This window comes from Variovorax sp. FW305-3-2-15-B-LB1 (genome assembly GCF_058787635.1).
Genome location: NZ_JBYSZY010000001.1, coordinates 54,811 through 170,153 on the forward strand (window position 1 = coordinate 54,811; position 115,343 = coordinate 170,153).

The following is a 115,343-nucleotide window of genomic DNA, read 5'->3' on the forward strand; positions in this document are numbered from 1 at the left end:
GCGCGAACCGGTGCGCGTGACCTGCCACAGAATCCACGGGAACACGCGCCGCCCCACCACCAGCATCAGCACGACGAAGCCGCCGACCTGCAGCAGCGTGAGGCCCAGCGTCTGCCAGACGGGGTCGCCGCTGGTGTCGACCTTGGTGCTGCCCAGCGCGCCCGCCAGCGGCGGCAGCAGCACGAGCACCAGCACCATCGCGAGGTCTTCGACCACCAGCCAGCCCACCGCGATGCGGCCGGTGAAGGAATCGAGGATGCCCAGGCTCTCGAGCGCGCGCAGCAGCACCACCGTGCTCGCCACCGACAGCGCCAGCCCGAACACCAGCGCCGTGCCCCAGCTCCAGCCCCACCACATGGCCAGCCCGCCGCCGAGCAGCGTGGCGACCGCGATCTGCGCGATGGCGCCGGGCAGCGCGATCTTGCGCACCGCGAGCAGGTCGGCCAGCGAAAAATGCAGGCCCACGCCGAACATCAGCAGCATCACACCGATCTCGGCCAGCTGCGCGGCAATGCCCGCGTCGGCCACGAAGCCGGGCGTGAACGGGCCGATGATCACGCCCGCCAGGAGGTACCCCACCAGCGCCGGTAATCGCAGCCGCGCCGCGAGAAAGCCGAACACCAGCGCCAACCCCAGGCCGGCGGCAATCGTATTGATGAGGGAGACGCTGTGGGGCATCGGTCCATTTTGCAGGAACGGCCCCCAACCTTTGAAGCCCGCAGGCTTCTACGGGCCTGCGTCTACACCCCTACGGAAGCGACGCGAACTATCGTAGGCATAAAGCACTTCTATTCGCATCGACACCTTTCTCATCCAGAATTTGAGCGGTCCCCCCGTCCCCCCAACAACAGGAGCCTCCCCATGAGCAACGAGAAAACCGAAGCGAAGTGCCCGTTCAGCCAGGCCACCGGCGCCGGCACCACGAACCGCGACTGGTGGCCCGAGCAGCTGCGCCTGGACCTGCTGCACCAGCACTCCTCCAAATCCGATCCCCTGGGCGCCGGTTTCGACTACGCCAAGGCCTTCCAGAGCCTGGACCTCGCCGCGGTGAAGAAAGACCTCGCCGCACTGATGACCGACTCGCAGGACTGGTGGCCCGCCGACTTCGGCCACTACGGCCCGCTCTTCATCCGCATGGCCTGGCACAGCGCCGGCACCTACCGCATCGGCGACGGCCGCGGCGGTGCCGGCCGCGGGCAGCAGCGCTTTGCGCCGCTCAACAGCTGGCCCGACAACGTGAGCCTGGACAAGGCGCGCCGCCTGCTGTGGCCGATCAAGCAGAAGTACGGCCAGAAGATTTCCTGGGCCGACCTGCTGATCCTCACCGGCAACGTCGCGCTCGAGACCATGGGCTTCAAGACCTTCGGCTTCGGCGGCGGCCGCCCCGACGTGTGGGAGCCCGACCAGGACGTGTACTGGGGCCGCGAGAAGACCTGGCTGGGCGGTGACGTGCGCTACGCACAGGGCTCGCCCGGCGTCGAGAAAGACCGCGGCGTGCTCGTGAAGGACGACGACAGCAAGGTGCCGCACACGCGCAACCTCGAGAACCCGCTGGGCGCCGTGCAGATGGGCCTGATCTACGTGAACCCCGAGGGCCCGGACGGCAACCCCGACCCGATCGCCGCGGCGCATGACATCCGCGACACCTTCGCCCGCATGGCCATGAACGACGAGGAAACCGTGGCGCTCATCGCCGGCGGCCACACCTTCGGCAAGACGCACGGCGCGGGGCCGGCCTCGAACGTCGGCAAGGAACCCGAAGCCGCCGGCCTCGAAGACCAGGGCTTCGGCTGGAAGAACAGCTTCGGCACCGGCAAGGGCGGCGACACCATCACCAGCGGCCTCGAAGTGACGTGGACCACCACGCCCACGAAGTGGAGCAACAACTTCTTCGAGAACCTCTTCGGCTACGAATGGGAGCTGACCAAGAGCCCCGCCGGCGCGCACCAGTGGGTGGCCAAGGGCGGCGCCGGTGCCGGCACCATCCCCGACGCGCACGACGCCTCCAAGCGCCACGCGCCGACCATGCTCACGACCGACCTGTCGCTGCGCCTGGACCCGGCCTACGAAAAGATCTCGCGCCGCTTCCTGGCCAACCCCGACCAGCTCGCCGACGCCTTCGCGCGCGCCTGGTTCAAGCTCACGCACCGCGACATGGGCCCGCGCGCCCGCTACCTCGGGCCCGAGGTGCCGGCCGAGGAGCTCATCTGGCAAGACCCGATCCCGGCCGTCGACCACCCGCTGGTCGACGCCAACGACGTCGCGGCGCTGACGAAGAAGGTGCTGGCCTCGGGCCTCACGCCCGCGCAGCTGGTGTCGACGGCGTGGGCCTCTGCCTCCACCTTCCGCGGCTCCGACATGCGCGGCGGTGCCAACGGCGCCCGCGTGCGGCTGGCACCGCAGAAGGACTGGGCCGTCAACCAGCCTGCGCAGCTGGCCCAGGTGCTGAAGGTGCTCGAAGGCATCCAGAGCGAGTTCAATGCAGCGCAGACCGGCGGCAAGAAGATCTCGCTGGCCGACCTGATCGTGCTGGCCGGCGGTGCGGGCGTGGAACAGGCCGCGCGCAATGGCGGCCGTGAAGTGAAAGTGCCCTTCTCGCCGGGCCGCGCCGACGCCTCGCAGGAACAGACCGACGTGCCCTCGTTCGAGCCGCTGGAGCCCGCGGCCGACGGCTTCCGCAACTACCTGAAGGGCCGCTACAGCGTGCCCGGCGAAGCACTGCTGATCGACAAGGCCCAGCTGCTCACGCTCACGGTGCCCGAGATGACGGTGCTGGTCGGCGGCCTGCGCGTGCTCGACACCAACGTCGGCCAGACGCGCCACGGCGTCTTCACGAAGACGCCCGGCACGCTGAGCAACGACTACTTCGTGAACCTGCTCGACATGGGCACGGAGTGGAAGGCGGTGTCGGACACCAAGGAGGAATACGAAGGCCGCGACCGCAAGACCGGCACCCTCAAGTGGACCGGCACACGCGTCGACCTGGTGTTCGGCTCCAACGCGCAGCTGCGCGCCATCGCCGAGGTCTACGGCGCTTCCGACAGCCAGCAGAAGTTCATCGACGACTTCGTGGCCGCCTGGACCAAGGTGATGAACCTGGACCGCTTCGATCTCGCCTGAGGCGGGGCGCCAGCGCCGTCCGCGCCCCGGGGCCCTGCCCCGCGGGCGCGGACTCCCATGAACGAGGTATTCGTTTTTCGGGCCGGGCCACTAGATTCGGCCCCATGAAATTCGCGAAGGCATGGCTTGCCGCCGGCGTCGTCCTGGCGGCCTCGCAGTTCGGCGCGCTGTACGCGCAGGACGGCAACCCCGAATGGCGCGCGCTGCGCCAGGAACTCGTGCAACGCATCAACGCCAACTGCTACGACGTCGGCACGCTCGAGCTGGCGCAGCAAGTGCTGCAGACGGCGCAACGCACGGGCGGGCCCGAGTCCGCCGACACGGCCCTCAGCCTCGTGCTGCTGGCCCATGTCCACCAGCGGCAGGGGCAGCTGACCCGGGCCGCGCAGTCGTACACGGCTGCGCTCGCCATCCAGGAAAAGACCGCCGGACCCGACAGCCCGATGGTGGCGTTCACGCTGAGCGCGCTGGCCGGCCTGCACTATCGCCGCGAGGCCTTCGACCAGGCCATTGCGCTGTACGAACGCGCCCTGGCGATCCACGAGAAGCAGCGGCGCCCCGATGCACACGCCGTGCTGCACAGCCGGCAGAACCTGGCCGCGGCCCATCGCGCCCAGGGCACCTACGCCAAGGCCGCCCCGCTGTACGAACGCGAGCTCGACGCCAGGGCGCAGCCGCTGCTCGCGGTGGCCCTGGTGCACTGACGCGCACCGAAACGCACCGAAACGCGCCTCACCGCACCCAAACGCGCGGGCCGGCGCCCTGATCCGGCTACGGTGCCATCTTCGATTCGCGCGCGTTCACCAGTTCCTCGGGCTCCTGCGACTCGACCCAGCTCTCGTTGTTGAGCCCGGCCTGCAGCCGCTCTTCGTCGAGTTCATTCGTCCACTTGGCGACCACGATGGTGGCCACGCCGTTGCCGATCAGGTTGGTGAGCGCGCGGGCTTCCGACATGAAGCGGTCGATGCCCAGGATGAGCGCCAGCCCCGCCACCGGCACATGCCCCACCGCCGACAGCGTGGCCGCCAGCACGATGAAGCCGCTGCCCGTGACGCCCGCCGCGCCCTTCGACGTGAGCAGCAGCACGGCCAGCAGCGTGATCTCCTGCGTGAGCGTCATGGGCGTGTTGGTGGCCTGCGCAATGAACACCGCCGCCATCGTCAGGTAGATCGAGGTGCCGTCCAGGTTGAACGAGTAGCCCGTGGGAATCACCAGCCCCACGCAGGTCTTGTGGGCGCCCAGGTTCTCCATCTTCTCCATCATGCGCGGCAGCACCGATTCGCTGGACGAGGTGCCCAGCACGATCAGCAGCTCTTCCTTGATGTACTTGATGAACTTCCAGATGCTGAAGCCGTGAAAGCGCGCAATGAGCCCCAGCACCACGAAGATGAACAGCAGGCAGGTCAGGTAGAAGGTGCCCATGAGCTTGCCCAGCGACAGCAGGCTGCCCAGGCCGTACTTGCCGATGGTGAAGGCCATCGCACCGAAGGCGCCGATGGGCGCGAGCTTCATGATGTAGTTGACGATCACGAACAGCACGTGCGAGCCCTTCTCGATCACGTCGAACACCAGCGTGCCGCGCCCGCCGAAGCGGTGCAGCGCAAAGCCGAACAGCACCGCGATCAGCAGCACCTGCAGGATCTCGCCCTTGGCGAAGGCATCGACGATCGTGCTGGGAATCACGTTGAGCAGGAAGTCGACCGTGCCGGTCATCTTGCCGGGGCCGGTGTAGGCCGCGATGGCCTTGGTGTCGAGCGTGGACGCATCGATGTTCATGCCCGCGCCGGGCTTGAGCACGTTCACCAGCACGAGGCCGACCACCAGCGCGATGCTGCTCACGATCTCGAAGTACAGGAGCGCCAGCCCGCCGGTCTTGCCGACCTTCTTCATGTCTTCCATGCCGGCGATACCGACCACCACCGTGCAGAAGATGATCGGCGCGATGATCATCTTGATGAGCTTGATGAAGCCGTCGCCCAGCGGTTTCATCGATTCCCCGAGCGAGGGATAGAAGTACCCCAGGAGCACGCCGATGATCACCGCGGTGATCACCTGCACGTAGAGGGAACGGTAGAGGGGGAGCTTCCTGGGTACTGTGCTTGTTGTATGTGCCATGACTGCCTCCTGAAAGGATGAAGGGAAACGAAAAGAAAAGGGTTCGTGTCGCGGTTGCTTTCGATGGGTGATGTCGTGCGTTCTGTGTCCGTGGCGCCGGCCCAAATGAAAAAACCCGCCGAAGCGGGTTTTTGTTTTCAGGGCGTGGCGCGCATGCTCAGTGCATGTGGAGGCCGCCGTTGACCGAGAAGTCGGCCCCGGTGCTGTAGCCGCCTTCGTCGGTGGCGAGCCACGCGATGATGGAAGCGATTTCGCTCGGCTCGCCCAGGCGCTTGACCGGGATCGTGGCCACGATCTTGTCGAGCACTTCCTGGCGGATGGCCTTGACCATGTCGGTGCCGATGTAGCCCGGGCTCACCGTGTTCACGGTGACGCCCTTGTTGGCCAGCTCCTGCGCCAGCGCCATCGTGAAGCCGTGCATGCCGGCCTTGGCCGCCGAGTAGTTGGTCTGGCCGGCCTGGCCCTTGGCGCCGTTGACCGAGCTGATGTTGATGATGCGGCCCCAGCCCTTTTCGACCATGTCGCCCACCACCTGCTTGGTGACGTTGAACATGCTGTTGAGGTTGGTTTCGATCACCGCGCTCCAGTCCTCGGGGGTCATCTTGAGGAACATGCGGTCCCGCGTGATGCCGGCGTTGTTGACGAGCACGTCAATCGCCCCGTGGGCCGCCTTGGCGGCGGAGAAGGCCTCGACGGTGGATTGCCAGTCGCCGACATTGCCGACCGACGCGTGGAACTCGAAGCCTTCGGCTTTCTGTTCGGCCAGCCACTTGGCGTAGTCCCGCGTGGGGCCGCAACCTGCGACCACGGTGAACCCGTCCTTGTACAGACGCTGGCAGATGGCTGTTCCGATGCCACCCATGCCTCCGGTGACATATGCAACTTTCTTGCTCATGAGATTTCCTTGATTGAAGCTAGCAAAAAGCCTGAACGGCCGCCTTCACTCTAGCCATTTTCAGGCCACACAACTCTGAGGGAGAACACTGAGCCAAGCTTGCAACCAGCTGTCACGGACATCACCTCGGCGGCACTCTATATGCTTGCGGCTTCGCGCCCGTGACACGGCCCCTGCCGGCACCCCACCAGGAGTTCGCACGCATGAATTTCGCAATCGTCGTCTTCCCCGAGGTCGAGGAGCTCGATTTCGTCGGTCCCTGGGAAATGCTCACCATGTGGAGCAAGCTGGCCGGGGGCCCCGCGAACTGCCTCGTGGTGGCGCAAACGCACGGCCCGGTCGTCTGCGCCAAGGGGCTGTCGATCAACCCGCATGTCTCGTTTGCCGACTGCCCGCCGCTCGATTTCGTGCTCGTGCCCGGCGGCATGGGCACGCGGCGCGAGGTCGACAACCCCGCCATGGTGCAGTTCCTGGCCGCGCAGGCGCCCGGCTGCAAGGCGCTGCTGTCGGTGTGCACCGGCGCCTTCGTGCTGCATGCGGCCGGCCTGCTCTCGGGCCGCACCGCGACCACGCACTGGGGATCGCTCGACCGCCTGCGCGCACTCGGCGACGTGAAGGTGGTCGAGCAGCGCTTCGTGCAGGACGGCCACGTCTGGACTTCGGCCGGCGTCTCGGCGGGCACCGACCTGATGCTGGCCTTCATCGCCCATGTGGCGGGCGAGGAAGCCGCGGCCAAGGTGCAGCTGCAGGCCGAGTACTACCCGGCCGACACGGTGTACGGCCACACCTCGAGCCATGAGCGCGCGCCGTCGTATGTGCGGCGGCCGGGCTCGCGCGCGGGCATCGCCTGACCGTTCGTTCATCTGTTCACGCGTTCCCTTGATCGATCGAACGGTCGGTCATTTCTTCTTTCTTACTTCTTTCGACCTCCATGCCCACGCCCGACCTCACCGACCTCGAACCGCTTTCCGTGCTCGCCGCCCGCGTGGGGGCGACGCTGCGCGAGCGGCGCCAGACGGTGGCGGTGGCCGAATCGTCGGCCGGCGGCCTGGTCTCGGCCGCCCTGCTCGCCCTGCCGGGCGCCTCGGCCTACTTCCTGGGCGGCGCGGTCATCTACTCGCGGCGCGCCGGCAAGGCCCTGCTCGGCCTCACGCCCGAGGACATGGGCGACATGCGCGGCGAGACCGAGCCCTACGCGCGCTTCATCTCGGGCCGCATCCGCGACGCCCATCGTTCGAAGTGGGGCATCTGCGAGAGCGGCGCGGCGGGACCGTCGGGCAGCCCGTACGGCGATGCGCCGGGGCATGTCTGCATCGCGGTGACCGGCGCGGACGGCCTCGTGGTCAGCCGCACGATCGAGACCGGCGCGACCGACCGGCCATGGAACATGGATGTGTTCGCGCGGCTGTTGCTGAAGTTGTTCGACGAGACCTTGCAGGCATGAGCAAGGTCACGCCGATCTTTCGGCGTGTGGGCATCGAGGATGCAGATTTCCTGTTCGAGCTCTGTGAGGCCACGATGCGCGGCTACGTCGAGCAGGTATGGGGCAGCTGGAACGCGGTGGGCGTCCGGGCCCACCTTGCCGAGCAGGCGCACGCCGGCGCCTTCTTCGCACTGGACCTCGACGGCACGCGCGTGGGTGCCGTCGCGTTCGAGCAGCACGACACGCACGTCCAGATCGAGGAGATGTACATCGTCCCCTCGTGCCAGAACCAGGGCATCGGAAGCGCGGTCGTGGCGCACATCGTCAGCTTGGCCTCGCGAGAGCAGGTGCCGGTCCGGCTTCGGGTGCTGGCGTCGAATCCCGCACGCCTTTTCTATGAGCGGCTCGGCTTTCAGGTGACCGTTTCAACACCGGAACGGTATTTCATGGAGCGCCCCCACTGAGCGAGAGCCCGAGGGGCCGCGCCGTTCTCAATCCGCCTGCACCCCCGCCGCCCGGATCACCTTCCCCCACTTCTCGATCTCCGCCGCGAGGTGGCTGCGCAGCGCCTCGGGCGTGACCTTCTCCATCGGCACGGCCTCGGTGCTCAGTTCAGCGAAGCGCTTCTTCACGTTGTCGTCCTGCAGCGCGGCGCGCAGGGCCACGTTGAGCTTCTCGATCACGGCCGGCGGCGTGCCCTTGGGCGCATACACGCCGTGCCACACCTTCACGTCGAAGCCTTTGAGGCCCTGCTCGTCGAGCGTGGGGATGTCGGGCATGCTCGACAGGCGCTTGGGCGTGGTCACGCCGAACACCTTCACGCGCTGGCCGTCCTTGATGACGGGCGCGGTCTGCGTGGTCTGGTCGCACAGCAGGTCGACCTGCCCGCCCATGAGGTCGTTGAGCGCCGGGCCTGCGCCCTTGTAGGGCACGGTCGTGAGCTGCACGCCGATCTGGTGCGCGAAGAGCATGCCGCACAGCTGCGACACCGCGCCGATGCCGGCGTTGGCGAGCGAGACCTTGTCCTTGTTCGTCTTCACGTAGGCCAGCAGCTCCTTGAAGTTGTTGGCCGGAAAGTCCTTGCGCGACAGCAGGGTCATCGGCACGTCCATGACCTGGCCGACGTACTCGAAGTCTTTCAGCGGGTCGTAGTTGAGCTTCTTGTACAGCGCGGGCGCGGTGGCCATGCCCATGTGGTGGATGAGGATGGTGTAGCCGTTGGGCGCGGCCTTGGCCACGCGGGTCGGCGCGATGGTGCCGCCCGCGCCCACGGTGTTTTCGACCACCACGGTCTGCCCCAGCGACTTGCCCATGGGCACCGCGAGCATGCGCGCCACCACGTCGGTGGGGCCGCCGGCCGAGTACGGCACGACCATCACGATGGGCTTGTCGGGCCACGCGGCCTGCGCGGCGGCGGGCGATGCGGCGGCGAACAGGCAGGCGCCCGCCGAGGCCGCGATGAGGGCTTTCAGTTTCCAGGTCTTCGTTGCGTTCACTTCTTTGTCTCCTTTTGGTTTGTCTGTAGATCAGTGCGTCACGGATGAATCGCCCGGGCCGTGAGATGCGGCCAGCGCCAGCCAGCGCTCGGCCAGCCGCACCACGGGCCCGTCGACCATGCGGCCGTCGAGGCTCACGACGCCGCCGCCGGCCGCGCGCACCGCCTCGGTGACGCGGTGCGCCCAGGCCACCTCGTCGGCCGTGGGCCCGAGCGCGGCCTGCACGGGTGCGACCTGCTCGGGATGGATGCACAGCTTGGCGCCGAAGCCGCCGCGCCGGGCGCGCGCGGTGTCGGCGGCGAGCCGCTGCGCGTCGCGCCAGTCGGGCGACACGCCGTCGATGGGCGTGGCCAGCCCGGCGCGGCGCGAGGCCAGCACGAGCGCGAGGCGCACGGGCACCAGCTCGGCCTCGTCGGCATCGCAGGCCATGCCGAGGTCGGCCTGGAAATCGAGGTGGCCGAAGGCCAGCCGCAGCACCTGCGGCGCCCCCGCGATGGCATCGAGCGCAGCGAGCCCCGCGGCCGATTCGATGAGCGGCACCAGCACGGCCTTCGGTCCGGCCCTGGCGGCCAGCCGATGCAGTTCGTCGGCGTGCTCGGCCTTGGGCAGCACGATGCCGGCGATGAGGCCCTCGGCGATCCAGCCTGCCGCGCGCGCGCAGTCGTCGTCATGCCACGGCGTGCCGCTGGCGTTCACGCGCACCAGAAGTCGCTCTCGCCCTTCGGCGGGCAGCGCCGCCAGCGAGGCGCCGAGCGCATCGCGCGACTCGGCCTTGCGCGCGGGGGCCACGGCGTCTTCGAGGTCGATGATCACGCCGCCCGCGCCCGTGGCCAATGCCCGCGCATGGCGCTCGGGCCGGTCGGCCGGCACGAAGAGAAAGGCGCGCGCCAGGGCGAGCGCGGCGTTCGCGGGCTCGCTCATACCGCGCCGGCTGCGCGCAGCGCCGCAATCGCGTCGTCGCCACGGCCCAGGCTGCGCAGGATGGCGTCGGTGTGCTGGCCGACCGCAGGCACCGGGTCCATGCGGTAGTCGAACGCGCTCTGGCGACCGGCCGGCAGCAGCGCCGGGATGTCGCCGGCCGGCGAACCCACCTGGCGCCAGCGCTCGCGCGCCTGCAGCTGCGGGTGCGCCCACAGCCCGGCCATGTCGTTCATGCGCGCATTGGCGATCTGCGCGGTGTCGAGCCGTTCGAGCACCTGCGCCGCGCTGAGCGCGCCGAAGGTGTCGACGATGAGCGTGCGCAGCGCCTCGCGGTGTTCGTTGCGCCGCGCGTTGCTGTCGAAACGCGGGTCGCTCGCGAGCTCGGGGCGCAGCAGCACCTTGTCGCAGAAGGCGCGCCACTCGCGCTCGTTCTGCAGGCCCAGCATCACGGTGCCGCCGTCGCCGGCGGGGAACGGGCCGTAGGGATAGATGGTGGCGTGCGAGGCGGCGCTGCGCGGCGGCGGCGGCGCGCCGTCGTAGGCGTAGTACATCGGGTAGCCCATCCACTCGGCGAGCGATTCGAGCATCGACACGTCGATGTGCGAGCCCTTGCCCGTCTTGCCGCGCTGCATCAGCGCCGCGAGGATGCCGGTGTAGGCGTACATGCCCGCCGCGATGTCGGCGATGGAGTTGCCCGACTTGCACGGGTCGTCGGGCGTGCCCGTCACCGAGAGAAAGCCGGCCTCGCTCTGAATGAGCAGGTCGTAGGCCTTCTTGTCGCGGTACGGTCCGTCTTCGCCGTAGCCCGAGATGTCGCAGACGATGAGCGCGGGGTGCTTCTCCTGCAGCACCTGCGCGCCCAGGCCCATGCGCGCGGCGGCGCCGGGCGCGAGGTTCTGCACCAGCACGTCGGCGCCGGCCACCAGCTCCTGCAGCACGGCGAGCGCGGCAGGCTGCTTCAGGTCGAGCGTGAGGCTTTCCTTCGAGCGGTTGACCCACACGAAGTGCGAGGCCTCGCCGTTCACGCGCTCGTCGTAGGCGCGCGCAAAGTCGCCGCCGCCGGGGCGCTCGACCTTGATGACGCGCGCGCCGAGGTCGGCGAGCTGGCGGGTGCAGAACGGCGCCGCGATGGCGTGTTCGAGCGAGATGACGGTGATGCCGTCCAGGGGTCTTGTCATGTGCTTCTTCTTTCTTTCCTTGCGTCAGGCGAGCACGGCCGTGGCCTGCATCGTGAGCCAGCCGTCGGCGTCTTCGCCCCACAGGCTGAAGGTCTTGCCGTCGGTGCTGCCTTCGGCGGGCTTGCCGTGCACGCGGAACGGCGCGATGTCGAAGGTCGGTCGCACGGCGCGGAACTCGAAGCGCGCAAGCTGCGCATCGGCCGGCGCGTTGCGGCGCAGCAGGTCGACCAGCAGCGTCGCGATCAGCGGTCCGTGCACGATGAGGCCCGGGTAGCCCTCGACCTGCGTCACGTAGCGGCGGTCGTAGTGGATGCGGTGGCCGTTGAAGGTCAGCGCCGAGTAGCGGAACAGCAGCACGTCGTCGGGCACGAGGTCGCGGCTGAAGGCGGCATCTTTGGGTGCGGGCGTGGGCGATGGTGCGGCCTCGCCCGGTGCGGCGGCGGCGCGGTAGACGATGTCGTGCTCTTCGGTGAGCGCCAGCCCGCGCGCGTTGCGCACTTCATGGCGCACCAGCACGAACACCAGCTCGCCCGTGCGGCCGGCCTTGTGCGTGACCGAGGCGATGGTCGACGTGCGCTCGACCGCATCGCCCACCTGCAGCGGATTGCCCGGCTCCCACGTCAGCCGGCCGCCGGCCCACATGCGGCGCGGCAGCGGCACGGGCGGCAGGAAGCCGCCGCGCTTCGCATGGCCGTCTTCGCCGATCTCCGACTGGCGGTGGTGCGGCAGTAAGTAGAGCCAGTGCCACAGCGCGGGCAGGCGCGTGCCCGCCTCGGGCAGCGGGTCGTCGCGGTCGAGCGTGGCGGACAGCGCGCGCACGGGCGCGGCGGTGAGGTCGTCGCGCAGTGTTTCTGTGCGGCCCTGCCAGGCCTGCAGGCGCGCGAGGGCTTCGGCGTCGATCAGGGGAGAAGTCATGTCGTGAGTGGCGGAAAGAAAGATGAAGGGCGCGGTCAGTCGACTGCGGCGCCCGAGGCCTTGACGATGCGCGCCCACTTGGCGAGGTCGGCGTGCAGCAGCGCCGAGAACTGCTCGGGCGAGGTGGGCGCAGCGATCTCGACGCCCTGCTGGTCGAGCTTGTCGCGCAGGTCCTTGGCCGCGAGCGCCTTGCGCGTGGCGTCCTGCAGGGTGGCGAGCACGTCGGCCGGCACGCCCGCGGGGGCGAACAGGCCGATCCACAGCGTGCCGTTGTAGCCCGGCACCTGCTCGGCGATGGCGGGCACGTCGGGCAGCACGGGCGAGCGCTTCTCGCCGCTCACGGCCAGCGCGCGCAGCTTGCCGGCCTTGATGTGCGCCAGCGCCGAAGGCAGGCTCGCGAACACGATCGGCAACTGCCCGCCCAGCACGTCGTTGAGCGCGGGCGCCACACCCTTGTACGGCACGTGCTGCATCGAGATGCCGCCCATGCTGTTGAGCATTTCACCCAGCAGGTGGTTGAGCGTGCCGTTGCCGGCCGAGGCGTACTGGTAGTTGGCGCCCTTCTCGCGCGCCAGCTTCAGGAATTCGGCGAAGTTCTTCGCGGGGAACGACGGGTTCACCAGCAGCACGTTGGGCACCGCGCCGATCAGGCCGACGGGCTTGAAGTCTTTCTCGGGGTCGAAGCCCGGGTTCTTGTAGAGCGCGGGGTTGATGGCCTGGCTGCTGCTGATCGTCATGAGCAGCGTGTAGCCGTCCTTCGGACCCTTGGCGACCAGCTGCGTGCCGATGTTGCCGCCCGCGCCGGGGCGGTTGTCGACCACCACGCTCGCGTTGTTCAACACCTCGCCGAGCTTCTGGCCCACGAGGCGCCCGACGATGTCGTTGGTGCCGCCGGCGGCCTGGGGCACGACGAGCGTGATGGGGCGCGAGGGGTAGGTCTGGGCGTTGGCCGGGTTGGCGGCCAGCAAGGCGGTGGCGGTGAGTCCGAAAGCGAGCAGCGCGCGGGCGCGGAATCTCATCGGGGCAGAGCAACGGACTTTCAATCCGCTGGTGGTTGGCTTGTGTTGTGTCTCCATCGCCGCATGGTCTTCTGCCCGCCCCGTCGGCGCAATCTGCGATTTCGGAAGCCAGGCTTCTGAAATTCCGAAGGCTTGACTACCATCGCCTCATGCTCTTCGACCTCACCGACCTGCGCCTGTTCGTGGCCACGGCCGAACTCGGCAACCTCACGCGGGCGGCCGAGCGCCAGCACCTGTCGCTGGCCGCGGCCAGCGCGCGCATCAAGGCACTCGAGACCCAGGCCGGCCTGCAGCTGCTGCAGCGCGAGGCCCGCGGCGTGCGCCTGCTGCCGCCGGGCGAAGCCTTCCTGCACCACGCCCGGCTGGTGCTGCACCAGGCCGACCAGCTGCGCGCCGACCTGCTCGAGTACGGCGGCGGGCTGCGCGGCCACCTGCGCGTGTTCGCCAACACCACGGCGGTGACCGACTTCCTGCCCGAGATCCTGCCCGGCTTCCTGGCCGCCAACCCGCGCATCAACGTCGACCTTCAGGAAAAACCGAATGCTCAGATCCCGCGCGGCGTGCGCGACGGGCGCGCCGACATCGGCATCGTCGCGGGCCAGATGGACACGCTGGGCCTGGACACCATCCACTTCAGCACCGACCGGCTGGTGCTCGTCACGGCGCGCCAGCACCGCTTTGCGCGGCGCCGCCGCATCTCGTTTGCCGAGACGCTCGACGAAGACGCCATCGGCATGCAGCAGGGCAGCACGCTGCAGGCCTTCCTGGGGCAGATCACCGACCACCTGGGCAAGCGCCAGAAGCTGCGCATCCAGCTCGGCAGCTTCGACGCCATGTGCCGGATGATCGGCAGCGGCGTGGGCATCGGCGTGGTGCCGGAGTCGGCCGCGCGGCGCAACCAGGAGAGCATGGGGCTCGCACTGGTCGAGCTCAGCGACCCGTGGTGCGTGCGCGAGCGCTACCTGCTCGTGCGCGACCGCGCCGCCCTGCCCGTGTACGCCCAGGCGCTGGTCGAGACCTTGTGCAAGCACTACGCCGACGCGCAGGCCGAAACCGGCTGACGGCCCGATTCCCGGCCAAAAACAGGCACTTGCAGGCAGCTTGTGAGAAACCCGATGTCTTCCCCATTTTCTGTGCACAACTTTGGGGGTAAGTCAGGGGCAGCGTTGTAAAGCGATTGCAAGTCATTGTTTTATAAAGGGAATAGTTAGTCTGCTTAAATTTTTTGCAGTGCACAAGTCAGGCCGCCGAGGGGCCTGAAAATCGCTCGAAAACAGGAAAGTCAAGCGAAAAAACAGGGGGTTGCCTGTGCTAGGCCGCCCTTTGAAACCAACGACTTGCGGCGGGTTGTGAAGAAGTCCGCTGCAATCCCCACTTTCTGTGGGCAACTTTGGGGGTAACTCGGGTGGAGCTTTGTAAAACGAGTGCAAGTTGTTGTTTTACAAGGGGATTCCACACTTTGCTCAATTTTTGAGCGGTGAACAAAACGGACGACCGGTGGCGGATGGCGAAGGTCGCAGGCGTTCGAATGAATCCAAAGGTTCTCATCGCCCGCAAATTGATCGGCAAGGCGCGAACTGCCGGCTCCAAGGCATGGCTGGGGCGACGGCCGTACAGTCGGGCACGAGCAACCGTTCGGATGCGGAGAGCACAAATGCAAGGTGTTGGCGAACTCATCGACCGCTGGAAAGCAGAGAACCTGACGCTTGTGCCGCCGGCACCGAAAGCACAGATTCTCGAAACTTTCGAAAGCCTGGGATCGACTGCAACAGCAGACGTCATCGCTCTCTACACCTCGCTGGGCGGCATGCGCGAGATGGACAAGGCGTTGTGGCGCCTTTGGCCACTCGAGGAAATCAAGGCCGAAAACTCCGAACTCTCCTCTCACGGCGTGCTCTTCTCGGACTACCTCATCTGCTGTTGGTGCTACAGGCTGAAGGCGAACCCGGACGGCACCAGCTCGGTGCTGGAAGATCGCTTCGATGGATCAGAGCCGCGCCTGGTGGCAAGCACGCTCGAAGCGTTCTTCCTTTCCTATCTGGCCGACGCCACGCGTTTGCTCGATGGCGCTGCACTCGATTGACGCGTGCGAGGCAAAGACATTCGCAGCAGAGAAACCATGCTCGAAGCCCTCAGCGCCCCCTGGTCCTGCATCGGCGCCGTCGCCGGGCTGCTGATCGCCCTGCTGGTTCATTGGCTGGCCCCGGCCGACATCGACACGGTGCACGCCGGCGCGTGGCTGGTGGGCATCGGCTGGCTCGCGGGCCTGGCCTGGGACCTCGCGGCTTCGGACCGCTCGAAGTAAGCAGCAGGCGAGCGCCCCGACAGCGCGCACAAAAAAGGGAGGGGAGGCAGCGGCCCTTGCGAGCCCCTGCCTCCCCTCCCCGTACCGGTTCACCCGGTGATCAGGCTCAGCGCTCGATCGTCAGCGCCACGCCCATGCCGCCGCCGATGCACAGCGAGGCGATGCCCTTCTTGGCGTTCTGGCGCTGCATTTCGTGCAGCAGCGTCACCAGGATGCGGCAACCCGACGCGCCGATGGGGTGGCCGATGGCGATGGCGCCGCCGTTCACGTTCACCTTGTTCACGTCCCAGCCCATTTCGCGGTTCACGGCACAGGCCTGTGCGGCGAAGGCTTCGTTGATCTCGAGCAGGTCGAGGTCGGCGGCCTTCCAGCCGGCGCGCTGCAGCGCCTTCTGCGACGCCGGCACGGGGCCCATGCCCATGATGGTCGGGTCCAGGCCGGCGGTGGCGTAGCTGGCGATGCGGCCCAGCGGCTTCAGGCCCAGGGCGGCGGCCTTCTTGGCCGTCATGACCATCACGGCGGCGGCGCCGTCGTTCAGGCCCGAAGCATTGCCCGCAGTCACGCCGCCGGCCTTGTCGAAGGCGGGGCGCAGGCCGGCCAGCACTTCGGCGTTGGTCTTGCGGTTGATGAACTCGTCCTGGTTGAAGACGATGGGGTCGCCCTTCTTCTGCGGAATGCTCACGCCGACGATCTCGTCCTTGAACTTGCCGGCGTCCTGCGCGGCGGCAGCCTTGGTCTGGCTGGCCAGGGCCAGTTCGTCCTGCGAGGCGCGGTCGATGTTGTACTTCTTGGCCACGTTCTCGGCCGTGATGCCCATGTGGTACTGGTTGTACACGTCCCACAGGCCGTCGACGATCATGGTGTCGACCAGCTTCCAGTCGCCCATGCGCTGGCCGTTGCGCGAATTGGGCAGCACGTGCGGCGCCATGCTCATGTTTTCCTGGCCGCCGGCAATGACGATTTCGGAGTCACCCGTGGCCACGGCCTGCGCCGCCAGCATCACGGCCTTCAGGCCCGAGCCGCACACGGCGTTGATGGTGAGCGCCGGCGTTTCCTTGGTGCCGCCGCCCTTGAGCCAGGCCTGACGCGCGGGGTTCTGGCCGGCGCCGGCCGCGAGCACCTGGCCCATGATGGCCTCGCCCACCTGGTCGGCCGTGAGGTTGGCGCGCGCGATCACTTCCTTGATCACGAGGGCGCCCAGCTCGGTGGCGGGAATGCCGGCGAGCGAGCCGCCGAATTTGCCGACCGCCGTACGCGCAGCCGAAACGATGACGATGTCTTCCATGAGGTTCTCTCCGTTGAGGTGATTTGAAATCGGTTGCGATCTTGCGGGAGCTGGCGCCCGTTCAGGCCTTGGCCTTCACGTAGCGTCCCGGCGCCGGTTCGATGGCCTTGTAGGCCTTGCCGTTGCCGTAGCCCTTGGGCGCGGGGATCTGCTTGCCCGCGTGGCCCTTGAGCCATTGTGCCCAGTCGGTCCACCAGCTGCCCGGCTGCTCCTGCGCGCCGGCCAGCCATTCGGGCTGGGTCTTGGGAAACTTGCCGTCCTCGCGCAGCCAGTGGCTGCGCTTGTTCTTGGCGGGCGGATTGATCACGCCGGCGATGTGGCCCGAAGCGCCCATCACGAAGCGCTTCTTGCCCGTGAGCAACTGCGTGGAGGTGTAGGCCCCGCCGATCGGCACGATGTGGTCTTCGCGCGAGCCGTAGATGTAGGCCGGGATGTCGATCTTGCCCAGATCGACCTTCTCGCCGCACACGGTGAGCGCGCCGGGCTTGGCCAGCTTGTTCTCGTGGTACGTGTTGCGCAGGTACCAGGCGTAGAACGGGCCCGGCAGGTTGGTGGCGTCGCTGTTCCAGTACAGCAGGTCGAAGGCCGGAGGCGTCTCGCCCTTGAGGTAGTTGCCGACCACGTAGTTCCACACCAGGTCGTTCGGGCGCAGGAAGCTGAAGGTCGAGGCCAGGTCGCCGCCCGGCAGCAGGCCGCCCTTGCCCAATTGCATCTCGCGGTACTGCACCATGGACTCGTCCACGAAGATGTCCAGGATGCCGGTGTCGCTGAAGTCGAGGAAGGTGGTCAGCAACGTGACCGACGCGGCCGGCTTCTCGCCGCGCGCCGCCAGCACGGCCAGCGCGGTGCTCAGGATGGTGCCGCCCACGCAGAAGCCCAGCGTGTTGATCTGCTTGCTTCCGCTGATCTCCTGCACGGTGTGGATGGCCTTGATGGCCGCGTTCTCGATGTAGTCGTCCCAGGTGGCCTGGGCCAGTGACTCGTCGGGGTTGCGCCAGCTCACCACGAACACGCGGTGGCCCTGCTCGTTCGCATAGCGGATGAGCGAGTTGTCGGGCTGCAGGTCGAGGATGTAGAACTTGTTGATGCACGGCGGCACCAGCAGGAACGGCCGCTCGTACACCTTGGCGGTGAGCGGCTTGTATTCGAGCAGCTGGAAATACGCGTTCTCGAACACCACGGCACCTTCGGTGGTGGCCACGTTGCGCCCCACTTCGAAGGCGCTCTCGTCGGTCATGCTGACGTGGCCCTGCTTCATGTCGTGCAGCAGGTTCTGGATGCCCTTGGCGATGCTCTCGCCTTGCGTGTCGATGGCTTTCTTCTGCGCCTCGGCGTTGAAGGCGAGCGAGTTGCTGGGCGAGGCCGCGGCCATCCACTGCTCGACCGCGAAGCGCAGGCGCGCCTTGGTCTTGTCGTCGGCGTCGATGGCCTCGGCCATGCGCATCATGGTGCGGCCGTTGAGCAGGTACACGGCGGCCGAGAAGGCCGCCATCGGGTTGCTGCCCCAGGCCTCGGCGGCAAAGCGCTTGTCACCCTCGGGGCGGGCACCGAAGCCGCGGCGCCACAGGTCGGTGGCGTCGCTCAGGTACTGCTGCTGGATGGACTGCAGCTGCTCGGGATCGATGGAGAACTTGGGCAGCTCGGGCATGGCGGCTGCGCCCGGGAATTGCGCCATTTGTGGCAATTGCCATAGCGGCGTGCCGCCGACGTCGAAAGCGGCGGAACCTCCTGGACCTGCAGCTTTCTGGAAAGCCTCCATGGCCTGGGTCCAGCCCTGCGTGAGGGCTTTTTGAAAGGGCGCGAACGCATCGGCCCCCGTGTCTTGTTGCTTCATCATGTCTCCTGGCCGTGGCCTGGGTCGATACGAACGGATGGCTTGCGTGTTTTGAGTATGCTGCATTCGCAAGGCACTCACAACGCCGCGCTTTCACTAATCCCTTGAAACAAAACGTCTGCGCCTGTGTTCATCCATTTGATCGTGATCGGCTGGCTCTATGTGGCCGTGATGATGGCGGTGGCCGAGGCCACCAACACCACGGGCACGGTGCTGGGCGCCATCTTCACATTTCTTCTTTACGGCCTCGCGCCGGTGGCGCTGGTGATCTACCTGATGGCCACGCCGGCGCGCCGGCGGGCGATCAAGGAACGCGAGGCGCAGGCCCAGGAAGCCGCCCGTCGCGCGGCCGCGGAGGCTGCGGCTTCAGACCTTCCAGACCAGCGCGGCGAAGCGCCCGCTGACGCCGTCGCGCCGGTGCGAAAAGAACCGTGACGGCTGTGCGACGGTGCACCACGCATCGCCGCTGTCGTTGCCATAGAGCGACTCGACACCCACCGCACGCAGCCGCAGCCGCGCCAGCGCAGGCAGGTCGGCCAGCCACTTGCCTTCGGCCGCCGCGGGCGTGAAGCACGACACCGCCTCGGGCGACTGCGCCTCGAAGGCGGCCTTGACCTCCGCCCCCACCTCGAAGGCCTTCGGGCCGATGCAGGGGCCGAGCCAGGCCATCAGGCGCGGCGCGCCTTCATCCTGCGCGAAGGCGCGCACGGTCTGCTCGAGCACGCCGCCGGCCAGCCCGCGCCAGCCCGCATGCGCGGCGGCCACGCGATGACCGCGTTCGTCGGTGAAGAGCACGGGCAGGCAGTCGGCCACCATGACCGTGCAGGCGCGCGCGGAGGTCGCGGCCGTGCAGGCATCGGCGACGGTGCCGTCGTGCACGGCCTCGTCGAGCGACACGAGCCCCGTGCCATGCACCTGCTGCAGGAACACCGGCCGCGTGCCAATCGATTGCTGCAATCGCCGGCGGTTCTCGGCGACATGCGCGGCATCGTCGGCCACGTGGTCGCCGAGGTTCAGGCTCTCATAGCGCCCGGTCGACACCCCGCCGTCGCGCGTGGTGCACAGCGCGCGCACGTTCGGCGGCGCGGGCCACTCGGGCACCAGCCATTGCGGATTCATCGCGCCGTGCCGGCTCAGGGTTCCGCGTCGGGCGACTGCGAGGGCTGCGCGCGCTGGAAGGCGTCGAGCTTCATGCAGGCGTCGAAGGCGGCCATGGTGCGCGGCAGGCCGCTGAAGTCGCAGTCGAAGCGGCGGCCGTTGAAGATCTGCGGCACGAGGCAGCAGTCGGCGATGGTGGGCGTGTCGCCCCAGCAGTAGGTGCCGCCCGGGTGCTGCGCGAGCTGGCGCTCGAACGACAGCAGGCCGTCGCGCACCCAGTGGCGGTACCAGGTGTTCTTGGCTTCGTCGTCGACCTTCAGTTCCTTCACGAGGTACTTGAGCACGCGCAGGTTGTTCAGCGGATGGATCTCGCAGGCGATCGACTGCGCCAGCGCGCGCACGTGGGCGCGGCCCACCGGGTCGCTGGGCAGCAGCGCCGGCTCGGGGTGCGTTTCGTCCAGGTATTCGATGATGGCCATCGACTGCGAGAAGCGCTCGCCCTCGTCCTCGAGCAGCGGCACGAGCATGTCGGCCGAGATCGCCGAGTACGGGCCGGTGCGGTGTTCGCCACGCGCGATGTGCACGGGCACGTAGTCGTAGTCCAGGCCCTTCAGCTGAAGGGCGATGCGCACGCGGAACGAGGCGGAGGAGCGGAAATAGTTATGCAGCTTCATGATTTCTCGAGGATAGCGCCCTCTCAGGAGCGTGGTGTGGCCGGGAGCGCGCAGCGGAAATCGCGCAGCCGGGCTTCGGGGTTGTCTTGCTGCCACGCATCGAGCAGGCCGCGCGCCGCGGCTTCTTCGCGCGCGGCGATGCCCAGGTGCCACGGGCCCTCGGCTGCGGGTGGTTCGCCGGGCGCGTGGTTGTGCTGGTCGTCGGGGCGACCTTCGGAGCAGGCCTTGCACAGCACCTGCATGCTGCTGGTCCAGTTCTCGGCGCTGAGGCCCGCTTCCTCGAAGCGGCGCACCAGCGCATCGATCGCCTCGGCCTGCACCTCTTCGACGAAGACTTCGTAGGTCGCGTGGTCCGACGGCGCGATCAGCGCGAGCGCGTCGAACACCGGCACCTCGCGCTCGCCGCGGCGGCGGTAGCCGTTGGCGGCGCCGTCGTGCAGCACCAGGTCGCCGTAGCGGTGGCCGCTGGCGGGCGTCGGCACGTTGCGCAGGATGGCGCGCGCCGGGTCGATGCGGTCGGCCCAGACCACCTCGCTGGCCTCGTCGCCGTGCACGCGGATGGGCGTGAGGCCGACGAAATAGTCGACCGGCCCTTCGCCGTCCGGGATGCCGATGCCGTACTGGCGCCATGCGCGCCGCGCCGTGGGCCAGTCGCCCAGCGCGGTGGCCGCGATGCCCAGGTTCCACAGCGCGCCCTCGTTGCCCGGCTCGCACTGCACGGCGCGGGCGTTGGCCTGCAACGACGCGGCCCAGTCGCCGCGGTACTTGTGGATGAGCCCGGCGTTGTACCAGGGCGCCGACCAGTACGGATGGATGGCGCTGGCCTGCGCATAGGCGGCCAGGGCGCCGTCCTGATCGCCGGCCTCGTCGCGTTCGCGACCGAGTTCGTTGAAGGCGGTGGCCTTGCCGGCTTTGCCGAGTCGGATGGGCATGGTGGAGCGAGAGAGAGAGAGAAGAGGTCGGGAAAGGGGTCGGGGAAACGCGCAGAAACGCCTATTGTGGGCCGCCGCAAAATCCCGAGTCCGGCGTGCCGGCAAGCCCGTGCCGCCTCTGGCACACTGCCGGTCTCCCCTCCCGCTTCGCTGAAAAAGGACACCTTCCCATGGCTTCCGAGTTTGTTTTCGCCCCGCCGGCCACCGTTTCGGTGCCGGTGGCCGGTCAGCCCGCACGCTTCCCGGTGCACCGCATCTACTGCGTGGGCCGCAACTACGAAGATCACGCCAAGGAAATGGGTTTCACCGGCCGCGAGCCGCCCTTCTTCTTCATGAAGCCGGCCGATGCGCTGGTGACGGTCGATGCGGGCCAGACCGGCACCATGGCCTACCCCACGCTCACGAAGAACCTGCACCACGAGATCGAGCTCGTGGTAGCCATCGGCACCGGCGGCAAGAACATCCAGGCGGCCGACGCGCACAAGCACATCTACGGCTACGCCGTGGGCCTGGACATGACGCGCCGCGACCTGCAGAACGACATGAAGAAGCAGGGCCGCCCCTGGGACATCGGCAAGAGCTTCGAGCAGAGCGCGCCCATCGGCCCGATCGTGCCCGTGGCGCAGGCCGGCAACGCCGAGCAGGCCGAGATCTCGCTGCAGGTGAATGGCGAAGACCGCCAGCGCAGCACCGTGAGCAAGCTGATCTGGAACGTGGCCGAGACCATCGAGCACCTGTCGGCGGCCTGGGAACTGCAGCCCGGCGACCTGATCTTCACGGGCACGCCCGAGGGCGTCGCGGCCGTGGTGGCCGGCGACACGCTGGTGGGCCAGGTCGCAGGCTTGCCCGCGCTGACCGTCAAGATCGTCTGACGCCCGCGCGGTCCCGCTTCATGCTCCTTCGCGTACCCATCAAGCATTGCAAGAACTGCGGCACGGCGGTGGTCTACCGCGTGCCGGACGACGGCGACACCAAGCAGCGCGCGGTGTGCCCGGCCTGCCACACGATCCATTACGAGAACCCGCTGAACGTGGTGGGCACCATCCCCGTGCTGGGCGACAAGGTGCTGCTGTGCAAGCGCAACATCGAGCCGCGCTGGGGCAAGTGGACGCTGCCCGCGGGCTTCATGGAGCTCGAGGAAACCACCGCCGAGGGCGCGGCCCGCGAGACCGACGAGGAGGCCGGCGCGAACTTCGAGATCGAGGGCCTGTTCGCCGTGATCAGCGTGGTGCGCGTGGGCCAGGTCCACATGTTCTACCGCGCCCGCCTGCTCGACGACCGCTTCGACCCGGGTCACGAGACGATCGAGGCGCGCCTGTTCACCGAGGACGAGATTCCCTGGGACGAGATCGCCTTTCGCACCGTGCGCCAGGCGCTCGAACATTACTTCGAAGACCGCAAGCGCGGCAGCTTCGACCGCGTCCACGAACTCAGCATCGTTTGAAAAATTTCCCCATGCTCAAGACCCTGCGCGCCACCCTCCTCTGTGGCGCCAGCCTCGGCTTCGCACTCGCGGCTTCGGCGGCCAAGGCCGACACGGTCGGCGAGGTCGACACGGCCTTCAAGCTCATCGGCCCCGACCACAAGATCGTGGTCGAAGCCTACGACGACCCCAAGGTGAGCGGCGTCACCTGCTATGTCTCGCGCGCGCGAACCGGCGGCATCGCCGGCGCCTTCGGCGTGGCCGAGGACAAGGCCGAGGCCTCCATCGCCTGCCGCCAGGTCGGCCCGGTCAGCATCACGCAGCCGCTGCCCAAGCGCGAAGAGGTCTACAGCGAACGCCTGTCGGTGCTCTTCAAGCGCCTGCGCGTGGTGCGCATGGTCGATCCCAAGCGCAACACGCTGGTCTACCTGACCTACTCCGACCTGCTGATCGACGGCTCGCCCAAGAACAGCATCACGGCCGTGCCGGTCGATCGCGGCACGCCGATTCCGCTCAAGTGAAGGGGCTGCTGAAGGGCTCGGCGATGCGAGTTTGCTAGCATCGTCCGAGCGGCCGACACCGAGATGTCAGCCTTCGACGGAACCCTCCGCAACGAATCCGTTCCAACAGCGTCATGCACCTTCAGACTTTTGTTTTCCGAACCGCCGCCACGCTGCTCGTGGCTGGGGGCATTGCCGCCTGCACCACGCCCGGCCCCACGCCGCCGCAGCAGCCTGTTCCAGGCGCCACGCCGCCGCCACCGCGCCAGGCGCTCTTCATCCGCCCCGCCGCCGGCACCACCGTGGGCCGCTTCGACGGCGTGCGCAACAAGGGCCTGGACATCGCGGGCAACCTGGGCGACCCCATCGTGGCCTCGGCCGACGGCCGCGTGGTGTACGTGGGCGGCGAACTGCGCTCCTACGGCAACATGGTCATCGTGAAACACAACGAAACCTTCCTCACGGCCTACGCCCACGCGAAGACCATCCTCGTGAAGGAAGGCGCCGTGGTGCGCCAGGGCCAGAAGATCGCCGAAATGGGCAACAGCGAATCCGACCGCGTGAAGCTGCATTTCGAGATCCGCAAGAACGGCACCGCCGTCGATCCCGAGCCGTACCTCAACGGCCGTTTGCAGCAGTAAACGTAAAAGCCGTTACAGCAGGCTTTCGGGCACCAGGGGCGCCAGCAGCTCCAGCCGCCAGCGGGCCCAGAAATGGGTCTCGGGCTCGGTGTGCAGGATGGTGTCCGCCCCGTCGCCCGACGCTGGGCTCACCCACTCGATGCCGCCGCGCGGCCCCAGCTGCAGCTGGTAGGCACCGTCCAGCCGCATGAAACCGATCAGGCTGGTGAGCTGCTGCGCGATCTGCGGACTGAAGATGAACAGGCCGATCTCCGTGTTGTGCAGCGCCGAGCGCGGATCGAAGTTCATCGAGCCGACGAACACCACCTGCCCGTCGATCACGGCCGACTTGCCGTGCAGCCGCCCGCTGGCCGAGCCGTAGATGCCGAAGCGCTTCGTCTGCTCCACGCGCTTGGGGCTCAGCTCGTACAACTCCACGCCCAGGCGCAGCATCTGCGCGCGATAGCGCCGGTAGCCGATGTGCACCAGCGACTCGTCGGTGGCCGCCAGCGAATTGGTGACGATGGTGTAGCCCACGCCGTTGCCGCGCACGATCTGCATCGTCTCCATGCCGCCGCGCCCGGGGATCAGGTAGGGCGTGGTCAGCAGCACCCCGTGCTGCGCGCCGCGCAGGTAGCGCTGCACGTTGTAGAGCACGCTGTCGGCGGCCTGGTCGGCCGGCAACCCGCGCCCTTCGTCGGTGGGCGCCAGCGCCTTGGCGGGCGCGTCGGCGTACGCCTCGGCGCGCGCCCAGCTCAGCGCGAGCTTGCCGGCGTTGAGGTCCTTGGCCAGCGGGTTGTGGCCCAGCAGGTCGGTCGATTCGGGCTCTTCGGGGTGCAGCGTCTCGGGGCCCGTGGTGAGCCGGTCGAAGCGCTCGCGCAGCGCCTGCGCCGACTCGCCGCCGCGCGGCACCAGCGACTCGATGGGGTACACGTACAGGCTGTTCCAGTACATGTCGAACAGCGAGGACAGCCGGGGCACCACGGCGCCGGCCACCAGCGTGTCGATGTCGATGAAGTTGGAGCCGCCGTCGCGCAGGAAGTATTCGTTGGCGATGTTGCGCCCGCCCATGACCGCCATCGTGTTGTCGACCACGAACAGCTTGTTGTGCATGCGGCGGTGCACGCGGTCGAAGTCCAGGATCGACCAGGCCCAGCGCGTGCCGAAGCGCGAACGCCCGGCCGGGAACGGGTTGAACAGGCGCACCTCGACGTTCGGGTGCGAGGCAAAGCTGGTGAACAGCGGGTCGGCGCCCGCGGTGTACAGGTCGTCCACCAGCAGGCGCACGCGCACGCCGCGATCGGCCGCGTCGCGCAGCGTGCGTAGCAGGTAGCGGCCGGTCTCGTCGTTCTGCACGAGGTAGTACTGCACGTCGATGGAGCGCTGCGCGCGGCGCGCCAGCTCGATGCGGGCATGCAGCGAGAACTGCGGCATCGGCAGCAGGCGAAAGCCGCTGAGCGGCTCGCCCGGCGGCGCGGCGGCCTGCACGAGGCGGCCCAGCGCGGTGTCCGCGCCGTCGGTGATGGCACTCGAGGGCTTGCGCACCACCTCGGTCGGCAGGCCGGCGCAACCGGCGAGCACGAGCATCGCCAGGCTGCACAGCAGCCAGGCGAACCACCGGGCGTGCGGCACGTCAGCCCGGGGGGACAGTTTGCGCATGAACGACAGAAAAGAGGGAGGGCAAGGGCACGGGAGCGAAGGAGAAAAAACGCCGCTGCCGCGCGGCGCGGTGCACGACCGCGCCCACGGGTGGCGGTTTCTACCACGCGCGGCGCGAGCGCGCAGCCAATGCCTTCGTCAGTGCGCGCGCTCGGACCACTGCCGCACGAAGTGCTCCGCGCGCACGTTCGCGCGCGCCACGGCCGAGTCCCACGACAACTGCTGGGTGATGACCAGCGCGCAGCGCGGAATGCCGTCCAGGCTCAACGCCGCGATGCCGGCGTAGGTGCCCTTCGGGGTGCGCGTGAGTTCGAACCATCCCGTCCAGCCACCTGGCACGTGGAGGTCGAGTCGGGCGGAGTCCATGATGAATTCATCATAGGCCTTTAGTTTTCATTTGCAAACATTGCATACAAAAGCAACGGCTCAGGCATGCATGTCCGAGCGGCGACCGGTCGGGAGGCGCTGCAGCGCCTGGCGCAGCGTGGAATCCACCCGCCGCAGCGACAGCCCGTGCCGCACCGCCACCTCGTGCCGCGTCAGCTCGTGCACGCGCAAGGCCACAAAGATGTCCTGATGGCGGTGCGGCAGCCCCTGCATCGCGCGTTCGACCGCCTTCAGGTCGGAGCGCGCCTCGGCGATCAGCTCGGGCCCCGGTGCGTGATCGGCCACCTGGGCCAGCGTGTCGTCCGCCTCGCCGGCGTACTGCCAGGGGCGCTCGGCGCGCAGGCGGTCCATGGCGGCATTGCACGCCACGCGGAAGATGTAGGCCACGGGGTTGTGCAAGGTGCCCGTGAAGGCGGCCTCGCCCAGGCGCAGCCAGGCATCGTGCAGGCTTTCGGTGGCAGCGTCGGCACACCCCAGGTGCAGCGACAGCCGCCGGTGCAGCTGCGCGTAGTGCGCCACCAGCAGTTGCTGGACGTCCGGTGGCGCAGGGGCGGTCCCCACGGCATCGCCGCGGGGCAGCAGGCAGGCGTGCGACATGGTGCGTCGCCGCCTAGCGGCCGCGCGGCAGGCCGCGCCGTTCGGGCTCGTTCAGGCGCGTCAGCTGCGCGTCGGTGAGCGCACCGTGCCCCACCATCTGGACGAAGCCCGACGGGTCGTAGCTCGCCTGCTCCGCCGGCCTGCGCCGCACCTCCGGGGCCTCGGGCGCGCCGGACGCGGGCTCGTTGCCGAAGCCCAGCACGCGCACCGAGAACACCGACGGCAGGCTCTGGCGCGCCGCCGCGCGTTCGCGCTGCATCACGTCCTGCGCCGCCGCCGTGGCCTGCGAGGCCGCCGCGCTGGCATTGGTCAGCGCGCCGACGTTCACCGACGCCACCACCGGCAGCCCCGTGCTCTTGCCCTGCACCGCCATGTTGTCGGCGTTCACGATCTGCAGCGCCGCCAGGTTCACGTTGCCCGACACGCGGATGCCCGCCTCGCCCGCGTCGATGGTGCCCAGCGGCGCGATCAGGTCGATGTCGCCGGCCGGCACCTCCGGAATCGGATTCAGCGTGGCAATGCCCGCGCCCGTGCTCGGCACGTCCGACGACAGCACCACGTTGCCCCAACGGTCGTACACGCGCTTGGGCGGCGTGTAGACCACCGTCGTCTTCGAGCCGCGACCGGCGTTGATGTCGCCTTCGGCCGACCAGCCCAGCACGCTGCCGCCGAAGGTGGTCATGATCCGGCTCTGGCCCAGCAGGATGCTGCCCAGCGCATAGAGCGAGATGTCGCCCGCGCCCTGCGTGATGACACCCGGAATCAGCGTGCCCACGGCCTGGGGCGCCGCGCCCTCGATGCCGAACACCTGGCGTCCGCCCGGCGTGAGCAGCGCGATGTCGCCGCCGAACAGCGTGTTGATGCCGGCCGCGCCGAACATCGTGATGTCGCCCCTGTAGCTCGTTCCCGGAAACAGCGACGCGATGGCGTTGCGCCCGCGCAGGTAGCTGCCGTAGCGCACGCCGGCCTCGTCGTTGTATTCGCGCCCGCCCTCCTTCAGCTCCGCGAAGTACACGCCGCGCAGGTAGCTGCGCTGCTGTTCCGGCGGCAGTGCGTTGAAGAAGGCGAGCGCCTCCTGTGCGCCGCCCTTGCCGCTGTAGCCCTGCGAGGCTTCGAGCCAGTTCACCAGGTACAGCTGGCTCGCCTGCCGGTAGTCGTTGGCGAGCACGCGGCGCGGCGTGCCGGTGTCCGCGTCGAGACGGGCTTGCCGCTGCGCCATCCACGCCGCCGCGCCGTTGTCGTCGCCGCTGTAGCCATGCTCGGCGCGCAGCCAGTCGCCCAGCGTGAGCTGGCGGTTGTAGTTCTTCACCACCTTGCCGGCCTGGTCGGCCAGCGGCTGGCCGCTCTGCATCAGGTGGGCCGGGTCGAGGTAGCGCTGCGCGAAGCCCGCGTAGTCGGGCCCGTGGGCGCCCACGCCGGCCAACATCGCGATGCCCGCACCGGGCCGGCTGTCGCCCGGCACCACCGCGCCGAGGCTGCTGACCGAGGCCTTGTTCTCCATGCGGATGTCGCGCCCGGCCGTGATCTCCAGCGTGCCGGGGCCGGCCACGTTGAAGGTGCTGAACAGGATGTCGCGGCCTGCCGAGACCACCGAGATGTCGCCCGGCCTTGCGTGCGCGAACAGGTTGCCGCGGCTCTCGAAGTAGGTCTGCGCCACGCCGCTCGAAGCCTCGGCCTGGCCAACGGGCGTGCCGCTGGCGACGATGTCGCGCCCGGCCCGCATCCACACCGGCTGCGCGCCCTCGTACCAGGTCTGGCCGGCACGCGTCGCATCGTCCGGCCCGAAGCGCAGGATGCGCCCGCTGCTCACGCCGACCAGGTCGCCATGCACGGCGTAGAAGCGCGCCGGCTGCGTGCCCACCGCTTCACCCGACACCGTGTTGGGGCCGAAGGCGAACAGCGGACGCACGCCGCCGCCGTCCAGGTTGTTGCCACCCGACAGGTTGCCGAGCACCGTGCCGTTGCTGGCGGTGCCCTGGAACGCCGGACGCCGCGGCGTCGCCAGCGCCGAGGCGGCCGCGCCCGACTGGCTCACGGTGTTGCCTCCCGCATAGATCGAGTCGCTGGCCAGGAACTCCAGCATGCCGTGGGCCGAGGGCGCCAGCACCAGCGGCGTGCCCGTGCCGGTGTTGTCGAAGGTCGCCGCATCGCCATAAAACAGGCTGCCACTGGCGGCCACCGCGCTCAGGATCGAGGGGTAGACGAAGGCCGAGTCGGTCACGGGCACGCCCGCGCCACCCGTCACCGGCACCAGGTTGCCGCCTGCGCCGAAGAGGCGGATGGCCGTGTGCGGCGTCCACAGGGTGAACCAGCTCTGGCCCCGTCCTTCCAGGCCGTTGGCGCTGAACGGCGTGGCGTTGGGGAGGTCGACGCGCGTCGGATCGATCACCCCCTTGACCACCAGGTCGCCACGCGTGGCGAGCGTGTAGTTCGCATCGCCCGGGGCCAACACGATGCCGCCTTGCGCCATGCCGCGGGTTGCCGTGTAGAGGTCGTAGGCGCGGGTCTCGCGGGGCGACTGCGCCCGCTCGGAGAGCCCATAGACCCGGGGCAGGCTGCCGAGGGTGCCGGCCTGCAGCTGCACGTCGCCCCGAAGGTTGACGATGGCCCCGTTGAGCCCGGCGTCGGAGTCGCCACCGGCACCCTCGACGTAGGGCGTGTGGAGCGGATTGAAGGCGCCTCCCACGCGCACGAGCACGTCTCCACCGCCCGTCAGGCTCAGGCTGCCGTCGGCCAGCACACGGCCGGTGCCGCCCACCGCCAGCACCAGGCCCTGGCTGCGCCGGCTGTCGGTGGACGAATCTGTCTTGGCGCCGCGCCGTCCCTGCAGGCCCGCGTTGCCGCCCACGTCCACGCGCAGGTCGCCGCCGCCCAGCGTGCCGAAGCCGGTGAAGCCGAGCAACTTGTCGGCCGCCCCGGTCGTGCCGACATACGAGCCGAAGTTGATCCACCACGCCGTGGGCTGGTCCTGCGCGCCGCCGAAGCTGTCGCCCGTGCCCTGGCGCCACAGCCAGTTGCCGATGGCGCCGCTGCTGAAGCCCTTGTCGGCAGGATTCGGCCGCCCATAGCCGCTGCCGCCGGCGGTCAGCGTCATGTCGCCGGTCAGGTCGCCGCCGGCCTGGAGCGTCAGGTTGCCGCCGGAGGCGGGGTACCAGGCGCGTGCCAGGTTCTGCGTGCCGCCATCGACGAACTTCTCGTAGCCACCGCTCGCGTCGTTGAGCACCGTGCCCTTGGCGCCCACCGCGCGCGGCAGGTTGTAGGGGTCGCCGGCCCGCGTGGCCTGCGACGAGGCGCCGGCGGTGTACACGCCGAACAGCGAATCCATGCGCAGGTTGCCGGCGGCCAGCAGGTCGAGATCGGCCGCGCCGGTGCGCACCACGCTGAAGCGCGTGCTGCCCGGCAGGTAGCCGTACTCCGGGGCGGCGATGACGCAATAGCTGGGAAGGTCCACGCAAAGCTCCGGGTACTGGATGTCCGCGAAATCGATGGGCTTGCCAGCCATGCTCTCGTCGCCCACGAAGTTGATGGACCCTTCCACGCTCCACAACTCGCCGCCGGGCTTCAGCTTGCCGAACATCCCGTAGTGGCTGTCCGCCAGCCGCAGGTTGCCCCGGCCCGCCGCCGGATGCACCTGCACGATGCGGTTGTCCGCCGCGTTCAGGTCTGCACCCGCGGCCAGCCGCACCGACCACGACTGCGAACCTTCGGGCAGCATCGCCGCCGCGGCCCACAGCCTGCCGGCGCCGTCCGGGCGCAGGTTCACCGAAGTCACCCCGCCGGGCAGCTTGATGTTGGTCGCGGCCGGGAGCAGCGCGCCCAGCGGCAGCGTGAGGGCGCCGTTGAGCACGAACTTCTTGCCGTCGCCGGACAGCGGCACGCCCTTGGGCCACACCACGCCCGACAGCGTGGCTGCCGACGGCAGGCGCATGCCGGCTCCCAGGCGCGTGCCCACCGGCAGCGTCACCTTGGCGCCGCTGACGATGCTGCCCGCCGCGAACAGCAGCGCGCCCGAGGCGTCGCGCACGTCGGCGCTCAGCACCGTGCCCACCTTCAGTTCGAGCGCCTTGGCCAGCACGCTGGCCACCGGCATCACCTGCCCGGCCCCGAAGGCCGTCGACTTGATCGGCAGGTCGTAGTTGAGCGTGCCGGCGCCTCCCTCGAAGGTCGTGCCGTCGGCCAGCACCACGCCGCCGCGCGGCAGCACGGTGTCGCCGCGCAGCAGGTTGACGCCCGGCAGCAGCAGCCAGCCGCCGTCGTCCGGCGTGGCGGGCGGCGGCGCAAAGCCGTCGTTGATGCTGCCGAAGATGTCGAGGTTGCCGCCCGCGCGCAGGGCCAGCGCGCCCACCTCGCCCGAGCCGTACACGCCGGTCTTTGGTGTGTGCGGGTTGGCGCTCGCATAGCGGTAGCCCGACAGGTCGATGTCGCCCTGCACCACCAGGTCGCCGTCGGGTGTCTTGCTGACGACCTCCACGCCGGGACGCAGGTGGAAGGCGTCGGCATAGCGCGCGTTGTTCAGGCCCGCGAGCTTGCCGTTCATCAGCGCGCCGTTGGCCAGCGCGTGGTCGATGAAGGCCGTGCTCTGCAGGTGCTTGGCGTCGAGGTACGCCTGGTCGATGACCTGGTAAGGCCGGCCGGTGGCCGCGGCGTCGGTGCCGAAGCGTGCATCGTCGTAGCGCCACATGCCGTTCACGGCGATGGAGCGCGCGCCCTCGATGGCGATGCTGCCGCTGGCGTCGATGCGGATGTCGCCGACGGTCTCACCGGTGCGGCCCGCGTTGAGTTCCAGCGTGCCGCGCGCCCTGCCGTCGTTCTGGCCCGGTTCGCCGCCCACCTGGGCGTTGGTGCCGTGGCGCAGGTCGATGCGCGAACCCGAGGCCAGCGTGAGCTGCCCGTCGTTCGACGTGAGCTCGACCATCGCGCGATTCGGCGAATCGATGATCTGGCCGTGGCTGTCCACGCGCAGCGTGCGGCCGTGCGCATCGAGCACCGCGCTGCCGACCAGCGTGAGGTTGTGCTTCGCGGCCAGGCTGATGCGGCCCACGCGCTCGCCGCTCGCGTCGATGGTGCCGGTGACGGTGAGGCTGCCGTTGTCGAGCGACACGTTCACCTCGCCGGCCTTCAGGCCGTCGCCGATGGTGAGGTCGCCCTGGCGCAGCTGGAAGCTGCGCGCGCCGAACACGCCGCCGTCGTTCAGTCGCTGGTTGAGCGCCGCGAATTCGGCATCGCCGAGCTGCCGCGCGCGCACGTCCACGCTGCCCGCCGCGAACGGCACCCGCGTGCCGCCCGCGTCGTAGTGGCCGCTGCTCGCGCCGAGGATCCGGCCCTGCAGGTCGACCGTGCCGGCGGCATCGTCGAGCGCCATCGCCTTCAGCGTGCCGGCGCGGTTGTTCTTCGCCGAGATGTCGATCACCGACCCCGCCGCCTGCCGCAGGTTGCCGTGCAGGCTTTCGAGCACCACGTCACCACCGGCGCTGTACCGGCTCAGGTCGTTGAACACCACCTGGCGGCCCGACAGGTCGAGCACCGCGCGGTCGGTCAGCACGAGGTCGCGTTCGGCGCTCAGCGTGAGCTTGCCGCTGGGCAGCGCCACGGCGGTGTCCAGCGTCACGTCGCGTCCGCGCAGGCTCAGCTCGGCGCCCAGCGCCGCATCGCCGGTGGCCGCCGCCGGCGCGCCCGCGGGTGCGGCCACGCGCAGCGTGCCACCCGCCGTGATGCGGTTCACCGAGCCCGCCTCGCCCGTCAGCAGCGGCGCCACGATGCTCAGGTTGCCGCCGCTGTACGCGTAGCCCTTGCCTGCTTCGTACGTGCCCTGCGACTGGTAGACCGACAGGCTGCCCTTGTGGTTGGCGCTCACGCGCTCGGACGCCTTGAGGTTCACGTCGGCAAAGCCCAGCACCAGGCGACCCGCATCTTCCAGGCCGCTCGGCTGGCTGTGGGGGCCGTAGCCGAACTCGATGTGCTCGGCCTCGATGTTCAGCGTGCCGCTGCCGGTGCCCGCGCCTTCGCGCACCACGGCGGAAGGCGCCGTGGTCGCGCCCTGCCACACCAGGCGGCCGGTGCGGATGGTGGCCACGTCGTCCGCGCCGCCCTGCCCATAGATGGCAGGCGTGGCCAGCACCAGCTGCGCCATCGTCGCCTTGCCGGTGGCGGGGTCGATGGTGTCCAGCGCCGCGGTGCCGAAGAAATTGACGCCGCCGCTGGCGCTCAGCTCCAGCGTTTCGAGCGCGGGCGCGCCGTACTGCCGGTCGCCGCGCAGCAGGCGGTCGAGCAGGGCCTGGCTCATGGCCAGTCCCGGCGGCAGCGTGTGGTTCTGCGCGGCGGCGGCCAGCGCGGCGCTGTCGCCCACGTTGATGCCGCGCACCGCCAGCGTGAGGTGGCGTGTGCCGTAGCGCACCGCCTCGTTCATCTCGAAGCGGTCGGGCGTCACCATCGCGATGGTGCCCTCGGAATACAGCTCGGTCTGCCCGCTGCACGACGCGCTGGCACACACGCCGATCTGCAGGCTGCGGTTGTCCGAGGTGGCCTGGGTCTGCGGCACCGGCAGCGTGCTCACCCGGCCGTTGGAGACCATCAGCATCTGGCCGGTCGCGGCGTAGACGAAGCCGTCGCCGGCATCGTAGGCGGCCTTGCCACGGCCCAGGGTGTGGATGCGCGCGCCCTGCTCGACGACCACGCTGAGCGGCGTGCCCTCGGTCACGCCCACCGCGGCCAAGAACACCTCGGGTGCGGACAGCACCGCCCCCTGGCGCAGCACCACGCTCTGCCCACCGTCGCCGGTCTGGATGACGTTGCCGCTCTGCCCGTAGTCGGAGCCCTGCAAGCCGCCGATGACCAGGCGCGACGCGCCCATGCCACTGAGCGCGCCCGCATCCAGCGTGACGCCCTGGAAGCCCGCCGTCGCCGGCGCGCCGGCCGCGACGATCTCGAGACCGAGCTGCTCCTCGCTGCTCGTGGCCACCACGGAACCGCCCCGCCCGCCCTCGCCCACCTGGAAGCGCGCCGTGCCGTCGAAGCGCAAGGCCTCGGCGCCCGCGCCGGGCGCGAGCTTCAGGTGCAGGTTGCGCGCGTCCGCCGGCAGCATGGCGCGCGGCACGCCCACGCGCAGCGCGTCGGCGCGCACGAAGTCGCCGTAGTCCATCTCGTTGTACTGCGAGTAGCTGCGCAGCACCTCGCCCGAAGTCACGATGGCCTGACGGAACAGCGCGTCGCCGATGCCGGTGCGGCCCACGCCCAGCTGCGCGGCCGTGAGCCACGAGCCGTTGCGCATCGCCAGCGTGCCGGTGGGCGCGCCCAGGCCGGCCGCGCCGTTCAGCTCCACGCGGAAGGCGCCTTGCTGCAGCGCATAGGTCGAGGGCATCAGCGTGTAGGTGCCCGCGGGCAGGCCCGGCACGCCGGCGCCGATGGTGATGTGCTGACCCACGAGCGGATCGACCGCGCCCTTCTCCGCGCCCGTGGGCGCCACCGCCGGCTGCACGCCGGGCACGATGGCATACACGGGGTTGGTCGCGAGCCCCGGCAACGTGAAGCCGCCGCGGGCGCCGACCTGCATCAGCGGGCTGAAGCGCGCGTCGGTCGAGCCGCCGCGTCCGCTCACGAAGCCCGCGCCCCTGAGGTTGCCGCCGCCCGACAGGTCGAGCGTGGCGCCTTCCTGGCCCTGCACGCTGGCCCCCATGAACGTGAGGCCGATCGTCTGGTTGCGCTTGTAGGTGTCGCCCGCGCCCACGCCGGTGAGCTTGACCTGCTTGCCGTCGTACAGGTAATTGATGCCGTCGACCGTGCCGCCATAGGGCATGTCCAGCCCCTCGCCGCTCACGGACGTGAGGCTGCCGGGCAGCAGCCTGACCTGCGTGGTGAGCGCATCGCCGAGCGTCAGCTGCCCGAGCGGCACCCGCACCACGCCGCCCTGCTCGATGACGCCGGCGCGCAGCGACAGGTCGCCGAAGGCCGAGTACGGCACCTGCGGGCTCGCACCCGTGCCCTCGATGCGCAGCGCCGTGTCGGGCCGGTAGGTGCCGTCCGGCGCCAGGCCTGCGGACACGAGCGCCACCACGCCCGTGGCCGGGTAGATCTGCGCGGCGCGCAAGGTCAGGCTGCCGGGCACGACGAGGCTCGTGGAAACGCCGACGTCTTGCCGGCCTTGCAGAAAGCGCAGGTCGCCGCTGCTGGCCAGCGTGACATGGCCGAAGGCGGCCAGGTCGACCGTGGGCGCTTCGCTCGCGCCGTCGAGCACGGGGACCTTGCCGTTGACGCCGAAGCCCATGCCGTCGCGGATGTCGATCAGGTCGCCGGCCACATCGAGGCGGGTGCCGGACGGCACGCGCACCACACCGCCTTCGGCGACGGGCGCCCTCAAGACTTCGCGCGAGAACGACGGCATCGCGCCGGCCAGCCGCACGTGCGCGGCCGACAGCGCCACGTGCGCGTCGTCGGGTGCGTCCTTGCCGAGCGCGAGGCCGCCCGCGTAGATCTGCAGGCCCTGCCGCATGCGCAGGTCGACGCCGTCTTCGAAGGCGAGCGTGGAGCCGGCAAACAGCGAGAGGCTGTCGAAGCCGCCGCGCCGGACCGTGTCGGTGCCCAGTCGGCCCTGACCGTAGGCGAGCGCACCGTCGTCGACGCCGGCCTGCAGGGTGTCGGGCGCGAGCGGTGCGCCTTGCGCCACACCCAGCACCAGCACGCGGTGCCGGCGCACGCGGTCTTCCGCCTGCTGCAGCGGGTCCAGGTGCAGGCGCAGGCCCGGCGTGCCGAGCACCACGGCCAGCGTGCCGCCGGCCGCGCGCTCGCCGCCCGCGACGGCGCGCAGGGTGCCGTCCAGTTGCAGCCCGTTGTACGACGCGAGCGAGATGCTGCCGCCACTGCTCGCCACGTCGGTGGCGCCCATGCCGGGCACGTCGAGCACCGCATGCGTGCCCGAGGCATCGAGCAGCGCGCCCGGGCGCACGACGACGAAGTTCTGCGACGCGGTGGCCTTGCTCCCCACCGGATCGATCTCGCCGCCGACCACGATGCTGCCGCCGTCGCGCACCAGGCCGTAGCGCTTGCCGGTGGTGTCGGTGGCGGTGGCCGCATGTGCCGACACATCGAGCACCGCCTGCCCGCCGATCCAGATCGAGCGGGCATGGGCCTTTGCATTGGCAATGTCGGCCTCGAGGTCGGTGATGTCCACCGTCTTCAGCACGATGCGCCCGCCGTTCGCGCGCAGCATGCCGTCCACCGTGAGCTGGCCGGCGCTGCGCACCTCGATGGCCTGGCCCGGGTCGACGTGGATGGCCGCGCCCTTGCCCACCACGGCCTGCACCGTGGGCAGTTCCTGGGCGAGCGTGGTCGTCGTGCCGGCCTGCAGCGACAGGCTCGCGCCCTTGCGCTGCGTGAGCACGGCCTGGGTCGCGTCTTCCTGGTAGAGCGGCGGCGTCCACACCTCGAGCGCGTCGGCCGGACGGCTGCCGGTGGCGATGTCCTGCGCGTGGGCGCCGAAGCGGTACACCGGCATCGTCACGTCGATCTGCGCACCGTCGGCCACGGTGAGGCCGTGGTTGCCGATGAGCGCATAGCGGCTGAAGCCCTTGTCGAAGAAACCGGCGTCGAGCATCAGCGTGTCGGCCTGCGCCGTGCCCGAGGTGTCGCCGATGGCGACGCGCATCGTCTGCACGGTCAGCGTGCCGCCACCGTCCACGCCGTGGCCGCGCAGCACCGCGCCGTCGAGCGCGACATGGCCGCTGCCGGCGTTGAAGCCGTCCGCCTCGAGCGTGACGCTGCCGCCCTTGCCGCCTTGCTGTTTGGCCTTCGACAACAGCGCCGCACCGGACGACACGTCGATGACGCTGCCGGTGCCCAGCACCACGTCGCCGGTGCTGCGCACGGACACGCGGCCGCCGTTGCGGTACGCCACGCCGCCCGCGTCGGCCGGGTTCGTCAGCAGGTGGGTCCACAGGCCGCGGGTGTCGAGCGTCGCACCGCTGGCGAGCACCACCGAGGTCGTGCCGCCGTCGGGCGCGGTGAGCGTGCTCGTGTCCTTCAGGTAGTTGAGGCTGACCTGTTCGAGCACGTTGCCCAGCTGGATGCCGCCGCCGCGCGCGACGAGGTCAGCGTTGACCTTCACGTTCGGGCTGTACAGCACGAGGTGGCCGCCATCGCCGACCTGCAGCGCCTTGTCGACCGCGATGCTGTCGGTGGCCGCGATGCGCACCGCGCCCAGGCGAAAGCCGCTGAGCTGCGCCGCATCGAGCACCAGCGTGTCGCGGCGTTCGGCCGGCAGCGCCGTCGCGAGGTCGAGCCCCGCGGCAATGCCGTCGGCCGCATCGCCCAGCACCACGTTCTTGATGCCGGCGCTGTCGAGCCGCCGGTGGATCACACCGGCCGTCTTGTCGTAGTAGGCGTCGTAGCGGCCCACGACGAGCTGCCCGCGCTGCGCCACCGCGCCGGTCGACTGCTGGTAGCCGTCGAGCCCGGCCTGCCGCGCCTGCGTCTGGCGCTCGCCCTGGAAGGTCTCGCCGACGATCTCGCCTTCGAGCACCGCGGCCTGCGTGCCGACGATCAGCAGGCCGGCGTCGCGGCCCACGGTGTAGCCGCTTTCCAGCCGCGTCTGCGGGCCGATCAGCGGGTTGTAGAAGAAGCCCGTCGTCTTCTTGCCCCAGCGCGCGTGCTCGTCTTCGAAGCCCTTGTAGACGCCCGTGTAGCGCAGGTCGCCCGGCGCCTTCGACACTTCGTAGAGCCGCCCGTCGGCGCCCTTGAGCCAGCTCTGGTTGAGCCTGCCCGTGAGCACGTCGAGCGTGCCGCCCGAGATGTTGATGCTCGCGCCGCGCTGCGTGACCAGCTCGCCGCCGCTGAAGCCCACCACGCCGCCCTGCGCCATCCACTCGCCCACGCCGTGCGCCTGCGTGCCGAGGTAGCCGCCCACCTCGAGCAGGCCGCCGCCGGTGTACCAGCGTTCGCCCTGGTAGCCGCCGGTGCCGCCGGGCACGAAGACCAGCGAGCGCCGGTCGATCCACAGGTCGTTGTTGTTGAGGTTCTTGCTGTCGCGGTTGAGCGGCGCATCGCGCTGCTCGTTGCCCTGCACGTTGATCTTGATGTTGTTGGATTCCATCGCGAGCTTCACGCCCACCGCGCCCGACACGTCGATGCGCGCACCCTCGCGCACGAGGCTGCGCTGCTTCGCGTCGACCACCACCTGGCCGCCGGTGGCCAGCGTGAGCGAGCCGGCCTGGAACTCGACCGTGCCGCCGCTGGCGACTTCGACGCGCGACAGGTCGCGGCGGTCGTTGCCCGCCAGCACGATGGTGCCGGTGCCCAGCTGGACCGCCGGCGCCATGAGCCCGGCGCGCTGGCTGTCGAGCGCGGTCGCCCCGCCGGTGTCGAGCACGATGGCCGTGGTGCTGCCTTCGCCGAACCGGACCTGGCCCGCAGCGCCGGTCGCGTTCAGGTGCACCGTGCCGCGTGTGTTGACCGAGGTGCTGGAAAGGACGACGCCGCCCTGCACCACTTCGCGCCCGGCCAGCGTGACGTCGCCGGTGGTCGCCTGGATCAGCCCGGTGTTGCGCACCGTGCCCGCCGGGCTGTTCGTGTCCAGCGTGACCGCGACTTCGTTGCCGCGCGTGGTCGAGCCCAGGTTGCCGTCGGTGCCCACCCCCTTGCGGATGGCGAAGTGATCGCCCGCCGCGAGCAGCGTCTGCCCGCCGGGCGTGGCGATCTCGCCGGCGTTGTGCACCTCGGCGCCCAGCAGCAGCACATAGCCGCCGCCCTGCGTGGCCGAAGCGGGTGCGGGCGTGGAAAGCCTGGCACCGGCCTGCACCTCGACGCGGCCTTGCGCGTTCTTGAAGTTGGGCGCGCTGCCGTTGGCGTACACGCCGTGGGCCTGGAACTGCGCGTCGTCGATCTGCGCCGCCGCGGCCACGAGGTTGCGTGTGTCGACCTGGCTGCTGCCGCTGAACACGATGCCGTTGCGGTTGGCGACCATCACCGTGCCGTCGGCCTTGATCTGCCCCTGGATCTGCGAAGGCCGCGCCTGCGGGTCGTTCACCTTGTTGAGCACCGCCCAGTCCTTGCGCTGCGCGAAGGCCACGGTGGTGTTGCGCCCGACGTTGAAGGTCTCCCAGTTGAGGATGGCCTTGTCGGCTGTCTGCTCGACGGTGACGACCGTGCGGCCGTCGACCTGCTTCTGCGAATCACCGGTCAGCGCGCGCGCATTCGACCAGCCGGCGGTCAGCGAATTCGTGTCGACCTTCAGGCCGCCTTCGGTCAGGCCGTCGGGCACCGAGGGGTCGTTCTGCGCGGCGCGCCGCGCGGCCGCCTGTGCCGCCTGCTGCGCCGCGATGCCGCGCGCCGCCAGGTTCAGGTTGCCGATCGACTGCTGCAGCTGCTCGCTCGCGCGCTGCTGCTGCGCGAGCGGGCTCGTGAGCTGCGCCGCCGGCAGCCCATTGGGCATCAGGCCGGTGGCCGTGGCCGTGGCCTGCGCCGCGCCCTTGGCGTTGAACCAGCTCGGGCTGAAGGCGCGCTGCGCATGGGCCGGCGCGGCGGCCGCGCCGGCGGCCAGTGCCAGCGCCATGGCCTGTGCCAGCGGCGAAATCCGGAAACTCCTCGCCTGCACGGCAGCGCCCTGGCGGCGGCTGCGGTGTCCCTCGTGTGTGTTCATCTGACGCCCAGTAAAGAATGACATGCACCGGCACGGAATCCGTGCCCCTTACTGGACAGACCGACAGACGCAAACAAAACCGCTAAGTTTCTGGACCAATCCTGAGTGCACGCGAGGGCCAATCAGGCTGTCACATTCATCAGCTAAGCAGCAGCACGCCGCCCGGCAGTGCGCGCGCCTCGAGGTCGTACGAGCGCTGGATCTGCACCAGCACCGTGTCGAGCGAAGCGATGGCGAAACGCCCGCTGACTTCGCGCCCGGCCAGGCGCTGCGCCAGCAGCACCACGCGGCCCGGCCGATAGCGGTTGATCTCCTCGATCACGTGCGCCAGCGGCGTCTGCCGGAACACCAGCACGCCGCTGCGCCAGGCCGAGGCCTCGCGGGTGGCCACAGCCGCCACCGGCCCGAGCGAAGCCGCGTCGTACAGCACCTGCTCGCCGGCCTGCAGGTCGCGCGTGCCCCTCGCGTGCGTGACGCGCACGCGCCCTTCGAGGCAGGTCACGCAGCCCCGGCCCGCGAGGTAGCGCACCTCGAAGCGGCCGGCCTTCGCCTCGCTGCGGGCCGCGCCCGCCACGACGCCGAAGGGCTGCGGCCCGGCCACCAGATCGACCGCCGCCTCGCCCGCGATCAGGTCGATGCCGACGACGCGGCCCTCGACGCTGCGTCGCTGCACGCTGGTCTGCGTGTTGAGCATCAGGTCGACGCCCTCGGCCACCTGCACCGCGCGCTGCTCGCCGGTGGCCGTGCGGTAGTCGGCGTTCCACTCGCCGAGCGACGGCCACAGGCCCAGCGGCTGAGAGACCACCGCCACGCCCGCGGCGCCAGCCGCACCCACCGCCGCACCGAGGAACGCGCGGCGCGCGGCCACCGGCCGCGCCGACGACACGGGAGCTCGCTGGACCTCGGCCGGCATGCCGCCGATGGCCGGGTCGAGCGCCTGCCACAGGCGCCGGGCCTGCGTGAGCGCAGGCTGGTGCAGCGGGTTGCCGTCGCGCCAGCGGCGAAAGCCCTCGACGTCGTGCTGCGTGGCCGCGCCGGACGACAGCCGGCGCAGCCAGGCCTGCGCTTCGCGCAAGGCCTGGGCGTGTGCATCGGACGGGGTCATCGGGGCTTCAACCCGTGCGCGCTGAAAGATGTCGCATACCCATGAGACGGCTCTCGACGCGGTGAACCGCACTTTATTTTTCATGCGGCTCCCTCCCTTGCGGCATGCGGTCCGCGCGGCCCATGCGGGCGGCGATGTGGTCATGCGCTTCCTTGAGTTCCTTCTCCACCGTGCGCAGCGAGATGCCGAGCCGCGCCGCCACCTCGCGCTGCGGCAGGTGCTGCCAGCGCACCATCACCAGCACCTGCCGGCGCCGTGGCGGCAGCCGCTCGATGAGCGCGCGCAGCGTGGCCAGCTCCGCGCGGTCCTGCGCGATCTGCGCGGGCCCCGGCGCGGGGTCGGGCGTTTCGTCGAGCAGCGCCTCGATCTCGTCGGACGTGGCCAGGCGCCCCTGCTTCGCGACCTGGTCGTAGGCCAGGTTGACGGCCACGCGCAGCAGGTAGGCGGCGGGATCGTGCACGCCGTCGATGTCGTCGCGGCTTTCCAGGCGCAGCCAGGTGTCCTGCAGCGCATCGCCGGCGCGCTCGGCATTGCCCAGCCGCCGCGCAAGCCGCTGCTTGAGCTCGTCGTAGCGCGCGACCAGGAAGTCGCGCAACGCGGGCAGCGCGTTCTCGGGCATGGCGGTGGCGTCAGTGGCGCACCGGGCACTCGAGCCCGGGCGTCTGCGAGCGCGGCAGGATCAGCATCGTGAGCGGCTGCGCCATGTCCGGCGGCGGCGCGCGATCGATGCGCAACTGCCGCAGCGTGTCGAGGATGGCCTCGTCGCGCACGCGCTCGCCGCTGGTGTGCAGCAGGAAGGCATGGGCGATGCGGCCGGTGCCGTCGATCACGAAGCGCATCGCCGCGCGGTAGCCGCCCGGTGCCGCGCGCGGGTGGGCGCACAGGGCTTCCCAGACGCGGGTCTGGACCAGCCCGTCGTAGCCGCGGTGAACGGTCGCAGGCGCGACCTGCACCGCATCAGCCGGACGTGCCGGCGCGGGCACAGCCGGCGCGAGCCGGAGCACGAAGGCGGTCGTGGCCCCCACGCCGGCGTCGTCGGCAACCAGGCCCGTTCCCGCGAGCAGCGCATCGAGTGCGGCCTGCGCATCGAACAGGCCGTGTACGGGCGCGGCTTGGCGTCCGGCCACGCGTTCGGCATCGAAGAACACGGGCAGCCCGGTCGCGCGGCCGTACTGCTCCAGCGCGGCAGCCAGCGGCTGGGCCGCGATGTCGAAGGCGATGCGCGCGGCCTGCGGCCGAAGCGGCGCCGCGTCGGACTGCGCGCGGGCGCTCGTCCACGGCCCGGTCATGCAGGCGACCAACGCGATGCCGGCCAGGGAGACAAGAGGAAAGGAAGGAGGTGCATGCCGCATGAGTTCGATACGCCCGGCGAAAGCCACGGCCCGGGGGGCATGTCGAAGCGGATGCTAGGTTCGCTGCATGACGTTCGGATGACTTGGCCGGTCAGCGCGAGGCCTTCTCAGCACTTCGGCGACCCGGCCTGCGCGCAGATCGGCACGAAGATCCGCGCCCCTGCGCGCTGCACCAGCAACGCCGCCGTGCCGTCGGCTCCTTCCAGCGCCTGGGCCAGGGCTTCGGCGCTGTCGATCGGCTGGCCGTTGAGCGCCAGGATGACGTCGCCCGGCTGCACGCCCGCGCGCGACGCCGCGACGTTCACGCGCTGCACCAGCAGCCCGCCCTCCACGCGCAGGAACTGCCGCTCGGCCGGCGCCAGCGGGCGCACCGCGAAGCCCAGGCGCGAAGGCACCGAGGCCGCCGCCGCCGCGTCGCCCTGCAGGCGCGGCGTGTCGTAGCCCTCTACCTTCACCTCGACCACGTGCTCGGCGCGGTCGCGCCACACCATGAGCCGCGCGCGCTGCCCCGGCACCTGCTCGGCGATGAAGCCCAGCGCATCGGCCGCCTGCACCACCTCGCGGCCTTGCACCGACAGGATCACGTCGCCGGTCTTCAGCCCACCGCGCGCCGCCGCGCCGCGCGGCTCGACGTCGGTCACCAGCGCGCCGGCCGGACGCGGCAGGCGGAAGGTGTCGGCCAGCGCCTGCCCCACCTCCTGCACGGACACGCCGATGCGCCCGCGCGTGACGGTGCCGGTGGCCAGCAGCTGGTCCTTGATGCGCATGGCGGCGTCGATGGGAATGGCGAACGACAGCCCCTGGTAGCCGCCGCTGCGGCTGTAGATGCGCGAGTTGATGCCGATCACCTCGCCGCGCAGGTTGAACAGCGGCCCGCCCGAGTTGCCGGGGTTGATCGGCACGTCGGTCTGCAAAAACTGCATCGACTCCGCCCCCGGCAGCAACCGCCCCTTGGCGCTGACGATGCCGGCCGTCACCGAGTTGCCGAAGCCGTAGGGAGAGCCGATGGCGGCCACGCCGTCGCCGGGCTCCACGTCCGCCGGATCGCCGATGCGCACCGTGGGCAAGCCGGTCGCGTCGATCTTCAGCAGCGCGACGTCGGCCAGCGCATCGAGGCCGATGAGCCGCGCCCGGAACTCGCGCCGGTCGGGCAGCTTCACGCGGATCTGCGTGCCGTGCGCGACCACGTGCGCGTTGGTGAGGATGAGCCCGTCGGTGCTCACGAGGAAGCCGCTGCCCAGGCTGCTCTCGTCGGCCTCGGCCGGCGGCGCGCGCAGCAGCCAGCGGTCGCTGAAGCGGCGCGCCGGCGCCGACGGCCGCTCCACGCCGATGTGGACCACGGCCGGCCCGAAGGCCTTCACCAGTGCCGCGAGCCCCGGCACGGGCCAGGGCATGGCGGCGTGCAGCGGTACTGCAGCCGCCAGGCCCAGCAGCGCCACGCAAAGGCGCCGCGATCGGTCAGGTGCGCGCGACAAAGCTGAGCGTGAGTTGCAGCACCATCGGCTGGCGCATGTCGCGCGGCGGCGGCTCGGCCAGCGGCTGCGCGGTGAGCAGCGCGCGCAGGTCGGTGTCGGCCTGCGCATCGCCCAGCGAATCGAAGGCCACGCGCTCGACCTTGCCGCTGCCCGCGACCCACACGCGCACCACCACCGGCGCGGGCGGCACGGGCTGGCCTTCTTTCAGCATGCGGTCCTGCATCCACGTGTGCAGGCGCACCACGGTGTCGCTGGCCGGGTCGCTGAGCGACGACTGCAGCTGGTTGCTGGCGAGGTTGGCGTAGCTGATCCAGTGCTGCGGCACCTGCGGCTGGGCCTGCGCCGATGCGGCCAGGGGCGCGGCGGCGGCGGACAGCCCGAGGCCGAGCCCGCCGAGCGCCAGGCGCAGGCGGCGCCAGCCGCGGATCTTGCCGAAAGAAAAGGTCATGGGAGTTCCAATGAAAAGTCGAAGAAGGACGTTCAGCCGCACAGCACGCCGACCGCCAGGGTCGAGGCCCGCGCGGCGGGCGACTGCTGGGGGCCGAGCTGCGGTTCGCGGCTGTGCGTGTACGCGATGCCGTGGGCGTCCAGGAAGTCGCGCAGGCGCGCCGCCGGCACCGCGCGCACCCGCGTCACGCCGCCCGCCACGCCCGCGGCCGAGGCTGCGCGGCTGAGCACCATGCCCGACGCGTGCGGCGCGGCGGCGACACGCTCGACCACCACGCCGAGCAGCAGGCCGTCGGCACCCAGCACCGCGCTGCCGCTGGCGCCGGGTTGCACGCCCGACAGCAGTTGCAGGCCTTCCACGCCAGGCACGGTCATGGCGTTGCTGAGCAACGCCGCGCGATCGGGCATGCGCTGCAGCACCGCGTAGGCCTCGGTGAACACGCCCACGCTGCCCGGGGCCGGCGCGCGCGCGTCCGCCGCGAGCGTGGCGTGCAGGTACGGCGTGAGGGTGGTGCGCAGCACCGCGACGTCGAGCTCGGCGCTCTCGGCGATCACCCGGGCCTGCGCCACCTGCGCGTCCTTGAGGGCGAACAGCGAACGGCAGTCGGCCACCGCATGGCGCGCGGTCAGCACGTCGCCGGCGGCGTTGAGGAACACGCCGCTGGCGTTGGCCTCGGGCGGCGCGGCATGCACCGCGCCGGCCAGGACGGCGAACGCCGTGGCCAGCAGGAACGACGCCCACGGGCGGGGGCCGGCAGAAGACAACAGCAGAGGGGGCATCGGACAGTCACGAAAGCTCTGAGACAAAGACGGAACTGCGCGCCCCGGAATGTCGTTTGTCACAAAAATTTCATCTGCCGCCCTTCCCTCTCACTGCCCCAGCAAACGCCGCTCCTGCGCCGTGAGCTTGGTCTTCTGCGCATCGCCCAGCGGCCCGCGCCCCAGCACCTGCACCGGGCTGTGCGCGTCGTAGCCCACCGGGCGCGCAGCGGCGCGGCCCGCATCGGCCGGCGCGGCGGCGCCGTCGGCGGCCTCGTTGCCGAAGCCCAGCACGCGCACCGAGAACACCGACGGCAGCGCCTGGCGCGCCGCCGCGCGTTCGCGCTGCATCGCCTCCTGCGCCGCGCCCACGGCCTGCGAGGCCGCCGCGCTGGCGTTGGTGAGCGCACCCACGTTCACCGAAGCCATCACCGGCAGGCCGGCCGACTCGCCCTTGACCTGGATGTTGGCCGCGTTCACCACCTGCAGGGCCGCGAGGTTCACGTTGCCCGACACGCGGATGCCCGCCTCGCCCGCGTCGATGGTGCCCAGCGGCGCGATCAGGTCCATGTCGCCCGCAGGCACTTCGGCGATGGGCGCCAGCGTGGCCAGGCCGGCGCCCGAGCTGGGCACCTGCGACGACAGTTTCACGTTGCCGATGTTGTCGTACACGCGCTTGGGCGGCGTGTAGACCAGCGTGGTCTTCGAGCCCCGGCCCGCGTTGATGTCGCCCTGCTCCGACCAGGCCAGCACGTCGCCGCCGAAGGTGGTCATCACGCGCGACAGGCCCAGCAGCAGGCTGCCTTCGCTGAACAGCTGGATGTGGCCCATGCCCTGCGTGATCACGCCCGCGCTGCCCGGCGGCACCGCGCCCTGCACGCCCACCACGATCTGCCCGCCCGGCGCCATCATCTGGATGTCGCCGCCGAAGTCGGTGTGCACGCCCGAGGGGCCGTACAGGATGATGTCGCCGGTGCGCACGATCTCCTGGCCCGCCGCGTCGAGGTCGGGGAACAGCGTGGCGATCATGCCGCGCCCGCGCAGGTAGCTGCCGTAGCGCGGGCCGTCCACGTCGTTGTACTCGCGGCCCCCGGCGCGCAGCTCGGCGAAGTACACGCTGCGCAGGAACACGCGCTGCTGCTCGGGCGCCAGCGCCTTGAAGTACGCGAGCGCGCTGCCCGGGTCCTTCGCATCGGCGCTGGTGGCCACGAAGCCGTAGCGTTCCTTGAGCCATGCGGCCAGCTCGGCGTCGTAGGTCTTCACCACGCGGCCCGGCTGGCTCGCCAGCGACTGGCCGGGGCCCGACTCGGCGCGCTTCGCGGGGTCGAGGTAGCGATCGGCGATGGCCGAGAAGTCCGGCCCGCCCACGCCCATCGGGCCCATGCCGGCCATCATCGCGATGCTTGCGCCGGGACGCGTGTCGCCCTCGGCCAGCGCACCGCGGCTGACCACGCTGGCGCGGTCGTCCTGCGTGATGTGGCGGCCGGCCGACACCTCCAGCGTGCCGGGGCCCGCCACCTGCAGGTTCGCGTACAGGATGTCGCGCCCGGCCTGCACCAGCGACACGTCGCGCGGGTCGTTGTTCACGATCAGCGCCTCGGTGCCGACGATGTCGCGCCCGGCGCGGATGCGTGCCGGCGCGGCCGAGCGGTACCAGGTCTCGGGCGCGGGTTCGCCGCTGGCCTGCACCTTGCGCGCCGTGCCACTGGCCAGGCCCAGGATGTCGCCGCGCACGGCGTAGAACAGCGAGGGCGGCGCATCGGCCGGGTGCAGCGCGCGGGCGCCCAGCGTGTCCGGTCCGAAGGCGAACAGAGGATGGTTGTCGACCACCCCGTAGTTCGGCACGCCGGGCGATCCGACCATCGAGCCCTCCGGGCTGGTGTTGTAGACCACCGGCTGCTGGCGCGAGTTGTAGCCCACGAAGGCAGGCGCCCAGGGCGTGGGCAGCGGCGTGACCGCGCCCGACATCCCCACCGGATAGCCGCCGCCGAACAGCGAGTTGCCCGCCAGGAACTCGAGCGCGCCCGAGGGCGACGGCGCGAGCACCAGCGCACGGCCAGTCGCCTGCGTGGCGGGCGTGGCCGAGAAGCCGAAGTACAGGCTGCCCGAGGCCGCCGTCGCGCGCAGGATCGACGGGTAGACCGTGACGTTGTCGCTCATGTTGATGCTGCCCAGGTACCGGCCGGCGGCCTCCCGGTTCGCCAGGTCAGTGCCGGGCGTGAGGTTGCCGCCCGCGCTGAACAGGTTGATCGCGGTGCGATCGGTCCACAGCGTGAACCAGCCCTGACCGATGCCGTACTCGGTGCCGCCGAACTTGAATGCCGAGCTGTTCGGCACCCGCGCGCGGCCCGCGTCGGCCACGCTGGTGAGCACCAGGTCGCCCGGCGTGTCCAGGTACATCGCCGAATCGCCCGGCACGAGCACGATGCCGGCATTGCCGACGCCGATGGTCGGGGTGAAGGGGTCGATGGGGCGCGTGTCCTTCACATCGCCCTCCTGGCCCGGCAGCGAGAACGCGTACTTGCGGTAGCGCACCTCGACGCCGCCGATGGCGGAGGCCGACACGGTGGCCGCGCCGCGCAGGTTGACCAGGGCGCCGTTGAGGTCCTGGTACTGCGTATTGGTGCCAGAGCTGCCGTACTGCGCCGCGGCCAGGTTGGGGTTGACGACGCCGCCGATGCGCAGCTGCAGGTCGCCGCCGCCGGTGAGCGTCAGTTGCCCGTTCGCATCGACACGGCCCGTGCTGCCGACCGCCGCCACGATGGCCTCGCTGCGCTGCCAGACCTGGCCGTTGCCCAGCCGCGTGGTGAGGCCCGCGTCGCCGCCCGCGCGCAGCGTGAGGTTGCCGCCGCCCAGCGTGCCCATGCCGGTGAAGCCCACCAGGAAGGGCTCGGGGCTGCTGTCGGTGCTGACCTGCGCACCGGCCGGCAGTGCGTAGGTGCCGAAGTTGATCCACCACGACGTCGCGATGCGGTCGCTGCCGGCCAGGGCCGTGCCCGAGCCCTGGCGCCACAGCCAGCTGCCCACCGCGGCGCTCGGCGCCTGTCCGCGCTCGCCCCCGAAATGACCCCAGACGTCGCCGACGACGTTGCCGCCCACCGTGATGTCGAGGTTGCCGCCCTGCTCGGGGTACCAGGCCTGGTAGGCCGCGAGCGCGGCGCTGTAGTCCGCCGTCTGCGGGCCGATCACCGAGCCGCCGACGGCCTTGCCGCGTGCGAGGTTGAAGGGGTCGAGCCCGTTGGCGTCGAGCAGCGGCGCCGAGCGCGTGCCGGCCGTGTAGACGCCGAACGGCGACTCCATGACGAAGTTGCCGGCCGCCGCCAGGCCCAGGTCGCCGGTGCCGGTGCGCAGCACGCTGAACATCGGCGACAGCGGCGTGTACTTGGTGACGTCCTTGACGGGGTTGATGACCGTCGTGCAGATGCCCGGCCCCCACTCGCAGATCGTGACGTATTCGGGCAGCACCGGCGTGCCCTCGACGAAGCTCGGGTCCCAGTCGTCGCCGTTGGGGCCCCAGAAGTAGGAAAGGCGCGCCGGGTCGACCACGCAGGTGCCCTCACCGCCCCAGTCGCAGTAGCCCGCCTCGAAATCCAGCGGGTCCATCGGCGTTCCCTCGTCGTGGCCCCACATGGGCCCGTTCGGACCCCACAGGAAGCCGCTGCCGCCCGGCGTGAGCTTGACGTTGTACATCGCGTGGCTGTCGGCCAGGATGAGCGCGCCGTGCTTGGCCGGATCGACCGCGCGGCGGTCGGCCGAGTCCAGGTCGGCGCCGGCCGTGAGCTGCAGGCTCCAGCTCGTCGCGCCCTGCCCCAGCATCGGCGCCACGGCCCAGTTGCGGCCCTGCACGCCGTCGACTTCGGGCCGCAGGTTCACGGCCGCGTCGTTCGGCAGCTGCACATCGGTCAGCGACGGAATCACCGCACCGCGCGCCAGCGCGATGGTGCCGTCGGCCTTCATCGCGACCGGCAGGCGCACGCCCTTGGGCCACACCATCGCCTGCACGCTGGCCTCGGCGCGCAGCGCGGTGCCCGCGCCCAGCTTCATGCCGCTGTCCAGCACCACGGCCTCGCCCAGCACCGTGCCAGCCTTCAGCCGGACGCTGCCGTCGGCGTTGTAGACGTTGGCGCGCAGCACCGTGCCGGCGGGCAGCGTGTAGGCCGCGCCCAGCGTCACGGTCACCGGCAGCACCGTGCCAACCGGCAGCACCATGGCTTCGGCGGGCACGTCGTAGTTCAGCAGCGCGTCCTTCGGGAACACGGTGCCCTTGTCGAGCACCACGCCGTCGATCGGCACGACGATGTCGCCGCCGTCGGGCGTGAACGGCGTGCCGAACTTCGTGCGCTGCTCGGTCAGGTACCAGCCCTTGTCGTCGGGCGTGGCCGGCGGCGGTGCGAAGCCGTCGTTGATGCTGCCGTACACGTTGAGGTTGCCGCCCGCGCGGATCACCAGCACGCCGGGCTCGCCGAAGCCGCGCCGCGCCGGGTCGTTGCGGTCGGCACCGGGGCCGTAGCGGTAGCCCGAGAGGTCGATGTCGCCCACCACGCTGAGGTCGCCCTCGCCGGTGCTGCTGACGATCTCCACGCCGGGACGCAGGTGGTAGCTGCCCAGGCCCGCCAGGCGCGCCGACAGCGAGGTGTTGGCCAGCGCCTTGTCGATGAAGGCGCTGCTGTGGCCGTCGATCTCGTCGAGGTACTTCTGCGTGATGAGCTGCGGCACATGGCCGGTGACGTCGGGCGCGCTCGCCAGCGGTGCGTCGCTGTAGGTGCGGAAGGCGTTGACCGCGATGCTCTTCGCGCCCTGGATGGCGGGCGTGCCGCCGACGTTCACCGCCACGTCGTTGTCGCCGCGCCGCGGCGCGTTCAGCGCAAGCGTGCCGCGCGATGCGCCGTCGTTGCCCTGCGCCGCGCTCACGGCCGTGCCCGCGCGCAGGTCGATGGCCGCACCGCCGCCCACGGTCAGCGTGCCGTGCGTGCTCGTGAGGTCGACGATGGCGCGGTTCGGGCTGTCGATGATCTTGCCGTAGCTGTCCACGCGCAGGCCGGTGGCATGCGCGTCGAGCGTGCCGTTCACCGTGAGGTCGCCCTTGGCCGCGAGACGGATCGCGCCCACCTGGAAGCCGCTGGCGTCGATGCGGCCGTTCACCGTGAGGCTGCCGCCGTCGAGCGTGACCTCGACCACGCGCGCCTTCACTTCGTCGCCGATGGCAAGGTCGCCCTGCTTGATCTGGAAGCGCCGCGCGCCCGTCACGCCGCCTTCGGTCAGGCGCGTGTTCAGGCCTGCAAAGTCGGCCACGGTCTGGCCGCGCAGGCCGATCTCGGCCGCGTCGTAGGGCACGATGGTGCCGCCCGCGTCGTACGTGCCGCTCGCGGTGCCGAGGATGCGTCCGCCCAGGTCGATACGGCCCGCGCCGGCGCCCAGCGCCGTCGCCTGCAGCGTGCCGCCGCGGTTGTGCGTGGCCGACAGGTCGATCACCGAGCCCGCCGCCTGCGCGATGTTGCCGGCCGTGCTCGTCACCTCCAGGTCGCCGCCGCGGCTGTAGCGCGTCTGCTCGAAGAACTTCACGGCGCGGCCCGCGAGGTCGATGCGCGACGCGGCGCCCAGCGTCACGTCGCCGCTGGCCGTGAGCTGCAGCTTGCCCGAGGGCAGGCCGACCGTGCCGTCGATGGTGATGTTGCGGCCCGTGAGCGCCAGTTGCGCGCCCAGCGCCGCATCGCCGGCCGGCTGCGCGCCCGCCGGAGCGCTCACCACGATGTCGCCGCCCGCCGTGATGCGGTTGTTCGAGCCGGCCTCGCCGGTGAGCAGCGGGGTGCGCAGGTTCAGCTGGCCGCCCGTGTGGTCGTAACCCTTGCCCGTCACGTACGCGCCCTGCTGGTGGTACACGGCCATCGTGCCCTTGCCGTTGGCGGTGATGCGCTCGCTCGCGTTCAGGTTGACCGTGCCGAAGCCCAGCGCGAGCCGGTCCGCCGAGTAGCCCGCGTCGGGTTGCGTGTGGGGCGCGTGGCCCAGCACGATGCGCGCGGCCGACACGTCGAGCGTGCCGTGGCCCAGCAGGCTGCCGATGGCGCCGCCCGGTGCGTTCCCACCGGGAAAGATCTCGTCGTTGCCGGGCGGGCGCGGCGTGAGGCCGGTCCAGATGAATTCGCCGGTCGTGATCTTCGCGGTGTCGCCCGCGCCGCCGTAGCCGTAGATGGCGGGCGTGCCCAGCACCAGCCGTTCGATGGACGACACGCCGGTGGCGGGGTCGAGCGTGTCCAGCGACACCGCGCCGTAGATGTTCACCGACTCGCGCGCGTTCAGCACCAGCGTCTCGACCGCGGGCACGCCTTCGCCCTTGTTGCCGGCCAGCAGGTTCGCCAGGATGACCTGGTTCATCGACAGGCCCGACGGCAGCTGGCCGTTGGCGGCGGCCTGCTGCAGCGCCGCGTCGCTGCCCAGGTTGACCGAGGACACCGCCAGCAGCAGGTTCTTCGCGCCGTAGCGCACGTTGTCGGCCATCGTGAACGAGCGGTTGGTGGCCACGGCCAGCGTGCCCTCGCCGTACAGCGTGGTGTGGCCGGTGCAGGCGCCGCTGGGGCACGCGCCGATCTGGACCATGGCGGGTATCCCCCCGGCGACGGGCGGCAGCAGGTTGATCCAGCCGTTCGACAGGCCCAGCACCCCGCCCAGGCCCGCCGAGAACACCACGCCGTCGGTGGAATCGTAGGCCGGCGCACCGGCGCCCAGCGTGTTCAGCGACGCGCCCTGCTCCACCTGGATGCCGTCGCCGTAGCCGCCGGCCACGAGGAAGATTTCGGCGCCGCGCAAGGTCGCGCCGCTGCGCACGACGACATGGCCGGTGTTCGACTTGAAGGTCGCGTAGTTGTCGGCATACGGCAGATCGATCTGGCCACCCAGGATCATCCGTGGCGCGCCGAAGGCGTTGAGCTGGTCGGCCTGCAGCGACGCGCCCGTGAACCCGGCCGTGCGCTGCGCACCCGGTGCCGTCACCTCGATGGCGATGCCCTTCGCCGACAGCGTGCCGCCGAAGCCCGTGCTGCCGGCCGCCGGATTGAACAGCGCCGTGCCGTCGAACTGCAGCATCGACACGCCGTCCTTCGGCTTGGAATAGAAGTAGTCCAGCAGCAGGTTGCGGGCGTCGGCCGCGATCTCGCCGCGCACGCCGCCGCGACGTGCCGCGTCGGCCACCACGAAGGCGTCGTAGCCCATCTCGTTGTAGCTGGCATGCTGCTTCACCAGCGCCGCCGGCGTGACGACCAGCTGGCTGGCCAGCGACGACTTCACCGCCGTGTTCGCCACGCCGAGGTAGCCGCTCGCCACGTACGAGCCGTAGCCGGCCGGCAGCGGCGTCGCGGGCAGCGCGCTTTGCGCCCCCACTTCCACGCGGAAGGCACCGGGCAGCAGTGCGTAGGTCGAAGGCAGCAGCGTGTAGGTGCCGGCCTTGAGCCCGCCCACGTCATGATCGAGCGTGACCTGCCGGCCGATGGCCGGCTCGCCCGCGCCCGTGTCGGGCGACACCGGCGCGTAGCCGCCCTGGAAGCCCGGCACGATGGCGTACACGCCGTTGCCCGCCTTGCTGAAGGTGTTGGCCGGGTTGGCATTGGCCAGCGGCGTGCGCAGCACGTCCACCGAGCCGCCGCGACCGCTCACGAAGCCCGCGCCCGTGAGCTCGCCGCCGCCCGACAGGTCGAGCAGCGCGCCCTGGTGCCCGACCACGCTGTCGCCCGTGAGCAGGATACCGCTGCTGCCGATGGCGCGCTTGTCGATGGGCGCGCCCGCGACGCTGTAGCCGATGCCGTCGGTCGTGCCGCCATAAGGCATGAGCAGACCGGCGCCGCTGACCGAGGTGATGCTGCCCGGCAGCAGGTCGACCACGGTGGCGCGCGCCTCGAAGGTGCTGCGCCCGTCCTGCCCCACGATCAGGTTGCCCAGCGGCGCGCGCACGATGCCGCCCTGGCGCACCGTGCCGCCGCCGAGCGCCAGCGTGCCGAATGCCGACTGCGGCATCGCCACGTCGCCCTCGACCTGGCGGCGGATGTCGAGCACGCGGCCCTCGTCGTAGCCCGCGCGGATCTGCGCGTTGGCGCCGGTGGCGGGGTAGATCTGCGCGGCGGTGAGCGTGAGGTCGCCCAGCGTCGCCAGCTCGGTCGTGGTCGCGCCGAGCAGGCCGAGCGTGGGCGTGCCGCCCAGCAGGCGCAGGTCGCCGCGGCTGGTCATGCTCACGGCGTCGAAGCCGCGGCGGTCCACCACCTGCGCGGGGCCGGTCTTCATGGCGATCTCGCCGTGCGCGCCGAAGCCCACGCGGTCGCGGATGTCGATGTGGTCGGCCTCGGCCGTGAAGGTGGCCTCGCTCGCGCGGGTCGATGCGCCGTGGCGCCAGGTGGTGGTGTAGATCACCTCGTTGTCCTGCTTGGGCGCACCGGTCACGCCGGCCAGCCGCAGGTAGGACGAGGCGAGCCGCACGTGCGAATCGGTCGCCGCGCTGTCGGCCAGCGCGAAGCTGCCGGCGTACAGGCGCAGGCTCTGCGCGGTCGTGAGGTCGACGTGGCCGTCGAAGCTCAGCAGGCCGTTGACCAGCAGCGAGAGGTTGCCGAAGCCGCCGTCCCGCACCTGGTCCGCGCTCAGGCGCCCCTTGCCGTAGGCCAGTGCCGCATCGGCATGGCCCGGCTTGAGGGTGGCCGGCAATCCGCTGGGCTGCTGCGCCTGCGAGATCACCAGCTCGCGCGCCTGCCGCACGGCGTCGTCGACGGTGTAGATCTTCGAGAACACCGGCGCTTCGAGCGCCACCGCGAGCGTGCCGCCCGCCGCATTCGCGCCACCCGCGTGGGCGCGCAGCGTGCCGTCCAGGTACAGGCTGTGCGCCGACTTGAGCACGATGCTGCCGCCGTCGCTGGCCACGTCGAGCTCGCGCCACAGGCCACCGGTCGCCGGCACGTCAATGCGCGCATGGCTGCCCGAGGCATCGAGCAGCGCGCCGGGGCGGATGACGATCGCCACGTCGGGTGCGTTGGCCGCGCCCTTGGCTTCCCAGTCGAGCGCGCCGCCGATGGAGATGGTGCCGCCGTTGCGCACCGTGCCGTAGCGGCGGCCGTCGTCGTCGATGCCGGTCTGCGCGCGCGCCGCCACGTCGAGCACCGCGCCCTCGCCGATCCACACCGAGCGGTTGTGCGGCTGCAACGACGTGCCAAGCGGCGAGTTGAAGGCCGGCGCCTCGATGTCGATGGCGATGCGCCCGCCCCAGGCGTTGAGCCGGCCATCGACCACGAAGCTGCTCAGGCCGCCGCCGAGCAGCTGGATCGAGCGGCCCGGATCGACCGTCACCACCGCCCCCGCGCCGATGGCGATGTTGCCGCCTTCGGTGATGCGGCGCTGCGAACGCAGCACGAGGTCGGCGCCCTGGCGCTGCACGGCCTGGCGGTTCACCGTGTCCTGCTGCAGCAGCGGCGGCGTCCACAGTGGCAATGCGATGCCGGCTTCATGGTCGGCACCGGCCCCGGGGGCGATGCGGTAGACCGGCATGAGCACGTCGAGCTGCGCGCCCGGCGCGACCGTGAGGCTCGCGTGGCCGTTGAAGTCGTAGGTGGAAAAGCCCGACTGCAGGCGCGACGCGTCGAGCACGAGCTGCGTCGCGTCCGACAGCGCCGGGTCGGGGCCGATGAGCAGCGCGTGGCCCGTTTCGATCTTCAGCGTGCCGCCGCCGTTCACGCCGTGGCCGCGGATCTCGCCGCCCAGCGACAGGCGCCCCTTCGCATCGGTGGGCGACGCGGCCGAATCGGCCACCAGCGTCACGTTGCCGCCCTTGCCGCCTTTCTGCTTGCCCTTGGCCAGCAGCGCCGCGCCCGACGACACGTCGATCAGGCTGCCCTGCCCGATCGTCACGCCGTGCGTCGATTCGAGGCGCACCGTGCCGCCGTCGATGGCGGCGAGCGTGGCCGTGTCTTCGGGGGCCGTGCCGACGTCGACGCGGCGCCCGCGCAGGTCGAGCACGACGCCGTCGCGCACGGTGACCGACGAGGCCGCCTCCTTCACCAGTGCGCGCGGCTGGGCGCCGTCCAGCGGCGAGGTGAAGACATTGCCGGCCTCCAACGTGCCGCCGCGCACCGTGACGTTCGCGCCGATGTCGATGAATGCGCCCAGCAGGTTCATGCGCCCGCCGTCGGCGAGCGTGAGGGCCTTCTCGACGGCCACGCTGCCGCGCGTGCCGATGTCGAGCACCGACAGGTGCTGCGCATTCAGGTGCGCCGCGTCGAGCCACAGCGTGCCGATGCGCTCGGCGGCCAGCGTGTCGGCCGCGGCCATCTGCTGCGTGACCGGCGCCACGTCGCCCAGGCGCACGTCGGTGTCGAACAGGTCGACGCGGCCCAGCGCACCGTAGCGCCCCACCGCCAGCACGCCGCCGCGCGCCACCGCGCTCTGCGACTGGCGGTAGCCGTCGTCCAGCGCGGCGTCGCGGGCGCGCGTCTGCTGCGCGCCGTTGAACACCTCGGCCACGATGTCGCCTTCGAGCACCGCCGTGGGCGCGCTCACCACCAGCCGGCCGGCGTCGCGCCCGACGGTGTAGCCGTTCTCCAGCAAGCGCTGCGGCGCGATCAGCGGGTTGTAGAAGTAGTCGGTGTTCTTCTTGCCCCAGCGCACGTGCTCGGCCTCGAAGCCCTTGTAGACACCGTCGAAGAGCATGTCCGACGGCGCCTTGTCCAGGCTGTACAGGCGCCCGTCGCTGCCCTTGAGCCAGGTCTGGTTCAGGAAGCCGGTCTGCACGTTCAGCGAGCCGCCCGACAGGTTGACGTTCGAACCCGCCTGCGTGACGACCTCCGCGCCGCCCAGCACCACGGTGCCGCCCTGCGCGGCCCATTCGCCGATGCCGTGCCCCTGGTTGCCCAGGTAGCCGCCCACCTCGAGCAGGCCGCCCGCCGCGTACCAGCGCTCGCCCTCGTAGCCGCCCACGCCGGGCGCCACGCGCACGAGCTTGCGCCGGTCGATCCACACGTCGCTGTTGAACAGCTTGCCGCTCTCGCGGTTGCGCGGGGCGTCGCGCGTCTCGTTGCCCTGCACGCTGACCTTGACGTTGTTCGATTCCATCGTCACGTTCACGCCCACCGCGCCCGACACATCGAGGCGCGCCTTGTCGGCCACGAAGCTGCGGCGCGCGGCGCTGGCCGCGATCTGCCCGCCGGTGGCCAGCGTGAGCGACTCGCCCTCGAAGCGGATGTCGCCGCCCGAGACGATCTCGATGCGCGACTGGTCGCGCCGGTCCGACAGCCGCGAGAGGTTGTCGAAGAGCGCGGGCGGCACGAGCGCGCGCGCGGCGTCCTGCGCGGCCGATTCCTTGAGGAGCGCGTCGCGCTGGCTGTCGAGCGCACTGGCCTTGCCGTCGTCCTCGATCAGCACGGCCGTGACCGCGCCCTTGCCGACGGCGACGTTGCCGCGCGTGTCGGCGGCCGAGTTCAGCAGGTGCACCGTGCCGCGCGCGGCGACGGTGGAGGTGGCCAGCGCCACGCCGTCCTGGCGCACGTCGCGGCCGGCCAGCGTGATGTCGCCTTCGCGCGCCACGATGAGGCCGGTGTTGCGCACCGTGCCCGCCGTGCTGTCGGCCACGAACTGCGGCGCGATCTCGTTGCCGCGCGTGGTCGAGAAGGCGTTGGCCTCGGTGCCCATGCCCTTGCGGATCACGAAGCTGTCGCCCGCCGCGAGCTGCGCCTGGCCCTTGCGCGCGGCGATCTCGCCGGCGTTGGCCACGTCCTTGCCCAGCAGCAGCACGTAGCCGCCGCCCTGCGTGACGGAGGCGGGCTCCTTGGTCGTCAGGCGCGCGCCGGCCTGCACCTCGACCTTGCCCTGGTCTTCCTTCGCCGTGGTGAAGCTCGGCGCGGTGTCGTTCGAGTAGATGCCGCGCGCCTTGAACTGGTCGTCGCCGATGTGGGCGGCGGCCGCCACGAGGTTGCGCGTGTCGGTCTGGCTGGTGCCGCTGAACACGATGCCGTTGCGGTTGGCGATAAGCACCGTGCCGTCGGCCTTGATCTGGCCCTGGATCTGCGAGGGCCGCGCCTTCGGGTCGTTCACGCGGTTGAGCACGGCCCAGTCGGCCTGCTGCTTGAAATCGACCGTGGTGTTGCGCCCGACGTTGAAGGTTTCCCAGTTCAGGATGGCCTTGTCGCCGGTCTGCTCCACGGTGACGACGGTGCGGCCGTCGACCTGCTTCTGCGAATCGCGGTTCAGCGCGCGGGCGTTGAGCCAGCCGGCGCTGAGCGAATTGGTGTCGACCTTCAAGCCGCCCTCGGCCAGGCCGTCGGGCACCGAGGGATCGTTCTGCGCGGCGGCGCGTGCGGCTGCCTGCGCGGCCTGCTGTGCGGCGATGGCCTGCGCCGCGAGGCCCAGGTTGCCGAGCGACTGGCGCAACTGCTCGTTCGCCTTCTGCTGCTGCGCCAGCGGGTTCGTCAGCATCGAAGCCGGCGTGCCGTTGGGCAGGTAGCCCGTGACCACGGCGGTGCCCTGCGCCACGTTCTTCTGCGCCATCCACGCGGCGCTGAAGGCGCGCTGCGCCTGTGCATTGCCCGCCAGGCCCGCCATGGCCAGCGCGAGGGCGGCGGCGTGCGCGACCGGCGCGCGGCGGAATGTCTTGTTGCTCATGTCATACCCCAGAGAAAAACCGTTCTGGAGAAGAGACCGGGCTCACCGGATGCGACCGACACGCGCGCTGCAAAAGTTCGGGAGAATTTGCGAACGCGGACGAAGCGCTGCTTTTTTCACAGCCGCGTCACACAGCGCGGCTAGCCCAGCAGCACGATGCCGGCGGGCAGGCTGGTGAGCTTCGCGCCGTAACTCACGGCGATCAGCGTCTCGACATGCGGCAGCTCGTCCAGCCGCAGCCGTGCCTGCACCTTGCGGCGGCCAAGCTCGGCGCGCGTGACGATGAGGCGGCCCGGGCGGTAGCGGTTGATCTCGTCGACCACGGCCGCCAGCGGCGTGTCGTCGAACACCAGCACGCGCTCGCGCCAGGCAGCCACCGCCGCGAGGTCGGGCGCGCGCGCCACCTCGGCCTCGCGCCGGCCGCCGTAGCGGATCTGCTGCGCCTCGCCCGCCACCAGCACGCGCTCGCCGTCGCGCAGCTCGACCGAGCCCGCGAAGCAGGTCACGCACACCTCGCCGCCGGTGGCGCGCACATTGAAGCGGCTGGCCGACGCGGCCACGAGGCGCGCGCCGCCCACGGTCATGGTGAAGGGCGCGCGGCGCGCCGCGTCGAGTTGCACCTGCGCCTCGCCGCCGAGCATGTCGAGCACGGGCGGATCGCCCTCGGCGCCGCGCGCGAGGTTGAGGCTGGTCTGCGTGTTCATCTCGACCACCGCCGCCGCATCGGCCAGCACCACGCGGCGCTGCTCGCCGGTGCCTGTGCGGTAGTCGGCCGTCATGTCGGACAGCGCGGGCCACAGGCCGGCGGGCGGGCGCACCACCACGAAGGCGGCGGCACCGGCCGCGAGCGCGGCGCCGAGGAACTGGCGGCGACCGAACACCGGCGGGCGCGACATGGCGATGGCCGTGGCCGCGCGCGGCGGTGTGTCCATCGCGGGCATGCGCTGCGCCACCGCTTCGGCAGCGGGCCGGGTCAGGTCCCACAGCCGCGTCGCCTCGGCCATCGCCTGCGCGTGCTGCGGACTGCGGGCGCACCAGCGGCGGAAATCCTGCGCGTCGCCGGTGGTGGCGCGGCCGGAGGTCAGGCGCACGAGCCAGTCGTGCGCCTGCGTTTCCAGCGCGGCGCGTTCGCGATCGATTGGAGGGGGTGCGGCCATCATGTCTTTAGAAGGTGTGAATGGATCCGCCGTGGCCGAGCAGCCCGTCCAGGCACGTCCCATCAAGGCGCAAAGCGCAGCCATAGCCAGGGCTATGGCGAGCATTTGCAACGCGGAGGGGGCGTGTCTGGGCGGGATGAGCGGGCATGGCGGGTTCGTTCACACCTTCTCTGACTGTTTTCCCGCGCCGGGACCGAACCGCTGGATCACATCGCGACCCAAACGACCCGCGCAATGCACCAGCGCAGCCTTCACTTCGCGCTCGACGATGCGCACCGACACGCCGTAGCGCCGCGCCAGGTCGGCATGCGGCGTCTCGTCCACGCGCGAGGCGATGAAGATGTCGCGGCGGCGGCGCGGCAGCTCCTCGAGCGCGCGCTCCAGCGCCTGCACCTCGCTGCGCGCCTCCGAGACGCGGGCCGGGTCGTGGCTGTCGTCCGAGAAATGCAGCAGCTCCTCGACCTCCACGAAGTCGAGCAGGCGCCCGTGGGAGATGCGCCGGTCTTCCGCCACGTTCGACGCGATGCGCAGCAGGTAGGCCATGGGGCTTTGCACCGGGCCGGGGTCGCTCATGCGCTGCACGCGCAGCCAGGTCTCGTGCAGCACGTCGTCGGCCTGCTCTTCCGAGCCCAGGCGGCGGCGCAGGCGGTTGCGGAAGTCGATGTAGCGGCTGGTCAGCAGGCTGCGCAGGAAGCCGGGGGTGTCCTGTTCCACGGCGTGCTCAGGGAGAAACCGCTGCGTCGCAGACGTCGGGGCGGTCGCCGGTGCGCGGCAGCAGCAGCACCGTGAGCGGCTGGTCGGCCTCGCCTTCGGGCGGTCGCTCGAGCACCAGCGTGTTCATCGCGGCTTCGAGCGCGGCGTCGCGCTGCGCCAGGCCGGTGGAACTGAGCAGCCGCGTGCGCCGCACATGGCCGCCGGGCCCGACCCACAGCTGCACGAGCGCGCGGTAGGTGCCGGGGCGCGCATGCGGCCAGCGGCACAGCGTGCGCTCCAGCGCCTGCTGCACCACGCGCGCGTCGCGCGGGGACATGGCGGGAACGGCGGGCATGGCCGGCGCCGTCGCAACCACGGGCGGCGCTGCCTCGGCCTCGACCAGCGTGAAGGTGCGCGCGTCGGTGTGGCGCGCGGCCAGCCGCGTGCCGGCGAGCAGGCGCTGCAGCGCCTCGCGCGGGGTGAACAGGCCGTGCAACGCGGCGGATTCGAGGCCGGCGGTGAGCTGCCCGTCGAAGAACACGGACTGCCCCGTCGCCTGCGCGTAGACCTGCACGGCGGTGGCCAGCGGCTGGGCCGTCAGGTCGAAGGCGATGCGCCCCGCCGCATCGGGCGAAGGCGCAGGTTCGCCGGCATGCGACACGGCCGCGAGGGACAGAATTCCGAGGATCAGGGTCAAGACACACACCCACCGTGACCGAGCAACGCGAGACATGCCGGGTCCTGTGACGAAGGAGGAATCGCAGGCGCCGGGCCGGTGCCGCGTACTGCTTTGGTGCTCGGAATGCTAGTGACGCTTTGTGACAGCTTGAATGCATCGCAGGCGCCGTCCACAGTCCGAAGCGCCCTCGTCGCTGGCGACAATGCCCCCATGACGTTCGACCTCTTCGACGCCCCGCCGCGCGCCGCACGCGAGCCGATCGGCCCGGCCGCCTTCGTGCTGCCGGGCTTTGCGCTGCCGCGCGCCGAGGCGCTGCTCGACGCCATCGACGACGTGGCGGCACGCGCGCCGTTCCGCCACCTGGTCACGCCGGGCGGCTTCACCATGTCGGTCGCGCTCACCAACTGCGGCGCGCTCGGCTGGACCAGCGACCGGCGCGGCTACCGCTACAGCGCGGTCGACCCCGACAGCGGCACGCCCTGGCCCACGATGCCCGAGGCCTTTGCGCAGCTGGCGCGGGACGCGGCGGCGCTGGCCGGCTTCGACGGCTTTGCGCCCGACGCCTGCCTGGTCAACCGCTACCAGCCGGGCAGCCGGCTCTCGCTGCACCAGGACCGCGACGAGCGCGACCACGGCGCGCCGATCGTGTCGGTGTCGCTGGGCATGCCGGCGGTGTTCCAGTTCGGCGGGCTCGCGCGCGCCGACAAGACCGTGCGCATTCCGCTGGTGCACGGCGACGTGGTGGTGTGGGGCGGCGTGGACCGGCTGCGCTTTCATGGCGTGCTGCCGCTCAAGGACGCCCCGCATCCGCTGCAGGCACGGCTCGGCGCGCAGCGCATCAACCTCACCTTCCGCAAGGCCGGTTGATGCACGCATGACGAGTTCGACCACCTCCACCACCGAATCCCCCGGCCGCGCGATCCGCGCGCTTTACGCCGCGCTGTGGCACTTCGCGGCCGGCGCGCGTGCGCAGCTGCTGGCCGCCACCGCATTGCTCGCGAGCTCGCAGCTGATCCGCCTCACGCTGCCCTACCTCGCGGGCCAGGCCATCAACGCGCTGCAACGCGGCGACCTGCCCGCGGCAGGCCGCTGGATCGCCACGCTCGCGGGGGTGTACGTCGGTGCGTGGGCGCTGCACGGGCCGGGCCGCATCCTGGAGCGCAACGTGGGCCTGAAGGTGCGCGAGACGCTGGCCGACCAGCTCTATGCGCGCATCGCCGCCGCACCGCTCGCCTGGCACGACAGCCACCACTCGGGCGAGCTGCAGCACCGCGTGCACCAGGCCAGCCGCGCGCTCGCGGACTTCGCGCAGAACCAGTTCATCTGGCTCACCAACGCCGTGAACTTCGTCGGGCCGCTGGTGGCGCTGGCGCTGCTGTCGCGCACCAGCGGCGTGACGGCGCTCGCGGGCTATGTGCTGATCGGCGTGGTGATCGTGCGCATCGACCGCGCGCTCATGAAGCTCGCGCGCGCCGAGAACGACGCCGACCGGCGCTACGTGGCCGCGCTGCTCGACTTCCTGGGCAACGCCTCCACGGTGATCGGCCTGCGGCTGCAGGGCGCGTCGCGCCTGTTGCTGCGCCGTCGCATGGCGGCCGTGTCGCTGCCGCTGAAGCGCACCGTGGTGCTCAACGAGGGCAAGTGGTTCGCGGTCGACCTGATGGGGCTGGCGCTGACCTGGGGCCTGGTCGTCATCTATGTGTGGCAGGCGCGCGCGCCGGGCCAGGCCGTGATGCTGGGCGCGGTGTTCATGATCTACCAGTACGCGCAGCAGGCGGCGGGTGTGGTCACCTCGGTGGCGGCCAACTTCAGTTTCTTTGCGCGCATGCACACCGACTACAGCAGCGCCGAGCCGATCTGGCACGCACCGACGAGCCCCACGCTCGAGGCCCCGCCCGAGGAGGTGCCGGCGCACGAACGCATCGACGCGCAGGCGCCGTGGACGCAGCTGCAGGTCGCGCAGCTGCAATGGCGCTACGCCCCGCGCGGCGCCGTCACTGACGACCCGGCCGCGCCCACGCGCAGCGGCCTGCACGACGTGGCGCTCACGTTGCGCCGGGGCCAGCGCGTGGCGCTCGTGGGCCCGAGCGGCGGCGGCAAGAGCACGCTGCTGCGCGTGCTGGCCGGCCTGTATGCACCGCACGGCGGCACGCTCTCGCTCGACGGCGAGCGGACCGACTGGGCCCGGCTGCGCCAGCTCGCCACGCTGATCCCGCAGGAGACCGAGCTGTTCGAAGCCAGCGTGCGCGAAAACCTGGCCTTCGGGCGTCCCTGCGACGACGAGCGCCTGCGCGCCGCGCTGCACACCAGCACCTTCGACGAGGTGCTGCAGGCCACGCGCGGCGACCTCGACAGCGCGATCTCGGAACGCGGCTTCAACCTGTCGGGCGGCCAGCGCCAGCGGCTGTGCCTGGCGCGCGGCGTGCTTGCGGCCGAAGGCAGTTCGCTGCTGCTGCTCGACGAGCCGACCAGCGCGCTCGACGCCGCCACCGAGGCGCGCGTGCTGGGGCGCATTGCGGCGGCGTTTCCGCAGGCCTGCGTGATCGCCTCGGTGCACCGGCTGAGCCTGCTCGAACGCTTCGACACGGTGATCCTCATGGAGGCCGGCCATGTGCGCGACCACGGCCCGCGCGACGACGTGCTGGCGCGCCAGCCGATGCTTCGGGAGGCAGTGTCCGGCAACAAGCAGTAGGAACCCTCCTGCGCCAGAACGCGGCGTTCACACCCGCCGCGCTGGCATGCCTTCTGCAACAGTATCGGCATCCATTTGTTCACGCTTGGTCCTGCGCGGTCCCTTTTTGCGCCTCGGCTGCGTTCCAATCACATGGTTCTTCATTCCGCGAGCGTTTCCCGCCCCATGCGTTCTTCCCGCGCCACCCTTTCGCTCGCCCTGCTCGGTGCCCTGCTGGGCCTGTCCGCCTGCACCACCGGCACCACCGCCGAACAGCGCCAGGCCGCCGCCAGCAAGCCGCCGCCCACCGACTGCACGGCCTGGGTCGGCGCCGACCGCAACGCGCGGGTGGGCGGCTACCTGCTGCCGCAGGCCGGGACCGCGGTGAACGCCGGCGGCCCGCGCGTGTGCGTGCCCGTGCTCATGAGCGCCTACCCCGTGCCCACCAACTATGCGGGCGGCGACTACCACGTGGGCGCGTTCACCGACGACCAGCTCAAGGCGCGCTGGCGCACCTGCAAGGCCGAACCGGCCTGCTTCGAGCGCGTGAACGCGCAGATGCAGCGCTGGCTGCCGCCCAACAAGGCGCGCGCCACGCGCGTGACGGGCGCGGTCGATCCGGCCGGGCGCATCGATGCCGACAGCCCGACGGTCGATCTGAAGCAGATCCGCCGCCCCGCCTTCTTCGCGAAGGCGCCCTACCGCGAAGGCATTGCCGAGGCCGACGCGCGCACCCACATCGTCGAGTTCACCGTGCCGCGCGACACCTTCGAGCGGCTCGACCTGAAGCTCACCGACCCGATCAAGCTGCGCGGCTGGTACCTCGAAGGCGCGGGCGTGGACGACGGGCGCGGCCGCAAGGTGCGTGCCCTCGCGGTCATGGCGGCGGGCGGCGGCGGACAGCTCACGGCCCTCCAGCACCCGGACGAGGTGGCCTACCGCATCGAGGGCGCCAGCGGCAAGGCCGTGCCGGTGTCTTTCCCCAACGGCACCACCGAGGCCATGGGCCAGCGCTGGTGGCGCGAGAACCTGCACGCGCTGAACCAGGCCGGCTTCGACGTGCTGGCCTACGACCGGCGCGGCGAAGGCCTGTCGGGCGGCGTGAGCGACACCAACACGCTGGAGCAAGGCGAGGACGTGTTTCGCGTGCTCGCGCAGCTCGAACACGGCCAGGGCCTGCGGCTGCTCACGCCGGCGGGCCAGCTGCTCGAAGGCAACGCCGCGCGCGGCCGGCTGCTGGCGGGCCAGAAGGCCAGCGAGATTCCGCTGGTGCTCGGCGGCTACTCGCGCGGCTCGATGTCGACCGCCTGGGCCCTGACGCGCAACTACGTGGCCGCCTGCAGCTTCGACATGCCCGTGCCCAACTGCACGCCGGCGCGCGGCTGGCGCAACATCCGCGGGGCCATCTTGCTGTCGTCGTTCGCCAGCGGCGCGGGCTACCTGCCCGACGCGCCCGACCTGACCGACCGCAACCTGTTCCTGGGCGGCATGGCGGCGGACCACCACATCCTTTTCTATCCGAACTCCGCCACGCTCGCGGGCATGGACCGCTGGCCCGCCGCCTTCTTCGGCAAGGGCCTGTGGGACCGCGCCGAATCGCTCGAAGGCACCGTGGCCGCCTACAACCGCATCCGCGGCGTGAAGGAGATCGTGCTGTCGCGCGGCCCGCACGCCATCGAGACCTGGCCCGAGTCCGAGCGCCGCTACCTGCGCGAGCGCATGGTGGCCTACGCGAAGGTGGTGATCGTCGGCGGGCGCACGGTGCCGGGCGCGCGGCCGTGGAAAGACTTCAAGTCGCTGGTCGCCACCACGCCCGATGTGTGGGAGCCTTCGTCGCGGCCGGGCACCGGACCCGGACGACAGCCCTGACATCAACGGTCGGCCGCCACAATGGCGGCATGGACCTGCTCAAGACCCTCGGCCTCTTCATCGCGACCGCGCTCGCGGAAATCGTCGGCTGCTACCTGCCCTACCTGTGGCTCAAGCAAGGCCAGTCGGCCTGGCTGCTGCTGCCCGCCGCGCTGAGCCTGGCGCTCTTCGCGTGGCTGCTCTCGCTGCACCCGACGGCTGCCGGCCGCGTGTATGCGGCTTATGGCGGGGTCTACATCGGCGTGGCCATCCTGTGGCTCTGGGCCGTGGACAAGGTGACGCCGTCCACCAGCGACTGGGTCGGCGTGGCCGTGTGCTTCGTCGGCATGGGCATCATCATGTTCGGGCCGCGCAGCGCGGCTTGAGGGCACGGCCGCGATGAACCTGCGCGACTGGGCGCGCCGCATCAAGCGCGACGCCGTCACCCTCTGGTTCGCCTGCCGCGACCCCGCAACGCCATGGCTGCCGAAGGCGCTGTGCTGGTTCACCGTGGCCTATGCGCTGAGCCCCATCGACCTGATTCCCGATTTCATTCCCGTGCTCGGCTACCTCGACGACGTGCTGCTGCTGCCGGCGCTGATCTGGCTCGCGGTGCGCGTGCTGCCGCCCGAGGTCATCGTGCGCAGCCGCGCGCGGGCCGAGGAATGGATGGCGCGCATGGGCAGCAAGCCGACGAGCAAGGCCGGCATGGCCCTGGTCATCGGCATCTGGGTGCTGGTGGCGGCCGGATTGGCCTGGTGGCTCTGGCCGCGCTGACGACAATCCGCTGGAAGTTCATCCTCTTCACAAGGAGCCGACGTGTTCTCTCATGTCTTCTTCAGCGTCTCCGATTTCGACCGCGCGCTGGCCTTCTACGACGCGGTGATGGGCGGCCTCGGCCTGGAGCGCCGCTTCTGCGAGCCGGAGAAGCCCTGGGCGGGCTGGCACAGCGCGGGGCGCGCGCGGCCCTTCTTCGTGATCTGCCAACCCCACGACGGCCGGCCACACGACGCGGGCAACGGCCAGATGGCGGCGTTCACCGCCAGCACGCGGGCGATGGTCGACGCGGTACACCGCATCGCGCTCGCACACGGCGGCAGCTGCGAGGGCCCGCCGGGTCTGCGCACGCACTACCACCCCGACTACTACGGCGCATACTTCCGCGACCCGGACGGCAACAAGCTGTGCGTCGTGTGCCACGACGCGGCGGGCTGAGCTTTTAGCTCGCGCGGCTGCGCGAACTCTTGCGCGGGCTCTCGGTGCGCGCCACGCGCGCGGCCTCGGCGGCGGCGTTCACCTGCTCGATCCACAGCAGCGCATCGACGTGCGCCATGAAGCGCTGCAGGTACTGCGGCGACAGGTCGCGCATCAGCGTGAGCGCGCGCTGCACCAGGTGGTGCGTGTTGAGCGGGCCGGCGTTCTTCGGCACCTTGGCGAGCGACTGCGTCACGCGCTGGTCGGCGGCGAGCTTGGACCAGGTGCCGCGGAAGTAGCTCAGCGTCTTGAGCTCGGGTGCCGTGGACAGGCTGGGCACGGTGTCTCCGTCGGTCGCCTCCGCGTCGGGCGGCGGCGGCAGCGGTGCGAGTTGGGCGATGTGGTTCATCAGCTCGGCGAGCGCGGTGTGCAACGGCGCCTCTGCCGGCGCTTCAGCCTCGGGGGCGACCTTCTCCAGATCGGCGCGGTAGGTCGCCATGAGGCTGGCCAGCCGCGCGTCGAGCAGGCGCCGCGCCTCGCCCTCGTGCGCCGCCGCGCGCTGTGCCATCGCCGCGATGAAGCGGAAGCGCACCGGGTCGAAGCGGTCGTCGCCGCGCGCGCGCCAGGCGTCGAGCGCCGCGATCGCGTCGACCTGATCGTCCGGTGCGGCGTCGTTACTCACGGGGCTTCGCAGCGTCGGGTGCGTTCTTGGGCCGGGGCGTCGGCGCCATTTCCACGCGGCGGTTCTTCGCGCGGCCTTCGGCGTCGCTGTTCGAGGCCACGGCCTGCTCGGCGCCGAAGGCGGCGGCGAACACCGACGACGAGGGCACGCCCTCTTCGATCATCGCGCGCGTCACGGTGAGCGCGCGCTGGGCCGACAGCTCCCAGTTGTCGGCGAACAGGCGCGCGCCGTCGCGCATCTGCCGGTCGTCGGTGAAGCCGCTCACCATCAGGATCTCGTCGCGTGCCTTCAGGTAGGCGCCCAGCGGACCGGCCAGGCTCTTGAGGAGTTGCCGCCCGCCGGGTTGCAGGTCGGCGGAGTTGAAGGCGAACAGCACGCTGCCACTGATGCCGATGCGGCCGTTGTTGAGCGTCACGCGGCCCGCCGCGAGCGGGCCGGCCAGTGCCTGCTCGAGCGCCTCGCGGCGCTGCGATTCGGCGCGGCGCTGCTGCACCTCGGTTTCGAGGCGGCTCGCCAGGTCCAGCTGCATGCCGAGCACGCACACCAGGATCAGCACGAACGCGCCCAGCATGCCCGCCATCAGGTCGCCGAACACCGCCCACACGGGGACGGTCGGCTCCAGGCCGGCGTCGAGGTCGATCTCGTCGCGCACCATCTCAGGCCTCGCTGGTCACGGCGGTCTGGCGGCTGGCGAACTGCTGCAGGTCTTCGACGATCTGCTTTTGCGACATGATGCTCAGGTCGATCACCTCGCGCGCCTGCGCCACGTAGTAGGCCAGCTGTTCGTCGCTGCGCGCCAGCGACTTGCCCAGCGCGCCTTCGATGCGCTGCAGGTGCGCCACCAGCTTGTCGTTCGATTCGCCGAAGCGCTGCACGGCAAAGCCGAAGGCCTCGCCCAGGCTCGCCACCTCGACCGCGCCGCCGGTGATCTGCGCGGCGATGCCGGCCATCTTCTCGGTCTCGCTCTCGACCTTCTCGGTGAAGCGGCTGCCCACGCGCTCCATCATGTCGGCCGAGGCCGTGACGAGCGCGTCGATGGCGCTGCGCTGTTCGGTCGAGGCATGGTTCACCGCGCCGAGCAAGGTTTCGAGCGTGCCGAGGATGCGGCTGCGCTCTTCGAGCATGTCGTTGTCGCGCGCCATGCCGTCGGACAGCTTCTGGCGCAGCTCGGCGATCACGTCGGCCGCGGCCTTCGGTGCCTCGGCCGCCACCTGCAGCAGCTGCGCGACTTCGGCCACGGTCTGCTTGGCGTTGGCCTCGGCCTGCGCCGACATGTCACGCACGGTCTGCGCCAGCGTCTCGCTCATCTGCTGCTGCTGGCTCAGGCTGTGCGCGCCGGCCTGCTGCCATTCCTTCTGCAGCGAGGCGGCCATGGTTTCGAGCGAGCCGCTCCAGGCCGCGAGGCGCTGCGCGTCGCGCGTGGCGAGTTCGGTCTGCAGGTTGGCGTGCGCCTCGCGCACGGTGTCGAGCAGCGAGGCGGCGGCGCGGGGTGCGTCCGACGCGGCCTGCAGCAGTTGCGCGACTTCGGCGACGGTCTGCTTGGCATGCGCCTCGGCCTGCGTCGACACGTCGCGCGCGGCCTGCGCCAGCGTGTCGCTCAGCTGCTGTTGCTGGCTCAGCGTGTGCGCGCCGGCCTGCTGCCATTCCTTCTGCAGCGACGCAGCCATGGCTTCGAGCGACTGGCTCCAGGCCGACAGGCGCTGCGCATCGCGCGCCGCCAGTTCGGTCTGCAGGCTGGTGTGCGCCTCGCCCACGGTGCGCAACAGCGCCACCGAATGCTGTTCGAAGGTGGCGGCAGCGGCGGCGAGCGCCTGGTGCGAATCGCCCGACAGTTTTTCGCTGACGCGCTGGTGCTGCGCGAGCGCGCTGCCCCAGGTGTCGGACACGCTGCCCACGGTGCTTTCGAGGCGGGCCGACACGCCCTCGACCAGCGCGGCCGAGCGCTGCTCGAAGGTCTCGGCAAAGCGTTCGAGCGTGCCGCGCAGGTCGCTCGACAGCGCCCCGCTCGCGCGCTCGTGTTCGGCCAACGCGGCCTTCCAGGTGTCGGCGACGCCGGCGGTCGAGGCCTCGAAGCGGCCCGTGAGGCCTTCGAGCTGCCGTTCGACGGCCTGCGCCATGCCGCCCTGCAGCGAGGCCGCTTCGCGCGCGATGCCGAGCATGGCCGCCTCGACCACGGGTTGGATCGTCGCGCCGGCGATGCGGGCGGTGTCGGTGAGGCTGTCCTTCAGCGAGCGATCGACCGAGGCGGCCAGGCCGCTGTACGCGGCTTCGGCCTTCTGGTGAAAGCTGTCCTGGCTGGCGACGAGGCGCTCGTTCTGCGCCTGGCCCTGGCGTTCCAGCGCGGCCATCATCGTCTGCAGCTGGCCGACCAGCTCGGGCATCACCTTCGCCACGGGCTGGATGGTCTCGCCGGCGATGCGGGCGCTGTCGGCCAGGCTGTCCTTCAGCGAGCGATCGACCGAAGCGGCCAGCCCCTTGTACGCGGCTTCGGCCTTCTGGTGGAAGCTGTCCTGGCTGGCCACGAGGCGGTCGTTCTGCGCCTGGGTCTGGCGCTCCATCGCGGCCATCATGGTCTGCAGCTGGCCGACCAGCTCGGGCATGACCTTCGCCACGGGCTGGATGGTTTCGCCGGCGATGCGGGCGCTGTCGGCCAGGCTGTCCTTGAGCGAGCGGTCGACCGAGGCGGCGAGCCCCGTGTAGGCGGCTTCGGTCTTCTGGTGGAAGGTGTCCTGGCTGGCGACAAGGCGTTCGTTGATCGACTGGCTCTGGCGGTCCATCGCGGCCACCATGGCCTGCAGCTGGTCGACCAGCGCGGGCATCGCGTGGGCCTGTTGCTGCATCAGCTTGAACGACTCTTCGCGGCGGTGCGCCAGCGAGTGGCCGCGCAGCGACGTGGCGATGAGCGTGTCGAGCGACTGCCCGGCCAGCAGGCGTTCGCGCCGGCACAGCGCCGAGGCCAGGCCCAGCATGGCCGATGCGGCCACGCCCGCCACCGAGGTGCCGAAGGCCAGGCCCAGGCCGCGCACGGGCGCCGACAACGAGTTGCGGATGGCCTGCACGTCGGTCGCGCTTTCGAGCGCCAGCCCCGTGCCGTTGAGCGTGACCACCATGCCCAGGAAGGTGCCCAGCATGCCCAGCAGCACCAGCAGGCCCGCGAGGTACGGCGTGAGCGCCGGACCCGGCAGGCCGACGCGCTCGCCTTCGATGCGCAGGCGCACCGCGTTGCGCAGCGAGGGATGCAGGCCGGCGAGCCAGTCGCCGAGACTCGCCGGCGGCGCCGACAGGTCGTTCACCGCATGCGACAGCGTGCCGGTGGCCTGGTGGAAGCGGTGCAGCTCCAGCGCGCCCATCAGGTAGAACGCGCCGATCAGCGCCGTGATCACCAGGGCCAGCGGGTTGTGGCCGACATAGCTGGCACCGACCCAGCACACGACGGCCAGGCCCACGAGGAAGACGGCGTAATGGAAAAATCTGTTCATGGAAGCTTGTTGTCTCTTGTAGGGCGGCACGCTAGCGATCGCGAAGGGCTTCGAGCAGGCCTTCGACCGGTTGCATGCGAATGTCCAGCTCGGCCCGCAGCACGCTTTGCATGTCGCGGCCGAACACGTCCAGCCAGCCGGCGGCGGCGGTCGCTGGCGGCTGGGGGTTGTCGGGGGTGGCGTCCTGCGCGGCCTGATGGGCCTCGCGCAAGCGCTTGAAATGTTTCTCCAGCAGCGTCGGCACGCTCGCCAGCAGGCTGCGTTCGCGGGCGCCCACCACCTGTTCCAGGATGGCGTCCACCGCGGCCAGCCGGGCCAGCTCGGGCGAGCGGGTCGCGAGCCGGGCCCGCAGGCGCGCGCGCAGCGGTTCGATGGCTGTTTCCATGGCCTGCTGCCGCGCGAAGTAGCGGCGGCGGTACGGCGGAAAGTCGTCGTTCGCGCCCGGCAGCACGGAGGCCACGCCGCCGTCGGCATTGCCCTTGGCCAGCGCGGCCTTCAGGCGCGCGCACTCCTGCGCCTCCTCGGCGCCCTCGGACGCCCGGGCGCCGGACACGGCGACGCCCAGATCGGAATCCAAAGCTGCAGACAAGGAGATGGCGTCGGTCCAACTGAACCACTGACTCAAACGATCCGCGAGGGCTTGCCTGGATTCGGGAACGTCGATGTCGCTCAATTGAGCGAGCAAGCGAGTGAGCGCCGAGCCGGTGAAGCCTGTGCGCCGTGACACTTGCACCATACCGCGAGAGAGGGAGAAAACCGGGCAGTTTACACCGGTCAACTGGCGGCTTTCCCTCTGTGAACTGGTGCACAGGAAGCGCGGGAGAAGTGAAACGGGGTGTGACGGGAATCGAGGAAATGGAGGGCCCTGCCGGCCCGCCGTGATCAGCGTGAAACGGTCGATGTCAGGCTCGACAGTGCTCGGTGATCACAGCCGACGTCGATCCATCCGCCGGATGACGCGAGGCATACCCCGTCATCTGCTCGAGTTGCTTTTGTCGTTCGGCAATCGCCAGCTCCCGCGCCCGGGGTCCGTATCGGCCGACCGAAAAAGCCTTGCTGACCGATTTCTCCGGGCTGACTCTGGTCATCGCGATCCACATCGGATTCTTCCCGCCCGGCTCCTCCCGAAAATACACCCCCGCCACGCCACTCTTGTTGTCGCGCCGCACGCGCTGGGCGATCTCGCGCTTCAACACCGGCAAGTGTTCGCGCACGAATTGATCTCGATGCGCCTGGGCATGCGCCAAGGCACCCTCGCGACCGCCGTGGGTGTTGAAGTAGAACGCCTTGACCATGCGCACCTTGTTACGGCGAATATCGACGCTCCAATAGTCGTCGTAGCCGTAGATTCCGTACATGGGATTGGGGTTGGGGGTGCCTCTTGGCATGGATGCTCCGAAAGATCGCGCCGCTTTGCGAACTCAATTGATCTGCGTGTTGCGCATCTCCATGTGCTCGAAGTAGCTGCCAGTGAAGTCCACATGTTCTCCGCGCAGGCCATCGGCCTGAACCGTGGTGCCCGTGCATCCAAGCACGGCGACATCGGACCAGTGACCTCCATCGAAATTCAAGCCGTTCCACTGGCAGTTGTTGAACTGACAAGCGCTGAGCCGACTTTGCTGGAACCGCGACTGCGAGAAAGTGCAGTTGGAGAACGTGCACCCGGAGATGGAAATGCCCTCGAAGTCGCACGCGGTGAAGGTGCAGCCTGTGAACTGGCATCCAGTCCAACCGGCCTGCTTGAACGTGCACGCGGCAAAGCTGGTGCCGGTGAAGGCGGTGGTCGCGAACTGGGCGAGGTTCAGGTCCAGGCCAGCATAGGCATAGCTGTCGGCCATGCCGGCAAGACCTGCGGGGGCACCACCGGCGCCTTTGCGCCAGAGGTTGTGGTTTTGGATGATCACTTGCGAGGGCATGGTCTTTGGCTCATTGATGGCAACACATCAAGATGTTTGGGATTTCAATAAAAATCGGAATTGGCAAACAAGATGTTATTTCCAGCAGGGTCTTTCAAATAAATCCATTCTCCGTATGGCTGAGAAACGTTTCTTATCACAAGATCACTGAAGCTCTTAAATATCAAACTCTGCCAACCGAAAAACTCGTCATCCCAAGAAGAAATCAGACCGAATGCCACCACGGGAAGGTCCACGTCATCGACTTCTTTGTAGGCGCGCAACAAAGAGCTGTTGTCACGAAAATTCAGGACCAAAGACGGTGCGGCGCCGTGAGTCATTCTTGTGATTCTGAGTCCGGATCCATCAACATCATCACTCGCAAGGGAAAATCCGAAATTCCTATAGAACTCGATACTGCTCGGAATATCACTTGCATGAAGATGGATCAATACTCTAGCCATTCAAATTCCTCAACACCCCTTCGACACAGGAAGACGAAATTCCCATCAGCAACGCAGCCCATGAGATTATTCGCGCTAAATGCCGCGCAGAATCGGAGGTCTTCCCGGCGATTATTGAAAAATTCAAATCACAATTTCGTCAAGATTAGATTTGAAATTTCATCGACTTCCTTGCTAGAAAACGAATCAACCGGATCGATCTCAGCACCATATGCAAGATCAATCTTAATGTTGATACGCCTCCCTAGAAATCGGCAGCGCAGCACATCTGCCTCTGCTATAGAAATCGCCTCCTCAAGGAGAAGGCTTTCGCCTTTTAACCGCTCAACTGATCTTGCAATTTCCTCAACCGTCAGCGCATGAAACTCTTTCATCGTATGTGCCTAAGCTTGTGCGCAAATTCGCTATCAATGTGGAATTTCAGTATTTTCGCGCCCCTCGGATCGATGACAGATTCATCCATTAAATTCAAACCAAGGAGGCCAATAGGGAAGAAAAATTTTCCGTCAATTTTTCAACATTCCCATAGAATTTATTGCCTGCACTTTCCGCCTCGATCTCGTGTCTCCAAAGGTATATTCCAGAGAATCCACCATGCCCACCTACAAACATCAAAATCAAATCCCCACCAACCGTTCCTCCAATAGGAATTGAATTTGATGGTATTCGATTCTCATATCCGACAAGCTTCGATCGAATGGTTTGAGAGATATTTCTCGGACCATCAATAGCAAAGAATTCGCTCAGTGAAATTTTTTTTCCATTCAAAACAAATCCATTTTTATCTGGCACCCCGCCGTTAACCGTAGACAAAAATTCTCGATAGTCTTCTGGCAAACGGCCAAAATCGGATTCAAGTTCATTTATTTCAGCCTCGCTCGCCGGCCCTATTTTCGATGCAGCAAGAAGCTCTTTTTTAAGAGATTTTTTATATGGAATTCCAAGTTTTTCAAATTTTGAAATTTCAGCCTCACTGAGGCCCAGCGATTTAAAATTGACCATGAATTATCTCCTGGTACCACAAACAGCGGCACCTCCGGTGTGCCGAACTGCGTCATGAATATCGGCGGGAATAAGCTGGAGGCGCCCATCATACTGCGTATGATGCCAGCGGTAGCCTGGCGGCGCTTTTGATCCAAATCCGTTATTTGCACCAAATGCTGCGTCATTTGCAGCCCTGAAGTCTGCATCGTCGTTATTGAAACTTCCAACATTCACTTTTTTCACCGCATATCTGGAAAAATCGGGAAATCCCAACATATTAAACGGGACGCCATGCGGGTACTTGCCACGAACACTGGCCGGCAAATCGGAGCCGGTCATGGTTTTGCCCGCAAAACAGTAATTAAGCGGCCTTCTGCCGTTCACTGGACGGACGTGTGCTCCTGCGTGGGTCGGTGCTCCTGTTTGCGGTCGGCGCGGCTTTAATCCAAGTGGGTCAAGCCATTCAACTGGGTTTTTCGTATATGCGTAAAAATTCGAATCCCCGAAAAATCCAATCGGATCACTCGATACAAACCTCCCACTGTGCGGATCGTAGTAGCGATACCGGTTGTAGTGCAGCTCCGTTTCCTCGTCGAAATACTGCCCTTGGAACCGAATCGGATTCGTGATCCCCGCTACCCCGGCCGCCTTGCTGATCGCCTGCTTCGCCTCGCCCCAGGCCTTGTAATTCGCGCTCCAGCAGACCTGGCCTTCCGAGTCGGTCAACTCCTGTGGCGTGCCCAAGTGGTCGCACTGATAGAAAGCGATCTCATCAGGCCTGAACGGCTCGGCGCTGGCTTGCTGCAGCCCCTGTCCGTTCCACAACGGGTCCTGCTCGATGTCGTAGGCCCCGCCGTTGGCCTGCATCAGCGCCTTCACGTCGGTGGTGGGGCTCAGCTGAAGGAAGCGCTGTCTGCGCACCTGCACCAGCGGCACGAAGCTGTCCTTCTCGTGGACGTAGTGCACGGTGTGCGCCTGCTCTCGGGCCCTGGGGTCCAGCGGCGTTGCGCTTTCGTAGGCGAGGTTGTCGCCGTCCCAACCGAAGAGGGTCTCTCTCGATCCGCTTGTCTTGGCAATGCGCCGGCCCATCGGGTCGTAGCGGAAGGTCGTGGTGCCCTCCTCGCTCTTTGCGCTGACCATGCGGTTGAAGCCGTCCCAGCTGAAGAGGGTCTTCCGCCCGTTCTTCGTCCGTTCGGTGAGGTTGCCGTGCGCATCGTATTTGTAGCTCGTGCCGGCGTACTCTTTGAGCAGGTTGTCCAACAGCTTGCCGGGGGCCACGCCCTGTTCGCGCGCGAGTGCTGCCGTGCCGGGCTCCTTCAGTACCGGGTCGGCGATGTTGCCAGCAGGGTCGAAGGCGAACACTTCCTTGCCCAGTTGGCTCTGGGCTTCGAGCAATCTCCCGACCGGGTCGTAGCGGTAGTCCAGGCGCCCGCGCCGGCTGTCGCCGATGCCGGTGAGCTGGCCGGCTTTGTCATAGCGGTAGCTGCGACGGATGCCGACGGCGGTGGTGCTTGTGGTGCCAGGGGCTGGTTTCGTGTGGGTGATCTGCTGCTCGAGCAACCGCCCGGCAGGGTCGTAGGTTTGCGTCTGGGCCAGGCCGTTGTGCTGCTGGCGGCCGACTTCACGGTGGAGGTCGTCGCGCTCCAGGCTCAGGATGTCCTGGCCGTCGAGCAGCAGGCCGTGCACGTGGCCACTGCCGTAGGTGAGCCACTCCTGGGTGTGGCCGTCGGGGCGGGTGCTGCCGACTCTCTGGTTGAGTTCGTTGTAGCGGTGCTGCCAGATGGCGGTGTGCCCCCTGGCGAGATCGGCGTGGTGCTCACGGGTGAGGTTGCCGGCGGGGTCGTAGAACCACTGGAGCTTGGCGTCCTGGTTCCGGGCTTCGACAAGGCGGCCGTTGCCGTCGTAGGCGAAGGTTTCGGCTTGGGCTGCGGCCTCGCGTTCGACAAGTCGACCCAATGGGTCGAAGGCGAGTCGGGTGACCTGCCCTGCTTCTGCCACTTCGGTGAGCACGCCGCTGGTTGCTTCGTAGCGGTACTGGGTCACCTTGCCGTCGAAGCCGGTTTCTTCGAGCAGGCGACCGACGGGGTCGTACTTGAAGCGGTAGTGGCTGCGGTTCTCGTTGTCGAGCTGGGTGAGGCGCCCCAGTTTGTCCCATTGGTAGCTCAGCGTGTGGCCTGCAGCATCAGTGCGCCCAGCGATGAGTCCCGCATCGGCGTAGCGGTAATGGGTGCTGCGCGCCAAGGCGTCGGTGTGCGTCAGCAGGCGGCCCTCGGCGTCGTGAGCCAGGCGCTCGCTGGTCTGATCGGGGTGGATCACTTCTTCGAGCTGGCCCGGGTGATTGGCACCCGCCTGGGCTGCCGTCAGCGCTTGCTCGTCGAGCGTGGTGTAGCGGTACCTGGTGACCTGGCCGGCGGCGTCGGTGCTTTGGGCGAGGCGGCCTTGAGGGTCGTAGGTCCAGGTGGTCGTCTTGCCCGAGCAGTCGGTGTAGCTGGCGAGTTCGCCCGTCGGGGTGTAGGCGAGCTTCTTGACACCGCCCTTGGCGTCAGTGATCTGCACCGGCCGCCCGGCCTTGTCGTAGGCGTATTGGGTCTTGTGGCCGAGCGGGTCGGTTTCCTCGGTGAGGTGACCCTGCGGGTTGTAGTCGCGCCGCCAGGCGCCGCCTTCGGCATCGCGCACGCCGGTCAGGCGGCTCAGCTTGTCGTACTCGAAGTGGACCTGGCTGCCATCGGCCTGCGTGTGGGTTTGCAGGTTGCCAGCGTCGTCGTAGACATAGTCGTCGGTCGTGCCGTCGGCGTGCACATGGCGGGTGATGTTCTTGGCGTCGTCGCGGAAGAACCATTCCTCGTTCTCGTCCGGGTGGATGACGCGGTAGGTGTAGCCAAGGATGTCGTAGTAGATCCACGTTTCCTGGCCCAGCGCATCGGTCACATAGGTCAGGCGGATGTTCTCATCCCACTCCAGGCGGGTGTCGAAGCTGCCGTCGTCCGCCCATTCACGAATCGCCTTGGCCTGGGCCCCGGTGCCGTCGTAGGACAGGTTCATGCCGCGGCCCGTGCGGTCGGTGTAGCGGGTGATGAGGTGGTGGCTGTACTGGTAAGCCCAGGCGGCACCGTTCTCGTCCTGCGCCGCGACCAGATCGCCGGCCTCATCGTGGGTGTAGGCGGCGAGTTGACGAACGACCTGCCCGTCTTTTAGCTCCCATACGGATTCGATGCGCCCCGAGATCGCATGAGGCCGGATGCCAACATGCGCGAGCGTGACGTCGCCCTGCTTGCTGACGACATCGCTCAGCACCTGCTCGCCGGAAGGCAATGCATGGTCGTAGCGCAGGCCGATCGCGGCGCCGTCCTTGGCATGTTGAGCCACCAGGCGGAAGTGCTGCTTGCCTTGGGTGGCGGCCTTGCTGCCGACCGTGTCGACGAGTTCGTAACTCTCGCGCCAGTCGGCCGGTTCGCCGGCGGGCAACGGCTTGCCGAAGTCGAGCACCAGCAGCGTGTCGCGCAAACGCGTGGCACTGAATTCCTCGATGGCGTTGCGATGGCTTTGGCCTACGGCCAGCCAGGGGATGTCGTGGCTGCGACCGTCGGCGGCACGGTAGACCAGTGCGCGTCGCCCTCTGGACTCGACGACGTCGATGCGGGTCGTGTACGGGATCAGCCAGCGCGCGCCGAAACTGCCCTGGTCATAGGCTTCGAGGTCGCTGCTGTAGGTGCGATTCCATTCGATGGGCAGCGTGGCCGGCAACACGAAATCCGTGTGGGTGAAGCTCTCGCTTCCTGTGGCGAAGCTGATGGAATTGCGGGTCTTGGCCTTGGCTGCCCCCTGCTTGCAGCAGTTACCGCTGCCGGTGGCGCCAGCCTGGGTGTTCACGGCGCCGAGTTCGTGACCCGGCCTGGCGGCCTGCGCCTGGGTACCCCTGGTAGGCGGCACCACAGCGGCACGCTTGGCCTTGAATTTCTTCACAGCGGCAAACAGGCGCTTGAGCAGCCACATGATCGAGCGCTCGGTCTCGGCACTGGCCAGCGCTGTCAACTTGGCTCGCAGCGCCCCCTTGAAGTCGGTCAGGCTGCTGATGACGATGTTGACCACCGCCTTGGCCTTGTCCGGCAGGCGTGCGGCCGCCACCTTGACGGCGTAGTTGGCCGCCTGTTTGGCATAGCGGTCCGCGGCGGCGAGCATGCGGTTCCACATGCTCTCCTTCTTCGGGTTGTAGGTGTTCCTCTCCGGCTTGGGGCCCGCGATCTTGAACAGGTCTTCGCCGCCGGTGCAGCGGCGCAACACGCTGATGAGGTCGTCGACGACGCCATCGGCCTTGTCCGCGCAATTGTTCAGGATGCCCGAGAGCTTGCTCATCGCACCGTCGACAAACTTCTCGATCTCGCCCGCGATCTTGTCGTTGAGGTGCATCACCAGCACGGAGATCAACGCGTCGCCAATGTTCGAGGCGCTGTGCTTGAGCTGCTGTTTGACGAGATGCAGTGCCGGGCGCAGGCTCATGCGGGCAGCCGCCATGCTCGGCGGTGCGGGAATGATGCCGATCAGGTTAATGCCCAGGTTGACCCACGCAAGGAAATCAACAGCCTCTTTCTTGATGAATCGTCCGCTGATCAGGACGATGTCCATGATCACGTCGATCAGCGCCATGATGTTGCCGATGACAGGCAGGCTGCCCGCCACGGTGCTCAGGCGTTCCAGCGTGACGTAGTCGTTGCTGATGTCGCGCAACCACTTGTCGAAGCGCGCCGCGCCGGCACCGATGTCCTGCGGCGCGATGGCGTTGAGCGGCGCGACTGCGGTCTGCTTCTCGCGCGGCTTGGTTTCCTGCGGTCCCTGCGTTGCCATTTTTTGTGCTTCCTCGATCTGATTTGTTCTCTTCAGGCCCTCGCAGCCGGCGGGCCTGTGTCGCCGTCAACCTGCGAAGCCGGGCGTTCTGCCGGTCATGGCTGTCGCAGGGTTCGCGCCGCCCAAGGACGGCAGGCTGGGCAATGCGCCAGGCAGCTTGGGAACGACCGACGCCACCGCACCGCTCACGCTGCTCTGCGCCGCGGCAGCTGCACCCGCCAGCCCGCCATTCATGCCACCGGCCACCACACTGCCGGCCACGCCTGCTGCAGGCGCACCCATCGGGCCGAGCGCGCCGCCAACGGCCTTGCCAATAGCCTGGGTCGCTGCGCCAGAGGCCAACTGCCCCACTTGTCCCAGCAATGCCTGCGCGCCGCCTTGCTGCACGGCCTGGACGGCCGCAACGGCTTGTTGCGCCGTTCCGGCCACCTGGCCGATCTGCCCCAACGCGCCCTTGGCCCCGCCCAGAACGCCCTTGGCCGACAGCAGGTTCGCTGCAGGCAAGGCCCCTGCATCGCCTGCAGGGCTCGTCGTCGATTTCTCGTCCAGCGGCTTGGGTGGCCATTCGTGCGGTGGCCCGAAGTAACTGCCCTCGTCCCAGGGATCGCGCGGGTCCGGACCAAAAGTGATCTTGGCGCCACCGATCGGCAAGCCCGACACCGTCGCGAAACCTTTGGCATCGAGGTTGCCGCTGTGGGTGCCACCTTCCGAATCCACCACGGTGTACTCGCCCTGCTTCACGGCCTGTCGCGGCGTGCCATCGCTCTTGATGTAGTGGTTGTGCAGATCCAGTTGCCCTTTCGGCAGCTGGGTCGGCTCCGGCAGCTTGGGGGACCCTTTGCTGCTGGGGCCGACCAGGCTGTGCACGGCCGCATGCTCGCGCCAGATGCCATTGGTGCCGCTCTCGATGCCGCTCGCGTTCCAGCGCGTGTAGCTGGTGCCGCCATTGACCAGAACCTCTTCCTTGGCAGTGATGGTGATGCGATTGGCCTCCATCTTGATGTCGAGCTTGGCGATGACATTGATGCAACTCTTGAGAGCAGTGATGTCGATGTCCGCCGCTGCCGCCACCAGGCGAATGCCTTTTTCGAAGGCTGCGATGCGCACCGCGTCCTTGGCACTGACCAGCAAGCTCTTGCCCGCTGCAATGCTGGTGTGCGCCCCGCTGGTGATCGCATGGTGCTCGGTGCTCACCAGGTGCATCGAGCCACCCGTGGTGGCCTCGATCCCCGAAGGGCTGGCCAGCACCACATGCGGCTCGTTGAGCTCGGGGAACTCGCCCTCGGCCTTGTTGCCGCCGCCAGAACCCTTGATCGCATCGTTCTGCGCCTTCAGGCTTCGGGTCACCTCGTCCTGGTCGCCGGCCTCGTGTGCCTTGGCCTGTTGCGCCGCTTCGCTCAAGCCCTCGTGCAGTTCCCGTCCCTGGGTCAGGCGCTGTACCGTCTCGCCCATGTCGGTGATGTGGGCCTGGGCGTTGGCGCGCGCCTCGGTGCTGATCAGGAGCCCGTCCTGGGCCCGAATCGCACCGTGGCCGTCCGTGCGCAGCTCGAAGCCCTGGCCCCGGGCGTCCTTGCGCCCGGCGTTGTCTTCGATGCGCGTGATGTGCCCCAGGCTCAGGGAGCTGCTGTCATGGTCGCTCTTGAGCTGCGCCTGGATCTTGCCTTCGGTGTCGTCCAGCAGCAGGTGGTTGCTCTTGCCGCCGGCCTCGTTACCGCTGGTGCCTGCAAGTTCACGGCTTCTGAGGCCCGTGAGGGCCTTTTGCTCGGGCAGCTTCCACGGCGGCATGCGCTGCGCGTTGTAGACCACCCCCATGACGATGGGGTGATCGGGGTTGCCGTCCAGGCATTGCACGATGACTTCCGAGCCGACCCGAGGCGTGGAGACGGCACCGGTCTCGCCACCCGCCCAGGGGCTCATCACACGCACCCAGGCGGAGCTGCGCTCGTCGCTCTGGCCTTCGCGGTCCCAGTGAAATTGCACCCGGATGCGCCCGTACTCGTCGGTGTGGATGCTGCCCTCGGCAGACGATCCCACCACGGTCGCCGTCTGTGGCGCCATCACGCGCTGCTCCGTGCTGTGAAAGCCGCGACCGGGGCGCCAGGGAACGAAGCGGCGGCTGCAGCTGAAGCGGTTGCTGTACTGGGCGAGCTCGCCTGCGCCTTGCAGGTAGTTGTTGCTCGCGCTGTGCTCGATCTCCAGGATCAGGAATTCGCTCTCGGGGCCTGTGCCCTGCGTGCGCCCGAAGTGATCGGTGAGGCGAAAGTAGCGCCCGGGCAGTACTTGCCGGTTGTTGCCGCGCGCATCGAAGTGCTTCGCAACTGCTTCGATCTCTTCGACGCGCCGCTTGGCAAGCGCATCGCCTTCGCGGCTGGTCTTGAAGTGCCGGTGGCCGCCGTATTCGTGCACTTCCAGCTGAGGGACGTCGCCTTGCTGGTTGCCGCTGGGGGTATCGGCGTGCTGGGCTCGCGGGTTCTTGAAGTCGAAGGCGCTGACGGCCGTGTGCCCGGACACGAGGGTGCGTGCAGCACTCCACTGGTGGATGGCATCTTCTTCCTGCGCGCCGCCTTCGCGCTGGAAGCGGATGTCGGGCGTCGGCCCGTCCACGGCTTCGGCCAGTGTGGTGTCGTCGGCGAGAACGAGGGTGTGGCCTTGGGCCGTGTGTTCGTACCAGTAGCTGTAGCCGGCGGCTTCCCAGCGCCGGTGCAGGTAGTTGTGGTCGCTCTCGCCTTGGGCACCTCCGCCTTGGGCGGCCATGGTGATGGGGAGGTCTTCGCTGCGGACTTGCCACTTCCATTGCGGCAGGGTGTCGTAGTCGTTGAAGATGGCCTGGGTCTGCTCTTGCAGGTTCTGGCGGTGGAACAGGCGGTTGTTCGAGCGCAGGCGCAAGTATCTCAACCACGGACCAAGCCGGGCTTCGTAGAAGGCAAGGTTGCCGTCGGTCTTGACGAGACGGAAGGCGAAGACGATGCCGGTGAAGTGGCGCAGGCTGCCGTCCGCACGCACGAGATCGATGCACAGCATCTTGCCTTGCAGGTCTTTGAGCGCCAGGTCGGCATTGCTCGAGAGCAATTCGGCCGTGTATTCGAAGTCGCGCGACACGCCTTCGCTGGCCTCCAACCGGTTGATGACCAGCCGCGCACCCGCAGGTTCGCCGCCCTGGGGGAACGACAGGCGCAGCAGCCGGTCGTGCTGACGGTCGAGAAATGCCCCCCCGCTCTGGATACCTTCGGCCATTTGGCTCTACTCCCTCACAAGAAAACTGGTTGAAGACCACCGCCATCGGGTGGCGGCCTGCCGGTATCTGCCATGCTCGTCACAACGCCTCAGGTCGCACAGCTCGCGACGAGGGCCCTTCGATTCTTCGCAGGCCTCGTGCTTGCGATGCGCCCCGCCACCTTCTGGCATTCGGCAAGGCTTTGCTTTCCTGACGCAGCATCGTCTTGACCCGTTCTTTTCACAGCATGCAGGTAATCACTTGCCGCCTCCTGCCATTTCTCTTCGGGCCAGCCAGCGATGGCACTGAACACCGCTCTCTCACCCCTTGCCCAGATCGGATCCCCTCTTGTTCTTGGCGCGACCGCAGCGGCGAGATCTGTGGCGCGCATTCCTCCCACGCACCACTTGAACCGTCCTTTCGCCCGCTCCAGGATGGCCTGGGCAACATCCATGCGACGCTGGCTCAGGGCATAGACAAAAAGATGTTGCAGCGCCTCCTCTCCAACCCGAAAGGGAGGGGCCCGATGCTTGGCGAGCACGTCAAGCATTTCCGTCCGCAGGGGCTTCTGAACCTCCTCCTCGGCGCCGACGGCTCGCAACTGATCGACTCGGCGCAGGTCGATCGGCGGCATCAGCCATGGCGTGAGATCGTCCCGCTGCGCGAGCCGCACCACGCAGTGGGGCTGTTCCAGGTCAGGTGAATCGCCCCGCCAGGATGGGCGCTCGCTCGCAGACGCCTGCGCTTCGATCTGTGTCAGGTAGTGGTCCATCACGCGCCATGCATTGGCTTTGAACGCTTCGCCGAGCAAGCCTGTGTAAGCCACGTCGCCAGGACTTTCCTCCACTCGGCACTCGCCTGAACGGAACCGGCCCTGGAAGTGTGACGGTATGGTCCTGTACAAGGACAAGCAAGTTTTCCCGGCATCAGACAGTGCACCGAGGTCGTCAGCATCGATTGCCTTTCGGATCTTCGACGTCTGCAACTCAAAGGCAGCCTCCCACGGTGCGATTTCCACTGCATCTTGCATGAGTCTTTTTGCAGCGAACTGCTCTGATGCCCGCTTGTTGCCAATCCCCCAGGCCTGAAACAAGGCTATGGCCGCAACGAATGCGACAGCCGCCCACCTGGCCTTGACGTTGAGAGCCGCAACGACGCCGAGGCAGATGCCATACGCGATGGCAGCCATGCCGGCCCACAGCAGCCCATCGTAGGTGTCGGGAACTTGCACACCGCGCACCCCGCCGATGGCACCGAGCCCGTAGTAGAGGCGGTACCCGATCCAGAGCCCGCAGAGCACTGGGCCGACAACGATCAGTGCGACTGCGATCAGTGCGAGCGTGCCCCGCCGACACGCCCCCGATCGGACACCGTTCTTCTTGCATTCGTTCTCACCGCGCTGATCGGACATTCGCAGCCTTCTCGCGCCTCAACGTGGCAGCTTGATGTTGGAGCCTTCCAGTTTCAAGCTGCGACCGAGCCTCTTAAGGTCGGTGGTCCCGCTTTGCTTGAACTCTTTGATCTGCGCCCCGCTCATGTTCACGGACTTTGTGAAACTCACATCGTCCAGCTCCAACACCTCCGCGCGAGTGTTCGTGAAATCAGCCTCCCCAATCTCCACCTTCCTGAGCACAAGACTCTTGGTATTGAGATGCTGAGATTGCAGTTGAGGGATCTTGCTGTCGCGAATAAAAATGGATTGGCTGGTGTTCGAGGTGCGGGCCGGGTCCTTAAGAGAGAAGCCGCCGGCGATCGTGACCCCATCGGTGCCGTTACCTCCTCGTATCGAGCCTGCGCCGAAGATCGTTCCCTCAATCGCGATGGCTCTGATCCCACCTGCGAAGGCCTCGAATACATCCATGCCGTTACCTATGATCTTGCTGTCTCGCACAGTAAGACTGTTGGCGTTCTTGACGTAGCCAAGGATCACACCGGCAGTCACCCGCTCCATCAGGATGTCGCCCTTGACCGTCGCGTTCGTCAAGTTGAAGGTGCCTTCGATGGTGGTGTCTCGGATGGTGAGGGACAGCAGCGTGGCAGGCCGCATGTCAAAGCCCCCGAGCAAGCGTGAGTTCTCGATCAGCACTGCCGATCCACCGCCGTCTTTGCTGACGCTGCAATCGACACTCTCGAAGTCGCAGTCGCGAATCAAGTGCTTGGTCTCGCCGGTCACATTCGTCCACTTGGCCTTGCATTTGATGAATGCGACCTCACCGTAGCTACCGAAACTACCCCAATGGTTTGGCTCGGGATCTTTCCCGATCTGCTCGCATTGCTCGAACGTCACGTCCAGGCTGCCCGTATCGCCGACCACATGGCTGGAGCCACTGATCAGGCAGCGCTCGAATCGCACTTGCTTCAACACGCCCAGATTGAAGATGCCTGCGAACTTGCACCCTTCGAAGCTCGATTGCGCAATCAACGCTTGCTTGATGTCGTAGGCCCCCACGAAATCGCAATTGACGAACTTGATGTTTCGCCACTCCTGGCCCTGGAACTTGACACCGCTGAACTCGGCGCTATCCACCACGAGTTGCGCATCGCCCATGTCCTTCTTGCGAAGCGCCGGATCGCTCAGATAGTCGAAGGTCTTGCCGAAATCCTTGATGTTCTTCTTGCCGCTCATTTCACATCCGTACAGAACAGCGCCCGCCATCGCAGCGCCAAGTTTGAGGAATCGCCTGCGGGTCATGGCCTGGTTTTCCCTGCGGCAGAGGTTTTGCCAGCGATGGCGATCTTGGGGTCGATGTAGCCGCTGGCTTCGAAAGTCTGGGCCAACCATTTCCAATCCGGCACCTCCCCCTTCTCTCCGCCCACACGCCCAAGATCGGACATCGTTTTCCCTGCGTTCAGGCTCACCACACTGATCGGAAAAACCCATGGATCGGTGCATTGCATGTGCAGAGCCCAGTCTTCGCCTGCATCCGTCGGCCCAGGCTTTCGCAGTCCCACCTCGCAAAAGGTCGCCTGGATGCGCCGGAATGGCGAGTTGACCTGCTTGCCTACCACGCCTGTTGCGAAGGCTCTTGAGAGTGCCTCCATCCCTTCGTTGCTGACCGTCGCGCTGCCGGGAGAGCCAGGCTTGTCCAGCTTGGTGTCAACGCGATGCCATTTGCGAACGTCGTTCTTTTCAGAATCCTTTCCGCCCTCAAACACCCACAGCGTCAAGCTTTCAATACAGTTGAGCTTTCTCATCTGTCGACTCAATCGAAGCGGGATCTGCGTGTTGCCCGTGGCGAAAGGCGAAATTTCGCCAAACTCGAGCGGCGCGTCGATGTTGCCCTTCTCCGGCAGACCGTTCATCACATGCAGGTAGTCCAGCGCCACGCACAGCCTTGGCTTCTCGTTGTACGCCTTGCCGTCGTCGACGCGACAGCGGCGGGTGCTGACTTGGCTGATCTTGCCCGTGGCCGGCTCGAGCAAGGTGCCCGCAGGTGGCCGCCCCGTCCACGCGCTGAGCTCACCGTCCAGGTTCTGGTAGCCGATCGGACCACCGCAACTGCTGACGATCAGGGCCGTCTCGGTATCCGGCGGCACGGTCTGGGCTTCGTGGATGCCGGGATCCCTGGCACTGTGCACTTGCACGCGCCGCGTGGCGACGGCACGGGCGTTGTCCTGCTGCCATCGCACCTTGTACACGCCCGAGCGGTGGCTGTGGCCCGCAAGATGCCAGTCCACACCAGGACCCTTGCCGCGCCGGCCAGGTACATTGACATAGTGCTCCAGATAGACGGCCTGATTGCGTTCGCACGTACCGACATTGACCTGGTTGAATGCGCCTTTCATGCCCACCCCGGTCGTTCCGTTGTGAGGCACAAAGCTGCACCGATCCTTGGCCTTGTCCACGTTGCTGAAGGGCTCGGGCTCATCAAAGCTGACGATAGTGAAATGGCTGGCGACCGTCAGTGTGGATTTGCTCGCACCCTTGTAACTTGCCGCCTGTTTCAGCAACGTGAGTTGGTCGTTGCTGAACGACTCCACCGCCCTGGGCAAAATGCCCGCGCCCTGCCGATCCGCGCCACCGTCTTTGCCATCGATGACGTCGTAGACGTTCAGATAGTTTTCCTTGTCACCCCAGCCCAACGCAGCAATCGTCTGCACCGCGCTGCTACCGCTGGCATCGTCACTGGCCGCGCCATAGGCGACCACGCAATCGGCCAGAGGAGTGAAAAGGGCATAGAACCAATCGAACTGCCCGGTATTGAAGTTGAAGCCGCTGAGCACCTGGCCATAGGTAGGGCCATAGGCCAGACATGCCTCGTAGATGGTCATGTTGTGGTCACGACTCATGCCTTCGTTGGCTTTGCCTCGAACCCACGCGCTGGCGGCCTCCTTGTTCTCCAGGTGCTTCTGAAGTGCGGCCTTGCCCCCCGTCAGTCGGGAGACCATGCCTTCCGGCTTCTCGCCGACTTTGGGCCTTCGCGTGAGGTTCTCCAGCGCCCCGCCTATTCCTCCGAAAAAGCTTGCCTTGAGGCCGCCGAGCACGCCTGCGCCAACTTCCGCCGTGGCGCTGACGCCGGGACCGGCCAAGGCGGTGAGGTTCTCGGGATCGGCCTTGACTTCCAGTGATCCAAGTTCAAACCCCCAACTGCCCTTTTCTACCCGCGCACTGATGCCGTAGGGCACCTGGTACGCCTCGTGATTGCCGCTGGTCATGAAAACGGGCAGGCTGTGCTTGCGGTACATCTCACGGATCAGGCTGAACACGAGCATGTCGTCCAGCCCGCGCGGGTACAGCCTCTTGCCGTTGCTCGGGTCGTCGATGTTCGCCAGCAGGTTGAAGCTCTTCCATTGCTCGCCGATGGCTTTGTCACCCGTTGCGTTTCCTGCAGCAACCTGAGCAGGGTTGAGGTTGCGATTGAAATCGATCAGGTCGCCGGTGAGCAGCACCGCGTCGGCCTTGCCCGCTTTGTCGGCACCCGAAGCCATCTTCTCGAACAAGGCGCGCAGCGCATCGAAGCTGTTGCACACCTTGGTGCCGACAGGCGCATTCCATTTCGCGCCGGCCACATCGCCTTCGAGCACCTGGGCCATGCTCTTGCCCATCGCGGTATGGCGAACATTCACATGCACGTCGGAGAGGTGGCCCAGCTTCAGCGGGCGTGCGGGCATGTACTTCACGGGGTGCCAGCTTTGCAGGCGTTCGCCCGAGCCGGTTTTTTGCGGCGGCAACTGGTTGGCCGTGGTGCTGGCGCCCTTCGAGAGGTCGAACTCCTGGATGTTCGCGAAGTGGAACGGGTCCTTGGCGGATTGCTCCCGCAGGAACTTGGCAATCATCAGGTCCTGCGGCTCGGCGTGCGTGGCGTTGGGCAGGAGCTGCTTGCCGGCGTCGTTGAGCTTGACCATCCAGGCAAAGCTCATGAAGCTGCCCGAATTGATGCCCTGGAACGGCGCGGCCTTCAGATCGATCTCGATCTCGTAGATGTCGCCGCCTAGCAGATCCTTGTAGACCTGTGCCGCCATCGACGCGATAGTGGCAAAGGGCCGTCCGTGGCGATCCTTGATCAGCACCCCCGCTCCGAAGCGACCGACGCGCCAGGCGTTGATGTGCTGCGGGGCCGTTGCACAGGTGTTGCCATCGCCAAACAGCGTGCCGGTGGTCGTGTCGGTCTGGGTGCCCTTTTCCTTGATGGAGTAGAGCCTCAGATGGCGGTCGACGAAGACATGCAGGTTGGGCGCAGGTGCGGGGATGGCAGCGCCTGCACCCGAGGCCGCCTTCAAGCTCGACTCGCCGACGATGAAGATGCTGCACTTGGTCTGCCCTTCTTTGAGCAGCAACGGCGTTCCCAGGCTCGGATAAAGGATGAGCGCCGATTTGTCGACCGGGTCACTGCAATCACAAACGCCCGGGATGCGATTCTTTGCGGATTGCGCGTTGGCAGCGCTGCTGCCGAGGTTGGGAACGGTGGCCATGATTCAGCGAGCTTCGGTGCGCGGGATGTGAAAGGGATGTGCGGACACGGCAGCGAGACGTCGTTGACGCAGGGGTTCGAGCAGTGCGTGCGAATGCAGCGCAAGCACGTGCGGCGCTTCTTCGACCAGGTCTTGCCACACCGCGTTGTCGATGTCCGCAATGGCGGCACCGAGGCCTCGCTCGCCAGTGACCGCAGCGGCAAGGATGGGTTGCAGTGCCTGTGCATCGGCAATGTCGGGATGCAGGCGCAACCCCATGGCCAGCAACATGTATTGATCGGCCCAGTCGTCCAAGCCAAGGCGCCGGGCATCGTCACGCAGCTGATGCGCTAGGCGGTGTTGCAACGCCGGCGCCATGTGATCGAGTTCACCGGGCTCGATGTCGTTTTCACGCACGGAAGCGAGCATGGTTTCCGCCGTGTTGAGCTGGTCGAGTGCCAGCAGCAGCGTCTGGTCAAGCGGCAGCGGCTCGGCGCGCGGGGCTGCCCTGTTGAAACTGGGCCCCTGCATCAAGCGCGGTGAGAAATCGGCACGCCAGGCGGCCCACCAACGAAATGCCTGCATGAATTGCTGGCGATCCGCTGCGGGCCAGCAGCCGGGCATGTCCAGCCCGATGCGTGGGTCGGACCAGCGCAGCACCGCACCACAGGGTTCATCGTCCTCGATCATCGGGTCCGGCGGAATCAGGCCCTCCAGCCAGCTTCTCATGTGGCTCGCCAGGTCGCCCAAAGCGAGGGGCGAGGCCACCATGCTCAACGCATGATGAACGCCTGCATGCAGGGCCAGCGTCTCCAGCAGAGTGCCCGCAGGCTGCACCGGAAACCGGATCAACCACGGCCCCTGATCGGCGAGTTCGGATTCGGGCGTGCCTTCGAACAAGCGCTCCATCTCCAGCCCATGCACTTGCACAGCGAGGGCGATGGCCTCGCGACCGGCCATCTCGCACTGGCCGAGTTCGACCAACGCATAGCGCGGCATGCTCGCACTGCAGGCCAGCAGCACCCCCATGTCATGCACCAGTGTCTGCGCGACTTCCTTGTTGAACACCACGGGCTCGTGCGGCTGCAGACCGCCGTCGACCGGCGTCGCTTGTTGGGCTGGGTACGCTGACACGGTCACTGCCGGGGTGCCACTGCGGCAGCGCGCGCTGCCGCCTTTGCCATGCACTCTTTGCACACGGCTTGAGGTAAACGCATCTCCGGCACCGGCAGGCTCTTGGGGCCCGTCGTGATGTGGGAAGCCGCGTGCTCGCGCCAGATGCCATTGGTGCCGTTCTCGATGCCTGCTCCGTTCCAATGGGTGTAGCTGGCACCGCCGTTGATGATCACTTCTTCCTTGGCCGTGATCGTGATCTTGTTGGCTTCGGCCTTGACGTCCAGTTTGGCCAGGATGTTGATGTTGTCCTTCAGGGCCTGGATGTCGATGTCGGAATTGGCGGCGATGAGCCGCATGCCTTTCTCGAAGGCTGCGATGCGCACCGCTTCCTTGGCGCTCACCAGCAAGCTCTTGCCCGCCGCAATGCTGGTGTGCGCCCCACTGGTGATCGCGTGGTGCTCGGTACTCACCAGGTGCATCGAGCCACCCGTGGTGGCCTCGATCCCCGAAGGGCTGGCCAGCACCACATGCGGCTCGTTGAGCTCGGGGAACTCGCCCTCGGCCTTGTTGCCGCCGCCAGAACCCTTGATCGCATCGTTCTGCGCCTTCAGGCTTCGGGTCACCTCGTCCTGGTCGCCGGCCTCGTGCGCCTTGGCCTGTTGCGCCGCTTCGCTCAAGCCCTCGTGCAGCTCTCGTCCCTGGGTCAGGCGCTGCACCGTCTCGCCCATGTCGGTGATGTGGGCCTGGGCGTTGGCGCGCGCCTCGGTGCTGATCAGGAGCCCGTCCTGGGCCCGGATCGCACCGTGGCCGTCCGTACGCAGTTCGAAGCCCTGGCCCCGGGCGTCCTTGCGTCCTGCGTTGTCTTCGATGCGTGTGATGTGCCCCAGGCTCAGGGAGCTGCTGTCGTGATCGCTCTTGAGCTGCGCCTGAATCTTGCCTTCGGTGTCGTCCAGCAGCAGGTGGTTGCTCTTGCCACCAGCCTCGTTGCCGCTGGCGCCTGCGAGTTCACGGCTTCTGAGACCCATGAGGGCCTTTTGCTCGGGCAGCTTCCACGGCGGCATGCGCTGCGCGTTGTAGACCACACCCATGACGATCGGGTGGTCGGGGTTGCCGTCCAGGCATTGCACGATGACTTCCGAGCCGACGCGGGGCGTGGAGACGGCGCCCGTCTCTCCACCCGCCCAGGGGCTCATCACACGCACCCAGGCGGAGCTGCGTTCGTCGCTCTGGCCTTCGCGGTCCCAGTGAAATTGCACCCGGATGCGGCCGTACTCGTCGGTGTGGATACTGCCCTCGGCAGACGGTCCCACCACGGTCGCCGTCTGTGGCGCCATCACGCGCTGCTCCACACTGTGAAAGCCGCGACCGGGGCGCCAGGGAACAAAGCGGCGGCTGCAGACGAAACTGTTCCTGTACTCGGCCCGTGACCCCTTGGGTTTGCCCTCCGCGGTGGCGGGCTCCTGCAGGTAGTTGTTGCTCGCGCGGTGCTCTACCGAGAGGACGAGGAATTCGCTTTCAGAGCTTTCGCCTTGCGTGCGTCCGAAGTGGTCGGTCAGCCGGAACCAGCGCCCGGGCAGCACGAAGCGATTGTTGCCCTGCGCCTCGAAGCGCTTGGCCTTCGCCTCGATCTCGCCGATGCGCCGACGTGCCACACCTTCGCCTTCGAGCGACGTCTTGAAGTGACGCGCGCCACCGTACTCATGCACCTCCAGGTGAGGCACATCCCCCTGCTGGTTGTTACTGGGCATAGCGGCATGCTGCGGACGCGCGTTCTTGAAGTCGAAGGCGCTGACGGCCGCTTGCGCCGAGACCAACTCGCGCACGGCACTCCATTGGCCGATGCCATCTTCTTCTTGCGCGCCACCCTCGTTCTGGAATCGGATCGCAGGTGACGAGCCGTCCACGGCCTTGGCAAGCGTGCTGTCGTCGCACACATGCAGGGTGTGCCCTTCGGCCGAGTGCTCGTACCAATAGCTGTAGCCCGCCGCCTCCCAGCGCCGGTGCAGGTAGTTGTGGTCAGTCTCACCGCCAGCCCCGCCGCCCTGCACGGCCATCGTGTGAGGTGTATCGTCGCCGCGAACGAGCCACTCCCATTGAGGCAGTGCGCCGTAGTCGCCAAAGACGGCCTCGGTCTGCGCGCGCAACGTCTGGCGATGGAAGAGGCGATTGTTCGCCCGCAGCCGCAGGTACTTCACCCATGGGCCGAGCCGGGCTTCATAGAAGGCCAGGTTGCCGTCCGTGCGCACGAGCCGGAACTCGAAGACGATGCCGGTGAAATAGCGAAGCGTTCCGTCGGGACGCACCAGCTCGACGCAAAGCATCTTGCCCTGCAGGTCCTTGAGTGCCAGATCGGCATTGCTGCTCAGGAGCCCGACCGTGAAATCGAAGTCGCGCGACAGGCCTTCCGAAGCAGAGAGTGTGTTGACCACGAGGTCGCCACCTGCGGGCTCCCCGCCCTGGGGGAACGACAGTCGCAGCAGCCGGTCGTGCTGCCGGTCGGCGACAAGCGCCGCGAGATGACGGCTCGACGCGTCACTCATCGGATGCGACCGTGCAAGAACAATCTCGCCACGATGTGGTTCACGCGGACTCCCCCTTTGATTCTTGTTTTCAAGAAAGGCGCGCAATCACGCGCCTTTCTCAATTGCATCCAAATACATCAGGCACGCTCCCTACCTGATCATGTGAAGGTTAATTTTCTTTCTATTTGATCTCTATTTTCTCACGCGTGCCAGAGGAGTTTTCGCTGGAGAACTGCGAGTAATCCATTCGTTTTCCAATCGAGCAATGGGCTGCCTCCGATTTAAATGACGCCTTGTTGAGGTGTGAGATAAACCCGGCGGCAATTCATGGAAGTGAAAAAATAAATTGAGCCAAAAGTTCAAACTTTCCAATTCGCCGAATTTGTAAAAGCGGGGCGTGTTGGTAGCGACAGCTGTACACGACCTCGATGCGCACGAGAACGTGTTGCGCAAGGGGCGCTCCACACTTCCAACTCGTTTTGCAATGCGAACTGCTGCCAGTGGCGCGCCGGCAAGCACGCGGGGGAAGGCCACCGAATACCCAGAACGGGTGAGTGTGCTTGTTTACATTTGTCGTAAGAATGAATACTTTCAATTCCCAGTAGCCGAAGAGCCGCAGAGCTTGGTCAGGGTGGGATCTGGACAGCATGGTCACTCTGACAAATGTCGTCGACTCATTCGGTTTCCGCCTGCCCCTGCCACCTTGCTGACATGGACCGCCAGCCGCGCAGAGGGTGGATGCGCCTGTTGCCCTGGCTGCGCCTGTACCGCTGTTCCAACTGCAACAGGATGCGGCTCCTGTCCAAGCAGAAGGTGGACAGCGCCCGCCTCCTGCACGCAGCCCAGGTGCGCGCACGCGGGGGCTGAGGGCGTCGATCTCGATTTCCCTGCTATCATTTTTTCGTTCGCGCGCCCTGCGCGAACCGGGCCGAGGACGACCTCGGTCTTGCACCTTCACCTTGCAAGGGACGGCCCTTTCCTGACTTCTCGCGAAGTTTCGACATGGCCGCACTGCTCCCTTCCTGGCGCCTCGCCGCGCAACGCTTCTTCTCCCGTTTCCGTCTTTCTCGTGCCACCGTGCCGGATGCCTTCCGGCTGACGCTCGGCGCCGTGCGCCTGCACGTGCGCACGGGCGCGACCCGGCTGTCCTACCGCGCCGAATGCCCTCGCGCACGCGCCGCATCGGGGGCCGCGCGATGAACGGTCTTGATCTGCACTGGCCCGCGCTGACCATGGCGGTGGCCCTGGCCTACGCCGCCTGGCATGCGCGCCGCGAAGGCTGTGAGCTACGCGACGTGAAAGCCCTGTGGGCCGCCAGCGGGCTGAGCCTCGCCGGCAGCGGCCTGCTGGCCCTGGCTTCCCTCTTGATGTCGGAGTGACAACACCCATGACAACAACACCCTCCCCCGTCCGCCTCGTGCCGCCCGCCACCTGGGCCCTGATCGCCGCCGCCTGGCTCGTGGTCGGGCTCTTCGTCGCCTTCGGCGACCGCTGGCTGGCCGCGCCGATCAGCCCCGTGGTGGCCGGCTGCGTCTTCCTGGCGCTGTTCGTCACCATCCTGGCCGCCTCGTTCGGCGTGGTGCGCGAGGCGGACCACCTGGCGCACCAGCTGGGCGAGCCGTACGGCACGCTGATCCTGACGCTCTCGATCGTGTCGATCGAGGTGATCCTCATCGCCTCGGTGCTGCTGGGCCCGGGCGAGTTTCCGACCATCGGGCGCGACTCGATCTTCGCCGTGATGATGATCATCCTGAACCTCGTCATCGGCATCTGCCTGATCGCGGGCGCGGCACGCCACGGCGACCAGGAATACAACGCGCAGGGCGCCGGCGCCTACCTGTCGATGATCGTGCTGCTGACCGGCACGGCGCTGGTGCTGCCCAACCACACCTCGGGCGCGGGCGAGTTCACGCCGGTGCAGGCGATCGGCATGTCGGTGCTCACGGCCGTGCTGTACGGCGCCTTTCTCTGGATGCAGATGCGCAGCCACCAGCGCTTCTTCATCCAGCCGGCGCCGGGGCGGATGTCGGTGCGGGCGACCGCGCCCTCGCCTGCGGTGCAGGCCCGTCACGAAGCCCTGGACAAGCGCGCCGTGGTCGTTCGCTCGCTGCTGTTGCTCGCGATGATCCTGCCCATCGTGCTGCTCGCGCACTACCTCGCGGTGGTCACCGACTACGGCATCGGCGCCGCCGGCGCGCCCGCGGCGGTGGGCGGCGTGCTCATCGCCATCATCGTGTTCACGCCCGAGTCGATCACCGCCGTGCGCGCCGCGATGAACAACGAGATGCAGCGCGCCATCAACCTGTGCCTGGGCGCCTTCGTCTCCACCGTCGGGCTCACGGTGCCGGCCGTGCTGGTCATCGGGCTGGTCACGGGCAAGCAGGTGCTCATGGGCATCTCGGGCGCGGAAACCCTGCTGTTCGCGGTGACGGCGGTGCTGAGCCTGCTGAGCTTCAACGGGCAGCGCACCTCGCCGGTCCAGGGGCTCATGCACCTGATGCTGTTTGCGGTGTACGGGATGCTGCTGTTCCTGCCCTGAGGCCGCGCAACCGGGTTACACCGCGGCCTGCGCCTTTGCCAAGGCGGGCGGACGCCCCCGTTGAGGTACCTCACCCTCTCCGGGGCCTCCCCTGCCGGCGCCATGACCTCTCGCCACCCTCGTGCAGTGGCCCATTTATCCGCATGAAATCTAATGCAAATATAGTTACCAAATGTTAATGGAACAAGATTTCAATTGCATCTGAACACCAAAGTAGTAATGTGAACTCGTCACACGTTGTGGTCTCTGGCAAGAAAAATGTATTCCAAACTGTCACTGCCAAGCGCTCCCGTCCGTACCGCGATCTCTCGCGGTGCCTGACATGGTCCATGCACAGGATGCATCCCCATGCGAGTGCGCGGCTCCGCCCCCAGCATCGACGCCAGCCTGGCGGCGGATGCGCTCATGGTGGGACGCATGCGGCTCGTGCTGTCGATCTCGGCCCTGCTGGCGATCACGGTCGACGCCGCCGATAGCCACAACCAGGTTCCCACCACGGTCTGGCTGGCCTTCCTCGGTTACATCCTTCACAGCCTGCTGATCCACGTCTGCACGGCGGTGGGGCGGCCCTACTTCCAGGGCCGGACCATCCACTGGTCCGACGTGCTGTGGTTCACGCTGATCGTGGCGGTGACCGACGGCACCCACAGCCTGTTCTTCCTTTTCTACTTCTTCGCCATCCTCACCTCCTCGTTCCGCTGGGGCTTCGAGGAAGGCGCCCGCGTGACGATCGCCTCGGTCGCCTCGTTCACCGCCTGCGGGCTGGCCACGTGCACGGGCGACACGTCGCAGCTGCTGATGCGCACCGCCTTCCTGCTGGCGCTCGGGCACATGATCGTGTACTGGGGCGGCTCCAAGCTGGCGCTGCAACGGCGCCTGGCGCTCCTGGGCGACGTGAGCCAGCTGTCGAACCCGCGCTTCGGCGCCGGACGCACCATCGCCCGCACGATGGAGCGCACGCTGGCCTTCTTCCGGGCCAGCCATTGCATCCTGCTGACGCGCGACCTCGCCACCGGCACCTGGCTGCTGCGCACGCTGCGCGAGGACGACACCTGCGAGCAGGTGAGCATCGAGACCATCGGCCGCCTCGCGGAATCGCCGCTCATGGCCCTGGCGCCCGACAGCGTCGTGCTGAGCAGCCGCCTGCCCTGGCCGCTGAACCACCTGCGCGCGCAGCACCGTGTCTTCGAAGCCGGCACGACCGCCTGGCGCAGCGCCGACGAAGCCGGCGCTGCGCACTGCACCACCATCGCCGCCCTGCTGGAGGCGCGGGCCTTCATCAGCGCGCCGCTGCCGATGCGCCTGGGCGAAGGCCGGGTGTTCATCTCGTCGCGCGATGGGCGGCTGAGCAAGTCCGACGCGCTGTTCCTCGCCCACCTCATGGAACAGATCTTCCCGGTCATCGAGACCATCGAGGTGCTCGACCGCATGGCCTCCGAAGCCGCATCGACGGAGCGCCTGAAGATCGCGCTCGACCTGCACGACACCGCCATCCAGCCCTACATCGGCTTGCGCATGGGCCTGTGCGCGCTGCGCAAGCGGGCCGCCGCCGACAACCCGCTGCGCGAAGACCTGGACAAGCTCGCGGACGTGGCCGACGGCGTGATCGCCGACCTGCGCCGCTACGCCGGCGAAGTCAGGCACGGTGCGAACGACGATCCCGGCGGGCTCGTGCGGCCCCACCTGGAACGCCAGGCCGCGCGGATCAAGGGCCTGTACGGCATCGACATCGACATCGTGATGGCCGTCGACGGTCCGCTGCACCTGGACGACCGCGTGACCGCGGAGCTGCTTCAGATGGTGAGCGAAGGGCTGAACAACATCTGCAAGCACACCCATGCGCGCCACGGCAGCGTGCGCATCGATTGCAAGAACGGCCAGCTGGCGTTGTGCATCGAGAACGACGCCTGCCAGGAAAGCTTCACCGCCTTCCACCCCCGCTCCCTCACCGAGCGCGCCGCGGCCCTGGGCGGCCAGGCGCATGTCGACCGATGCGCAAATGGCGGCACGGCGGTACGGATCGAAATCCCGATCTGACCGCCCGCCGCAGACACAGGAAGGAGTCCGTCATGCAAACCCTCGACCATCCCGACCATCCCATTGCCGTGCTGCTCGTGGACGACCACAAGACCATGCTGTGGGGCCTGTCGAAGCTGATCGACGGCGAGCAGCCGCGCATGAAGGTGGTCGGCACGGCCAGCTGTTGCGACGAGGCGGTGGCCACGGCGCAAAGCCTCGCGCCCGATGTCATCGTGCTCGACCTCGACCTGGACGGCCACAGCGCGCTGGACATCCTGCCCCGGCTGCTGACCAACGAGGTGTCGCGCGTGATGGTGCTGACGGCCGAGAAAGAGCAACGCACGCTCGACCTGGCCATACTGCGCGGCGCGCGCGGCGTGGTGGGCAAGGACGCCTCGGCGCAGCAGCTGCTCGACGCCATCGAGCGCGTGTTCCGTGGCGAGCTGTGCGTCGACGCGCAGACCATGGGCCGCGTCTTCTCCGAACTCACGTCGGCCAGGAAGCCGCCGAAGGCCGACCCCGACACCGCGCGGCAGGCCACGCTGACGCACAAGGAGCGCGAGATCATCCGCATCGTCGCGACGGGCTGCGGCGCCTCCAACAAGGCGCTCGCCGAGCGTGCCTTCGTCACCGAGCACACGCTGCGCAACCACCTGTGCGCGATCTACCAGAAGCTGGGCGTCACGAACCGGCTCGAGCTGTACATCTACGCGATCAAGCACCAGCTCGACGCGCTGGCGTCCTGATCCGCCGCAGCGGCGCCCGGCCGGCCTTCCGGCCCGGTCGCCTCCTCACTGATGCCCGGTCAGCATCGGCCCGATCATCCGGATCACGCGGATCGCCGCCGGCGTGAGGATCACGAGCGAGATGCACGGGAAGATGCACAGCACCAGCGGCAGCAGCATCTTGGTCGGCACCTTCGCCGCCAGCTCCTCGGCGCGCACCTGGCGCTTGTGGCGCAGGTCGTCCGAAAACACGCGCAGCGACTCTCCGATGCTGGTGCCGAAGCGGTCCGCCTGGGTCAACATGGTGGCGAAGGTGCCTATTTCTTCCACGCCCGTGCGCAGCGCCAGGTTGCGCAGCGACTTCTCGCGTGTGCCGCCGGCGCGCATTTCCAGGTTGGTCCAGTGCAGTTCCTGTGCGAGCGCCCGGCTCTTGATCTGGATTTCTTCCGTGACCTTGGCCAGCCCGGCGTCCAGCCCGAGCCCCGCCTCCACGCACACCAGCATGAGGTCGGCGGCATCGGGAAAATTCTCGAAGATCTCGCGGCGCCGCGTGCGGATGCGAAGGTACAGCAGCGCGTTGGGCAGGTAGCAGCCGGCCAGCGCCGCCAGCGCCAGCCACAGCAGCATCGTCATGCCGCCCGCCGAACCCGCCGCGCGCAGCATGAGGAACGCGACGGCCGCGAAGCCCAGCGGCAGCAGCGTCTTCAGGCCGAAGTAGATGAGGTACGCATCCGGGTGGCGGATGCCGGCATTGAGAAAGCGCACGCGCATCGGCGACAGGTCGGCGTCGCCGGTCGGCGACGACAGCTGCGCGAACGGCCCGACGAGCTTGACGGCGGTCTCGGTCCAGGCCGACTTGCCGGACGGCATCGCCACCGCCTGCAGCCGCTGCGCGGTGCGCGACGGGGAGAACCACACCGCCAGGCCGATGACCGTCAGCGACACGGACAGAAAAACCAGGATGGGGAACAACATGGCCATGACGCTTCTCCTTCAGACGTGAATCTTCACGATCTTGCGCAGCAGCACGATGCCCACGAGCATCAGCACCAGCATGTAGCGCAGCACCGTCTGACCGATCGGGTCGGTCCACAGCGGCGACATGAACTCGGGATTGAAGATGTTCATGAGTGCCGCCAGGGCGAACGGCATGATGCCCAGGATCCAGGCCGACAGCCGCCCTTCCGACGACAGCACCCGCACCCGCGCGAGCAGCTTGAAGCGCGCGCGGATGAGCTGGCTCAGGTTGCCCAGCACCTCGGTCAGGTTGCCGCCCGAATCGCGCTGGATCAGCACCGACACCACGAAGTAGCGCAGGTCGGTGAGCGGCACGCGCTCGCTGAGGTTGGTCAGCGCCTGCTGCAGCGAGACGCCGAAATTCACCTCGTCGGCCACCAGGCGGAACTCGCTGGCGATCGGGTCGGGCATTTCCTCGCCGATCATCTGCACGCCGCTGGCAAAGGAGTGGCCCGCGCGCAGCGCGCGCGTCACGAGGTCCAGCGCGTCCGGCAGCTGCTTTTCGAGGCGATCCAGCCGGCGGCTGCGCTGATGCTGCAGGTACAGGATGGGAAGCAGCGCGGCCACGGCCCCGGCCAGCAGCGCCAGCCACACGGGCTGGTGCGCCAGCCACACGGCGAAGAACGCGAACGCACCGAGTGCACCGCAGGCCAGCAGAAAGCTCGACACCGTCCAGTCCAGCCCCGCCTGCAGGATGAAGCGGTCCAGCCGGTGCGCCCGCGGCAGCGCCAGCAACTGGCGCTGCATCCACGGCATGTCGCTGAGCATGCGTTCCTTGGCGAGATGGGCCTGCGGCGTGCGGTCGACCGCGGCGGACATCGCCTGCAAGCGCTTTTCGATCTTGCGCGCGCCGGGCCCCTTGTAAGACCGCCACAGCAGGTAGAGCCCCTCGATCATGAGCAGCGCGGTCACGAAGACCAGCACCGTGACCGTGACCAGCGTGTTCCCCCCCAGGTTGTCGAACATGGCGCGCTCCTATTCGTAGTGCTTTTCAGGATCGAAGATGCTGTCGGGCAGCTCCACGCCGTACGCGTGCAGCCGCTCCATGAACTTCGGCCGCACGCCGGTCGCATGGAAATGGCCGCGCACCTGGCCGTCGGGGCTCATGCCCGTCTGATGGAAGGTGAAGATCTCCTGCATGGTGACGATCTCGCCCTCCATGCCGGTGATCTCCTGGATGCTCGTGACCTTGCGCCGCCCGTCGATCAGCCGCAGCACCTGGACCACCACCGTGATCGCCGAGGCGATCTGCTGGCGCACGGTGCGGTGGGGCAGGTTCAGGTTCGCCATGCCGATCATGTTTTCCAGCCGGGCCAGCGCATCGCGCGGCGTGTTGGCGTGGATGGTGGTGAGCGAGCCTTCGTGGCCGGTGTTCATCGCCTGCAGCATGTCGACCGCCTCGGCGCCGCGCACCTCGCCGATCACGATGCGGTCGGGCCGCATGCGCAGCGCGTTGCGCACCAGCGCGCGCTGCGTGATCTCGCCCTTGCCTTCGATGTTCGTCGGCCGCGTCTCCATGCGCGCGACGTGCGGCTGCTGCAGCTGGAGCTCGGCCGCATCCTCGATGGTGATGATGCGTTCGGACTCCGGGATGAAGCCCGAGAGAATGTTCAGCAGCGTGGTCTTCCCTGCCCCGGTGCCGCCCGAGATCAGCATGTTGACCTTGGCCTGGGCCAGGCCTTCGAGCATCTGCGCCATCGGCGGCGTGAGCGACTTGAGATCGTTCACGAGGTTGTTCATGCGCAGCGGGATCTTCGCGAAACGGCGGATCGACATCATCGGCCCGTCCAGCGCCACCGGCGCAATGACGGCGTTGACCCGCGAACCGTCGGGCAGCCGCGCATCGACCATGGGGCTGGACTCGTCGATGCGCCGCCCCACCAGCGAGACGATCTTGTCGATGATGCGCAGCAGGTGCTTCTCGTCGGTGAAGCTCACGTTGGTCAGCTCCAGCCGGCCCCGCCGCTCCACGTAGATGCTGGTGGGCGAGTTGACCAGGATGTCCGACACGGTCGGGTCGGCCATCAGCAGCTCGATGGGCCCGAAGCCCAGCATCTCGTGCTGGATGTCGCGGATCAGCGTGCGCCGCTCGATGTCGTTGAGCGCCTCGGGCTCTTCCTGCAGCAGCCGCCCGACCATGGTCGAGATTTCCTGCCGCAGCGCGTCGGGCTGGAGGGTTTCGAGCGCCGCCAGGTCGAAGCGGTCCAGCAGCTTCAGGTGCATGCGCTCCTTCAGCAGCTTGTAGGTGTCCGAGGCGAAAGGCGACGCGGTCAGCTCGACGACCGGCCCCGCCGGCCGCGCGCTGGCATCGCTGTCGATCGCATTGAGTTGTTCCCTGAATGACATGTTGGCACCTCCGCCTGGGTATTGATGGGAATCCGCCCTGTCTCAGGCACGGCGGAACAGCCGCCCCATGAAGCCGGGCGTTGCCTCCGGCCGCGGGCTGAGGGTGTGGGCAATCTCGTCGAGGCGCTTGGCGAGCGCGCTGCCGCGCGACATCTCCGCCAGCGGCACGCCGCGGTTGATCGACGCATCGACGTCCTTGCCGCCGTCCGGCACCGTCGTGAACGTCGCGCCGGGCAGCGACCGGCGCATGTCCGACAGCCCGATCTCGCCGCCGCCGGTGCTGCGGTTCACCAGCAGCTCGACCTTGCCGGCGGCGTAGCCGAGCGACTTGAACACCTGCATCAGGCGCGTCACGTTGCGGATGTGCGGCAGGCTGGTCTGCATCACGGGGAAGATGCGCTCCGCGCGGTCGAGCACGCGCAGCGTGAGCGTGTCGATGCGCGTGCCGAGGTCGAAGATCACGAAGTCGTACTGCGCGAGCGCCACCTGCAGGATGGCGTCGATGTGCTCGGCCTTGACGTCCATCGCGCGCGCCAGGTCCTCGGGCGCGGGCAGGATGCTGTAGCTCGGCGACACGCGCACCACGCTCGCCGCCAGCAGCGAGGCGTCGAGGCGCCCGATGTCGCGTGCCACGTCGGCCATCGTCGCGGTCGGGCGCAGGTCGCTCACATACGACAACGCATCGCCGAACTGCAGATTCAGGTCGATCAGCAGCACCGAGCGCTCGCGCGACAGCTGGTGCGCGACGTTGGTCGCGAGAAAGGTCGCGCCGCTGCCGCCCTTGCAGGGCATGAACGCCACCACCCGCCCGGGGCTGCGCGCCTGCGAGCCGGCCATCTTGATCGCGATGCGATCCACCGCGGCCTCGAGCGCGGCGGTGTCGGCGGGCGACGGCAGCACCTCGCGCACGCCGGCGCGCATCGCGTGGATCAGGAACTCGGGCGTCTGCATCGCGCACAGGAGCACCACCGCCACCGCCGGATGCCGCAGCGTCAGGGCCTCCACCAGCGAGAGCTCCTGCGGGTCGCAGCACATGCCGTCGACCAGCAGCAGGTCGGGTGCGACCTTGTCGACGACCGCCTGCATCCGGCTCTTGCCGCCTTCGAAAAGCGAGACGGCATGGCCGCGCGGCTCCAGCACCTTGCGCATGTCCTGCAGGTGGTTCGGATTGGGGGAAACGATGGCGATCTTCATGGTCATGGTCGTGTCCGGTGTGTTGCTAGGAGCAGACGGCGTTGCTGTTCGGGTCCTGCCCCATGATTTCGCGCGGCAGATAGGTGGAAAAACCCGGCATCGGGATCGGAGAACGAGTTCCGAATCCGATGGGCGAAATCCATTGGTAGTCGAGATCGACGATGCGGACGTTCACGCCGCTGCAATTGGCGGAAGTACAGGTCGCGCTGATGCTGCCTGCCGCGTCGTACCAGTCGACACTGACATTGGCTGCCGTCAACTGGGGCAGGAATTTCTGCATGTTGGAAAGCACGACAGTGGCATTTCGGTCGCACACGACGGCCGCACGCGCACCCCAGCGCGTCGCTTCGGCGGCTGCATTCCACGTCCACAACATGCGCACGAAATCCATGATGCCCAGCAGAAAGGTCAGGAAGAACATCAGGACCAGCGCGAACTCCACCGCAGTCGCACCCATCTGTCTTGTTCGATTCATGATTGACCTCGCATGGTGGCGCTGATATCTCCGAAGGGAATTTCTCCGTTCGCATCACCAAAACCAAGCCCGAACGCGCCGGTGAGCAGCGGGCGGAACTTGTATCCCGTGACCTTGATGGTCACGGTATTGATGGCCGGGCCACTGCCCTTGAATTGCCAGGTCGGGGTGGGGACGTGAGAAGTGTCGAGGCCCAGGACCAATGGCGAGCCGCCACCGGTCGGGTTGCCATAGACCACCAGGTTCCTGGCAGTCGTGATCTTGGAGGGATCCGTGGTTGCGATCGACGGGTCCTGGGTGGACAGATAGCGAGAGGCGTCGCGCAGCGATTTCGCGATGGTGTTGTACTGGTACAGCGCCCGCCCGAATTCGGTCGTGATGAACGTCAGGATGAGCAGCAATGGAAGAATCAGGGCGAATTCGACCAGAGCCACGCCGTTCTGTTTCTTTTTCATGCCAGCTCCTACTGAACGAGCGTCGGGACCCTGGGTCCGTTTGTGCCGCCGGCCAAACCCGCGGTGGCGCATGGACTGCCGGCGAGCGTCGCATCGCCAATGAACTCGAGCCACATCTTCGACTTCTTTCCGCTCGCATTCTTTTCCAGCGGATGCAGCATCAGCATGCAGCCGAAACCCTTGAGCGTGATCGACGGGCAGTCGACCACCGCGGTCGTGACCACACGTCGATTGGCACCCTTGGTGTAGTCGGTGGCATTGAAATTTCCCTGAGTCTTGAGGTTCTTGGTGTCGGGGTTCTTGTTGTCCCCTTCGTAAGGCGCGAATGAATTGCGCTTGGCAGTAAATCCGTTCGAGCCGAGGTCGTCATACCTGCCTGGCTTCACGTCGGCAGAGCTGTCGGCATACCAGGCGTACCCGGTCTGATCGGGAATGGCAGTCGCGGCGTTGAGGCTGCCCTGATAGATGCCGAAGCGGGTATTCCACGCGGCAACCGCTCCATTGGTCTTGCCTGCCTTGCCGACGTTTGTACCCATACCGGGAAGACCGCATTGCCCACTGCTGGTCAGGAGATCCTTGATCTCGCGCGCCCCGCCGCCGCTGCCGGTGAAATCCACCCAGTGGAACTGACCGGACTCCACATCGTCGTTGTCATTGGTCACGCCCTCGACCCATTCCCCCCGCGTGAACCCCCAGCCGGGGGCGGTGGATTTTTGGCAGATACCGACGGGAATGAGGCAATTGGACTGGGACGGAGCCCTGGTGGCAACGGCGACTGCGGCCACGCTGTGCGATGCCCCATAAGTAGCACTTCCGCTGAACGCGCCCAGGGCATTGAGAATCCAAGGCGCGATGCCCGACTTCGTATGCAGGCACTTGGCGTACCTGGCATTCGCTATGGGCGTAAAGGTATGGCTGTAGGTGCCGATCAGCGAGTCGCTGAACACGATATCGGTCTGGGCGATGCCGGTCGCCCCACCTTGAAAATTGATCTTGTTGAGATCGGCCGCGGTCTTTCCTGCGCTGGTGGCACGCGTCAACGCATCGCTGGCGCCGTCGAGCTCCTGCGCGGCAGACAGGGCACAACTGTCCATGGCGGTCTGCAACTCCGTTTTCACGATGAAGAGGCGACCGAAGTCCAGTGCGATGCCCATGAACCCGAGGAGGAACAGCAGGACCAGAGCGACGGTGACGATTACCGCGCCGCCTTGGCTGTGGCCGGAAGTGTGGACTTTCATGATCGGCTTCCTGTGTGTGGGTGGCGGTTCGAAAAAGCTCTGTGCTTCAGCCACATGTCACGCCGCCAAGGCAGGTGCGGACGAGATCGACAACATTGCTGAGGTTGGTGTCCGTCACCAATGGCCGCAACTCGATGGCCAGCAGGATCGAGATCACGGCAATGACCAGCGCGTACTCCATCACTTGGGCGCCGCTCTCATCCCGCAAGAATGACTTGAACATGATGAGTACCTCGCTTTGTACTGGGCGGCGGCGGGCAACGGACAAGCCGGCCCCGCCACCGCCACCGCCATAGCCATCGTTCCAATAGATGCGATTGCCGGGCTTAAGGGTTGCAGACGCCCATGTTGCCCTGGAGGCAAGCGGCCACGCGGTTGATGAAGGTTGTGAAATAACCTCCGGTGGTCAGGCCCTGCAGTGCAATGACCAGGGCGATCGACACGACTGCGATGATGAGCGCGTACTCGATCACTTGAGCACCATCCTCTTCCTTGACGAACGAGGACATGAAGTTGCCGGCACGGACAAAAAGTTGGTTCATTTTTTTCACCTTTGAATTGCAGTAAGAAAACAGAAAAATCTTGCATTGGTTCTTGGGTTGAGTGACTTCTATCTTTGCGTGGCAACTCCTTTCTGATCGAATTCAAGAATCGTTCGAGGGCCGCCTAACGACCCCCTCCGCCGTTATCTCCACCACCAATCCCGCCACCGATGTTGATGACGTTCACCGCCGGCGGCGGCGCCTTGTAGGACTTCTGGTACTGCACCATCGACTCCCGTGCCGCCCGGCCGTCCATGCCCGCCACCGGATTGCCGTCCTTGCCGGCATCGGGATTGATCGTCATCTTCCTTTTCGCGTCGCGCACCGCGTCGCCGAAGCGCGCGTCGTAGTTGGGAGTGACGTGGGAGCATCCGGTGCCCAGGAGCAGCGTCAATGCGAGAGTCGTCGACTTGATGAACATGGTGATGCTCCTCACTGGGTATTGGTGGCCGGTGCGGCCGGTGCCGGGGTGGCGCTTTCGAGGCTGCCGTTCAGATAAACCTCCGCACGGCTGGGAACGACGTGGTTGTCGGTCGGCAGGCGAGGCGACTCGGCCAGCGGCCGGACCAGGCGGGGCGTGATCACGAACATCAGCTCGGTCTGGTCGTTCTGGAACTCCGTGCTGCGGAACAACGCCCCCATCACCGGCACTTCGCCCAATCCGGGATAGCGCTTGATGGACTCCGTGACGTTGCTCTTGATGAGCCCTGCGATGACGAAGCTCTGCCCGTCGTTGAGTTGCACGGTGGTGTCGGCACGGCGCACCGTGAGCGATGGCAGCACGGCGGTCACGCCGCCGATGGTGGTGAAAGGCGAGCCGGTTTGCGACAGGTCCGACACCTCCGAGACCATCTTGAGATTGACGCGGCCGCCGTTGAGCACGGTCGGGGTGAACTTGACCCCGATGCCGAACTCCTTTTCTTCCAGCGTGATGTTCGTGCCATTGCCGCTGGAGGAGCTCTGCGCCACCGGAATGAAGATCTTGCCGCCCGACAGGAAGCTCGCCTGCTGGCCGCTGATGGCCATGATGTTGGGCTCCGCCAGGATGCGCACCAGGCCGTCGTCCTTCTGGCCGTCGATGGAGATCGACGTGCGACCGATCCTCAACGCCTCGATCAGGCCGCCACCGCCGCTCAGGAAATTGGAGATCAGCGAATAGCTGTTGAGACCACCGTTACCGGAGCGGGCCAGCCCGACGCGTGCGCCAAGGCGGTCCAGCAAGTTCTTGCTGATCTCGGCGATCTTCACTTCGAGCATGACCTGCTGTGGCGCAGTGACACGCAGCAGGTTCACCACCTTCTTGCCGTCGGCGCCGTAGGCCGAGGCCAGACTCATCACGTCATCGAGCTTGAGCGCGTCGCTGATCTCGCCGGTGAGCACAATGGATTTTTCCGCGCTGCGCACTCGGATGCGGCTCTCTTCCGGCATCAGTTCCGCCAGCTTGGACTGCAGCGCCCCGGGGTCGACGGTAACGACCACATCCTTGATGTAGCAGGTGCCGTCGGCACTTTGCAGCACCACGTTCATCGAGCCGGCCTGGCGGCCGCGGAAGAACAGGTCGGTCGGACTCAGCAGCGTGACCTCGATGTCAGCTACGCCGTCGCCCACGTTCGCATTGGGCGCCGGCATCGCTGCTCCGGGCTGCGCCGGTGCTGCTGGCGCGGTCGCCCGGCCCTGCGGCTGTCCGCCGAACACGATGCGCACCACGCGCGCCTTCAACGGAATGACCACCGACTTGCCGAGCACGGCATAGGTCGGCTCGGAGTCCGGGATGATGGCAGTGCAGCGCCGGCTGGCCGGGGCTGCGGGTGCTGCCGCAACAGTTGCTGCTGCAGCGGTTGCAGCAGGCGCAGGCATGGCGACGGCCGTGGCCGGGGCGGCTGCCACGACCTCCGCGGCCATGGCGGGGGTCGCCACTGTCGCGAGGGTCGCCAGCAGACGGGCGATGGTTGTTGTGAGTGGGCGCACTTGGTGTTCCTCCTGATGGACGATCAGAAACAGGTGACCGAACGGGCGGCGCTCTGGATCACCTCCACGCATTCGGTGGCTCGCGGCGTGGCGGGACCTGCCAGCCGCACCCGCGGGCGATCCGGAGCCGCCGCGGTGGAGACCGGCACGATGTCCTTCTTCTCGCCGAACAGCTGCCCCTTGGTGATGCCCAGGGTGGCGACCGTGGTCTTGTCCATCTGGTTGCGCAGCACGAGCGACAGGGTGCCCACGCTGCGCGCCAGGTCGAGCTTCTCGGAGTCTTCGAGCGAGAGCTCGAGCGTCACCGCGCTCACGACCTTCGGCTTGGTGTCGTCGCGGTTGGCCTCCTGGGCCACCGCCAGCACCAGCACCTTCTCGAGCACGGTCTTGCTGATCTGCAGCGCGTCTTCGCCGCGCCCTTTGTCCTGTTGGGCGTTGACCATCACGTCGACGTAGTTGCCCGGCAGCGCGAAGCCCGCCACGCCGACGACGTCATTGACGCGCACCGTCATGGCCCGCTTGCCGCTGGCGATCACTGCCGACAGCCCGCCCTGCGTGCCCACCGGCGCCAGCTTGCCCTCCATGAGCGCCTCGCCGCGCAGCACGCCGACCTTCACCACGCGGTCGTTCAGCGCCTTGATGTCGCTGAAGGAGCCGTTCGGCACCGAGCCGCTGGGCCAGTCGACCGTGGACAGCATCTGCGCATTGACGCGGCTGCCCAGGTCGATGTCGACGGCGGCCACCACGACCTTGTTGGACGCGATGCCACTTTGTCGGGAGATCCAGCCGGTCGCGTAGACCGCGGCCGCCAGCCCGAACAGCAGGGCCAGAAAGATCAGCCCGATCGCCTTGATGTTCTTCATACGAACCTCCGCCAGGGGTGAAACATGTAGGAGCTAGACAAAGCCCAGCTGGTGCGCCAGCACTTGGACCACCGTGCCCGCCGCGATGCAGACGCCGTAGGGCAACTTGCCCACGGACTGGCCCGCCTGCAGGCGCCCGTCGGGCCGCATGCCTGCGATGGTGGAAATGACCATGCCCTGCGCTGTGGCCTTGACGTTGCCAAGCATGTGGACCAGGCGGCGGCGATGGATCGCGAAGGCCAGCGCCGCGACGCCGCCCGCGATGAAAGTGAAGAGCAAGGCCATCAGCGTCTGCTGGGGCCCCAGGAAGGCCCCGGTCATCGCCATCAGCTTGACGTCGCCGGCGCCCATGATCCCGAGCGCATAGAACGGCAGCATCGCGGCGAAGCCCACGGCCAGGCCACCGAATGCACTCGCCGCGCCCGACGCCGGCGTGCGTGCCGCCATCGTTCCGTAGATGAGGGCGAAGCACGCGCCGCCGAAGGTCAGCCAGTTGGGAATGCGATAAGAGCGCCAGTCGCTGACAGCCGCCACGCCGAGCAGCGCGAAGAGCGCCAGCATGCGGATGTCGGTGGCCAGCATCGCGAGCAGTTCGAGAACAGCGTTGAATTCCTGCATGGCGGGCTCCCCGTGTTCAGGCACTGCGCCGCAGGGCGAGCACCAGCAAAATGGCCACAACCATCACCAGCGCACCGATCAGCGCAACCTCCATGAACGACATGCCGGCGTCTTCGCGCAGCAGGCTCAGGGCGGTTCTCGGCAGAACTTCGAGCGGTTCCATGCGGTGTCCCCGGTGATCGTGGCCGGCCGAAGCCGCTGGCCTTCCCGGCGTGGGAAGAAGCGTTCGGCATGGGGATGACTGTAGGAATCGCACCGCTTTCGCACATGAGCGGAGCGCCCTTTTCTGGGGGAGTCAGGTGTCCCGCGACGGCACGGGGACAGGCATGACAAAACGCCTACCCCGCAGGGCAGGCGAAAGCGCAGGCGCGCTTCAGATCACCTGCGCGTCACGCAGTGCCTCGAGCTGTGCCTCGCCCAGGCCCAGCGCGCCATACACCTCGGCGTTGTGCTGCCCCGTGCGCGGCCCCGTGGCGGCCGGGCGAACGCCTTCGCGCCCCACGAAGCGCGGCACCGCCGCCGGCGCGGGCACGGTGCCGAACTGTTCGTCGGGCACATCGATGAAGGCGCCGCGTGCCTGCATGTGCGGGTCGGCCCGCAGGTCGGCGATCGAATACACCTTGCTGTAGGGCACGTCTTCGCGGTCCAGCCGCACGGCCAGTTCCGCGAATGGAAGACTGCCGCACCAGTCGGCAATGATGCGGTCCAGCGCCTCGAGGTGACGGATGCGCGCGGCGTTGTCGGCAAAGCGCACGTCGGTGAGCAGGTCTTCTCGGTCGATCGCGCGGCAGATGCGCGCGAAGATCGGCCCGCCCGTGCCCACCAGCGCGAACCACACGCCGTCGAGCGCGCGGAACACGTTGGACGGCGCGGTGTAGGTGGCGCGCGAGCCAGTGCGCTCTCGCACCACACCGCCGATGCGGTGCTCGGCCGCCAGCGGATCGAGCAGGCGCGACATCGCCTCCGTGGCCGACAGGTCGATCTCGGCGCCGCGCTGCTGCACGAGCGGCAGCGCGTTGCGCTCTGCCAATGCGGTGCTGATGGCGAAGGCGCCGAACAGGCCCGCCACCACGTCGCCCAGCGGATAGTTCATGTGCTGCGGCGGGCCATCGGGCTCGCCGGTCAGGTGCGTGAAGCCGCTCATCGCTTCGAAGATGCGCGCAAAGCCCGGCCGGCGCGCATACGGCCCGGTCTGGCCGAAGCCCGTGAGGCGCAGCACGATGAGCCGCGGGTTGGCCGCATGCAGCGTGGCGATGTCCAGGCCCCAGCCGTCCAGCGTGCCGGTGCGGAAGTTTTCCACCAGCACGTCGAAGCCGGCGATGAGCTGCAGAAACAGCGCGCGGCCCTCGGGCTTGCGCACGTCGAGCGAGATGCCCTTCTTGCCGCGGTTCGCGGTCTTCCAGAACAGCGGATGGCCCTCGTGCACCGGCGTGAGCCCGCGCAGCGGATCGCCGCCGCCCGGCAGTTCGAGCTTGACGACGTCGGCGCCCATGTCGCCGCACAGCGTGGCCGAGAACGGCGCGGCGAGCACGGTCGCCATGTCGAGGATGCGCACCCCGTGCAGGGGCGCGTGGTCGGCAGGCTGGCCCATCAGTTGCCCTTCAGGTCGACGCGCTTGAGCACGGGGTCCCACAGCTTGCGGTCGGCGGCGATGCGTTGGCCGTAGGCGGGCAGCGACGGGTCGAGCGCGGCTGCGCCCAGCTTGGCCAGCTTGTCCTTCACCGCGGGCAAGGCCTTGGCCAGTGCCGCGCGCAGCGGACGCATGACGGCATCGGGCGTGCCCTTGGGCGCGACGATGCCCACCCACAGGCCGCTGTCGAAGCCCTGCAGGCCCAGTTCGGCGAAGGTGGGCACGTCGGGCGCCGAGGGCGAGCGCGTGCGGCCGGTCTGCGCCAGGATGCGGATCTGCCCGCTGCTCATGTAGGGCAGCGTGCCGCCGAGGTTGTTGCACATCACCGGGATGTGGCCGGCGATCAGGTCGTTCACCGCCGGCGCGTTCCCCTTGTAGGGCACGTGCTGCATCTTGATGCCCGCCTGGTGGTTGATCATTTCGCACACTAGGTGCGAGGGCGTGCTCGGGCCCGCGGAGCCAAAGGCGAGTTGGCCGGGCTTGGCCTTGTCGGCGGCGATGAGCTCGGGCAGCTTCTGGTACGGCGTCTTCGCGTTGACCGCGATCACGTTCGGCAGGTCGGCCACCAGGCCCACGGGCACGAAGTCGTCCACCGGGTTCCAGGTGAGCCCCTTGTGGACGTAAGGCAGGAAGATGTTGGTCAGGCCCGCCATGAGCAGCGTGTAGCCGTCGGGCGCGGACTTGGCCACGAGCTCCGAGCCGATGAGGCTGCCGGCGCCGGGCTTGTTCTCCACGATGACCGGCTGGCCCAGCGCATGGCCCAGCGCCAGCGCCACCTCGCGCGCCACCAGGTCGGTGCTGCCGCCGGCGGGGAAAGGCACGACCAGCTTCACGGGGCGATCGGGGAAGGCAGCCATCGCCAGCGAGCCGGCCAGGCCGAATGCAAGGCCGGCAGCCAGGTGCGAAATTTTCTTGATCAAGGACGTCATCGTCAGTCTCCAGTTTCTCTGTGTTTCAACGTGTCAGTGCGTGAGGAAGCGGCGCCCGAGCGTGGCGCGGTGCAGCTCGGAGGCGCCGTCGTAGATGCGAAACGGCCGCAGCTCGCGCACGATGAGGGCGATGGGTGCGTCTTCCGACATGCCCAGCGCACCGCACATCTGCACCGCGCGGTCGGCCACGCGGTTCAGGGCCTCGGACACGAAGACCTTCGTCATCGCCGACTCGGTCTTCACCGACAGCCCCTCGTCCATGCGGCGCGCGCAGTCCAGGCTCATGAGCCGGCTCGCATGCAGGTCGATGTGGCAGTCGGCCACCATCGCCTGGATCTGCTGCAGGTCGGCCAGCCGATCGCCGAAGGACGTGCGCTCGCTCACATAGGCCTGCGCGATCTCGAGCGCGCGCCGCGCGCGGCCCATGAGCCGCAGGCAGTGCGACAGCCGTGCCGGCTCCAGCCGCTGCTGCGCCGCCACGAAGCCCGAGCCCACCTCGCCCAGCACCGCGTCGGCGCCCACGCGGCAGGCGGTGAAGCACAGCTCGCCGTGGCCGCCGACGGCGAAGGGGTCGATGGCCTTGATGGCGCGCACCAGCGAAAGGCCCGGGTGTTCCATGTCCACGATGAACTGCGTGGGCCCCTCTTCCGTCTGCGCCAGCACGATGCAGAAGGCCGCGCCCACCGCACCGGTGATGAACCACTTGTGGCCGTCGATGACCCAGCCATCACCCTCGCGCCGCGCGGTGGTGCGCAGCATCGACGGGTCGGAGCCTGCGCCGGGCGCCGGCTCGGTCATCGCGAAGCACGAGCGGATGCGGCCCTCGGCCAAGGGCCGCAGGTAGCGCTGCCGTTGCGCGGGCGTGCCCTGGCGCAGCAGGCTGATCATGTTGGGCTGGTCGGGCGCGGCGCAATTGAGCGCGGCCGGGCCCAGGTAGCTGCGCCCGGCCTCCTCGAACACCGCCGCGCGCTCGACCCACGACAGGCCCAGCCCGCCCTCCTCCACCGGCATCTGCGGCAGGTACAGGCCCAGCTCGCGCGCGACCGGGCGCAGCTGCGACAGCGCCGCATCCATCGCCCGCAGGTCGTGCACGTGGGCATTCGATTCGAGCGGGATGCAATGCCGCTCGACGAAGTCGCGCACCCGTGCCGCGAGGTCGGTGCGCACGTTCATCGCGCGCCCGCCTCGCGCAGCGCCAGCTTGGCGATGTTCAGCTGGTGGATCTGGCTCGTGCCCTCGTACAGGCGGAACAGGCGCACGTCGCGGTAGTAGCGCTCGATGGGGCTGAAGTCGGCCACGTAGCCCGAACCGCCGAACATCTGCACCGCGCGGTCGGCCACGCGACCGCACATCTCCGACGCGAAGTACTTGCACATCGAGGCCGACATGGCCACGTCTTCGCCGCGATCGCGTGCACGCGCCGCCTCGAGGATCATCGAACGCGCCGCGTAGATCTCGGTGCGGCTGTCGGCGATCATGGCCTGCACCAGCTGGAAGTCGGCCACGGCCTGGCCGAACTGGTTGCGGCTGCTGGTGTGCGCCATGGCCAGGTCCAGCATGCGGATCGCCGGCCCCGTGCACAGCGCCGCCAGGTGCAGGCGCTGCTTGTTGAGCACCTTCATCACCGTCTGGAAGCCCATGCCCTCGCGCCCGCCGATGAGCTGGTCGGCGTGCACGCGGCATTCGTCGAAGTGCACGTCCGACACGAACGAGCCAGCCTGGCCCATCATGCGGTAGGGCGCGCCCGTCGTCAGGCCCGGCCCGCGCTCGACCAGGAACGCCGACACGCCCTTGCTGCCCTTCGTGCCGTCTTCGGTGCGGGCGATGACGGTGAACACGTCGGCCACCGGCGCGTTGGTGATGAAGCGCTTGCTGCCGTTGAGCACGTAGTGCTCGCCCTCGCGGCGCGCGGTGGTCTGCACGTTGCTCGCCTCCGAGCCGGCCTCGGGCTCCGTGAGCGCCAGGCAGCCGGTGAGCTCGCCCGTGGCCATGCGCGGCAGCCAGCGCTGCTTCTGCGCCTGGGTGCCGTCGGCCACCAGCGCTTCGGAGCCGATGCCCGTGTTGGTGCCCACGCGGGCGCGCAGCGCCACCGACGACTGCGACAGCTCCATCGCGCACAGCACCAGTTCCTCGGTCGTGAGGCCCAGGCCGCCGTACGCCTCGGGAATGCTCCAGCCGAAGTAGCCCTTGCGCCGCAGCTCGTCGACCACGTCGGGCGGGATGTCGTTGTCGCGGCTGACTTGCTCTTCCAGCGGATGCCAGCGTTCGCGAACGAAGGCGCGGATGTCGGCCCGCAGGGCCTCGAAGTGGGGGATGTCTCGGATCATGGTGGCCGCGACTGTAGGAAGCAGGTCCACAATTGCCGGCACTGAATTTCAATCATTGAAACTGCAATTCACTCCCATGCCCCGCCCTGTCCAGAATCGCCGCCAGCCCATGAAGCATTCCGACGACCTGCGCCGGGTGCGGGACGAAGACCCGTACATCGCCGGCACCCTGGCCAAGGGCCTGCTCATCCTGCAGACCTTCGTGGGCGACCCGCGCGCGCACGCCAACAGCGAGTTCGCGGCCAAGCTCGGCCTGTCGCGCCCCACCGTCTCGCGCCTGTGCCGCACCCTGCTGACCATGGGTTTCCTGGACCACGACGAACGCCTGGACCGCTACTTCATCGGCCCCGCCGCCGTGGCGCTGTGCTACCCCTACGTCATCAACACGCCCATGCTGGCCCTGCTGCGCCCGGCCATGCAGCAGCTGGCCGACCGCGTCGAGGGCGCGGTGTCGGTCGGCGTGACCAGCGACCTCGACGTGGTCTACCTGGAGACGTGTGCCCACGAGGGCGGCACCCTCAAGCGCCCCGGCGTGGGCGCCGTGCGCGGCATCGTCGAAACCGCCATGGGCCGCGCGTGGCTCGCGCAGCTGCCCGCGGGCGAACGCCAGGAGTTCCTGGCCCGCGTGAAGCACGAGCGGCCCGACGAGCACGCGCGCTGCCTCGAAGGCGTGCGCGAGAGCGTGACGCACTACGGCAAGCGCGGCTTCGCCATCAACCTGGGCGATTCAGGCTTCGGCGTGCTCGCCGCGGGCGCGGCCGCACGCATCCGCTACGGGCCGCGCCGGCTGCTGTTCAACTGCGCGGTGCCGGGGTTTCGTTGGAAAAAGGCGCAGCTGCTGGACACCATCGGGCCGGGGTTGATGCAGCTGGTGGAGGCGGCGGATCGGCAGTCGGGGTTGCGGTGAGGGGTTGCGGATTGCGGGATTCGTGATCCGTACCGGGACGGCGTCTGGCTGCGCTGCGCAGCATGCCGAACGCTGCGCTCAGCGCGCCAGGCCGCGATGCTCTTAAAATGAGAGTAATTCTCAATTGCATCGCCTTCCCTCTTCATGCCTTCCGCCGACACCCACACCGTGCACGCGCTCTACACCGAGCATCACGGCTGGCTCAGCACGTGGCTGCGCCGGCGCCTGGGCTGTGCGCACAGCGCCGCCGACCTGGCGCAGGACACCTTCGTTCGCGTCCTGCTGCGACCGCAGGTGCTGCCCACGTTGCGGGAGCCGCGCGCCTACCTGACGACGCTGGCCAAGGGCGTGGTCAGCGAACACTGGCGCCGGCAGGCACTGGAGCGCGCGTACATCGATGCGCTCGCGCAGGTGCCCGAGGCGCTGGCGCTGTCGCCCGAAGAGCGCCTGCAATTGCTGCAGACGCTGGACGCCATCGACGCGATGCTGGACGGCCTGCCGCCCAAGGCGCGCGAGGCTTTCGTGCTGTCGCAGCTCGAAGGCCTGACCTACGCACAGATCGCCCAGCGCCTGGCGGTCAGCGAACGCACCGTCAAGCGCCACATGGCCCTGGGCTTCGCGCATTGCCTGGCGCTGGTGGAATGAGCGCACGGCCACCGGCATCCGCACCCGACAGCGCCGCGCTGGGCGAGGCCGCGCAATGGCTGGTGCGGCTGCACTCCGGCCGGGCAGGCGAAGCGGACCACGCGGCCTGCGCGGCCTGGCGCCGTGCGGACCCGGCGCACGAACGTGCATGGCAGCGTGCCGAGCGCCTGTCGCAACAGTTCGGCGCCGTGCCGGCGAACATCGGCGTGCCGGTGCTGGCGCGCCAGGCACGCGGCAACCGAAGGGCCGCACTGCGCACGCTGGCCGTCCTGGCGACTGCCGCGCCGGCCGCCTGGCTCGCCTGGCGCCTGGCGCCGTGGGACAGCTGGACCGCCGACCACGCCACCGCCACCGGTGAACGGCGCGAGGTGCGGCTGGCCGACGGCAGCCGCGTGCTGCTCGACACCGGCAGCGCGATCGACGTGCGCATCGACGGCACGCAGCGCACGGTACGGCTGCGCGCGGGCGCCATCCGGGTCACGACCGCGGCCGACGCGCGCCCCTTCATCGTGGAAACGGTGCAGGGCCGGCTGCGCGCGCTCGGCACGCGCTTCACCGTGCGCCTGGGCGACGACGCGCACGAGACCGCATCGCCCGATGTGCGTCTGGCGGTCACCGAGGGCGCGGTCGAGGTCACCTTGCGCGGCGCGTCGTCGCCTGCGGGGATCGTTGCGGCCGGTCGGCAGACCGTGTTGAACGCCCAGGGCGCCTCGGCCCTCACCGCCGTCTCGCCCGAGAGCCAGGCGTGGACACAGGGCGTGCTCTACGCCGAGAACATGCGCCTGGCCGACTTCTGCGCCGAGCTGTCGCGCTACCGGCCCGGCCTGCTGCACTGCAGCCCGGAGGTGGCGAACCTGCGCCTGTCCGGTGCCTTCCAGCTGCGCGATACCGACTACGTGCTGTCGATGGTGGCCACCACACTGCCCGTGCAGGTGCTCACGCGCACGCGGTGGTGGGTGACGGTGGCGCCGGCCTGAGATCGAAAATTTTTTCGCTGATTCCTGTCCCTTTTTGAAGCCTGGTCGGGCAAGCCATGGAGCCGTGCTGCGAGTACGGCAAGAACAGGACCACCGAACCATGGCATTGCCCTCCTCCCGCACCGCGCCCATGCGGCCACTTTCCCTTTGCATGCCCGCGCGCCCGAGCGCCGTGACCCACGGCGTGAGAACCCTCTGCCTGGCCTTCGCGCTCGCCGCTTCGGGCGCCGCGACCGCACAGGCGAACCCGCCGGCAGCCGCCACCGCGGCCTACGACATTCCCGCAGGCGCACTGGGCCCGGCGCTGTCTCGCTTCGCCGCACAGGCCGGCGTCACGCTGTCCTTCGAGCCCTCGCTGACAGAAGGCCGCCGCACCGGTGGATTGCGCGGCACCCACGCGGTCGGCGACGGCTTTTCGCGATTGCTCGCGGGCACCGGCCTCGAAGCGGTCGCACGCGCGGGCGGCGGCTACACGCTGCGTCATCCGGCACCGGGCGCGACCCCACCGGCCGCACCCGCGGACGCGCAGAGCAACCTGCTCAGTGAAGTGCGCGTCACGGCGCAGGCCGAGCGCAGCGCGATCACCGAGGGCTCGGGGTCGTATGCCAGCCGCATCGTCACCGTCGGCAAGGGCGAGCAGACGCTCAAGGAGATCCCCCAGTCCGTCACGGTGGTCACGCGCCAGAAGATGGACGACCAGAACCTGCACACCATCGACGACGTGCTGGCCCAGACCACGGGCATCACGATGTACGACAGCCCGATGGGCGGACGCTATGTCTACTCCCGGGGCTTCCGCGTGGACAGCTACCAGTACGACGGGGTGAACCGCGCCTTCTACTATCCCCAGGCCAACAGCTTCACGAGCAGTGCCGCCACGCTGGATCGCGTGGAGGTGGTGCGCGGCGCCACGGGCCTGCTGCAAGGGGCCGGCTCGCCCAGCGCCACGATCAACATGGTGCGCAAGCGTCCGACGGCCGACAAGCAATTGCAGTTCTCGGCCAGCGCGGGTTCATGGAACAACTACCGCGCGGAGGTCGATGCCAGCGGCCCCCTGAACGAAGCCGGCACGCTGCGCGGCCGCGTCGTCGCGAGCGGCAACGACCGCGACTACTTCTACGACACCGCGAAGAGCCGCACTGGCGTGCTGTACGGCGTGCTCGCCGCCGACATCGGGCCGCAGACCGTGCTCACCCTCGGCGTCAGCCACGAAAAACTGCGCGCCACCCCGTTCTTCCAGGGCTTGCCGAGCTACAGCAACGGCGCCGACCTGCACCTGCGCCGGTCGACCTACCTGGCGGCCGACTGGAACCGCTGGAAAAGCGCACAGACCTCGGCGTTCGCCGAACTCGCGCACCGCTTCGACGCCGACTGGTCGCTCAAGGTCACCGCCGGCTACGTGCGCGAGCAGCAGGACATCAAGTACGCCTTCCCGCTGGGTGCCGTGAATCCGGTGACCCTGGCGGGCAACGTGATGTACGGCGGCCTGTTCGATTTCAAGACCGACAACAAGACACTCGACCTCGCCGTCGACGGCAAGTTCGACGCCTTCGGCAGAAGGCATTCGGTGAGCTTCGGCGCCAACACCGGACGCATGTTCAACCACAGCGACTTCTCGCTGATGCAACTGGCGGGCGTTGCCAACAACGTCTTCGCACCGGTCTCGGCGATCGCCGAGCCGAGCGACGCGACCTTCGTCGCCAGGCGCTACCGCGGCGGCGACACCGAGACGCGCATCACGCAATCGGGCGCCTACGGTGTCGCACGCCTGAGCCTCAGCGACCCGTTGACGCTGGTCGCCGGCGCCCGTGTCACGC

89 protein-coding genes (2 of these 89 only partly in view) are annotated in these 115,343 nt (G+C 68.4%); 28 read left to right on the plus strand and 61 right to left on the minus strand.

Annotated elements, in window-relative coordinates:
* Positions 1 to 678 carry the beginning of a cation:proton antiporter domain-containing protein gene (locus tag AC3WQR_RS00300; RefSeq protein ID WP_062480880.1) on the minus strand. Its footprint begins 1,026 nt before the window's first position, so only the first 678 of its 1,704 coding nucleotides appear in the window; the start codon lies at positions 676 to 678; its stop codon lies beyond the left edge, outside the window.
* 183 nt (positions 679 to 861) lie between these two features.
* On the opposite strand from AC3WQR_RS00300, the gene katG reads away from it, so the two are divergent.
* Both katG and AC3WQR_RS00310 read left to right on the plus strand, forming a co-directional pair.
* Positions 862 to 3,120: a catalase/peroxidase HPI gene (katG, locus tag AC3WQR_RS00305; protein ID WP_492740854.1), complete on the plus strand. Its 2,259-nt coding sequence runs from the start codon at positions 862 to 864 to the stop codon at positions 3,118 to 3,120.
* Positions 3,121 to 3,224: 104 nt separating this feature from the next.
* Positions 3,225 to 3,824: a tetratricopeptide repeat protein gene (locus AC3WQR_RS00310; protein WP_492740855.1), complete on the plus strand. Its 600-nt coding sequence runs from the start codon at positions 3,225 to 3,227 to the stop codon at positions 3,822 to 3,824.
* Positions 3,825 to 3,891: 67 nt separating this feature from the next.
* Here AC3WQR_RS00310 and AC3WQR_RS00315 read toward each other — a convergent pair whose 3' ends face one another.
* Together AC3WQR_RS00315 and phbB are read right to left on the minus strand one after the other, a co-directional pair.
* Entirely contained in the window at positions 3,892 to 5,235 is a 1,344-nt protein-coding gene (locus AC3WQR_RS00315; RefSeq protein ID WP_492740856.1) for a dicarboxylate/amino acid:cation symporter, read from the minus strand.
* 157 nt (positions 5,236 to 5,392) lie between these two features.
* Complete coding sequence (gene phbB / locus AC3WQR_RS00320) at positions 5,393 to 6,130, minus strand: acetoacetyl-CoA reductase (protein ID WP_062480872.1); 738 nt, start codon at positions 6,128 to 6,130, stop codon at positions 5,393 to 5,395.
* Positions 6,131 to 6,333: 203 nt separating this feature from the next.
* Here phbB and AC3WQR_RS00325 point away from each other — a divergent pair, with 203 nt between their 5' ends.
* From AC3WQR_RS00325 to AC3WQR_RS00335, 3 genes are all read left to right on the plus strand, one after another.
* A complete protein-coding gene (locus tag AC3WQR_RS00325; RefSeq protein ID WP_492740857.1) occupies positions 6,334 to 6,981 on the plus strand; it encodes a DJ-1/PfpI family protein in 648 nt (215 codons plus the stop codon).
* An 80-nt stretch (positions 6,982 to 7,061) separates the two neighbouring features.
* A complete protein-coding gene (locus AC3WQR_RS00330) occupies positions 7,062 to 7,574 on the plus strand; it encodes a CinA family protein (protein ID WP_492740858.1) in 513 nt (170 codons plus the stop codon).
* Positions 7,571 to 8,017, plus strand: coding sequence for a GNAT family N-acetyltransferase (locus tag AC3WQR_RS00335; RefSeq protein ID WP_492740859.1), 447 nt, complete (start codon positions 7,571 to 7,573; stop codon positions 8,015 to 8,017). Before AC3WQR_RS00330 ends, AC3WQR_RS00335 begins: the two co-directional genes overlap by 4 nt.
* Before the next feature lie 27 nt (positions 8,018 to 8,044).
* Here the strand turns inward: AC3WQR_RS00335 and AC3WQR_RS00340 are convergent, their stop codons facing one another.
* Genes AC3WQR_RS00340 through AC3WQR_RS00360 form a run of 5 tightly spaced genes read right to left on the minus strand, consistent with a single transcriptional unit; the run spans position 8,045 to position 13,082 of the window.
* On the minus strand, positions 8,045 to 9,049 hold the full coding sequence (locus AC3WQR_RS00340) for a tripartite tricarboxylate transporter substrate binding protein BugD (protein WP_492740860.1): 1,005 nt from the start codon (positions 9,047 to 9,049) through the stop codon (positions 8,045 to 8,047).
* Between the two features lie 30 nt (positions 9,050 to 9,079).
* Positions 9,080 to 9,970, minus strand: coding sequence for an HpcH/HpaI aldolase/citrate lyase family protein (locus tag AC3WQR_RS00345; RefSeq protein WP_492740861.1), 891 nt, complete (start codon positions 9,968 to 9,970; stop codon positions 9,080 to 9,082).
* Complete coding sequence (locus tag AC3WQR_RS00350; protein ID WP_070061123.1) at positions 9,967 to 11,148, minus strand: CaiB/BaiF CoA transferase family protein; 1,182 nt, start codon at positions 11,146 to 11,148, stop codon at positions 9,967 to 9,969. Before AC3WQR_RS00350 ends, AC3WQR_RS00345 begins: the two co-directional genes overlap by 4 nt.
* 24 nt (positions 11,149 to 11,172) lie before the next feature.
* Positions 11,173 to 12,063, minus strand: coding sequence for an HTD2 family dehydratase (locus tag AC3WQR_RS00355; protein ID WP_492740862.1), 891 nt, complete (start codon positions 12,061 to 12,063; stop codon positions 11,173 to 11,175).
* Positions 12,064 to 12,098: 35 nt separating this feature from the next.
* Entirely contained in the window at positions 12,099 to 13,082 is a 984-nt protein-coding gene (locus AC3WQR_RS00360) for a tripartite tricarboxylate transporter substrate binding protein (protein ID WP_492740863.1), read from the minus strand.
* Positions 13,083 to 13,231: 149 nt separating this feature from the next.
* Between AC3WQR_RS00360 and AC3WQR_RS00365 the strand changes: the two genes are divergently transcribed.
* The 3 genes from AC3WQR_RS00365 (at position 13,232) to AC3WQR_RS00375 (ending at position 15,387) form a co-directional block, all read left to right on the plus strand.
* Positions 13,232 to 14,143 carry a LysR family transcriptional regulator gene (locus AC3WQR_RS00365; RefSeq protein ID WP_095745803.1) on the plus strand — a complete coding sequence of 304 codons (912 nt, stop codon included), beginning with the start codon at positions 13,232 to 13,234 and terminating at the stop codon, positions 14,141 to 14,143.
* Between the two features lie 467 nt (positions 14,144 to 14,610).
* Positions 14,611 to 15,165 (plus strand): SMI1/KNR4 family protein, encoded by a 555-nt coding sequence (locus tag AC3WQR_RS00370; protein WP_492740864.1) that lies wholly within the window; start codon positions 14,611 to 14,613, stop codon positions 15,163 to 15,165.
* Between the two features lie 36 nt (positions 15,166 to 15,201).
* Positions 15,202 to 15,387 carry a hypothetical protein gene (locus tag AC3WQR_RS00375; RefSeq protein ID WP_492740865.1) on the plus strand — a complete coding sequence of 62 codons (186 nt, stop codon included), beginning with the start codon at positions 15,202 to 15,204 and terminating at the stop codon, positions 15,385 to 15,387.
* A 106-nt stretch (positions 15,388 to 15,493) separates the two neighbouring features.
* Here AC3WQR_RS00375 and AC3WQR_RS00380 read toward each other — a convergent pair whose 3' ends face one another.
* A complete protein-coding gene (locus tag AC3WQR_RS00380; RefSeq protein ID WP_062480264.1) occupies positions 15,494 to 16,672 on the minus strand; it encodes an acetyl-CoA C-acetyltransferase in 1,179 nt (392 codons plus the stop codon).
* A gap of 61 nt (positions 16,673 to 16,733) precedes the next feature.
* Positions 16,734 to 18,506 (minus strand): class I poly(R)-hydroxyalkanoic acid synthase, encoded by a 1,773-nt coding sequence (gene phaC, locus AC3WQR_RS00385; protein WP_492740866.1) that lies wholly within the window; start codon positions 18,504 to 18,506, stop codon positions 16,734 to 16,736.
* 126 nt (positions 18,507 to 18,632) lie between these two features.
* On the opposite strand from phaC, the gene AC3WQR_RS00390 reads away from it, so the two are divergent.
* Entirely contained in the window at positions 18,633 to 18,941 is a 309-nt protein-coding gene (locus AC3WQR_RS00390) for a hypothetical protein (protein ID WP_095745806.1), read from the plus strand.
* Here AC3WQR_RS00390 and pgeF read toward each other — a convergent pair.
* From pgeF to AC3WQR_RS00405, 3 genes are read right to left on the minus strand one after another with little or no spacing between them, the layout of a single operon-like run.
* Entirely contained in the window at positions 18,873 to 19,625 is a 753-nt protein-coding gene (gene pgeF, locus AC3WQR_RS00395; protein ID WP_492740867.1) for a peptidoglycan editing factor PgeF, read from the minus strand. The two genes, AC3WQR_RS00390 and pgeF, sit on opposite strands and share 69 nt — an antisense overlap.
* A 14-nt stretch (positions 19,626 to 19,639) precedes the next feature.
* The gene (gene maiA / locus AC3WQR_RS00400; RefSeq protein WP_070061130.1) at positions 19,640 to 20,278 is read right to left on the minus strand and encodes a maleylacetoacetate isomerase; all 639 of its coding nucleotides are present in this window, start codon (positions 20,276 to 20,278) and stop codon (positions 19,640 to 19,642) included.
* A 23-nt stretch (positions 20,279 to 20,301) separates the two neighbouring features.
* The gene (locus tag AC3WQR_RS00405; RefSeq protein WP_095745809.1) at positions 20,302 to 21,210 is read right to left on the minus strand and encodes a tetratricopeptide repeat protein; all 909 of its coding nucleotides are present in this window, start codon (positions 21,208 to 21,210) and stop codon (positions 20,302 to 20,304) included.
* Between the two features lie 170 nt (positions 21,211 to 21,380).
* Here AC3WQR_RS00405 and AC3WQR_RS00410 point away from each other — a divergent pair, with 170 nt between their 5' ends.
* The 4 genes from AC3WQR_RS00410 (at position 21,381) to AC3WQR_RS00425 (ending at position 23,774) form a co-directional block, all read left to right on the plus strand.
* Entirely contained in the window at positions 21,381 to 22,082 is a 702-nt protein-coding gene (locus AC3WQR_RS00410) for a fumarylacetoacetate hydrolase family protein (RefSeq protein WP_159271432.1), read from the plus strand.
* 20 nt (positions 22,083 to 22,102) lie between these two features.
* Positions 22,103 to 22,654 (plus strand): NUDIX hydrolase, encoded by a 552-nt coding sequence (locus AC3WQR_RS00415; RefSeq protein ID WP_062480276.1) that lies wholly within the window; start codon positions 22,103 to 22,105, stop codon positions 22,652 to 22,654.
* 11 nt (positions 22,655 to 22,665) lie between these two features.
* Positions 22,666 to 23,154, plus strand: coding sequence for a CreA family protein (locus tag AC3WQR_RS00420; RefSeq protein ID WP_492684139.1), 489 nt, complete (start codon positions 22,666 to 22,668; stop codon positions 23,152 to 23,154).
* Positions 23,155 to 23,267: 113 nt separating this feature from the next.
* Entirely contained in the window at positions 23,268 to 23,774 is a 507-nt protein-coding gene (locus AC3WQR_RS00425; RefSeq protein ID WP_062480281.1) for a murein hydrolase activator EnvC family protein, read from the plus strand.
* A 12-nt stretch (positions 23,775 to 23,786) separates the two neighbouring features.
* On the opposite strand, the gene AC3WQR_RS00430 is transcribed toward AC3WQR_RS00425, so the two are convergent.
* From AC3WQR_RS00430 to AC3WQR_RS00495, 14 genes are all read right to left on the minus strand, one after another.
* The gene (locus AC3WQR_RS00430; RefSeq protein WP_492740868.1) at positions 23,787 to 25,412 is read right to left on the minus strand and encodes a phospholipase D family protein; all 1,626 of its coding nucleotides are present in this window, start codon (positions 25,410 to 25,412) and stop codon (positions 23,787 to 23,789) included.
* A 138-nt stretch (positions 25,413 to 25,550) separates the two neighbouring features.
* Positions 25,551 to 25,778, minus strand: a complete 228-nt coding sequence (locus AC3WQR_RS00435) for a hypothetical protein (protein WP_070061133.1) — start codon at positions 25,776 to 25,778, stop codon at positions 25,551 to 25,553.
* 60 nt (positions 25,779 to 25,838) lie between these two features.
* Positions 25,839 to 26,396 (minus strand): RNA polymerase sigma factor, encoded by a 558-nt coding sequence (locus AC3WQR_RS00440; RefSeq protein WP_492740869.1) that lies wholly within the window; start codon positions 26,394 to 26,396, stop codon positions 25,839 to 25,841.
* Positions 26,397 to 26,409: 13 nt separating this feature from the next.
* Positions 26,410 to 39,021, minus strand: coding sequence for a filamentous hemagglutinin family protein (locus tag AC3WQR_RS00445; protein WP_492740870.1), 12,612 nt, complete (start codon positions 39,019 to 39,021; stop codon positions 26,410 to 26,412).
* 139 nt (positions 39,022 to 39,160) lie between these two features.
* Positions 39,161 to 40,126, minus strand: a complete 966-nt coding sequence (locus AC3WQR_RS00450; protein ID WP_492740871.1) for a FecR family protein — start codon at positions 40,124 to 40,126, stop codon at positions 39,161 to 39,163.
* Between the two features lie 73 nt (positions 40,127 to 40,199).
* The gene (locus AC3WQR_RS00455; protein WP_390343183.1) at positions 40,200 to 40,745 is read right to left on the minus strand and encodes an RNA polymerase sigma factor; all 546 of its coding nucleotides are present in this window, start codon (positions 40,743 to 40,745) and stop codon (positions 40,200 to 40,202) included.
* 10 nt (positions 40,746 to 40,755) lie between these two features.
* Complete coding sequence (locus AC3WQR_RS00460) at positions 40,756 to 41,505, minus strand: TonB C-terminal domain-containing protein (RefSeq protein WP_492740872.1); 750 nt, start codon at positions 41,503 to 41,505, stop codon at positions 40,756 to 40,758.
* Between the two features lie 80 nt (positions 41,506 to 41,585).
* Positions 41,586 to 42,917: a trypsin-like peptidase domain-containing protein gene (locus AC3WQR_RS00465; protein WP_307693238.1), complete on the minus strand. Its 1,332-nt coding sequence runs from the start codon at positions 42,915 to 42,917 to the stop codon at positions 41,586 to 41,588.
* Between the two features lie 19 nt (positions 42,918 to 42,936).
* Positions 42,937 to 43,401, minus strand: coding sequence for a YbaB/EbfC family DNA-binding protein (locus AC3WQR_RS00470; RefSeq protein ID WP_492740873.1), 465 nt, complete (start codon positions 43,399 to 43,401; stop codon positions 42,937 to 42,939).
* A gap of 32 nt (positions 43,402 to 43,433) precedes the next feature.
* Positions 43,434 to 44,180 carry a S1 family peptidase gene (locus AC3WQR_RS00475; protein WP_492740874.1) on the minus strand — a complete coding sequence of 249 codons (747 nt, stop codon included), beginning with the start codon at positions 44,178 to 44,180 and terminating at the stop codon, positions 43,434 to 43,436.
* Between the two features lie 90 nt (positions 44,181 to 44,270).
* Entirely contained in the window at positions 44,271 to 56,780 is a 12,510-nt protein-coding gene (locus AC3WQR_RS00480) for a filamentous hemagglutinin family protein (RefSeq protein WP_492740875.1), read from the minus strand.
* A gap of 140 nt (positions 56,781 to 56,920) precedes the next feature.
* Positions 56,921 to 57,937: a FecR family protein gene (locus AC3WQR_RS00485; RefSeq protein WP_492740876.1), complete on the minus strand. Its 1,017-nt coding sequence runs from the start codon at positions 57,935 to 57,937 to the stop codon at positions 56,921 to 56,923.
* 159 nt (positions 57,938 to 58,096) lie between these two features.
* Positions 58,097 to 58,651: an RNA polymerase sigma factor gene (locus AC3WQR_RS00490; protein WP_062482809.1), complete on the minus strand. Its 555-nt coding sequence runs from the start codon at positions 58,649 to 58,651 to the stop codon at positions 58,097 to 58,099.
* 7 nt (positions 58,652 to 58,658) lie between these two features.
* On the minus strand, positions 58,659 to 59,327 hold the full coding sequence (locus AC3WQR_RS00495; RefSeq protein WP_492740877.1) for an STN domain-containing protein: 669 nt from the start codon (positions 59,325 to 59,327) through the stop codon (positions 58,659 to 58,661).
* 192 nt (positions 59,328 to 59,519) lie between these two features.
* Between AC3WQR_RS00495 and alkB the strand changes: the two genes are divergently transcribed.
* The 6 genes from alkB (at position 59,520) to AC3WQR_RS00525 (ending at position 65,043) form a co-directional block, all read left to right on the plus strand.
* On the plus strand, positions 59,520 to 60,176 hold the full coding sequence (gene alkB, locus AC3WQR_RS00500) for a DNA oxidative demethylase AlkB (RefSeq protein ID WP_492740878.1): 657 nt from the start codon (positions 59,520 to 59,522) through the stop codon (positions 60,174 to 60,176).
* Between the two features lie 7 nt (positions 60,177 to 60,183).
* A complete protein-coding gene (locus AC3WQR_RS00505) occupies positions 60,184 to 62,001 on the plus strand; it encodes an ABC transporter ATP-binding protein (protein WP_492740879.1) in 1,818 nt (605 codons plus the stop codon).
* A gap of 165 nt (positions 62,002 to 62,166) precedes the next feature.
* On the plus strand, positions 62,167 to 63,849 hold the full coding sequence (locus AC3WQR_RS00510) for an alpha/beta hydrolase (RefSeq protein WP_492740880.1): 1,683 nt from the start codon (positions 62,167 to 62,169) through the stop codon (positions 63,847 to 63,849).
* A gap of 29 nt (positions 63,850 to 63,878) precedes the next feature.
* On the plus strand, positions 63,879 to 64,214 hold the full coding sequence (locus AC3WQR_RS00515) for a YnfA family protein (protein WP_139706707.1): 336 nt from the start codon (positions 63,879 to 63,881) through the stop codon (positions 64,212 to 64,214).
* Between the two features lie 13 nt (positions 64,215 to 64,227).
* A complete protein-coding gene (locus tag AC3WQR_RS00520; protein WP_492740881.1) occupies positions 64,228 to 64,605 on the plus strand; it encodes a YkvA family protein in 378 nt (125 codons plus the stop codon).
* A gap of 42 nt (positions 64,606 to 64,647) precedes the next feature.
* The gene (locus tag AC3WQR_RS00525; RefSeq protein ID WP_492740882.1) at positions 64,648 to 65,043 is read left to right on the plus strand and encodes a VOC family protein; all 396 of its coding nucleotides are present in this window, start codon (positions 64,648 to 64,650) and stop codon (positions 65,041 to 65,043) included.
* A gap of 4 nt (positions 65,044 to 65,047) precedes the next feature.
* Here the strand turns inward: AC3WQR_RS00525 and AC3WQR_RS00530 are convergent, their stop codons facing one another.
* The 16 genes from AC3WQR_RS00530 to AC3WQR_RS00605 form a co-directional block, all read right to left on the minus strand.
* On the minus strand, positions 65,048 to 65,704 hold the full coding sequence (locus AC3WQR_RS00530; protein WP_492740883.1) for a DUF2894 domain-containing protein: 657 nt from the start codon (positions 65,702 to 65,704) through the stop codon (positions 65,048 to 65,050).
* Complete coding sequence (locus AC3WQR_RS00535; RefSeq protein WP_492740884.1) at positions 65,697 to 66,359, minus strand: OmpA family protein; 663 nt, start codon at positions 66,357 to 66,359, stop codon at positions 65,697 to 65,699. The genes AC3WQR_RS00530 and AC3WQR_RS00535 overlap by 8 nt, the downstream gene beginning before the upstream one ends.
* Position 66,360: 1 nt before the next feature.
* Positions 66,361 to 69,183, minus strand: coding sequence for a DUF802 domain-containing protein (locus tag AC3WQR_RS00540; RefSeq protein WP_492740885.1), 2,823 nt, complete (start codon positions 69,181 to 69,183; stop codon positions 66,361 to 66,363).
* A gap of 31 nt (positions 69,184 to 69,214) precedes the next feature.
* The gene (locus AC3WQR_RS00545; protein WP_139702577.1) at positions 69,215 to 69,919 is read right to left on the minus strand and encodes a DUF3348 domain-containing protein; all 705 of its coding nucleotides are present in this window, start codon (positions 69,917 to 69,919) and stop codon (positions 69,215 to 69,217) included.
* Positions 69,920 to 70,085: 166 nt separating this feature from the next.
* A complete protein-coding gene (locus tag AC3WQR_RS00550) occupies positions 70,086 to 70,541 on the minus strand; it encodes a hypothetical protein (RefSeq protein ID WP_492740886.1) in 456 nt (151 codons plus the stop codon).
* Positions 70,542 to 70,604: 63 nt separating this feature from the next.
* Positions 70,605 to 71,099 (minus strand): pentapeptide repeat-containing protein, encoded by a 495-nt coding sequence (locus tag AC3WQR_RS00555; RefSeq protein ID WP_492740887.1) that lies wholly within the window; start codon positions 71,097 to 71,099, stop codon positions 70,605 to 70,607.
* Positions 71,100 to 71,143: 44 nt separating this feature from the next.
* Positions 71,144 to 71,542 (minus strand): VOC family protein, encoded by a 399-nt coding sequence (locus AC3WQR_RS00560; RefSeq protein WP_492740888.1) that lies wholly within the window; start codon positions 71,540 to 71,542, stop codon positions 71,144 to 71,146.
* Positions 71,543 to 71,670: 128 nt separating this feature from the next.
* Positions 71,671 to 71,916 (minus strand): hypothetical protein, encoded by a 246-nt coding sequence (locus AC3WQR_RS00565; RefSeq protein WP_492740889.1) that lies wholly within the window; start codon positions 71,914 to 71,916, stop codon positions 71,671 to 71,673.
* A 94-nt stretch (positions 71,917 to 72,010) separates the two neighbouring features.
* Positions 72,011 to 72,544 (minus strand): SMI1/KNR4 family protein, encoded by a 534-nt coding sequence (locus tag AC3WQR_RS00570; protein ID WP_492740890.1) that lies wholly within the window; start codon positions 72,542 to 72,544, stop codon positions 72,011 to 72,013.
* A 3-nt stretch (positions 72,545 to 72,547) separates the two neighbouring features.
* Positions 72,548 to 77,368 carry an RHS repeat-associated core domain-containing protein gene (locus AC3WQR_RS00575; protein WP_492740891.1) on the minus strand — a complete coding sequence of 1,607 codons (4,821 nt, stop codon included), beginning with the start codon at positions 77,366 to 77,368 and terminating at the stop codon, positions 72,548 to 72,550.
* A gap of 66 nt (positions 77,369 to 77,434) precedes the next feature.
* Complete coding sequence (locus tag AC3WQR_RS00580) at positions 77,435 to 80,602, minus strand: type VI secretion system Vgr family protein (protein ID WP_492740892.1); 3,168 nt, start codon at positions 80,600 to 80,602, stop codon at positions 77,435 to 77,437.
* Between the two features lie 89 nt (positions 80,603 to 80,691).
* The gene (locus AC3WQR_RS00585; RefSeq protein ID WP_492740893.1) at positions 80,692 to 81,993 is read right to left on the minus strand and encodes a hypothetical protein; all 1,302 of its coding nucleotides are present in this window, start codon (positions 81,991 to 81,993) and stop codon (positions 80,692 to 80,694) included.
* A gap of 18 nt (positions 81,994 to 82,011) precedes the next feature.
* Complete coding sequence (locus tag AC3WQR_RS00590) at positions 82,012 to 83,274, minus strand: pentapeptide repeat-containing protein (RefSeq protein WP_492740894.1); 1,263 nt, start codon at positions 83,272 to 83,274, stop codon at positions 82,012 to 82,014.
* Positions 83,271 to 86,495, minus strand: coding sequence for a metallophosphoesterase (locus AC3WQR_RS00595; protein WP_492740895.1), 3,225 nt, complete (start codon positions 86,493 to 86,495; stop codon positions 83,271 to 83,273). Before AC3WQR_RS00595 ends, AC3WQR_RS00590 begins: the two co-directional genes overlap by 4 nt.
* 3 nt (positions 86,496 to 86,498) lie before the next feature.
* A complete protein-coding gene (locus tag AC3WQR_RS00600; RefSeq protein WP_492740896.1) occupies positions 86,499 to 87,542 on the minus strand; it encodes a DUF4123 domain-containing protein in 1,044 nt (347 codons plus the stop codon).
* 68 nt (positions 87,543 to 87,610) lie between these two features.
* Complete coding sequence (locus AC3WQR_RS00605) at positions 87,611 to 90,130, minus strand: type VI secretion system Vgr family protein (RefSeq protein WP_492740897.1); 2,520 nt, start codon at positions 90,128 to 90,130, stop codon at positions 87,611 to 87,613.
* 984 nt (positions 90,131 to 91,114) lie between these two features.
* Between AC3WQR_RS00605 and AC3WQR_RS00610 the strand changes: the two genes are divergently transcribed.
* The 5 genes from AC3WQR_RS00610 to AC3WQR_RS00630 all read left to right on the plus strand — a co-directional run bounded on the left by AC3WQR_RS00610 (position 91,115) and on the right by AC3WQR_RS00630 (position 95,416).
* Positions 91,115 to 91,312 carry a hypothetical protein gene (locus tag AC3WQR_RS00610; protein ID WP_139702484.1) on the plus strand — a complete coding sequence of 66 codons (198 nt, stop codon included), beginning with the start codon at positions 91,115 to 91,117 and terminating at the stop codon, positions 91,310 to 91,312.
* The gene (locus tag AC3WQR_RS00615) at positions 91,309 to 91,491 is read left to right on the plus strand and encodes a hypothetical protein (RefSeq protein WP_139140231.1); all 183 of its coding nucleotides are present in this window, start codon (positions 91,309 to 91,311) and stop codon (positions 91,489 to 91,491) included. Before AC3WQR_RS00610 ends, AC3WQR_RS00615 begins: the two co-directional genes overlap by 4 nt.
* Before the next feature lie 8 nt (positions 91,492 to 91,499).
* On the plus strand, positions 91,500 to 92,651 hold the full coding sequence (locus tag AC3WQR_RS00620; RefSeq protein ID WP_492740898.1) for a calcium:cation antiporter: 1,152 nt from the start codon (positions 91,500 to 91,502) through the stop codon (positions 92,649 to 92,651).
* Between the two features lie 348 nt (positions 92,652 to 92,999).
* A complete protein-coding gene (locus AC3WQR_RS00625) occupies positions 93,000 to 94,688 on the plus strand; it encodes a sensor histidine kinase (RefSeq protein ID WP_492740899.1) in 1,689 nt (562 codons plus the stop codon).
* A gap of 32 nt (positions 94,689 to 94,720) precedes the next feature.
* Positions 94,721 to 95,416, plus strand: a complete 696-nt coding sequence (locus AC3WQR_RS00630) for a response regulator (protein ID WP_070061157.1) — start codon at positions 94,721 to 94,723, stop codon at positions 95,414 to 95,416.
* A gap of 45 nt (positions 95,417 to 95,461) precedes the next feature.
* Here AC3WQR_RS00630 and AC3WQR_RS00635 read toward each other — a convergent pair whose 3' ends face one another.
* The 18 genes from AC3WQR_RS00635 to AC3WQR_RS00720 all read right to left on the minus strand — a co-directional run bounded on the left by AC3WQR_RS00635 (position 95,462) and on the right by AC3WQR_RS00720 (position 110,997).
* Positions 95,462 to 96,376, minus strand: a complete 915-nt coding sequence (locus AC3WQR_RS00635) for a type II secretion system F family protein (RefSeq protein WP_062474167.1) — start codon at positions 96,374 to 96,376, stop codon at positions 95,462 to 95,464.
* A 12-nt stretch (positions 96,377 to 96,388) separates the two neighbouring features.
* Positions 96,389 to 97,378: a type II secretion system F family protein gene (locus AC3WQR_RS00640; RefSeq protein ID WP_139702488.1), complete on the minus strand. Its 990-nt coding sequence runs from the start codon at positions 97,376 to 97,378 to the stop codon at positions 96,389 to 96,391.
* Positions 97,379 to 97,387: 9 nt separating this feature from the next.
* Positions 97,388 to 98,758, minus strand: coding sequence for a TadA family conjugal transfer-associated ATPase (locus tag AC3WQR_RS00645; RefSeq protein ID WP_062474163.1), 1,371 nt, complete (start codon positions 98,756 to 98,758; stop codon positions 97,388 to 97,390).
* 42 nt (positions 98,759 to 98,800) lie between these two features.
* Entirely contained in the window at positions 98,801 to 99,958 is a 1,158-nt protein-coding gene (locus AC3WQR_RS00650; protein WP_492740900.1) for a CpaE/TadZ family protein, read from the minus strand.
* A gap of 19 nt (positions 99,959 to 99,977) precedes the next feature.
* Positions 99,978 to 100,427 (minus strand): TadE/TadG family type IV pilus assembly protein, encoded by a 450-nt coding sequence (locus AC3WQR_RS00655; protein WP_062474161.1) that lies wholly within the window; start codon positions 100,425 to 100,427, stop codon positions 99,978 to 99,980.
* Entirely contained in the window at positions 100,424 to 100,882 is a 459-nt protein-coding gene (locus AC3WQR_RS00660; RefSeq protein WP_492740901.1) for a TadE/TadG family type IV pilus assembly protein, read from the minus strand. Before AC3WQR_RS00660 ends, AC3WQR_RS00655 begins: the two co-directional genes overlap by 4 nt.
* 8 nt (positions 100,883 to 100,890) lie before the next feature.
* Positions 100,891 to 102,120, minus strand: coding sequence for a pilus assembly protein TadG-related protein (locus AC3WQR_RS00665; protein WP_492740902.1), 1,230 nt, complete (start codon positions 102,118 to 102,120; stop codon positions 100,891 to 100,893).
* Positions 102,121 to 102,166: 46 nt separating this feature from the next.
* Complete coding sequence (locus AC3WQR_RS00670) at positions 102,167 to 102,343, minus strand: Flp family type IVb pilin (RefSeq protein ID WP_062474156.1); 177 nt, start codon at positions 102,341 to 102,343, stop codon at positions 102,167 to 102,169.
* 103 nt (positions 102,344 to 102,446) lie between these two features.
* Positions 102,447 to 102,662 carry a Flp family type IVb pilin gene (locus tag AC3WQR_RS00675; RefSeq protein WP_062474154.1) on the minus strand — a complete coding sequence of 72 codons (216 nt, stop codon included), beginning with the start codon at positions 102,660 to 102,662 and terminating at the stop codon, positions 102,447 to 102,449.
* A 124-nt stretch (positions 102,663 to 102,786) separates the two neighbouring features.
* Entirely contained in the window at positions 102,787 to 103,083 is a 297-nt protein-coding gene (locus AC3WQR_RS00680; RefSeq protein ID WP_062474152.1) for a hypothetical protein, read from the minus strand.
* 11 nt (positions 103,084 to 103,094) lie between these two features.
* Complete coding sequence (locus AC3WQR_RS00685; protein ID WP_260685014.1) at positions 103,095 to 104,564, minus strand: type II and III secretion system protein family protein; 1,470 nt, start codon at positions 104,562 to 104,564, stop codon at positions 103,095 to 103,097.
* A gap of 89 nt (positions 104,565 to 104,653) precedes the next feature.
* Entirely contained in the window at positions 104,654 to 105,493 is an 840-nt protein-coding gene (gene cpaB / locus AC3WQR_RS00690) for a Flp pilus assembly protein CpaB (RefSeq protein WP_139702494.1), read from the minus strand.
* 33 nt (positions 105,494 to 105,526) lie between these two features.
* Positions 105,527 to 106,111: an A24 family peptidase gene (locus AC3WQR_RS00695; RefSeq protein WP_492740903.1), complete on the minus strand. Its 585-nt coding sequence runs from the start codon at positions 106,109 to 106,111 to the stop codon at positions 105,527 to 105,529.
* Between the two features lie 16 nt (positions 106,112 to 106,127).
* Positions 106,128 to 106,274, minus strand: a complete 147-nt coding sequence (locus AC3WQR_RS00700) for a hypothetical protein (protein WP_167395048.1) — start codon at positions 106,272 to 106,274, stop codon at positions 106,128 to 106,130.
* Positions 106,275 to 106,484: 210 nt separating this feature from the next.
* The gene (locus AC3WQR_RS00705) at positions 106,485 to 107,702 is read right to left on the minus strand and encodes a CaiB/BaiF CoA transferase family protein (RefSeq protein ID WP_492740904.1); all 1,218 of its coding nucleotides are present in this window, start codon (positions 107,700 to 107,702) and stop codon (positions 106,485 to 106,487) included.
* Complete coding sequence (locus AC3WQR_RS00710) at positions 107,702 to 108,670, minus strand: Bug family tripartite tricarboxylate transporter substrate binding protein (protein ID WP_492740905.1); 969 nt, start codon at positions 108,668 to 108,670, stop codon at positions 107,702 to 107,704. Before AC3WQR_RS00710 ends, AC3WQR_RS00705 begins: the two co-directional genes overlap by 1 nt.
* Positions 108,671 to 108,703: 33 nt before the next feature.
* Entirely contained in the window at positions 108,704 to 109,843 is a 1,140-nt protein-coding gene (locus AC3WQR_RS00715; RefSeq protein ID WP_492740906.1) for an acyl-CoA dehydrogenase family protein, read from the minus strand.
* Entirely contained in the window at positions 109,840 to 110,997 is a 1,158-nt protein-coding gene (locus tag AC3WQR_RS00720) for an acyl-CoA dehydrogenase family protein (RefSeq protein ID WP_492740907.1), read from the minus strand. The genes AC3WQR_RS00715 and AC3WQR_RS00720 overlap by 4 nt, the downstream gene beginning before the upstream one ends.
* Positions 110,998 to 111,106: 109 nt before the next feature.
* On the opposite strand from AC3WQR_RS00720, the gene AC3WQR_RS00725 reads away from it, so the two are divergent.
* From AC3WQR_RS00725 to AC3WQR_RS00740, 4 genes are all read left to right on the plus strand, one after another.
* On the plus strand, positions 111,107 to 111,904 hold the full coding sequence (locus AC3WQR_RS00725) for an IclR family transcriptional regulator (RefSeq protein ID WP_307693268.1): 798 nt from the start codon (positions 111,107 to 111,109) through the stop codon (positions 111,902 to 111,904).
* A gap of 144 nt (positions 111,905 to 112,048) precedes the next feature.
* Positions 112,049 to 112,549, plus strand: a complete 501-nt coding sequence (locus AC3WQR_RS00730; RefSeq protein ID WP_492740908.1) for a sigma-70 family RNA polymerase sigma factor — start codon at positions 112,049 to 112,051, stop codon at positions 112,547 to 112,549.
* On the plus strand, positions 112,546 to 113,526 hold the full coding sequence (locus AC3WQR_RS00735) for a FecR domain-containing protein (RefSeq protein ID WP_492740909.1): 981 nt from the start codon (positions 112,546 to 112,548) through the stop codon (positions 113,524 to 113,526). Before AC3WQR_RS00730 ends, AC3WQR_RS00735 begins: the two co-directional genes overlap by 4 nt.
* Positions 113,527 to 113,626: 100 nt before the next feature.
* Positions 113,627 to 115,343, plus strand: the 5' portion of a protein-coding gene (locus AC3WQR_RS00740; RefSeq protein WP_492740910.1) for a TonB-dependent siderophore receptor. Its footprint extends 803 nt past the window's final position; the window shows 1,717 of its 2,520 coding nt (coding positions 1-1,717); it begins with the start codon at positions 113,627 to 113,629; its stop codon lies off the right edge, out of view.

Bases quoted from the DNA above. Each gene is read 5' to 3' on its own strand.
- AC3WQR_RS00520 (WP_492740881.1), top strand. From the start codon at position 64,228: ATGAACCTGCGCGACTGGGCGCGCCGCATCAAGCGCGACGCCGTCACC.
- AC3WQR_RS00310 (WP_492740855.1), top strand. From the start codon at position 3,225: ATGAAATTCGCGAAGGCATGGCTTGCCGCCGGCGTCGTCCTGGCGGCC.
- AC3WQR_RS00650 (WP_492740900.1), bottom strand. From the start codon at position 99,958: ATGACCATGAAGATCGCCATCGTTTCCCCCAATCCGAACCACCTGCAG.
- katG (WP_492740854.1), top strand. From the start codon at position 862: ATGAGCAACGAGAAAACCGAAGCGAAGTGCCCGTTCAGCCAGGCCACC.
- AC3WQR_RS00515 (WP_139706707.1), top strand. From the start codon at position 63,879: ATGGACCTGCTCAAGACCCTCGGCCTCTTCATCGCGACCGCGCTCGCG.
- AC3WQR_RS00610 (WP_139702484.1), top strand. From the start codon at position 91,115: ATGGCCGCACTGCTCCCTTCCTGGCGCCTCGCCGCGCAACGCTTCTTC.
- AC3WQR_RS00630 (WP_070061157.1), top strand. From the start codon at position 94,721: ATGCAAACCCTCGACCATCCCGACCATCCCATTGCCGTGCTGCTCGTG.
- AC3WQR_RS00615 (WP_139140231.1), top strand. From the start codon at position 91,309: ATGAACGGTCTTGATCTGCACTGGCCCGCGCTGACCATGGCGGTGGCC.
- AC3WQR_RS00415 (WP_062480276.1), top strand. From the start codon at position 22,103: ATGCTCCTTCGCGTACCCATCAAGCATTGCAAGAACTGCGGCACGGCG.
- AC3WQR_RS00350 (WP_070061123.1), bottom strand. From the start codon at position 11,148: ATGACAAGACCCCTGGACGGCATCACCGTCATCTCGCTCGAACACGCC.
- AC3WQR_RS00565 (WP_492740889.1), bottom strand. From the start codon at position 71,916: ATGAAAGAGTTTCATGCGCTGACGGTTGAGGAAATTGCAAGATCAGTT.
- AC3WQR_RS00505 (WP_492740879.1), top strand. From the start codon at position 60,184: ATGACGAGTTCGACCACCTCCACCACCGAATCCCCCGGCCGCGCGATC.
- AC3WQR_RS00555 (WP_492740887.1), bottom strand. From the start codon at position 71,099: ATGCCCTCGCAAGTGATCATCCAAAACCACAACCTCTGGCGCAAAGGC.
- AC3WQR_RS00445 (WP_492740870.1), bottom strand. From the start codon at position 39,021: ATGAACACACACGAGGGACACCGCAGCCGCCGCCAGGGCGCTGCCGTG.
- AC3WQR_RS00535 (WP_492740884.1), bottom strand. From the start codon at position 66,359: ATGGTGCGCGACGAGATCGACCTCGACGCCGGCCTGGAGCCGACCGTC.
- AC3WQR_RS00655 (WP_062474161.1), bottom strand. From the start codon at position 100,427: ATGAATCGAACAAGACAGATGGGTGCGACTGCGGTGGAGTTCGCGCTG.
- phaC (WP_492740866.1), bottom strand. From the start codon at position 18,506: ATGAAGCAACAAGACACGGGGGCCGATGCGTTCGCGCCCTTTCAAAAA.
- AC3WQR_RS00335 (WP_492740859.1), top strand. From the start codon at position 7,571: ATGAGCAAGGTCACGCCGATCTTTCGGCGTGTGGGCATCGAGGATGCA.
- AC3WQR_RS00440 (WP_492740869.1), bottom strand. From the start codon at position 26,396: ATGTCGCACGCCTGCCTGCTGCCCCGCGGCGATGCCGTGGGGACCGCC.
- AC3WQR_RS00635 (WP_062474167.1), bottom strand. From the start codon at position 96,376: ATGGCCATGTTGTTCCCCATCCTGGTTTTTCTGTCCGTGTCGCTGACG.
- cpaB (WP_139702494.1), bottom strand. From the start codon at position 105,493: ATGAAGAACATCAAGGCGATCGGGCTGATCTTTCTGGCCCTGCTGTTC.
- AC3WQR_RS00695 (WP_492740903.1), bottom strand. From the start codon at position 106,111: ATGCAGGAATTCAACGCTGTTCTCGAACTGCTCGCGATGCTGGCCACC.
- AC3WQR_RS00705 (WP_492740904.1), bottom strand. From the start codon at position 107,702: ATGGGCCAGCCTGCCGACCACGCGCCCCTGCACGGGGTGCGCATCCTC.
- AC3WQR_RS00450 (WP_492740871.1), bottom strand. From the start codon at position 40,126: ATGACCCCGTCCGATGCACACGCCCAGGCCTTGCGCGAAGCGCAGGCC.
- AC3WQR_RS00315 (WP_492740856.1), bottom strand. From the start codon at position 5,235: ATGGCACATACAACAAGCACAGTACCCAGGAAGCTCCCCCTCTACCGT.
- AC3WQR_RS00420 (WP_492684139.1), top strand. From the start codon at position 22,666: ATGCTCAAGACCCTGCGCGCCACCCTCCTCTGTGGCGCCAGCCTCGGC.
- AC3WQR_RS00680 (WP_062474152.1), bottom strand. From the start codon at position 103,083: ATGTTCATCAAGTCGACGACTCTCGCATTGACGCTGCTCCTGGGCACC.
- AC3WQR_RS00670 (WP_062474156.1), bottom strand. From the start codon at position 102,343: ATGTTCAAGTCATTCTTGCGGGATGAGAGCGGCGCCCAAGTGATGGAG.
- AC3WQR_RS00640 (WP_139702488.1), bottom strand. From the start codon at position 97,378: ATGTTCGACAACCTGGGGGGGAACACGCTGGTCACGGTCACGGTGCTG.
- AC3WQR_RS00710 (WP_492740905.1), bottom strand. From the start codon at position 108,670: ATGACGTCCTTGATCAAGAAAATTTCGCACCTGGCTGCCGGCCTTGCA.
- AC3WQR_RS00580 (WP_492740892.1), bottom strand. From the start codon at position 80,602: ATGGCCGAAGGTATCCAGAGCGGGGGGGCATTTCTCGACCGTCAGCAC.
- AC3WQR_RS00430 (WP_492740868.1), bottom strand. From the start codon at position 25,412: ATGCGCAAACTGTCCCCCCGGGCTGACGTGCCGCACGCCCGGTGGTTC.
- AC3WQR_RS00360 (WP_492740863.1), bottom strand. From the start codon at position 13,082: ATGAGATTCCGCGCCCGCGCGCTGCTCGCTTTCGGACTCACCGCCACC.
- AC3WQR_RS00575 (WP_492740891.1), bottom strand. From the start codon at position 77,368: ATGGCAACGCAGGGACCGCAGGAAACCAAGCCGCGCGAGAAGCAGACC.
- AC3WQR_RS00375 (WP_492740865.1), top strand. From the start codon at position 15,202: ATGCTCGAAGCCCTCAGCGCCCCCTGGTCCTGCATCGGCGCCGTCGCC.
- AC3WQR_RS00620 (WP_492740898.1), top strand. From the start codon at position 91,500: ATGACAACAACACCCTCCCCCGTCCGCCTCGTGCCGCCCGCCACCTGG.
- AC3WQR_RS00425 (WP_062480281.1), top strand. From the start codon at position 23,268: ATGCACCTTCAGACTTTTGTTTTCCGAACCGCCGCCACGCTGCTCGTG.
- AC3WQR_RS00510 (WP_492740880.1), top strand. From the start codon at position 62,167: ATGCGTTCTTCCCGCGCCACCCTTTCGCTCGCCCTGCTCGGTGCCCTG.
- AC3WQR_RS00665 (WP_492740902.1), bottom strand. From the start codon at position 102,120: ATGAAAGTCCACACTTCCGGCCACAGCCAAGGCGGCGCGGTAATCGTC.
- AC3WQR_RS00540 (WP_492740885.1), bottom strand. From the start codon at position 69,183: ATGAACAGATTTTTCCATTACGCCGTCTTCCTCGTGGGCCTGGCCGTC.
- AC3WQR_RS00715 (WP_492740906.1), bottom strand. From the start codon at position 109,843: ATGAACGTGCGCACCGACCTCGCGGCACGGGTGCGCGACTTCGTCGAG.
- AC3WQR_RS00730 (WP_492740908.1), top strand. From the start codon at position 112,049: ATGCCTTCCGCCGACACCCACACCGTGCACGCGCTCTACACCGAGCAT.
- AC3WQR_RS00685 (WP_260685014.1), bottom strand. From the start codon at position 104,564: ATGGCCGCGGAGGTCGTGGCAGCCGCCCCGGCCACGGCCGTCGCCATG.
- AC3WQR_RS00380 (WP_062480264.1), bottom strand. From the start codon at position 16,672: ATGGAAGACATCGTCATCGTTTCGGCTGCGCGTACGGCGGTCGGCAAA.
- AC3WQR_RS00660 (WP_492740901.1), bottom strand. From the start codon at position 100,882: ATGAAAAAGAAACAGAACGGCGTGGCTCTGGTCGAATTCGCCCTGATT.
- AC3WQR_RS00720 (WP_492740907.1), bottom strand. From the start codon at position 110,997: ATGATCCGAGACATCCCCCACTTCGAGGCCCTGCGGGCCGACATCCGC.
- AC3WQR_RS00605 (WP_492740897.1), bottom strand. From the start codon at position 90,130: ATGAGTGACGCGTCGAGCCGTCATCTCGCGGCGCTTGTCGCCGACCGG.
- AC3WQR_RS00585 (WP_492740893.1), bottom strand. From the start codon at position 81,993: ATGTCCGATCAGCGCGGTGAGAACGAATGCAAGAAGAACGGTGTCCGA.
- AC3WQR_RS00625 (WP_492740899.1), top strand. From the start codon at position 93,000: ATGCGAGTGCGCGGCTCCGCCCCCAGCATCGACGCCAGCCTGGCGGCG.
- AC3WQR_RS00595 (WP_492740895.1), bottom strand. From the start codon at position 86,495: ATGGCCACCGTTCCCAACCTCGGCAGCAGCGCTGCCAACGCGCAATCC.
- AC3WQR_RS00485 (WP_492740876.1), bottom strand. From the start codon at position 57,937: ATGGCCGCACCCCCTCCAATCGATCGCGAACGCGCCGCGCTGGAAACG.
- AC3WQR_RS00355 (WP_492740862.1), bottom strand. From the start codon at position 12,063: ATGACTTCTCCCCTGATCGACGCCGAAGCCCTCGCGCGCCTGCAGGCC.
- AC3WQR_RS00435 (WP_070061133.1), bottom strand. From the start codon at position 25,778: ATGGACTCCGCCCGACTCGACCTCCACGTGCCAGGTGGCTGGACGGGA.
- AC3WQR_RS00700 (WP_167395048.1), bottom strand. From the start codon at position 106,274: ATGGAACCGCTCGAAGTTCTGCCGAGAACCGCCCTGAGCCTGCTGCGC.
- AC3WQR_RS00645 (WP_062474163.1), bottom strand. From the start codon at position 98,758: ATGTCATTCAGGGAACAACTCAATGCGATCGACAGCGATGCCAGCGCG.
- AC3WQR_RS00470 (WP_492740873.1), bottom strand. From the start codon at position 43,401: ATGACCTTTTCTTTCGGCAAGATCCGCGGCTGGCGCCGCCTGCGCCTG.
- AC3WQR_RS00330 (WP_492740858.1), top strand. From the start codon at position 7,062: ATGCCCACGCCCGACCTCACCGACCTCGAACCGCTTTCCGTGCTCGCC.
- phbB (WP_062480872.1), bottom strand. From the start codon at position 6,130: ATGAGCAAGAAAGTTGCATATGTCACCGGAGGCATGGGTGGCATCGGA.
- AC3WQR_RS00560 (WP_492740888.1), bottom strand. From the start codon at position 71,542: ATGGCTAGAGTATTGATCCATCTTCATGCAAGTGATATTCCGAGCAGT.
- AC3WQR_RS00410 (WP_159271432.1), top strand. From the start codon at position 21,381: ATGGCTTCCGAGTTTGTTTTCGCCCCGCCGGCCACCGTTTCGGTGCCG.
- AC3WQR_RS00675 (WP_062474154.1), bottom strand. From the start codon at position 102,662: ATGAACCAACTTTTTGTCCGTGCCGGCAACTTCATGTCCTCGTTCGTC.
- pgeF (WP_492740867.1), bottom strand. From the start codon at position 19,625: ATGAATCCGCAATGGCTGGTGCCCGAGTGGCCCGCGCCGCCGAACGTG.
- AC3WQR_RS00370 (WP_492740864.1), top strand. From the start codon at position 14,611: ATGAATCCAAAGGTTCTCATCGCCCGCAAATTGATCGGCAAGGCGCGA.
- maiA (WP_070061130.1), bottom strand. From the start codon at position 20,278: ATGAAGCTGCATAACTATTTCCGCTCCTCCGCCTCGTTCCGCGTGCGC.
- AC3WQR_RS00590 (WP_492740894.1), bottom strand. From the start codon at position 83,274: ATGACCCGCAGGCGATTCCTCAAACTTGGCGCTGCGATGGCGGGCGCT.
- AC3WQR_RS00480 (WP_492740875.1), bottom strand. From the start codon at position 56,780: ATGAGCAACAAGACATTCCGCCGCGCGCCGGTCGCGCACGCCGCCGCC.
- AC3WQR_RS00345 (WP_492740861.1), bottom strand. From the start codon at position 9,970: ATGAGCGAGCCCGCGAACGCCGCGCTCGCCCTGGCGCGCGCCTTTCTC.
- AC3WQR_RS00545 (WP_139702577.1), bottom strand. From the start codon at position 69,919: ATGGTGCAAGTGTCACGGCGCACAGGCTTCACCGGCTCGGCGCTCACT.
- AC3WQR_RS00325 (WP_492740857.1), top strand. From the start codon at position 6,334: ATGAATTTCGCAATCGTCGTCTTCCCCGAGGTCGAGGAGCTCGATTTC.
- AC3WQR_RS00365 (WP_095745803.1), top strand. From the start codon at position 13,232: ATGCTCTTCGACCTCACCGACCTGCGCCTGTTCGTGGCCACGGCCGAA.
- AC3WQR_RS00550 (WP_492740886.1), bottom strand. From the start codon at position 70,541: ATGTACGGAATCTACGGCTACGACGACTATTGGAGCGTCGATATTCGC.
- AC3WQR_RS00735 (WP_492740909.1), top strand. From the start codon at position 112,546: ATGAGCGCACGGCCACCGGCATCCGCACCCGACAGCGCCGCGCTGGGC.
- AC3WQR_RS00475 (WP_492740874.1), bottom strand. From the start codon at position 44,180: ATGCCCCCTCTGCTGTTGTCTTCTGCCGGCCCCCGCCCGTGGGCGTCG.
- AC3WQR_RS00405 (WP_095745809.1), bottom strand. From the start codon at position 21,210: ATGCCCATCCGACTCGGCAAAGCCGGCAAGGCCACCGCCTTCAACGAA.
- AC3WQR_RS00570 (WP_492740890.1), bottom strand. From the start codon at position 72,544: ATGGTCAATTTTAAATCGCTGGGCCTCAGTGAGGCTGAAATTTCAAAA.
- alkB (WP_492740878.1), top strand. From the start codon at position 59,520: ATGACGTTCGACCTCTTCGACGCCCCGCCGCGCGCCGCACGCGAGCCG.
- AC3WQR_RS00455 (WP_390343183.1), bottom strand. From the start codon at position 40,745: ATGCCCGAGAACGCGCTGCCCGCGTTGCGCGACTTCCTGGTCGCGCGC.
- AC3WQR_RS00725 (WP_307693268.1), top strand. From the start codon at position 111,107: ATGAAGCATTCCGACGACCTGCGCCGGGTGCGGGACGAAGACCCGTAC.